The 112,938-nt window shown below is 34.1% G+C and carries 96 protein-coding genes and 5 tRNA genes (1 of these 101 running past the window's edge); 43 read left to right on the forward strand and 58 right to left on the reverse strand.

Annotated features, from left to right (window positions below; translation table 11 throughout):
* The 3 genes from FA045_RS12975 to rpiA all read right to left on the reverse strand — a co-directional run.
* A protein-coding gene (locus FA045_RS12975) for a DUF2683 family protein (protein WP_136877512.1) crosses the window boundary here: on the reverse strand, positions 1-111 show its 5' portion. Its footprint begins 90 nt before the window's first position; 111 of the gene's 201 nt are visible here — the first part of the coding sequence; it begins with the start codon at positions 109-111; its stop codon lies beyond the left edge, outside the window.
* Between the two features lie 75 nt (positions 112-186).
* A complete protein-coding gene (locus FA045_RS12980) occupies positions 187-1,185 on the reverse strand; it encodes a fumarylacetoacetate hydrolase family protein (protein ID WP_136877513.1) in 999 nt (332 codons plus the stop codon).
* 104 nt (positions 1,186-1,289) lie between these two features.
* Complete coding sequence (gene rpiA / locus FA045_RS12985; RefSeq protein WP_136877514.1) at positions 1,290-1,976, reverse strand: ribose-5-phosphate isomerase RpiA; 687 nt, start codon at positions 1,974-1,976, stop codon at positions 1,290-1,292.
* Positions 1,977-2,217: 241 nt separating this feature from the next.
* Between rpiA and FA045_RS12990 the strand changes: the two genes are divergently transcribed.
* From FA045_RS12990 to FA045_RS13000, 3 genes are all read left to right on the forward strand, one after another.
* A complete protein-coding gene (locus FA045_RS12990; protein WP_136877515.1) occupies positions 2,218-3,384 on the forward strand; it encodes a homogentisate 1,2-dioxygenase in 1,167 nt (388 codons plus the stop codon).
* Between the two features lie 105 nt (positions 3,385-3,489).
* Positions 3,490-4,620: a 4-hydroxyphenylpyruvate dioxygenase gene (gene hppD / locus FA045_RS12995; RefSeq protein WP_136877516.1), complete on the forward strand. Its 1,131-nt coding sequence runs from the start codon at positions 3,490-3,492 to the stop codon at positions 4,618-4,620.
* 557 nt (positions 4,621-5,177) lie between these two features.
* Positions 5,178-6,050 (forward strand): YihY/virulence factor BrkB family protein, encoded by an 873-nt coding sequence (locus FA045_RS13000; protein ID WP_225871340.1) that lies wholly within the window; start codon positions 5,178-5,180, stop codon positions 6,048-6,050.
* A gap of 67 nt (positions 6,051-6,117) precedes the next feature.
* On the opposite strand, the gene FA045_RS13005 is transcribed toward FA045_RS13000, so the two are convergent.
* The gene (locus FA045_RS13005) at positions 6,118-6,708 is read right to left on the reverse strand and encodes a porin family protein (RefSeq protein WP_136877518.1); all 591 of its coding nucleotides are present in this window, start codon (positions 6,706-6,708) and stop codon (positions 6,118-6,120) included.
* A 122-nt stretch (positions 6,709-6,830) separates the two neighbouring features.
* On the opposite strand from FA045_RS13005, the gene FA045_RS13010 reads away from it, so the two are divergent.
* A complete protein-coding gene (locus tag FA045_RS13010) occupies positions 6,831-8,594 on the forward strand; it encodes a sensor histidine kinase (protein WP_136877519.1) in 1,764 nt (587 codons plus the stop codon).
* A gap of 41 nt (positions 8,595-8,635) precedes the next feature.
* On the opposite strand, the gene FA045_RS13015 is transcribed toward FA045_RS13010, so the two are convergent.
* Complete coding sequence (locus FA045_RS13015; protein WP_136877520.1) at positions 8,636-8,935, reverse strand: hypothetical protein; 300 nt, start codon at positions 8,933-8,935, stop codon at positions 8,636-8,638.
* Positions 8,936-9,079: 144 nt separating this feature from the next.
* On the opposite strand from FA045_RS13015, the gene FA045_RS13020 reads away from it, so the two are divergent.
* Positions 9,080-10,252, forward strand: a complete 1,173-nt coding sequence (locus FA045_RS13020) for a tetratricopeptide repeat protein (RefSeq protein WP_136877521.1) — start codon at positions 9,080-9,082, stop codon at positions 10,250-10,252.
* Here the strand turns inward: FA045_RS13020 and FA045_RS13025 are convergent.
* The 6 genes from FA045_RS13025 to FA045_RS13050 form a co-directional block, all read right to left on the reverse strand.
* Complete coding sequence (locus FA045_RS13025; RefSeq protein WP_136877522.1) at positions 10,207-10,668, reverse strand: DUF4268 domain-containing protein; 462 nt, start codon at positions 10,666-10,668, stop codon at positions 10,207-10,209. The genes FA045_RS13020 and FA045_RS13025 overlap by 46 nt on opposite strands.
* A 302-nt stretch (positions 10,669-10,970) precedes the next feature.
* The gene (locus FA045_RS13030; protein WP_136877523.1) at positions 10,971-11,558 is read right to left on the reverse strand and encodes a riboflavin synthase; all 588 of its coding nucleotides are present in this window, start codon (positions 11,556-11,558) and stop codon (positions 10,971-10,973) included.
* Positions 11,559-11,634: 76 nt separating this feature from the next.
* Complete coding sequence (accC, locus tag FA045_RS13035) at positions 11,635-13,152, reverse strand: acetyl-CoA carboxylase biotin carboxylase subunit (protein WP_136877524.1); 1,518 nt, start codon at positions 13,150-13,152, stop codon at positions 11,635-11,637.
* 3 nt (positions 13,153-13,155) lie between these two features.
* Positions 13,156-14,178 (reverse strand): threonine aldolase family protein, encoded by a 1,023-nt coding sequence (locus FA045_RS13040; RefSeq protein WP_136877525.1) that lies wholly within the window; start codon positions 14,176-14,178, stop codon positions 13,156-13,158.
* Between the two features lie 192 nt (positions 14,179-14,370).
* Positions 14,371-15,216 carry a BRO-N domain-containing protein gene (locus FA045_RS13045; protein ID WP_136877526.1) on the reverse strand — a complete coding sequence of 282 codons (846 nt, stop codon included), beginning with the start codon at positions 15,214-15,216 and terminating at the stop codon, positions 14,371-14,373.
* An 83-nt stretch (positions 15,217-15,299) separates the two neighbouring features.
* The gene (locus FA045_RS13050; RefSeq protein WP_169305062.1) at positions 15,300-16,433 is read right to left on the reverse strand and encodes an alpha/beta hydrolase; all 1,134 of its coding nucleotides are present in this window, start codon (positions 16,431-16,433) and stop codon (positions 15,300-15,302) included.
* Between the two features lie 102 nt (positions 16,434-16,535).
* On the opposite strand from FA045_RS13050, the gene FA045_RS13055 reads away from it, so the two are divergent.
* The 7 genes from FA045_RS13055 to FA045_RS13085 all read left to right on the forward strand — a co-directional run bounded on the left by FA045_RS13055 (position 16,536) and on the right by FA045_RS13085 (position 26,661).
* Positions 16,536-17,549, forward strand: coding sequence for a LacI family DNA-binding transcriptional regulator (locus tag FA045_RS13055; RefSeq protein ID WP_136877528.1), 1,014 nt, complete (start codon positions 16,536-16,538; stop codon positions 17,547-17,549).
* Between the two features lie 443 nt (positions 17,550-17,992).
* A complete protein-coding gene (locus tag FA045_RS13060; RefSeq protein WP_136877529.1) occupies positions 17,993-21,052 on the forward strand; it encodes a SusC/RagA family TonB-linked outer membrane protein in 3,060 nt (1,019 codons plus the stop codon).
* A 22-nt stretch (positions 21,053-21,074) separates the two neighbouring features.
* A complete protein-coding gene (locus FA045_RS13065; RefSeq protein ID WP_136877530.1) occupies positions 21,075-22,448 on the forward strand; it encodes a RagB/SusD family nutrient uptake outer membrane protein in 1,374 nt (457 codons plus the stop codon).
* A gap of 15 nt (positions 22,449-22,463) precedes the next feature.
* Positions 22,464-22,961 carry a DUF5004 domain-containing protein gene (locus FA045_RS13070; protein WP_136877531.1) on the forward strand — a complete coding sequence of 166 codons (498 nt, stop codon included), beginning with the start codon at positions 22,464-22,466 and terminating at the stop codon, positions 22,959-22,961.
* An 8-nt stretch (positions 22,962-22,969) separates the two neighbouring features.
* Positions 22,970-23,752 (forward strand): hypothetical protein, encoded by a 783-nt coding sequence (locus FA045_RS13075; RefSeq protein ID WP_136877532.1) that lies wholly within the window; start codon positions 22,970-22,972, stop codon positions 23,750-23,752.
* A 7-nt stretch (positions 23,753-23,759) separates the two neighbouring features.
* Entirely contained in the window at positions 23,760-25,541 is a 1,782-nt protein-coding gene (locus FA045_RS13080) for a SusF/SusE family outer membrane protein (RefSeq protein ID WP_136877533.1), read from the forward strand.
* A 268-nt stretch (positions 25,542-25,809) separates the two neighbouring features.
* Positions 25,810-26,661, forward strand: coding sequence for an N-acetylglucosamine kinase (locus FA045_RS13085; protein WP_136877534.1), 852 nt, complete (start codon positions 25,810-25,812; stop codon positions 26,659-26,661).
* Positions 26,662-26,940: 279 nt separating this feature from the next.
* Here FA045_RS13085 and gyrB read toward each other — a convergent pair whose 3' ends face one another.
* Complete coding sequence (gene gyrB, locus FA045_RS13090; RefSeq protein WP_136877535.1) at positions 26,941-28,899, reverse strand: DNA topoisomerase (ATP-hydrolyzing) subunit B; 1,959 nt, start codon at positions 28,897-28,899, stop codon at positions 26,941-26,943.
* A 235-nt stretch (positions 28,900-29,134) separates the two neighbouring features.
* Here gyrB and FA045_RS13095 point away from each other — a divergent pair, with 235 nt between their 5' ends.
* From FA045_RS13095 to FA045_RS13105, 3 genes are all read left to right on the forward strand, one after another.
* Positions 29,135-29,734 (forward strand): OmpH family outer membrane protein, encoded by a 600-nt coding sequence (locus tag FA045_RS13095; protein WP_136877536.1) that lies wholly within the window; start codon positions 29,135-29,137, stop codon positions 29,732-29,734.
* A gap of 134 nt (positions 29,735-29,868) precedes the next feature.
* Positions 29,869-30,348: a nucleoside deaminase gene (locus tag FA045_RS13100; protein ID WP_136877537.1), complete on the forward strand. Its 480-nt coding sequence runs from the start codon at positions 29,869-29,871 to the stop codon at positions 30,346-30,348.
* Between the two features lie 66 nt (positions 30,349-30,414).
* Entirely contained in the window at positions 30,415-31,161 is a 747-nt protein-coding gene (locus tag FA045_RS13105) for an EcsC family protein (protein ID WP_136877538.1), read from the forward strand.
* A 69-nt stretch (positions 31,162-31,230) separates the two neighbouring features.
* Here FA045_RS13105 and FA045_RS13110 read toward each other — a convergent pair whose 3' ends face one another.
* Entirely contained in the window at positions 31,231-31,626 is a 396-nt protein-coding gene (locus FA045_RS13110; RefSeq protein WP_136877539.1) for an RNA-binding S4 domain-containing protein, read from the reverse strand.
* Positions 31,627-31,775: 149 nt separating this feature from the next.
* Between FA045_RS13110 and FA045_RS13115 the strand changes: the two genes are divergently transcribed.
* The 4 genes from FA045_RS13115 to FA045_RS13130 all read left to right on the forward strand — a co-directional run bounded on the left by FA045_RS13115 (position 31,776) and on the right by FA045_RS13130 (position 35,718).
* Entirely contained in the window at positions 31,776-32,594 is an 819-nt protein-coding gene (locus tag FA045_RS13115) for a 2,3,4,5-tetrahydropyridine-2,6-dicarboxylate N-succinyltransferase (protein WP_136877540.1), read from the forward strand.
* A gap of 63 nt (positions 32,595-32,657) precedes the next feature.
* Positions 32,658-33,776, forward strand: a complete 1,119-nt coding sequence (locus tag FA045_RS13120) for a glycosyltransferase family 4 protein (RefSeq protein WP_136877541.1) — start codon at positions 32,658-32,660, stop codon at positions 33,774-33,776.
* Positions 33,777-33,840: 64 nt separating this feature from the next.
* Entirely contained in the window at positions 33,841-34,722 is an 882-nt protein-coding gene (locus FA045_RS13125; protein ID WP_136877542.1) for a glycosyltransferase family protein, read from the forward strand.
* A 3-nt stretch (positions 34,723-34,725) separates the two neighbouring features.
* Positions 34,726-35,718 carry a glycosyltransferase family 2 protein gene (locus tag FA045_RS13130; RefSeq protein WP_136877543.1) on the forward strand — a complete coding sequence of 331 codons (993 nt, stop codon included), beginning with the start codon at positions 34,726-34,728 and terminating at the stop codon, positions 35,716-35,718.
* Between the two features lie 70 nt (positions 35,719-35,788).
* Here FA045_RS13130 and FA045_RS13135 read toward each other — a convergent pair whose 3' ends face one another.
* Positions 35,789-36,352, reverse strand: coding sequence for a DUF4136 domain-containing protein (locus FA045_RS13135; protein ID WP_136877544.1), 564 nt, complete (start codon positions 36,350-36,352; stop codon positions 35,789-35,791).
* 201 nt (positions 36,353-36,553) lie between these two features.
* Here FA045_RS13135 and FA045_RS13140 point away from each other — a divergent pair, with 201 nt between their 5' ends.
* From FA045_RS13140 to miaA, 4 genes are all read left to right on the forward strand, one after another.
* Positions 36,554-37,120, forward strand: a complete 567-nt coding sequence (locus tag FA045_RS13140) for an L-threonylcarbamoyladenylate synthase (protein WP_136877545.1) — start codon at positions 36,554-36,556, stop codon at positions 37,118-37,120.
* A gap of 152 nt (positions 37,121-37,272) precedes the next feature.
* Positions 37,273-38,679 (forward strand): CCA tRNA nucleotidyltransferase, encoded by a 1,407-nt coding sequence (locus FA045_RS13145; RefSeq protein ID WP_136877546.1) that lies wholly within the window; start codon positions 37,273-37,275, stop codon positions 38,677-38,679.
* Positions 38,680-38,739: 60 nt separating this feature from the next.
* Positions 38,740-39,387: an IS1096 element passenger TnpR family protein gene (locus FA045_RS13150; protein ID WP_136877547.1), complete on the forward strand. Its 648-nt coding sequence runs from the start codon at positions 38,740-38,742 to the stop codon at positions 39,385-39,387.
* A gap of 168 nt (positions 39,388-39,555) precedes the next feature.
* The gene (gene miaA, locus FA045_RS13155; protein ID WP_136877548.1) at positions 39,556-40,512 is read left to right on the forward strand and encodes a tRNA (adenosine(37)-N6)-dimethylallyltransferase MiaA; all 957 of its coding nucleotides are present in this window, start codon (positions 39,556-39,558) and stop codon (positions 40,510-40,512) included.
* 53 nt (positions 40,513-40,565) lie between these two features.
* Here miaA and FA045_RS13160 read toward each other — a convergent pair whose 3' ends face one another.
* The 18 genes from FA045_RS13160 to rpsU form a co-directional block, all read right to left on the reverse strand.
* Positions 40,566-40,880 carry a DUF3467 domain-containing protein gene (locus FA045_RS13160; RefSeq protein ID WP_136877549.1) on the reverse strand — a complete coding sequence of 105 codons (315 nt, stop codon included), beginning with the start codon at positions 40,878-40,880 and terminating at the stop codon, positions 40,566-40,568.
* Between the two features lie 111 nt (positions 40,881-40,991).
* On the reverse strand, positions 40,992-45,281 hold the full coding sequence (gene rpoC, locus FA045_RS13165) for a DNA-directed RNA polymerase subunit beta' (RefSeq protein ID WP_136877550.1): 4,290 nt from the start codon (positions 45,279-45,281) through the stop codon (positions 40,992-40,994).
* A gap of 87 nt (positions 45,282-45,368) precedes the next feature.
* Complete coding sequence (rpoB, locus tag FA045_RS13170) at positions 45,369-49,175, reverse strand: DNA-directed RNA polymerase subunit beta (protein ID WP_136877551.1); 3,807 nt, start codon at positions 49,173-49,175, stop codon at positions 45,369-45,371.
* Between the two features lie 153 nt (positions 49,176-49,328).
* Positions 49,329-49,706 carry a 50S ribosomal protein L7/L12 gene (rplL, locus tag FA045_RS13175; RefSeq protein WP_136877552.1) on the reverse strand — a complete coding sequence of 126 codons (378 nt, stop codon included), beginning with the start codon at positions 49,704-49,706 and terminating at the stop codon, positions 49,329-49,331.
* A 63-nt stretch (positions 49,707-49,769) separates the two neighbouring features.
* The gene (rplJ, locus tag FA045_RS13180) at positions 49,770-50,291 is read right to left on the reverse strand and encodes a 50S ribosomal protein L10 (protein WP_136877553.1); all 522 of its coding nucleotides are present in this window, start codon (positions 50,289-50,291) and stop codon (positions 49,770-49,772) included.
* A gap of 2 nt (positions 50,292-50,293) precedes the next feature.
* Positions 50,294-50,992 (reverse strand): 50S ribosomal protein L1, encoded by a 699-nt coding sequence (gene rplA, locus FA045_RS13185; protein ID WP_136877554.1) that lies wholly within the window; start codon positions 50,990-50,992, stop codon positions 50,294-50,296.
* Between the two features lie 23 nt (positions 50,993-51,015).
* Positions 51,016-51,459 (reverse strand): 50S ribosomal protein L11, encoded by a 444-nt coding sequence (gene rplK / locus FA045_RS13190; RefSeq protein WP_136843738.1) that lies wholly within the window; start codon positions 51,457-51,459, stop codon positions 51,016-51,018.
* Between the two features lie 199 nt (positions 51,460-51,658).
* Positions 51,659-52,201 (reverse strand): transcription termination/antitermination protein NusG, encoded by a 543-nt coding sequence (nusG, locus tag FA045_RS13195; protein ID WP_136877555.1) that lies wholly within the window; start codon positions 52,199-52,201, stop codon positions 51,659-51,661.
* 6 nt (positions 52,202-52,207) lie between these two features.
* Positions 52,208-52,399 (reverse strand): preprotein translocase subunit SecE, encoded by a 192-nt coding sequence (secE, locus tag FA045_RS13200; protein ID WP_136877556.1) that lies wholly within the window; start codon positions 52,397-52,399, stop codon positions 52,208-52,210.
* Positions 52,400-52,491: 92 nt separating this feature from the next.
* Positions 52,492-52,562, reverse strand: a tRNA-Trp gene (locus FA045_RS13205).
* 85 nt (positions 52,563-52,647) lie between these two features.
* On the reverse strand, positions 52,648-53,835 hold the full coding sequence (gene tuf / locus FA045_RS13210) for an elongation factor Tu (protein WP_136877557.1): 1,188 nt from the start codon (positions 53,833-53,835) through the stop codon (positions 52,648-52,650).
* 121 nt (positions 53,836-53,956) lie between these two features.
* Positions 53,957-54,028: transfer RNA gene (locus FA045_RS13215), tRNA-Thr, on the reverse strand.
* An 81-nt stretch (positions 54,029-54,109) separates the two neighbouring features.
* A tRNA-Gly gene (locus tag FA045_RS13220) sits at positions 54,110-54,182 on the reverse strand.
* An 89-nt stretch (positions 54,183-54,271) separates the two neighbouring features.
* Positions 54,272-54,354, reverse strand: a tRNA-Tyr gene (locus FA045_RS13225).
* An 87-nt stretch (positions 54,355-54,441) separates the two neighbouring features.
* Positions 54,442-54,514 (reverse strand) — tRNA-Thr (locus tag FA045_RS13230).
* A 242-nt stretch (positions 54,515-54,756) separates the two neighbouring features.
* The gene (gene hpf, locus FA045_RS13235; RefSeq protein WP_136877558.1) at positions 54,757-55,104 is read right to left on the reverse strand and encodes a ribosome hibernation-promoting factor, HPF/YfiA family; all 348 of its coding nucleotides are present in this window, start codon (positions 55,102-55,104) and stop codon (positions 54,757-54,759) included.
* Between the two features lie 14 nt (positions 55,105-55,118).
* On the reverse strand, positions 55,119-56,015 hold the full coding sequence (locus FA045_RS13240; RefSeq protein WP_136877559.1) for a tyrosine-type recombinase/integrase: 897 nt from the start codon (positions 56,013-56,015) through the stop codon (positions 55,119-55,121).
* Between the two features lie 125 nt (positions 56,016-56,140).
* Positions 56,141-56,335: a 30S ribosomal protein S21 gene (rpsU, locus tag FA045_RS13245; protein WP_055132547.1), complete on the reverse strand. Its 195-nt coding sequence runs from the start codon at positions 56,333-56,335 to the stop codon at positions 56,141-56,143.
* 438 nt (positions 56,336-56,773) lie between these two features.
* Between rpsU and FA045_RS13250 the strand changes: the two genes are divergently transcribed.
* Complete coding sequence (locus FA045_RS13250; RefSeq protein WP_136877560.1) at positions 56,774-57,160, forward strand: hypothetical protein; 387 nt, start codon at positions 56,774-56,776, stop codon at positions 57,158-57,160.
* Positions 57,161-57,381: 221 nt separating this feature from the next.
* Here the strand turns inward: FA045_RS13250 and FA045_RS13255 are convergent, their stop codons facing one another.
* From FA045_RS13255 to FA045_RS13265, 3 genes are all read right to left on the reverse strand, one after another.
* A complete protein-coding gene (locus tag FA045_RS13255) occupies positions 57,382-58,533 on the reverse strand; it encodes an acyl-CoA dehydrogenase family protein (RefSeq protein WP_136877610.1) in 1,152 nt (383 codons plus the stop codon).
* 450 nt (positions 58,534-58,983) lie between these two features.
* Positions 58,984-59,511, reverse strand: coding sequence for an adenine phosphoribosyltransferase (locus FA045_RS13260; protein ID WP_136877561.1), 528 nt, complete (start codon positions 59,509-59,511; stop codon positions 58,984-58,986).
* Entirely contained in the window at positions 59,511-60,440 is a 930-nt protein-coding gene (locus FA045_RS13265; protein WP_136877562.1) for a ComEA family DNA-binding protein, read from the reverse strand. The genes FA045_RS13260 and FA045_RS13265 overlap by 1 nt, the downstream gene beginning before the upstream one ends.
* Before the next feature lie 61 nt (positions 60,441-60,501).
* Between FA045_RS13265 and FA045_RS13270 the strand changes: the two genes are divergently transcribed.
* The 3 genes from FA045_RS13270 to FA045_RS13280 all read left to right on the forward strand — a co-directional run bounded on the left by FA045_RS13270 (position 60,502) and on the right by FA045_RS13280 (position 64,099).
* Complete coding sequence (locus FA045_RS13270) at positions 60,502-62,253, forward strand: lysophospholipid acyltransferase family protein (protein WP_136877563.1); 1,752 nt, start codon at positions 60,502-60,504, stop codon at positions 62,251-62,253.
* 259 nt (positions 62,254-62,512) lie between these two features.
* The gene (locus FA045_RS13275; RefSeq protein WP_136877564.1) at positions 62,513-63,715 is read left to right on the forward strand and encodes a hypothetical protein; all 1,203 of its coding nucleotides are present in this window, start codon (positions 62,513-62,515) and stop codon (positions 63,713-63,715) included.
* A 102-nt stretch (positions 63,716-63,817) separates the two neighbouring features.
* Entirely contained in the window at positions 63,818-64,099 is a 282-nt protein-coding gene (locus FA045_RS13280) for a hypothetical protein (protein ID WP_136877565.1), read from the forward strand.
* A gap of 57 nt (positions 64,100-64,156) precedes the next feature.
* Here FA045_RS13280 and FA045_RS13285 read toward each other — a convergent pair whose 3' ends face one another.
* The 7 genes from FA045_RS13285 to pheT all read right to left on the reverse strand — a co-directional run bounded on the left by FA045_RS13285 (position 64,157) and on the right by pheT (position 74,833).
* Positions 64,157-65,665, reverse strand: coding sequence for an Ig-like domain repeat protein (locus FA045_RS13285; RefSeq protein ID WP_136877566.1), 1,509 nt, complete (start codon positions 65,663-65,665; stop codon positions 64,157-64,159).
* A gap of 35 nt (positions 65,666-65,700) precedes the next feature.
* Positions 65,701-68,523 (reverse strand): TonB-dependent receptor, encoded by a 2,823-nt coding sequence (locus tag FA045_RS13290; RefSeq protein WP_136877567.1) that lies wholly within the window; start codon positions 68,521-68,523, stop codon positions 65,701-65,703.
* A 628-nt stretch (positions 68,524-69,151) separates the two neighbouring features.
* A complete protein-coding gene (locus FA045_RS13295; RefSeq protein WP_136877568.1) occupies positions 69,152-69,652 on the reverse strand; it encodes an Mpo1 family 2-hydroxy fatty acid dioxygenase in 501 nt (166 codons plus the stop codon).
* A 244-nt stretch (positions 69,653-69,896) separates the two neighbouring features.
* Positions 69,897-71,468 carry a ribonuclease Y gene (gene rny, locus FA045_RS13300; protein WP_136877569.1) on the reverse strand — a complete coding sequence of 524 codons (1,572 nt, stop codon included), beginning with the start codon at positions 71,466-71,468 and terminating at the stop codon, positions 69,897-69,899.
* A gap of 262 nt (positions 71,469-71,730) precedes the next feature.
* Positions 71,731-72,021 (reverse strand): cell division protein ZapA, encoded by a 291-nt coding sequence (locus tag FA045_RS13305; RefSeq protein ID WP_136877570.1) that lies wholly within the window; start codon positions 72,019-72,021, stop codon positions 71,731-71,733.
* Between the two features lie 31 nt (positions 72,022-72,052).
* A complete protein-coding gene (locus tag FA045_RS13310) occupies positions 72,053-72,343 on the reverse strand; it encodes a hypothetical protein (RefSeq protein WP_136877571.1) in 291 nt (96 codons plus the stop codon).
* 93 nt (positions 72,344-72,436) lie between these two features.
* Complete coding sequence (gene pheT / locus FA045_RS13315; RefSeq protein WP_136877572.1) at positions 72,437-74,833, reverse strand: phenylalanine--tRNA ligase subunit beta; 2,397 nt, start codon at positions 74,831-74,833, stop codon at positions 72,437-72,439.
* A 165-nt stretch (positions 74,834-74,998) separates the two neighbouring features.
* Here pheT and FA045_RS13320 point away from each other — a divergent pair, with 165 nt between their 5' ends.
* Positions 74,999-75,421, forward strand: a complete 423-nt coding sequence (locus tag FA045_RS13320; RefSeq protein ID WP_136877573.1) for a hypothetical protein — start codon at positions 74,999-75,001, stop codon at positions 75,419-75,421.
* A gap of 12 nt (positions 75,422-75,433) precedes the next feature.
* Here the strand turns inward: FA045_RS13320 and FA045_RS13325 are convergent, their stop codons facing one another.
* From FA045_RS13325 to rpsT, 3 genes are all read right to left on the reverse strand, one after another.
* Positions 75,434-76,270 carry an endonuclease/exonuclease/phosphatase family protein gene (locus FA045_RS13325; protein ID WP_136877574.1) on the reverse strand — a complete coding sequence of 279 codons (837 nt, stop codon included), beginning with the start codon at positions 76,268-76,270 and terminating at the stop codon, positions 75,434-75,436.
* Between the two features lie 248 nt (positions 76,271-76,518).
* Positions 76,519-77,217, reverse strand: coding sequence for a RadC family protein (gene radC, locus FA045_RS13330; protein ID WP_136877575.1), 699 nt, complete (start codon positions 77,215-77,217; stop codon positions 76,519-76,521).
* Between the two features lie 132 nt (positions 77,218-77,349).
* Positions 77,350-77,604, reverse strand: coding sequence for a 30S ribosomal protein S20 (gene rpsT, locus FA045_RS13335; protein ID WP_136877576.1), 255 nt, complete (start codon positions 77,602-77,604; stop codon positions 77,350-77,352).
* A gap of 270 nt (positions 77,605-77,874) precedes the next feature.
* On the opposite strand from rpsT, the gene purN reads away from it, so the two are divergent.
* The 7 genes from purN (at position 77,875) to rodA (ending at position 86,312) form a co-directional block, all read left to right on the forward strand.
* Positions 77,875-78,453: a phosphoribosylglycinamide formyltransferase gene (gene purN / locus FA045_RS13340; RefSeq protein ID WP_136877577.1), complete on the forward strand. Its 579-nt coding sequence runs from the start codon at positions 77,875-77,877 to the stop codon at positions 78,451-78,453.
* Between the two features lie 194 nt (positions 78,454-78,647).
* Positions 78,648-80,174 carry a bifunctional phosphoribosylaminoimidazolecarboxamide formyltransferase/IMP cyclohydrolase gene (purH, locus tag FA045_RS13345; RefSeq protein ID WP_136877578.1) on the forward strand — a complete coding sequence of 509 codons (1,527 nt, stop codon included), beginning with the start codon at positions 78,648-78,650 and terminating at the stop codon, positions 80,172-80,174.
* Between the two features lie 451 nt (positions 80,175-80,625).
* Positions 80,626-81,648, forward strand: coding sequence for a rod shape-determining protein (locus FA045_RS13350; RefSeq protein WP_131555670.1), 1,023 nt, complete (start codon positions 80,626-80,628; stop codon positions 81,646-81,648).
* 84 nt (positions 81,649-81,732) lie between these two features.
* A complete protein-coding gene (gene mreC / locus FA045_RS13355) occupies positions 81,733-82,572 on the forward strand; it encodes a rod shape-determining protein MreC (protein ID WP_136877579.1) in 840 nt (279 codons plus the stop codon).
* A complete protein-coding gene (locus FA045_RS13360) occupies positions 82,562-83,077 on the forward strand; it encodes a rod shape-determining protein MreD (protein WP_136877580.1) in 516 nt (171 codons plus the stop codon). Before mreC ends, FA045_RS13360 begins: the two co-directional genes overlap by 11 nt.
* Positions 83,078-85,069 (forward strand): penicillin-binding protein 2, encoded by a 1,992-nt coding sequence (gene mrdA, locus FA045_RS13365; protein WP_136877581.1) that lies wholly within the window; start codon positions 83,078-83,080, stop codon positions 85,067-85,069.
* On the forward strand, positions 85,050-86,312 hold the full coding sequence (gene rodA / locus FA045_RS13370; protein WP_136877582.1) for a rod shape-determining protein RodA: 1,263 nt from the start codon (positions 85,050-85,052) through the stop codon (positions 86,310-86,312). Before mrdA ends, rodA begins: the two co-directional genes overlap by 20 nt.
* Positions 86,313-86,466: 154 nt before the next feature.
* Here the strand turns inward: rodA and FA045_RS13375 are convergent, their stop codons facing one another.
* Positions 86,467-87,615, reverse strand: coding sequence for a hypothetical protein (locus tag FA045_RS13375; protein ID WP_136877583.1), 1,149 nt, complete (start codon positions 87,613-87,615; stop codon positions 86,467-86,469).
* Between the two features lie 196 nt (positions 87,616-87,811).
* Between FA045_RS13375 and FA045_RS13380 the strand changes: the two genes are divergently transcribed.
* From FA045_RS13380 to FA045_RS13395, 4 genes are all read left to right on the forward strand, one after another.
* Positions 87,812-88,387, forward strand: a complete 576-nt coding sequence (locus FA045_RS13380) for a thymidine kinase (RefSeq protein ID WP_136877584.1) — start codon at positions 87,812-87,814, stop codon at positions 88,385-88,387.
* 39 nt (positions 88,388-88,426) lie between these two features.
* Positions 88,427-88,624, forward strand: coding sequence for a hypothetical protein (locus tag FA045_RS13385; protein ID WP_136877585.1), 198 nt, complete (start codon positions 88,427-88,429; stop codon positions 88,622-88,624).
* A gap of 178 nt (positions 88,625-88,802) precedes the next feature.
* Positions 88,803-89,219, forward strand: a complete 417-nt coding sequence (locus FA045_RS13390; RefSeq protein WP_136877586.1) for a VOC family protein — start codon at positions 88,803-88,805, stop codon at positions 89,217-89,219.
* Between the two features lie 125 nt (positions 89,220-89,344).
* Positions 89,345-89,794, forward strand: coding sequence for an SRPBCC family protein (locus FA045_RS13395; protein WP_136877587.1), 450 nt, complete (start codon positions 89,345-89,347; stop codon positions 89,792-89,794).
* 69 nt (positions 89,795-89,863) lie between these two features.
* Here FA045_RS13395 and FA045_RS13400 read toward each other — a convergent pair whose 3' ends face one another.
* The 8 genes from FA045_RS13400 to FA045_RS13435 all read right to left on the reverse strand — a co-directional run bounded on the left by FA045_RS13400 (position 89,864) and on the right by FA045_RS13435 (position 101,999).
* The gene (locus FA045_RS13400) at positions 89,864-91,504 is read right to left on the reverse strand and encodes a TldD/PmbA family protein (RefSeq protein WP_136877588.1); all 1,641 of its coding nucleotides are present in this window, start codon (positions 91,502-91,504) and stop codon (positions 89,864-89,866) included.
* 213 nt (positions 91,505-91,717) lie between these two features.
* Entirely contained in the window at positions 91,718-93,034 is a 1,317-nt protein-coding gene (locus FA045_RS13405) for a TldD/PmbA family protein (RefSeq protein WP_136877589.1), read from the reverse strand.
* A 2-nt stretch (positions 93,035-93,036) separates the two neighbouring features.
* Positions 93,037-94,671 carry a TldD/PmbA family protein gene (locus tag FA045_RS13410; protein ID WP_136877590.1) on the reverse strand — a complete coding sequence of 545 codons (1,635 nt, stop codon included), beginning with the start codon at positions 94,669-94,671 and terminating at the stop codon, positions 93,037-93,039.
* A 142-nt stretch (positions 94,672-94,813) separates the two neighbouring features.
* The gene (locus tag FA045_RS13415) at positions 94,814-96,604 is read right to left on the reverse strand and encodes a hypothetical protein (RefSeq protein ID WP_136877591.1); all 1,791 of its coding nucleotides are present in this window, start codon (positions 96,602-96,604) and stop codon (positions 94,814-94,816) included.
* 9 nt (positions 96,605-96,613) lie between these two features.
* Positions 96,614-98,728, reverse strand: coding sequence for a DUF4175 family protein (locus FA045_RS13420; protein WP_136877592.1), 2,115 nt, complete (start codon positions 98,726-98,728; stop codon positions 96,614-96,616).
* On the reverse strand, positions 98,715-100,112 hold the full coding sequence (locus FA045_RS13425) for a BatA domain-containing protein (protein WP_136877593.1): 1,398 nt from the start codon (positions 100,110-100,112) through the stop codon (positions 98,715-98,717). The genes FA045_RS13420 and FA045_RS13425 overlap by 14 nt, the downstream gene beginning before the upstream one ends.
* Before the next feature lies 1 nt (position 100,113).
* Positions 100,114-101,001 carry a DUF58 domain-containing protein gene (locus tag FA045_RS13430; protein ID WP_225871341.1) on the reverse strand — a complete coding sequence of 296 codons (888 nt, stop codon included), beginning with the start codon at positions 100,999-101,001 and terminating at the stop codon, positions 100,114-100,116.
* On the reverse strand, positions 101,001-101,999 hold the full coding sequence (locus tag FA045_RS13435; protein WP_136877594.1) for an AAA family ATPase: 999 nt from the start codon (positions 101,997-101,999) through the stop codon (positions 101,001-101,003). Before FA045_RS13435 ends, FA045_RS13430 begins: the two co-directional genes overlap by 1 nt.
* A gap of 149 nt (positions 102,000-102,148) precedes the next feature.
* Here FA045_RS13435 and FA045_RS13440 point away from each other — a divergent pair, with 149 nt between their 5' ends.
* Positions 102,149-102,781, forward strand: a complete 633-nt coding sequence (locus FA045_RS13440) for a DUF4159 domain-containing protein (protein WP_136877595.1) — start codon at positions 102,149-102,151, stop codon at positions 102,779-102,781.
* A gap of 73 nt (positions 102,782-102,854) precedes the next feature.
* On the opposite strand, the gene FA045_RS13445 is transcribed toward FA045_RS13440, so the two are convergent.
* Entirely contained in the window at positions 102,855-104,114 is a 1,260-nt protein-coding gene (locus FA045_RS13445; RefSeq protein ID WP_136877596.1) for a hypothetical protein, read from the reverse strand.
* 313 nt (positions 104,115-104,427) lie between these two features.
* Between FA045_RS13445 and FA045_RS13450 the strand changes: the two genes are divergently transcribed.
* The 3 genes from FA045_RS13450 to FA045_RS13460 all read left to right on the forward strand — a co-directional run bounded on the left by FA045_RS13450 (position 104,428) and on the right by FA045_RS13460 (position 107,596).
* Positions 104,428-104,793: a hypothetical protein gene (locus tag FA045_RS13450; RefSeq protein WP_136877597.1), complete on the forward strand. Its 366-nt coding sequence runs from the start codon at positions 104,428-104,430 to the stop codon at positions 104,791-104,793.
* A 98-nt stretch (positions 104,794-104,891) separates the two neighbouring features.
* Positions 104,892-105,422 carry a ferritin gene (locus tag FA045_RS13455; RefSeq protein WP_136877598.1) on the forward strand — a complete coding sequence of 177 codons (531 nt, stop codon included), beginning with the start codon at positions 104,892-104,894 and terminating at the stop codon, positions 105,420-105,422.
* A gap of 440 nt (positions 105,423-105,862) precedes the next feature.
* Complete coding sequence (locus FA045_RS13460) at positions 105,863-107,596, forward strand: ATP-binding protein (protein ID WP_136877599.1); 1,734 nt, start codon at positions 105,863-105,865, stop codon at positions 107,594-107,596.
* A gap of 77 nt (positions 107,597-107,673) precedes the next feature.
* On the opposite strand, the gene FA045_RS13465 is transcribed toward FA045_RS13460, so the two are convergent.
* The 3 genes from FA045_RS13465 to FA045_RS13475 form a co-directional block, all read right to left on the reverse strand.
* Positions 107,674-110,037 carry a sensor histidine kinase gene (locus FA045_RS13465; RefSeq protein WP_136877600.1) on the reverse strand — a complete coding sequence of 788 codons (2,364 nt, stop codon included), beginning with the start codon at positions 110,035-110,037 and terminating at the stop codon, positions 107,674-107,676.
* 241 nt (positions 110,038-110,278) lie between these two features.
* Positions 110,279-112,294, reverse strand: a complete 2,016-nt coding sequence (gene glgB / locus FA045_RS13470; RefSeq protein WP_136877601.1) for a 1,4-alpha-glucan branching protein GlgB — start codon at positions 112,292-112,294, stop codon at positions 110,279-110,281.
* 375 nt (positions 112,295-112,669) lie between these two features.
* Positions 112,670-112,938 (reverse strand): transposase (locus FA045_RS13475; RefSeq protein ID WP_136877602.1); only part of this gene is annotated, 269 nt, incomplete at its 5' end.

Raw genomic sequence — 112,938 nt, forward strand, 5'->3', positions numbered from 1 at the left:
TTGAGGATAAACTTCGCTCTTTTGCTCAAATGCAATTTTCATAGCCTGCATAATTGCCTTAAGTGCAGTTAATTGCTCTATATTTTCAGGGTAAACGATGAGTGCTTCCATATATTCAAATTTACTAATTATTAACACAAATTTAGTACAAAGGCCAACCTTTCAACCTTAAAACATTTCAACACTTTAACCCTTCTTCAATCCTAGTATCGAAAAATCCGTATCAACTTTTGTAATGATATTAGTTAAACTCCCTAATCCTGTAATTTCCATCTCCACATCATCTCCAGGCTGCAACCATTGTGTTTTATAATTTGGGTCATTTAATAAACCTGTTCCGTTTAACTCTAAAAAACAACCAGTACCAACTGTTCCTGAGCCAATTACATCACCTGGCAAAATATCTACTCCATAAGCACAGCGCTCAATAATTTCGGCAAAAGTCCAGTCCATATCGGCCATGTTACCCGCAGAAACCTCTACTCCATTAACTCGACAAGTCATTTTTAATTTATAGGCATTACCTGTGTGATTTGCCTTCGCAGCAACTTTATATGACTCCAATTCATCAGGTGTTACCAACCACGGACCAATTACGGTAGAGAAATCTTTGCCTTTGGCAGGACCTAAATTCAGCAACATCTCTTCCATTTGTAAGGTTCGGGCGCTCATATCATTCATAATGGTATAACCAGCAATGTAATCATCAGCCTCTGCAGCTTTTATATTTCTACCTTTTTTACCAATTACTACGGCAACTTCCAATTCAAAATCTAGTTTTTCGAAATGATCTGGCATACATTCTATTTCACCTGGCCCTTCAATTGCGTTATGATTGGTAAAATAGAAAATAGGATACTGATCGAACTCTGCAATCATATCAACTTTTCTATTTCTACGAGCAGCAGCTACATGTTGCCTAAAAGCATACCCATCTCTGCAAGAAGTTGGGTGCGGAACTGGTGCTAAAATTTGATAAAACACTTCTTCTTTCGGTTTTAAAGTCCCGCTAATGATTTCTTCATTAATCTGCTTTGCTCTTTCCATCAGCGGCTCACCTCCCAACAAAAATTCGTTCATGTTATCAGGAATTAACTTATTGCAAGAGTTTAAATTGTAAATATGTCCATTTACAAAAACACCTAAATGTTCTATTTCTTCGGTTTTATAGGATACGAGTTTCATAAGAATATCTGGTTAAGTACAGTGGTAAAGCTAATAATTAGTGTAGTCTTTAAAAATTTTAATCTCAAAAAAATGTTATTTTGCTATCTTTAAGCTAAATAAGTTTACGTATTATGATAACTGTCTATAAAATCTCCGTTCGCCATTAAAACAGTTGAGGCTAAATTTATAAAAATGCCATGGGCGATAACTCCTACAATTTGATTTAATTTAACATCCAACATTCTCGGATCATCAATTAAACCAAAATCAGTATCTAAAATAAAATTATCGTTATCAGTAATAAAAGTCTTTCCTTCCTTTATTCGTTTTACGGGTTTACCCTTAAGCTTTTTTAATTCCCTTACAACATAAGCCTCAGCATTTGCATTTACTTCAATTGGCACTTTAAAAGCACCTAACTTATCAACCAACTTACTCCTATCAGTTATTATAACTTGCTTTTTGCTTAGTGATGCAACTATTTTTTCTCTAAATAATGCACCGCCACCTCCTTTAATTAAATTCAAATCCTTGGTAAATTCATCAGCTCCATCAATACTAATATCTATTGAAGAAACCTCACCTAATTCTAACAAAGGTATACCTAAAGAAATTGCCAATTCCTTGGTAGCCTCAGAGCTTGGTACACCAGTAATTTTAAAATCATTGTTAATCAGCTTTGCTAACTCTTTAATGGCCAATGTTGCTGTAGAGCCTGTTCCTAAACCTACAATATCATTGTGTTTTACGTACGCTACAGCTGCTTTTGCAACAACTAATTTATCTTGGTATTTATCATCCGTAGCCATATTTAAAAGTATGAATTAATTTGAAATTATCGTTTAAAATCATACTTTTACTGCATAAAATGATAATAAAATATACATATCAAAATTTAAATGCAAACGAAGTTCTTGCTGCATTTAGATCTGCTATGCTTTCTAAAATCATTTTTGCACAATATTCTCTCTAGCTTTATCTGAGCAACATTACCAAACGTTTTCACGTTTTATATTATACAATTACCTACTAACCAAATTACCTAACGTTATGCCCATATATCATACATTAGGATCAATTCCGCCGAAGCGACATACTGTTTTTCGCAAACCAGATGGCAATTTATATGCCGAGGAATTGGTTTCTACCGAAGGTTTTTCAAGTTTATATTCCTTAGTTTACCATTGCCACCCGCCAACAATTGTAAAATCTTTAGGCGAACCTTATTCGGTTGAACCCAAAATTGCTCGCGAAAAACATTTGCGCCATACCAGTTTAATTGGTTTTAACATTAAGCCAGAAGATGATTATCTCAAAAGTCGTAAACCTGTATTGGTAAATAGCGATTTACATATTTCTTTGGCAGCACCAAAAAAATCAATGACTGACTATTTCTATAAAAACAGTCAGGCTGATGAAGTAATTTTTATCCACGAAGGTACGGGAACCTTAAAAACTGGCTTTGGCAAAATCAAATTCGCCTATGGAGACTATTTAGTAATCCCTCGTGGTACGATCTATCAATTAGAATTTAACGACGAAAAAAATAGACTATTTATCGTAGAAAGTTTTAGTCCGATACGAACTCCAAAGCTTTATAGAAACCAATTTGGACAGTTGGAAGAGCATTCGCCTTTTTGCGAACGCGATATTAAACGCCCACAAGATTTAGAAACCATTGATGCAGTTGGCGATTTTAAAGTTCTAATTAAAAAACAAGGCATCATGTATCCTTACACTTACGGCACACATCCTTTCGATTTTGTGGGTTGGGATGGTTTTCATTATCCTTGGGCATTTTCTATTCACGATTTTGAGCCGATAACTGGTCGTTTGCATCAACCACCACCAGTTCATCAAACTTTTGAAGGGCATAACTTTGTAATCTGTTCTTTTGTGCCGCGTAAATACGATTATCATCCATTATCAATTCCAGCGCCTTATAACCATAGCAATGTAGATAGCGATGAGGTTTTATATTATGTTGATGGAGATTTCATGAGCCGTAAAAGCGTGGTAAAAGGTCAAATTACCTTGCACCCAGGCGGGATACCACATGGCCCGCACCCCGGAACGGTAGAAAAATCTATTGGCAAAGAAAGTACAGAAGAATTGGCTGTAATGATAGATCCTTTTAGGCCATTAATGTTAACGCAAGATGCAGTTGATATTGAAGATGAAAGTTACCATACCAGTTGGCAAATTAACGTAGAGTAGGATCAAGATTTAGGGATTTTCAGGATAAAGCATGATTATAAATATCATCTTGAGCTTGTCGAAGGACAACATTTCAACATTTCAACATTCAACATTTCAACAATTATGAGTACACAAACATTCGCAGAAAAAATAGCAAAAGCACAAGACTTTCTTCCAATTAACGGAACAGATTATATAGAATTTTATGTGGGTAATGCTAAACAAGCAGCCCATTATTATAAAACAGCATTCGGTTTTCAATCGTTAGCTTACGCCGGACCAGAAACTGGTGTTCGTGATAGAGCATCGTATGTTTTGCAACAAGGTAAAATCCGCTTAATCTTAACAACAGCATTAAAATCAGACAGCCCAATTGCCGAGCATGTTAAAAAACATGGTGATGGCGTTAAAATTTTGGCGCTTTGGGTTGATGATGCCTATAGTGCATTTGAAGAAACAACCAAACGTGGCGCAAAACCATATTTAGAGCCTCAAACCTTAACAGATGAGCATGGCGAAGTTAAAATGAGTGGCATATACACTTATGGCGAAACCATCCACATGTTTATTGAGCGTAAAAACTATAGTGGTACTTTTATGCCTGGCTATAGAGCTTTAGAAAGTGCATACAACCCAACAGATGCCGGCCTTTTATACATTGACCATTGTGTAGGTAACGTAGGCTGGAACCGAATGAACGAAACCGTAAAATGGTACGAAGATGTAATGGGTTTTGTAAACATCCTTTCTTTTGATGATAAACAAATCAATACTGAATATTCTGCTTTAATGAGTAAGGTGATGAGTAATGGTAATGGATTTTCTAAATTTCCAATTAACGAGCCAGCAGAGGGTAAAAAGAAATCGCAAATTGAAGAATATTTAGAGTTTTACGAAGGCGAAGGCGTACAACACATCGCGGTAGCAACTAAAGATATTGTTAAAACGGTAAAAGAATTAAAAGCTCGTGGAGTAGAGTTTTTAAGCGCTCCACCAGAGGCTTATTACGAAATGATGCCAACTCGTGTTGGTGAAATTGACGAAGAAATTGCCTTATTAAAAAGCTTAGGCATTTTGGTAGATTGCGATGAAGAAGGATATTTATTACAGATTTTTACTAAACCTGTAGAAGATAGACCCACACTTTTTTTCGAAATTATACAGCGTAAAGGAGCTCAATCTTTTGGTGCAGGCAACTTTAAAGCACTATTCGAAAGTTTAGAGCGTGAGCAAGAATTAAGAGGTAATTTGTAAATAGAATATATCGTCATTTCGAACGAGGTACGAGGAGAAATCTATAATTGAGTAGCCAACTTAAAGATTTCTCCTAAAGTCGAAATGACGAATTTATTTTAACAATGCCCTAAAGCATAATAAATTACCACAAAAATAACAATGGTCGATAAACATCCTCCACCTAATTTTTTCGCACCATATCCGGCAATAATCGTTCTAAAAAAGTTGTTCATAGTTTAAGTTTTTTTTTACAATAACCCCAAAAGCTATAAAAGGTTTTGAAAATTAAAGTAAGCAGCCCTCAACAAAAGTAGTCCCGCCATCCATTTTATCTTTTTTGTTGCCCCATGCTCCATCATCCCAAACAAAAAAGGATGCCATTCCTGTCGGAGTTTAGAATGAAAGGTAATGCACTTCACGCCAGTTGCAATGTTTTAAAAAAAGCAAATACTTAAGGAATTTGCTTTAAAAATATAGTTAAAAAATTTATTACCATAAAATTGTTAATTTTGGCTTTAATGGGGAAACGTACAAACTCAATCAAAAGAACCAAATTATTTTTTAGCCATTTCGGCATGGCATTTAAACTATTTCAAAAAAACGATCCCCTTCGTTTAGCCGGAGCAACGGCATTCTTCGCAAACTTTGCTTTACCACCAATTTTATTAATTTTAATCAGACTTTTCGGCTTCTTTGTAGATAGAAAAACCTTAGCAACCAGAATTTTTGAGCGTTTAGGTAATATTTTAGACGAAGGCAGTACCGATCAAATTCGCCAGACTTTACTTAACATTAGAGGGGTTGATTACAATTGGATGGCAACTATTATAAGTTTTATATTTTTCATTTTTGTAGCCACAACGCTTTTTAATGTAATCAAAAATTCGATGGAGCAAATTTGGCAAATTGGCATTAAAGATAAACCTGGCATTTTATTTACTTTAAAACTAAGAGGCAGATCAATGATCATCATCTTGCTTGCAGGGATCTTATTTTTTGTAGGTTTGGTTACAGATAGTATTCAGGCATTTATAGGAGCTTACATTAACAATGCCTCACCAACATTTGGCAGAATATTCCTTTCAATACTAAATCAGTTACTATTTGTTGTTATTGTTACAACATGGTTTACTGTATTATTTAGATTTTTAACAAACGGCAGACCAAGTTGGAAAACTGCAATTAGAGGCGGTTTGTTAACAGGAATTTTATTTACAATTGGAAAGTTTATTTTAAGAATTATGTTGCCATTGAGCAATATTGGGAACATTTACGGTGCATCTGGCTCAATAATTTTAATTATGCTTTTTGTATTCTACTCATCGTTTATATTTTATTTTGGAGCCTGTTTTGTAAAAGTACTTAGTGATGCTGGCGCAAAATCTATCCGGACAATTAAAGGAGCTTTTTTATACGAGCTTAAAGAAATCCCAAAAGAAACAAATTAATAATTTACAAAAAAAATGGATAGACTAGAAAGTCTATCCATCTTAAAAAAATGCAAAGTGGGTTTGCTTAAAACAATTTATAAGCTAAACCAAGGGTAAACAAATTCAACTTTGTTGAAGAGAAATTTGACGAGTTTAATTTTGATAAGCCCAATTCATATCTTAAATCAATACCTAATTTACCTACATCTAAACCAGAGCCAAATTGCCAAGCAATAGCCTGATTTTTAAACTCTCCGTTAAATGCCGCAGCAGTTGCTTGTCCTAAACTTTGATCTTCACTTATAATAAATGAAAATACGGGACCAGTATTTAATCTCAATCCAACACCAGCAGCTCCAATTTTTGTACCTAATAAAATAGGCACATCTAAACTGGTAAATTTAACTTCATTTTCAACTCCTGCATCATTTTTTAGCGTTGTATTTTTACCAGAAATATAAAGTTCTGGCTGTAAATGAATACCCGCCGCACCTATACGAGTCCATATACCAGCATAATAACCAGCTTGATTATCGCTGCTAAATGTATTAGCTGTACTAAATTTTGATAAGTTTAACCCGCCTTTTAAGCCGAATTGAAAAGAGGGAATAATTTGAGCATAACTTAATGTGCTTAAACATAAACACACTAGTAATGATAGGATAATTTTTTTCATTATAAACAATATTAAGTGTAAGGATAATTCTTTTCGTAAAACTAGCAATTTATTCTTTGTTGTTTTAACAAACATCTATACATAAAAGTTTATCTTTAAAAACTAAATTATACCATTCTCAAATGGACTTTGCATTTAACGTTTATTCTACTTTCTTAATTGTTTGTGGTTTACTTACTTTAATTTTAGCTGGCTATATTTTTAAGCAAGGCGGAAGTACTGTAAAATGGTTTTCGGTAATGATGTTTGCTAATTCCATTTGGTCTATAGCTTATGGGTTAGAATTAGCTAGTAGCACAATTAAACAAATTAAAATATTAATTAATATAGAGTATATAGGTATTGCTACAGTTCCTATATTGTGGTTTATTTTCTGTTTATATTTTAGTGGAAAAGAATGTTGGTATAAAAAACCTTTAAATTTCATATCGATAGTTACCATTCCTATCGTTACAATTTTAATGGTATGGACAAATCCATTACATCACTTACACTATAAATCGCTAACTATTTCTTTGGATGGACCATTTCCTATTGCCAACATAGAGCCAGGCCCATGGTATTTAATTTTTACCACCTATTTTTATGTCACTTTAGCGTGTGGCACTTTTTTGGTCATCAAAAAATTTAAAACTATAGATTCGATTTATAAAAAGCAAAATTACAGTATAGTTATTGCTGCATTAGTTCCTTGGATAACAAATATGTTTTATCTTTTGGGTATCAGGCCATTTGGACATATAGATTTAACACCGTTTGCATTTATTATAGCCACATTTTTAATTTTTATTGGTATTTATAGGTTTAAATTATTCGACATTATACCTATTGCAAGAGAGAAAGTATTGGCGTTAATGCAAGATGGATTTTTTGTTTTAGATCATCAGAATAGAATTATTGATTATAATAAATCAACCACTCAATTTATAGATAGCAAAATAAATGAAGATTTAATAGCAAAACATATTGAGTATGTTTTACCCAACCAGCCTCAGCTTTTAGAGCACATTGAAACACATACGCCTGGCAAAGTTGAACTTAATCTAACTGTTGATGGCAACTACTTTTATTTAGAGGCCGATATTCTATTTTTAAACGAGAACAAAATCAATAATAATTTTACAATCATTAAATTACAAGATTTAACTACGCTTAAAAAAGATGCGATTACCGCAAAAGAGCAAGCAAAAGAACTTGAAAAATTAAACCAACTAAAAGATAGAATATTTTCAATTATAGCACATGATTTAAGAGGGCCATTAGTTAATTTGTCTGAAGTTTTAAAAATGATTTCAAATAATCAAATCAGCACTGAAGAATTTAAAATTTTATCGCCAAGTTTAAGTAAAGATATTATTTATACAACCGATCTTTTAGAAAACATCTTACACTGGTCTCGTAGTCAACTAAAAGGATTTGGCATTAAAAAGGAATTTTTTAACCTCAGAAGTTTAATCATTAACGAAATAAACTACCACCTACCTGCTGCAACATTAAAACAGATAAAAATTATACATGATGTTTTTCCGGGTGAAATGGTTTATGCTGATATTTTGATGATCCAAATTGTAATGAGAAACATCATTAATAATGCGATTAAATTTTGTCATCCTAATTGTGAGATTAATATAACGGCTGCTTACCAGAAAAACCACAATATGCTAATTTGCATACAAGATAATGGAATTGGTATACCAGAAGATGTGATTGACAAAATTTTTAAAGAAGAAAACGTTACTACCAGAGGCACCTCAAACGAAAAAGGTACTGGATTAGGTTTAATGGTTTGTAAAGACTTTATGGAACGTAACGATGGAGATATAACGGTTACAAGTACGGTTGGCGTAGGATCAAAGTTTTGCATTACGGTGCCCACATCTTTATAAAAAATAAAAAAAATGGCTCTTTTGCAAGAGCCATTTAAATTTTACTGACCAGATACTTGGTTTATTATTTCTTGCTCTTTTAAAGCTTCAACGTTATTTTTATTACCAAAATTTTGCGTTTTATCTGCAAAATAAGCTAAAATATCAACAATCGAATCCAAGTTATCTGCAACTCTTTGGTGCATATCTGGTAAATCTTTATCTAATTTTTTATCGCCTAGTTCGATATTGTCAACTTCAATTTTTCCAATTTTTTGGATAATTGCCTGTTGCGAATGTTGTAAGTCTTCTAATTCTCTTACAATCTTTTCCATTAACTCAAACTTCTTTAACGTATCCATAATTCTTTTTTATTAATGATAAAACAATTTGTTTCATTTATATAACCAATTAAAACCTTAAAAGTTTGTTAAGCATCAATAAAAATTAAATACATTTTGGAAAAACAAATAATAACTAATAAATTAGTTTAAAATTATTCCATTATGATGAAGTCCTTAATCCTGATTTTTTTGTTTTTAGTATCTTGCATTGTAAAAGCGCAAAATATAAATATCGATAGAGAAAAATTGTTAGACTTATACCAAACTCAACGATATGCAGAAGCTGCTCAATATTTACAATCCATTTATCCACCAGATACAGATGATTTAAAAGCGCTTAGTCAAATTGCATATTGTTACATGATGGCGGGTAAATTGCCCGATGCAGAAAAAAATTACCTAAAAATTAATGCATTACAACCAAATACACTTTCGGTTCTGTTTAGTTTAGCCAACATTAATTCTAGACGAGGCAATACAGCTGCGGCCCAGTTTTATCTTTTAGACATTATAAAGCTAGATAGTACAAATTTTAATGCTTTTAAGCAATTGGCCAACTATACAGACAGTATTAAACTTAAAGTAAAATACCTGGAAAAAGCCAATCGCCTTAACGTTACAGATGCTGATGTAGCGTTCGATTTAGCACTACAATATAAATATTTAAAAGTTTTTGAGCCAGCTTACAAAGTTTTACAAGTTGCCATATTAGCTGATACAAACAATTTGATATTACAACAAGCTCAATTACCTATTGCTAACGAACTTAAAAAGTATAAAGAAGTAATTAATGTTGGCGAAAAGCTATTAAGAAATGGTGGAGATGCTAACGTAGTAAGAGATGTTGGCAAAGCCAATTTTTCTTTAAAGAACTATCAAAAATGTATTGACCTTTACAAACGATTAGAAAATATGTCGATGCAAAACGAATCGATATTGTACTACATGAGTATTAGTTACCGCGAATTAAAAAATTATGAAATGGCGACATTTTATGCTAAAAAGACAATAGAGGAAGGAATTTCGCCAAATGTGCCACTATATTATTCGCTTTTAGGTGGTATTTATGAAGAACGAAACCAAAATACTAACGCTACTGCAGCTTATAAAAAAGGTTTAACTTTTGGAGATTACAATAGCATTTATTATCGATTGGCACTACTTTATGATTTTAAATTCAACCAACCTAAAACTGCATTAAGCTATTACAATCAATATTTAAAAAGCAAACCAACTGCGGGTGAAAAATCTCAAATTGATTATACCAAAACAAGAATAGCAGAAATTACTCAACCTAAATCTTCGAAAACTGGCTTAACATCTGTCCAAAATTGATCTAAAGCAATAATACGAGGCTTTAAAAATGAAATGATTTTAGGCCAATCTTGTTGATTGAAAGCAGTAACATGAGTAATCGTTTTTGAAATTTTACTTAACGTAACTCCATACTCATCCACCGCATTTGGCTCCCACTCCCATTGCTCATTTATTGCATCATTAAATAAGTTTTTAAAAGCTATAAATTGCTCAAAAAACAAAGTTCTAGTTGCAAAATCTGCGTGAGTGATGGCTATAGAAATAGTAGCATACTTTTGCTCGGCATTCATTTTAAAGAACACATTTTTAACACCTGTTTTATAGTTTACCCAATTAATCGGTAAGCCTTCGGCAGATAGAATGGGTTTCATGTACTTGCCAAATGTTATCCAAAATTGCTGGCGGAGTTTTGATGCTTCTTCTTTGCTATACATTTTTTTTATTAACTATTGATAGTTAAGCGAATACATTTTTTTTTGAACTTGCAAATTTTTGTAACTGAACCTTTTTATCTAAACCTGATAGAGCGAAAATACTTTTTTTCTACGCTTTCCCTCCGACTACGCTTAGGCTGACAGCGAAAAAAAGATTGTAGGGAAAGCAGGGCTGAATTTTCAAAAGAACCACTGTCTTTGCTTTTCAAAAACTAACATTAAGAAGTTAAGAAATATTAAGACTCAATTCTTCTTAATGCCTTAATGTTTAAGGCTACCGTACAAACAATTGAACCAATGAACTATTTATTTCCCATTAATCTAGCCACATATTTGCCAATAATATCAAACTCTAAATTTACGGTATCGCCTACTTTTACTTCGTGTAAATTAGTATGCTCATAGGTATAAGGAATGATAAAAACCGAAAATTCATCATGCTGAGAATTAACAACGGTTAAGCTAATGCCATTTACACAAATTGAACCTTTTTCTACTGTAACATTGCCTAAGATTGCATTGTACTTAAAACGATATTCCCAGCTCCCATCAAGTTCGTTTACCAAAATGCATTTTGCAGTTTGATCTACGTGACCTTGTACAATATGCCCATCTAAACGGGCATTCATTTGCATACAACGCTCTAAATTTACTTTACTACCAATTTTTAAATTACCTAAACTGGTTTTGTTTAATGTTTCTTCAATCGCAGTAACCGTATGCGAATTTTCATTTAAAGCTACCACCGTTAAGCAAACGCCATTATGCGCTACACTTTGGTCTATTTTAAGTTCGGCACAAATGGTAGATTTTACTGTTAAATGAACGTTTGTACCTTCTTTTACAATGTCTTGTATTTCGCCTAAGGTTTCTATTATTCCTGTAAACATTTATTTCAGATAATGTCATGTTGAGCTTGTCGAAACACCTCATTAAACTCCTTCGACAGGCTCAGGATGACAAATTTTACAAATAATTCTTTCTATTCTTTTTCCAACTACTCGCACTTTCTACTTGTGTATTAGCCGAAACTGCTATTTTTTCTTTTTGCAACATTAACACAGTTGCTAAAGCTGCCAACATAGCTTCTTCTTTATTATCGTTTTTTAAACTATCGGCATTAAAATACTTGCTTACAAAATGGGTATCAAAATTACCTGAAGTAAAAGCTTGATGTTGCATTACAAATTTACCGAAGCTTAAGGTAGTTTGTATGCCCGTAATGTCATATTCGTCAATTGCTCTAATCATTCGGTTAATGGCCTCTTCCCTATTGGCACCAAAGGTGATCAATTTTGCAATCATCGGATCGTAATAAATTGGTATTTCCATACCTTCTTCAAAACCATCATCAACACGTACGCCATTGCCTTTTGGAATAACATAAGTTTGCAAAGTACCTATGTCTGGTAAAAAATTATTTAAAGGATCTTCTGCATAAACACGTAATTCTACCGCATGACCATTAATTTTTAAATCATCTTGTTGGTAGCTTAATGCTTCGCCTCTGGCAATTTTAATTTGCTCTTTTACCAAGTCTAATCCTGTAATCATTTCGGTAACAGGATGTTCAACCTGCAAACGGGTATTCATTTCTAGGAAGAAAAAATCCAGATTTTCATCTAAAATAAATTCTACTGTACCAGCGCCAACATAGTTTACCGAACGGGCAACATCAACCGCACAACGACCCATTTCTTGTCTAATTTCTTCCGTTAAAACTGATGATGGTGCTTCTTCTACCACTTTTTGGTGGCGACGTTGCACTGAACATTCACGCTCAAACAAGTGCACAATATTGCCATAAGTATCGCCTAAAACTTGTATTTCGATATGGCGAGGCGAAGTAACGTATCTTTCAATAAAAACTGCGCCATCTCCAAATGCTGATGTTGCTTCACTGACAGCCAAATGCATTTGCTCTTCAAAATCTTCTACCCTCTCTACAATTCGCATTCCTTTACCGCCACCGCCAGCTGCAGCTTTAATTAAGATTGGAAAACCAACTTCAACTGCTCTAATCTTAGCTTCTTCTAGATCGGTTATGGCTTCTTCTGTACCAGGCACCATCGGGATATTATACTTTAATGCTGCAGCTTTTGCGGAAAGTTTATTACCCATGGTTTCCATAGCTTCTGGCGTAGGACCAATTAAAATTAAGCCCGCATCTTTAACCGCTCTGGCAAAACCAGCATTTTCTGATAAAAATCCGTAACCAGGATGAATTGCCTGAGCACCAGTAGCTTTACATGCCTCAATAATTTTTTCGCCAACTAAATAAGATTGATTTGAAGGCGCTGGGCCAATGCAAATAGCCTCATCGGCATAACGAACATGCAAGGCATTTCTATCAGCTTCTGAAAAAACCGCAACTGTTTTAATACCCATTTCTTTTGCCGAACGCATGATACGCAAAGCGATTTCGCCACGGTTGGCAACTAATATTTTAGAAATTTGAGATGTGTGATTGGAGATTTGAGACATAGTTTAAATGTTCATTTTTTTGATTATTTCAATAGCTTCATCAACCATTGTTGCCGTAATATCTAAATGTGTTACAAACCTAATTGTTTTTGTTGATGTACTGTTGCAAAAAATTCCTTTGGCTTCCAAAGCTTTTATTACCTGCTCAACTTTATAATTTGGGGTTACATCAAAAAGCACAATATTGGTTTCTACTGGCATAACCGAACTTACAAAATTAGCCTCGCTTAGTGCAAGGGCTAAGGTTTTTGCATGTGCGTGGTCATCTGCTAATCTATTTACATGATGGTCTAAGGCATAAATACCAGCCGCAGCTAAAAAACCAGCCTGCCTCATACCGCCGCCCAAAACTTTTCTAATTTTTGTGGCTTTTTTAATTATTTCATTAGAACTTAAAAACACAGAGCCAACTGGAGCGCCCAAGCCTTTTGATAAACAAATCGAAATGCCGTGAAAATACTTTCCATAATCTTTGGCCTCATCGCCTGTGGCAACCAAGGCATTAAATAACCGTGCCCCATCTAAGTGAAGTTTTAAACCTTTAACTGCACATAAATGATGTATTGGTTCTATTTGACTTAAGCTATAACATTTTCCGCCACCTTTATTCACGGTATTTTCTAAAACCACCAAGCTCGAATTTGGATAATGAATGTTATCATCGTTAATTTCTGGCTCAATCATCTCTGGCGTTAAAATTCCTCTTTCGCCATTTAACAAACGTACAGAAGCTAATGAATTATAAGCAATACCACCTCCTTCGTATCTGTAAACGTGAGCTGTTTGGTCACAAATTACCTCATCCATTGGGTTTGTAAAGCATTTGATGGCAATTTGGTTGCTCATCGTGCCCGATGGACAAAACAAAGCTGCTTCCATGTTAAACATATCAGCCAACTTCTTTTCCAATTCATTAACAGTTGGATCTTCGCCAAAAACATCATCACCTACTTTTGCACTCATCATGGCATCTAACATTCCAGCTGTAGGTTTAGTTACGGTATCACTTCTAAAATCAATTCGCATTATATATAATAAATTAGGATGTTTTAAATTAAAAAAAATCTTGCAACATGCATTTCAAATTGTTTAATTCTATAAAGCTATAAATTTACAAAAATCAACAACTCAGGTTCAAAAATCATTTTAATGCTTCTTCTTAAAATACGCTAAACTGGCCTTCTACCCTTAAGGCTCTTAAATTTTGGACTAGTAATTCTATTTTCCTTTTGTATCTAGTTTACTTGGGATGGGCAAAATTGTTTTTGCATTTAAAGAAGAAACTACTTTTCTACCAGTTTTGGCTTCTAATTCTTTCATCGCCACTTTTGCTACATTACCGCCTTGTTTTGCAACTTTTTTACTAGCGTCAAAATCTTTTGGATTAATTGCTTGAGAAATATCTTTAGTGGATGCTTCTGCAAGCATATTTAAAATAAGTTCGGTATTAGTCATATTATCTCTAAGGTTTTCCTTTTTTAAACCCTTTAATATTTTATATTCTTTAGTAGTTTTGCCAGCCCAAGCTTTAGTTATAATATCTGTTAGTGTTGCAAACTGTTGCCCTTCTTTTAAACCTCTCTTTTTCCATTCGTCTGTCAATTCCTTTCTTATTTCGATACTTTTTAAACGTTGATTTATCCAGCTCTCAGAATAACCTAATTGAATGTATTGCTCTAATGCCCTATCAATAGTCAATTCTGGATCCTGCATTTCATCCAATCTTTCGGAGGCTATTTGAGCCAACCAAAGTTTAAAAGGTTCGGCTTTTGGGCTAGGTATAGATTGGATAAGTCGAAAGAGTTGTTCTGTATCGGCAACATCTGTTAGTCGCATTTTACCGTCTTGCGCAGGCAATTTCAAACCGTTACAATTTGTAACGGTTTCATTTCCTTCATCTTTTAGCCGCTTTTTCATTACTCTCCAATAAACTTGTGGATTTGGACTATCAGTTAAAACAGCAATCACATCAACAATAGAAACATACCACTTCTCTTGTTCAGTATCCCAAACTGTTCTCACTTTATTATCCTCAAATATTTGTACAGCGTTTTGTTGTTTCATAATTCATTCATTTTAGTAAACAGAAAATCGAAGTCTTTTATTACAAAATTTTGCATCTTATAATTTTGCATCAACAAATAGGTCTACCGAGCTATAAATTTATAAAAATCTACGAACTCACGACTCCAAAACCATTCTTTATGCGCTCCATCAGTTTTTGTCACAAATTTTATATTTTTATATTTACCAGAAGGATTTATGATTTGATAGACCTCTTTCATATCGCTTACCATCGTTTTACTCTCTTGTTCACCAGCTACAAAATAAATTTTACGATTACGAATTTGATGCTGAGCAATCTTTAAATCATCTAAAATGGGTTTTCCAATCCAAAATGCTGGCGAAAAAATACCTGCATTACCAAAAACATTTGGATAACGTATAATGGCATACATACTGATCAATCCGCCCATTGAACTACCAGCAATACTTGTGTTTTTAAAATCTTTTTTGGTTCTATAAGTTTTATCGATGTAGGGTTTTAATGTTTTCGCCAAAAAATCTACATATTGTTTGCCCTCACCTTTTCCATATTCGCTATCATAAGGATTATATTCTTTTAACCGATCGCTTTTTCCGTGATCTATACCCACCACAATAAATTCTTTAACTTCTTTTTTAGCAAAGTCATTCAAAATTTCATCAATTTTCCACTCACCAAAACCACTTGTTGCCTCATCAAATAAATTTTGTCCATCGTGCATGTAAATAACTGGATATTTCGCATTTGTAATTTCATAAGTTGGTGGCAAATAAACCCATATTTTTCTCTTTTTCCCCAATTGGGGGATGTTAAAATCAGTATCAATTACTTTTACATTTGAAGTTGCAGTATTAAAAGGTTTAGATTTTTTAAAATGACCTGCCCAATTTAAAACCTTAATATCTATTGCAGTATCAATCTTTAAAGCTAATTTCCTGTTAGAAACTGTTTCCCCATTAATGCCAGTTTCTACGCTTTTCCAATCGCCTTTGGTTAACTTATACTCATAATTACCTACCGGAAGATTTTTTTCGAGTATGTAAGAACCATCCGCTTTGCGCTTAAATTGAAATGCAGTGTCATTTGGTGTCCAATTGTTAAAATTACCTGCCACAAAATAATTTAATGATGAATCTAACTTATCAACTTTAAAGCTGAAAACAACCTTAATTTGAGCAAAACTAATTGCACAGATAAGCACTAAAAAGATAAAGAGACTGATTTTTTTGAACATTAAATTTAATTTATAATCATTTAACAAATAAATAGAAATAAATACTTTTTTTATCATTTATATTTACAACCAAAATCAGACAAAATTAACAGCTATCAGTAGATGGATCACGTAAATATCAAAATACTTGCCGAGGCCCTTCGTCTTTCTACATCAACCGTATCTAGAGCTTTTAGAGACAATAGCGATATCAGCTCTGCAACAAAGGAGCGTATTTTGGCTATGGCAAAAGAGTTAAACTACCAGCCTAACCATTATGCTAGTAATTTACGTGAGCAAAAAAGCAAAACTATTGCTGTTATCGTACCAGAATTGGGTAATAATTATTTCTCATTAGCCATACAAGGCATAGAAAGTGTTGCAAATGCCAAAGGCTATCACATTTTAGTTTATTCTACAAACGATCAGTTTGAAAAAGAGGTATCCTTTATTAAGCACTTACACAATGGCAGAGCCGATGGAATAATCATGTCGGTTTCTGGCGAAGCAAATGATCATAATTACCTCAATGAAATTGGTAAAAAGCGTTTGCCTTTGGTATTTTTCGATCGTGTTTATGAAGATATTGTAACCCCTCGTGTAATTACGAATGACTATGACAGTAGTTTTTCTGCCACCAAACACCTCATTCAACAAGGCTGTAAAAGAATAGCTTATCTAGCTGTAAACAAAACCTTGTCTATTGGTAAAACACGGATGCAAGGCTATATTGATGCGTTAAAGAAATTTAAAATTCCTTTCAAAGACGAGCTGATTATAGATTGCACTAACAATTACAAAGAAAATATCGATTTATTAAAGCAAGCATTCATTACCTTAAAACCTGATGGCATTTTTACTTCGGTAGAGCGTTTGGCCTTTGCCACCTATTATGCTTGTAATGATATTAAGCTCTCCATTCCTAAAGATTTAAAGGTCATCGGTTTTTCTAGTTTAGAGATTGCCCCACTTTTAAATCCAGCTTTAAGTACCGTTACTCAACCTGCTGCCGAATTGGGTAAAACCGCAGCCGAACTGCTGTTTAAAATGCTCGAAAATCCTGCTGATGTTCATCCAGATTCGGAGGTGATTTTAAAGTCGAAATTGATCCAAAGAGAATCTACTTTTAACGGGTAAATCTGAGCTAAAAAACAGTCCAATTTTCTGCTTTAAATCCATGCATTTTTTTTCAAAAAAAATAGACTTTTCCTAAAAATACGCAGAATTTTAACCCTCGACTTACTGAGTGGTTGAAAAAAATGTTAATAATCTCGGGAACGTTCCCGAAAACGTTCCCGAAAACTGACATAAATTGTATATAGTGTAAAAATTACACCTACTATGATAAATTAATTTTTCAAAAGCTTGATTTACAAGTACTTGAAAGTTATAAAACTAATATATTCAAAAAAAATGAGCTATAAAATTTGCTTTTTTAATGGTTTAACATCCTCAAAATATGGTGTTCAAAAAAAATATGATATAAAATTTTGAATTTTCATCTGCTACGTTAAATTTACAAAAGTGTAATACACAAGATTTTATAACCAAATATTTAACCATTAAAACGGGCTTTTTCAATGAAAAAACTTTACCCAATTAAGCTTTGTTTGTTAATGTTTTTTGCGCTCTGCACATTAACAACTTACGCTCAAACCGGAAGCATTTCTGGTAAAATTGTCGACGAGTCTAAACTACCAATTCCGGGTGCCTCTGTACAAGTAGACGGCACGCAAAAATTAACAGTTTCAGATAGCGATGGAAATTTCAGACTTACAGGTTTAACCAGTGGAACTTATACTTTAACTGCAAAGTATATTGGCTTCGCATCTTTAAAACAAACGGTAACTGTAGGTACTACAAATGTGGTGGCTAACTTTAACTTAAAAGGCGAGCAAACTAACCTAAACGAAGTAATTGTGGTTGGTTATGGCACCCAAACTAAACGTGAGGTTACTGGCGCCATTTCTAAAGTGAGTGGCGATAAATTAACTTCATTGCCTACACCAAGTTTCGAAGCTAGTTTACAAGGACAGGCTGCAGGTGTACAAGTAACACAAGGCAGCGGTTTAGCTGGTAGCGGCTCGGTAATTAGAATTAGAGGTATTGGTTCTATTAGTGCTGGTGGTGATCCGCTATACGTTGTTGATGGAATTCCAATCACAGCTGACCCTTTTATTAGCGGTAACCGAGGAGCGATGAACCAAAATCCTTTGGCAACCATCAATCCTAATGACATCGAGTCTGTAGAGATTTTAAAAGATGCAGGTGCTGCAGGTATTTATGGCTCACGTGGTGCAAATGGTGTAATTTTAATTACTACTAAAAGAGGTAAAACTGGCAAACCAAAAATCTCATTATCAACCAAGTATGGCTTAAGTACTTACGCGAATAGACCAGAATTTGTTACAGGATCAGAATGGTTACAATTGCGCCAAGAAGCATGGACGAATGATGGCAACACTGGTTTGGCTCCCCTACCTGGTGGTTTAACTTTGGCTCAAGCTCAACAAAACAATACCGATTGGTGGGATATTTTAACACAAACCGGTAAGTCTAACGATCAAGCCATCTCATTTAGCCAAGGCACAGACAAAATAAAAACTTACATCTCTGCAAATTACAGTGATAATGAAAGTTTCTTAAAAGGTAACTCTTACGAGCGTTATGGTTTTAGAACTAACTTTGATATTAAACCAACATCATATTTTTCTACTAGTATTAACGTAGGTTATGATAAAGGTACAAACCAACGAGTAAATGCAGCTTGGGGCGGTGGTTTAGGAGAAGCAATGTCTACAGCACTACCTATCTACCCAGTTTATAATGCTGATGGCACTTTCTTTAGCAATGGTGCTAACCCAGCAAGAAACCTAGGTTTATTGGATTGGAAAACTAGAAATTCTCGTCTATTAGCTGGTGTGGTTATGGAGTTAAAACCAATTAAGAACTTAAGTTTAAAAGGTAGTTTTAACATGGATAATTTGGATGTACAAGATAATATCTTCACTCCAGCATCGCTTAATAACTCAACTATTGGTAACGCTACATTATATCCAACCAAAATTTTCAACAGAACTTTTTCTGGTACTGCAACTTACGATTGGTTAATTTCAGATAAACATAAAGTTACAACCTTAATTGGCACTGAGTCTCAATTCTCATACAGAAATAGTTATCCTAACGGGATAAATGGACCTGCAAATGAGCCATTTTCAGAAAATAAAGAAAATTTATATGCGGCAATGCAAAATTTAGCTAACAGCAACAGTTTACTTTATTATAGCGGCAATGGTAGAGATACCTTTGCATCTCTTTTTGCTCGTATCAATTATTCTTACGATAATAAATATTATCTACAGGTTTTAGCCCGTAGAGATGGATCATCCAAATTTGGTCCTGAAAACAAATATGGTTATTTCCCTGCTGCTTCTGCATCTTGGTATATCAGTCAAGAAGATTTCTTAAAAGACAATAAAGTAATCAGTAACTTAAAATTAAGAGCTAGTTATGGTTTGGTTGGTAGTTCTAACTTCCCATCTGCTCAATACTATCAACAATTCCAATTTTCTGGTAGTTATAACGGTCAGCCTGTTTTATTCCCAACTAACGTAGCAAATCCTTCTTTAAGATGGGAGGAAGGTAGAAATATGGATTTAGGCTTAGACTTTGGCTTATTTAAAGATCGTATTACTGGAGAATTCTCTTACTACAGAAAAACAACCAAAGGTGCTTTAATTAATGGCGGCATATCACCTTCTACTGGTTTTGGATCAGGTTATTTAAACGTAGGTGAAATTTTAAACGAAGGGGTTGAGTTAAGCTTAAATACAACCAATATTCAATCTAAAAACTTTAAATGGGTAACACGCTTAAATGTCTCTAAAAACTATAATGAAGTGGTTAGTCTTGATGGATTGACACCTGATGCAGTTGGAGGTGGCACTAACGATACGCGTATAGCTGAGGGATATCCAATCGGAACGAACTTTTTGGTACGTTTCAAAGGTGTCGATCCTAACGATGGTTTGCCAATTTGGCTAGATAAAGACGGTTTTGAAACTAAAACTTTCTCACTAGATAACCGAGTACCCGTAGGTAAAATCTTGCCTGATTATGTTGGAGGATTAACAAATACCTTCTCGTTCAAAGGATTCGAATTAAATACGCTATTTACTTTCGCTATAGGTGGAAATTTATATGACGCATCAGCTAAACGTCAATTAGGTGTGGTTACTGATTGGAATATAAGAACAGACATCGCTAACCGTTGGAGAAAGCCAGGAGATATTGCCGATTTCCCACGTTTAACAATGAGCCCAGGCACTTATGATGGATTATCAAGTGAATGGCAATACAATTCGACTATGTTTTTGTATGATGCTACTTTTGTAAGATTAAGAGAAGTTACATTATCTTATGCTTTACCTGCAAATTTTGCTAACAAATTGAGATTACAAAACCTAAGGTTATTTGCTACAGGTATGAATTTGTTAACATTCAGTAAGTATCCAGGTGGCGATCCAGAAATTGCAAGAGATTTCGAAAATCCACAAGATAGAAACATGAGCCCGAATGTAACGTATTTAACTACTCCACAACAAAAGTCTATCACTTTTGGCTTATCAACTTCATTTTAATACACATTAATAGCTAAAGAAAATGAAAATTAATTATAAAAATATTTTAAAATCCTTCATTGTACTTTCTGTTATTACAGTAGTAGGTACAGGTTGTGAAAAATTCCTTGAAACTCCTCCTTTGGAGTCGATACCAAAGGAACAAGCCATTGCAGATGAAACTGGATTAAAAGCAGTAATGAATTCTGCTTATCAAATTGTAGGTGGAGGAAACATGTTCGGCGGTAAAATCCAAGTTATCAATGAAATGCTAGGCGATCAAATAAACGGAACATTATTAACTGGGGATTTCGGTGAAATTTTTGGCCGTAAAACTTCTGTTTTCGGTGATTATAAAAATGGAATGTATACTGATATTTACCAATCAATTTTTAGAGCAAATACAGTTTTAGAAAATTTAGATAAGGCTATCTCAATGAGAGATAACTTAGAAGGTCAGGCAAAATTTATTAGAGCATTATCTCATTTCCAATTGGTCCAGTTTTTTGCACAACCTTATGGATTTACTTCAGACAATTCACATTTAGGTATTCCTATTAGATTAACAACTAGTATTGACCCTGGAGTTAGGGCTCCTGTTAAACAAGTTTATGATCAAATCATTACAGATTTAAAAATTGCAGAACTGAAATTACCAGATGAAAACGGAGGTTATGCTACAAGATGGGCCGCAAAAGCATTATTAGCAAAAGTGTATTTTCAGATGAACGATTTTGCTAATGCATACCTTTATTCAAATCAAGTAATTACAAGTAATAAATTTATTTTAGACACTTACATTTCACGTTTTTCTGAAGCAGGTTCTAAAGAAAGTATTTTCAAAATCATCAGTACTTTAAGTGCTTATGAAGCTGGTGGCGAATTACGTGGACAATTCAGGTCTGATTTTAACTTACCCACGTTCCGTTTAACGGCAGATTTTTACGCGAGTGTTAACACAACTAATGATACGCGTAAAGTTTTATATGATAATGTTAAATACCCTGGTTTTATTGTAACTACTAAATACAATAAAGATAGATTTGAAGTTCCAGTTATTCACTTAACAGAAATCAAGTTAATTAGAGCAGAATCTGCTGCAGAAACTGGCACAAATTTAACTGTTGCTGCTCAAGACATCAATGATATTTTAGCTAGAGCTTATAATAACACCAGAAGTATTCCTTTGGCTTCTTCTGCTAGCTTAATCAAAACCAATGCTCGTTTCGAACGTAGCATTGAAATGGCTGGCGAAGGCAATAGAATTTCAGAAATTAAAAGAATTGGTGCCAAAGGTGAAAACATTGATAAACGTGGTGCAGTTTGGAACTGCCCAGGCTTGGTATTGCAGTTTCCTCAAGGTGAAATGGCAAGCAACACAAGTTTTCAAAGAAATCCTGAAGGTGGTTGTAACTAATTAACATAAAGAAATATGAAAATTATTAAATATATCGTATTGGCATTATGCATTACTAGCATTTATAGTTGCAAGCCAGAAGAATTTGGGCCAATTGGCGAAGAAGAAAATATAGTGAAATCATTACAAGGTACTTGGGGTTTAACCAAGGTTACCCAAAAAGATGAAGATGCAGCCACCAAAGGTTTCCCATACAAAGAATTAGACATTACCAATGTATATGCTTACAAAGATTTAGTGATTGCATTACAAGGAGATGCAGCTGGAACACCAACATCTTTTATCATTACACAGGGTAACTCTCCTAAAATTTCAGATTTTAATACGGGCACTTGGACAGTTGATAATGTTAAAGCTCCAACTGTAATCAACCTAAAAAGTGGCACATTAACTTCTGAGTTAACTTTAGGTTCTTATGCCGAACTAAAAACAGGTAAATTTTATCTTAAAAAAGTTAAAAAATCTAACGGCAAAGCAATTGTTAGTTACACTTATCAATTCACTAAAAAGTAATTAAAAAGATGAAAAAATTAGTATTAACAATAATATTAGGTTTTTGTGCGGCTTTTACCTTTGCGCAAAGTAACCCAAGCTTTAGCCCGGCAACATTTACCGCTGAAGATGAAGTAACCATTACCTTAGATGTAACTGGAACTGGAATGGCCGGACAAACTGATGTTTATTTATGGATGTTTTCTAACGATGGCGTTGGTGGCGGTAAAGATGCACTAACCAATGGGCAATGGGGCAGTTCTTCTGAAGCAGCTAAAATGACTAGAGTTGCTGGAAATGTATTTACCTTCAAATTTACCGGTACAACTTTGTTTGGCCAAAGTCCAGCAGAGCTGATTAATTTTGGCTTTTTAGGTAAAAGTAAAGATGGAACTAAACAAACCCAGGATTTTAAGCCTTTTAAATTTGATCCTTTGGTATTTACAGCGTCACAATTCCGCGTTTTTCCATCAAAAATGGATTTTACCGATATGGCAACTGTTTATTTTCACCAAGATTTAGCTACAGATCAGAATTTGCAGCGCATGTTTGATGTGAAAGTTACCTTAACTTTTTATTCTGATGCAATACCACAAACAGTTGTGGCTACTAGAAATGCATTAGTAGCAACTAAAGAATCAAATGTTCTTTATTCTTATTCTTTCATTCCAGAAAGACTAATTACGCTACCTGCAGGCACTAAGTTGGGCAAATTCAGCTATCAATTTACTGGCAGTATTAAAGATGCAAATGGTACCAATGTGCCAACATCTGGTCCAGTAACTGAAGTTAGCTATACAGTTTTTAATTAATCATATTATGAAAAACAAAATATTATACCTCCTAATTGCTATTGTAGCAATTGCTTTAGGTTGTAAAAAATCAGATTTTGATGATGTATCTAAGGGTGAAGCTTTAGGGAACTTTACCATTACTGCACCGGCAAATAATGCCATGCTGGTATTAAATTCGGCTACACCAAGTGCAAAACTCACGTTTTCTTGGACAGCTGCTAAGCCAGGTATTAGTACCGCTCCTACTTACAAATTTGTAGCAGCTTTAAAAACTGGTAATATAGATGCGCCAATAATTGAATTACCATCTGATAATGCTGGTGCAAGTGCCACACTTACTTTAACTCAAAAACAATTAGATGATGCTTTAAAAGCTAAATCAATTGCTGACGGAGTTAAAACAGATTTAATTTGGGCTGTAAAAGCTACCAATGGTTCAGTTACAGTTAGCACTACTCCTATTTTAAATGTTTCTATTACCCGCATGGGCGATGGAGTGAGCAATTTCTTACTATATGGTCCAGTTTCTTCTAATACAGCTATAGTAATAAATCCAAATTCTACTACAGATCTATTAAAGTTTAAATGGCAAAAATCATTTCCAGGTGTTGCAAGCAGTTTAACTAAATATCAAGTTAAATTTGTAGCTAAAGGTGGTAATTTTAACACACCATTATTTACTTATACCTCAGATAACAATGGTTTAGACTCTGCTCTATCAGTATCTTACAAAGACATTAGCGATAAAATGACAGCTGCTGGTTTTACGGATCAAGCTTCTCCTACTGCTTTACAATGGACAGTTGAAGCCACTTCTGGGAACTTCAAAAAAACAGCTGATTATGTAAATGATTTGGTAATTACCAGAGAAGTTAAAATATTTTTAGTTGGCGGTGATACACCAGCGGGATGGAATGATGCAGCTGCAATACAGATGATTCCTGATGCTTCTAATCCTGGAACATTCTTTATTTATGTTAAACTTACTACAGGAAATGGTGGATTCAAATTTTTGAACCAGCAACAATGGCCAGGTGGCAGCTTAAATTCTTCTGACTGGGGAATGAAACCGGGTACACCTGGTGATGCTGTTGTAGACAACGAAGCCAATATCGAAAATTACGGCACTAGTGGAGTATATCGTGTTACTTTCGACCAAAAGAACCTTAAATATTATGTACAAGCTGGTAGAATGGGTGCCGTTGGAGGTGCAACAGCTGCTGGTTGGAATCCACCAAACATTTTTCCTTCGCAGGCTTTAACACACATTGCTACTAATAAATTTATGGGCTTTGTAACTTTAACAGGTGGTGGTGAATTTAAATTGATAGATGGTGCAAATTGGCCAAACGGTGGCGGACCAGTTAATCAAGAGAGAGATTATGGTAAAGGCGCAACAGAGGGAGTATTGCTAGAAACTGGTGAAAGTAACTTCATAGTTCCTGGAGCAACTGGTTTAAAACGTATTGTATGGGATGGAACAGATATCAAGAATTTAAAATATGCCATTACAGACGGCACTATGTTCTTAGTAGGTAATGCCACAACGGGAGGTTGGGATAACTCTGTTGGCAATGCCTTATTACCTGCTATGACATACAGTGGAAATGGAAAATGGACTGTTACTACCAATATGAGTGTGGGTGAATTTAAGTTCATTTTCACTAAAGGAAGCTGGACTAATGAATATGGAGGTACTGCAGGCGCAATAGCCGAAGGGGGAGCTAACATCGGCATCACCAGCGCAGGTAATTATACCATTATATTGGATGAGTTTAACAGAACTTATACCGTTACCAAAAATTAAACAACGATATTTTCACTAAAACGCCCTTAATATTTTTTAAGGGCGTTTTGTTTTTAATTAGCTTATACCAATAGTAAAACTGGTCTAAAACGGTGCTTAATAGTGTATATAGTACACTTTCTATTAAAACTCAAATTCTCGTTCGTATACAAACTTTTAGCATAAAATTAGTGTTAAGAAAATAAAAACTAAATTTTAATTTTTTATTTGAAAAAAGGCACATATATTGGTAGACTTTTTACTTATTACATAACTTAAAGAACAAGAAATGATAGTTATTGCAGATGGTGGATCAACAAAAACAAATTGGTGTTTAATAAATGAAGCCGGAAGAAAAATCCATTTTAATACAGAAGGTTACAACCCCTATTTTGTTGATAGTGATTACATAGAACACTCACTTAAAACATCATTACCAGATCACCTTGAAGCCGAAAAATTAACTGAGGTATATTACTACGGCGCTGGCTGCTCTACCGATGCTAAAAAGAAAATTGTTGAAGATGGTATGCAAAATATCTTTACCAATGCTAAAATAAATATAGGACATGATTTATTAGCTTCTTGCAGAGCTTTATTAGGAGACAATGAAGGTTTCGCAGCAATTTTAGGCACAGGAACAAATTCTTGTTTGTATGATGGAAATGACATTACTTTAAACATTGATTCGCTTGGTTATTTTTTAGGTGATGAAGGTAGCGGTAGTTATATTGGCAAACGTATTTTAGCCGATTATATGAAAGGTTACATGCCGAAAGGTTTAAGAGAAAGCTTTTATGACAATTATGCATTAACTAACGAAGATATTTTTGATCATATTTACAACAAACCTTTGCCAAACCGTTTCTGCGCAAGTTTTAGTAAATTTATTTACGACTTTAAAGATAGCTATGAAGATTACACCCACTCAGTTGTAGATTATGCTTTTACCGCATTCTTCGAAAACTTGGTGATCCACTACCCTAACTACAAAAACTATAAATTAAATTGTGTTGGTTCTGTAGGTTATAGCTTTAGAGACATTTTAAGCATCGTAGCTGATCGTTATGAAATGGGTGTGGGTAAAATCATTCGCTCGCCTATAGATGATTTGGTAGATTACCATTTAAGCAAGAAATAAAAACATATTAAAAACCTCAGCATTAGTTGAGGTTTTTTTTGCAACTATTTTTGAAATGATGCATTTACACCATGCAACCTTAGATAGTAGCATTTTTGTAGCCACCTAAACTGGATTGAAGTGGCATCTCCCGATTTTATCGGGAATATAACGTAAAGCCAGATTAACTTTCATCTTACATCTGCTTTTGCTTTTCACAAAATTTTAAAAAACAAAAAACCTCCCAAAAATTAACTTGGAAGGTTTATATATTGCTTTCTGCTTTAAGCTTTAAGCTTTCTAAGCATCAATCTTCGCATACTTTGCATTGCGCTCAATAAATTCTCTACGTGGTGCAACTTCATCGCCCATTAACATAGAAAAAGTATGATCGCATTCTGCAGCATTTTCTATTGTTGCTCTAAGCAAGGTACGTCTAGCTGGATCCAAGGTTGTATCCCATAATTGCTCTGCATTCATCTCACCCAAACCTTTGTAACGTTGTATGTGTACACTTTCTTCTTTACCTGCACCTTTTAAACGTTGTACTGCAGCATCACGTTGGGCGTCATTCCAGCAATATTCAAACTCTTTACCTTTTTTAACTTGATACAATGGCGGAGCAGCAATGTAAACGTAACCAGCCTCAATTAAAGCACGCATATAACGGTAAAAGAATGTTAAAATCAACGTGGTAATGTGCGACCCGTCGATATCAGCATCCGTCATGATTACAACTTTATGGTAGCGAAGTTTAGTTAAATTTAACGCTTTATCATCTTCTGGTGTACCAATGCTTACACCTAATGCTGTAAACATATTTTTAATCTCGTCATTTTCGTAAATTTTATGCTCCATTGCTTTCTCTACGTTCAGGATTTTTCCTTTTAACGGTAAAATAGCTTGATAATTACGATCGCGACCTTGTTTAGCAGTTCCACCTGCTGAGTCTCCCTCTACAAGATATAATTCACATTTTTCTGGATCACTATCAGAGCAATCGGCTAATTTTCCTGGCAAACCAGAACCACCCATTACACTTTTACGTTGCACCATTTCGCGGGCTTTACGAGCAGCGGCACGGGCAGTAGCAGCTAAAATAACTTTGTTAACAATCATTTTAGCTTCCTTAGGATTTTCTTCTAAGTAAGCACCCAATGCCTCACCAACAGCAATATCTACCGCTCCCATTACCTCAGAGTTACCCAACTTGGTTTTGGTTTGACCTTCAAACTGCGGCTCCTGTACTTTTACAGAAACTACTGCGGTTAAACCTTCTCTAAAGTCATCGCCAGTAATTTCCATTTTTAGGTTTTTTAACAAACCCGATTTATCTGCGTAACTTTTTAAAGTACGTGTTAAACCACGTCTAAAACCTGCAATGTGTGTTCCTCCTTCGTGGGTATTGATGTTATTTACATACGAGTGAACATTTTCTGAGTAACTATCATTGTATTGAAAAGCTAACTCAACTGGCACACCGTTTTTGATACCATCGATATAAATTGGCTCTGGTAAAAATGATGCACGAGTGCCATCTAAAAACTGAACAAATTCTTTTAAACCGCCGTCAGAATGGAAAGTTTCTGTTAAGAAAGAACCATCTTCTTGCGGATCACGCTCATCTGTTAAGGTTAAAGTAATTCCTTTATTTAAGAAAGCCAACTCACGTAAACGAGCTGCCAAGGTATCGTATTTATATTCGGTAGTTTGGGTAAAAATAGTAGCATCTGGACTAAAAGTTACAATTGTACCTCTTTTATCTGTTGTGCCAACTTCTTTAACATCGTACTGCGGAACACCAATTTTGTATTCCTGCATCCAGATTTTACCCTCACGATGAACCTCTGCTTTTAAATCTGTAGAAAGTGCGTTAACACAACTTACACCTACACCGTGTAAACCCCCAGAAACTTTGTAAGTATCTTTATCGAATTTACCACCAGCGTGTAAAACGGTCATTACAATTTCTAATGCCGATTTATTTTCTTTTTTATTTATACCTGTCGGGATACCACGACCATTATCTTCAACTCGAATAGAATTATCGGCTAAGATGTTTACTATAATTGTATCTGCATGACCAGCCAAAGCTTCATCAATAGAGTTATCTACAACTTCATAAACCAAATGGTGCAAACCTTTAACGCCTGTATCACCAATATACATCGAAGGACGCTTACGTACAGCCTCTAAACCTTCTAAAACCTGTATATTATCTGCATTATAATTTGACTTTGGATCTATTTCTTCACTCATAATTTTGATTAATACTTAAAGATTCAAAAATAACCATTTTTTACTACTTAAAACACATTGTGGATAACTATTTGAGTGTTGAAAGTGTCATAAAATATCGCCCATTTTTCATCAAATAATTCAATAAATTTTAAAAACTAAGTTTACTAACTAAAACCCAAAATTGATTTAAAAACCATGATTTTTAGGATAGTCGGTTTTGATTTTTATATTTGCTAAAATTTATTAAAATAGGATGAAATTAAACACACTAAAAGTAAGCAGTTTAGCTACTGCGATTGCATTAGTATCTGTACTAACTGCTTGTGGAGATAAAGAAAGTAAAACTGATACTTCTGCTACAAAAACAACTACTACTGTTACAGCCGAAAACGAAATTGTTTATGTAAATTCTGATACTTTACTTTCTAAATATCAATACGCAAAAGATATTACTGCTAAAATGGAAAGCAAAGGCAAAGCAGCCGAAAGTGATTTAGTTGCTAAAGGACAAGCTTTTCAACGTGAAGTACAACAGTATCAAGCTCAAGCAAATAGCTTAGCGGCAGATCAAAGAGCTGCAACAGAGCAAAGATTGCAACGTAAAGATCAAGAGTTAAAAGCTTACCAACAAAATGCTGGTACTGCTTTGCAAAATGAAAATGCTAAAGAGCAAGAAGCGCTTTACAATAAAATTGCTGATTATTTGAAAACTTACTCAAAATCTAAAGGTTACAAAATGGTGTTAACTTACTCAAAAGGTAACGCGAACGTTTTATTTGCTGATGAAAGTTTAGATGTAACCAATGCTGTAGTAAAAGGCTTAAACGACGCTTACGCTAAAGACAAAAAATAATAATTGCATTTTAATGCTTTATAATGAAATGCCTCGAACAATCGAGGCATTTTTTTGTATTATATTTTGTTAAACCAATGTTTGTTTATTAACTGTCTAAATTGCAATACGAATAATTAATCTCAGTAAAGTATATGGAAAATAATAGCCAACATGAAAAATTTATGCGCATTGCGATACAGCTTTCAACTAAAAATGTTTCTGAAGGGTTGGGTGGTCCTTTTGGTGCAGTTGTAGTTAAGGATGGAGAAATTATTGGCGAAAGTGCAAATACAGTACATCAAACAATTGACCCTACAGCACATGCTGAAATAGCGGCAATAAGGTTAGCATGTACAAACCTAAAAACCATTGATTTGACTGGAGCTACAATTTATACTAGCTGTGAGCCATGCCCTATGTGTTTAGGTGCAATTTATTGGAGTGGTATTGACACCATTTATTATGGAAACACCAAACAAGATGCTGCAGCGATAGATTTTGATGATGAGTTTATTTATCAGGAAATAGAAAAACCTCTGGAAAGCAGAAAATTACCCATTAAGCAACTGTTAAGAAATGAAGCTCAGCAAGCGTTTAAGCTATGGCAGAAATCGCCATTAAAAGAGGAGTAAAATAATCTTTGCGTAACATTTAAGTTTAGTGTTTTGTCTTATGCACAATTAAGTATTTAATAAAAAATGAATAATTACGAACAACAGATTGGCTACGAACTTGATTTTTGGAAGATGGAATTGATGAAAAAACCATCAATGCTTGGCAATTTGGCTACAAAAGTGCAAACCAAAATCAATAGCTATATCCCTACAAAAGTGCATAAAGCTATTACCGCTACCATTAAACAAATGGTTAAAGCTGTACTTTTTGGTTCAACTTATACTACATCGGCTATGCCAGATAAAAGCATCAGCTTGTTGCATAGAGAAGCATTGGTAAAAGCTAAAATTGATAGTTACAGTAAAACTGGCGCTGCCGAAGGTGGCATAACTGGTGCTGGTGGTTTTTTAATGAGCATGGCCGATTTTCCGATTTTAATTGGCATAAAAATGAAAATGCTTTTTGAAATTGCCGCTTTGTACGGTTATGATGTGAAAGATTATAGAGAGCGACTTTATATTTTACATATTTTCCAGTTAGCATTTTCGAGCAAAACCGGTACGCAAAATGTGTTTAAGCAAATGCAAAACTGGGATCAGAAACTGATTGTTTTACCCGAAAGTGCCGAAAATTTCGATTGGCAAACTTTTCAGCAAGAATACCGAGATTATATAGATTTGGCTAAACTTGCTCAATTACTACCTGTTGTGGGTGCTGCAGTTGGTGCAGTTGCAAATTATCAACTGATTAAAAAATTAGGCAAAACTGCAATGATGGCTTACAGAATGAGAGATAAATCAATTTCGAATGATAGAATTTTGAGTGATTGATTTATTGTATGAATGAGTGAATTTTGAATGAATTAATGAATGATCAACGTAACTAATGACACCAATGAACTAATCCCCAAACATCCCCTCTATTAAATCATCAGTTTCTCTTCTATCTTTTTTGGTTGGCCTACCTGCACCTCTATCTCTCTTTAAAGTTGGCGCATGAAAAACAGATTTAAAGGCGTGTGTTTCTTCTTCTGGTGTTAAATCTTTGTATTTAGTTACGGCAATTTTCGATTCAACCCTGTTGTATAAAAGTTCAACTACCTCTATTATTTTTTTTTCGATGCCTTTAGAAACCTGATAAACCTCTCCTACTTTTACAATGGCTGATGGTTTTAAATTTTGCCCATTTAGTTTTATCCTACCCGCTTTGCAAGCTTCGGTAGCCAAACTTCTAGTTTTAAATAATCTAATTGCCCAAAGGTATTTATCAATCCTTAGTTTCTCTTTTTCACTCATAAACATCAAAATTACTAACAAAGATTTTATCGTGCCAAAAAAAAAAAATATAGCCTCTGTTAGTTTGTTGCAATAAATCTACATTTAATTGAGCTAAAACACCGATCAATACATAAAATTGATTTATTTTGTAGAAAATTAAAAATACCATGATTGGAGAATTAAAAAAACTGATAGAAGCCGCTTGGGAAGATAGGTCGTTATTAGCCTATAACAACTATTGCGAGGCAATTGAAGAAGTAATATTGAGATTAGACAAAGGCGAATTACGTGTTGCAGAGCCTATTTTAAATAGTTGGGGCATAAATGAATGGATTAAAAAAGCCGTTATTTTATATTTCCCAATCAAACAAATGAAAGAAATTAAAGTTGGTCCGTTTGTTTACCATGATAAAATGGAACTTAAGACTAACTACCAAGAGCAAGGTGTACGTGTTGTACCTATGGCAAGCGCCCGTTATGGTGCTTATTTGGCTAAAGGTGTTATCATGATGCCTTCTTATGTAAACATTGGCGCTTATGTTGATGAAGGTACAATGGTTGATACTTGGGCTACCGTTGGTTCTTGTGCACAAATTGGTAAACGCGTTCACTTAAGTGGTGGTGTTGGTATCGGTGGTGTTTTAGAACCTGTTCAAGCTGCTCCAGTAATTATAGAAGACGATTGCTTTTTAGGATCTAGAGCTATTGTTGTTGAAGGTGTGAAAGTAGAAAGAGAAGCCGTTTTAGGTGCAAATGTGGTTTTAACTGCATCAACCAAAATTATTGATGTAACTGGCGATACTCCAATTGAATACAAAGGTGTGGTACCTGCTCGTTCTGTGGTAATACCTGGTTCGTATACTAAAAAATTCCCTGCCGGAGATTTTCAAGTACCATGTGCTTTAATTATTGGGCAACGTAAAGAATCTACAGATAAAAAAACTTCTCTTAATGATGCATTGAGAGAAAATAATGTAGCTGTATAATTTTGTTGTAAAGTTGGAATGTTTAAATGTTTCAACGTTCCAACTTTACAACATTTAAACAACATGAAAATAGGTTTCGATGGCAAACGTGCTGCAAATAATTTAACCGGTTTAGGCAATTACAGTAGATCGTTAATTGAGCATTTAGCCAAGGGTTTTACGCAAAATCAATATTTCATTTATACGCCAAAGGCGAAAGCAAGCATTATTGATTTTCCGCTTTTTAAAAGAGAAAATATTTCCCTTAAACTACCCCAAAAAGCAAAATTTTTATGGCGGAGTTTAGGTGTTAAACATCAATTATTAGAAGATAAGATTGATCTTTTTCATGGTTTGAGTTATGAAATCCCCTTTGGGTTAAAAAAAACCGGAATTAAAAGTGTAGTTACTATACACGATTTAATATTTTTGCGCAAACCTGAATATTATCAACCAATTGATCGATTTATTTACGATTACAAAAGTAAATATGCTTGTAAAAATGCTGATCAAATTATTGCCATCAGCGAAAAAACAAAACAAGACATCATTGAACTTTACAACATCAGCCCTGCTAAAATTGAGGTAATTTACCAAAGTTGCGATGATAGTTTTAAAGTAGCGGCTACTGCAGCCCAAGAAGAAGAAGTTAAGATAAAATATAACCTACCAAACCAATACATTTTAAGTGTTGGCACCATAGAACCCCGTAAAAATATTTTGGCTATTGTTAAGGCTATGCCGAAAATTAACGCAGACTTTAAATTGATTATTATTGGTAAAGAAAAACCTTACGCCAAAATAGTAAAGCAAGAAATTGAAAAATTAGGCATAACAAATAGAGTTGTATTTTTAAAAGATATCCCATTTAAAGATTTACCAAGTATTTACCAAATGGCGAGTTTATTTGTGCTACCATCTTACTATGAAGGTTTCGGTATACCAATTATTGAGGCTTTGTACAGTGAAGTTCCCGTTATTGCCGCCACTGGTTCTTGCCTAGAAGAAGCTGGTGGGCCAAATAGTTTATATGTTAATCCAGATGATTTTGAAGGCTTTGCAAAAGCAATTAATAATGTTTTAACTAACGTTTCGCTACAGCAAACGATGAAGGAAAAAGGATTGCAATATGTACAAAGCTTTAACAATGAAGTCATAAATGAACATTTAATGGCTTGCTATCTCAAAACCTTAAACATTTAAGTTAAAATATATACCTTCGTGGTTATTCAATTCTTAAACAATAACCAATTTTGTATCTTCCTTAATGAAAGTAGCGGGTTTTACCTTTATTAGAAATGCCATCCAAAATGATTATTCTATCGTTGAGGCTATTACTTCTATCCTTCCAATATGCGATGAATTTGTTGTTGCTCATGGCAATTCAAGTGATGAAACGCTACATTTAATTGAGCAAATTGGCTCACCAAAAATAAAAATTATCCAAACCATTTGGGATGATACCGCTAGAGAAGGTGGAAAAGTTTTTGCACTAGAAACCGATAAGGCATTTAAAGCAATTAGTAAAGATGTAGATTGGGCATTTTACATTCAAGGTGACGAATGCGTTCATGAAAAATATCTGGAAAATATTAAAAATGAAATGCAAAACAGCTTAAATGATCCAAATATTGAAGGTTTGTTATTTAATTACAAGCATTTTTACGGTTCGTATGATTTTTTTGCTCATTCGCGAAGATGGTACAGAAGAGAAGTTAGAATTATTAGAAACTTACCCGGCATGCATTCATACAGGGATGCACAAGGATTTAGATTTAATAACCGCAAGATTAAGGTTAAACACATAGCAGCTTATATTTACCATTATGGCTGGGTAAAACCACCAAAGGGTTTGAATAATAAAGTTAGAAATTTCAATCAGTTTTATACTACAGATGATCAATGGATAGCAGATACTTATCCAGAATTTGCAGAGTTTGATTATCAAAATGCGGATCAACTTTTTAATTTCGAAGAAAGCCATCCGTTGGTAATGCAAAACAGGATAACCAAAAGCAACTGGAAATTTAACTTCGACCCTACACAAACACAAAAAAAACTACCTTTTAGAAGAAAATTACTAGCTTGGTTTGAAGAAAAGACAGGAATTAGGCTTTTCGAGTATAAAAACTATCAAATAATCAACTAATGAATGGCTAAAATAGCGCTTAGTATTTCGGTTATATTACCAAATTTTAATGGCAAACATTTATTAGAGATGTATTTGCCTGCTACTATTGAGGCTTTAATGCATAGCAAAATTTCTTACGAGATTATTATAATCGATGATTGCTCCATTGATGATTCTATTTCCTTTATCCAACAAAACTATCCACAAATCATTTTATTAAAAAACGAGGCTAATAGCGGTTTTTCATATACCTGTAACCAAGGAATTTATATTGCAACGAAAGATTTGGTTTTACTGCTCAATACAGACGTTAAACTTACGGCCAATTTTTTTGAACAACAATTTAAGTATTTTAATAAAGAAGATACTTTTGGAGTGATGGGACGAATAATGAGCATGGATGGGAATAAAATTGAAGATGCTGCTCGTTTACCCTATTTCAAAGGCTCTAAGTTTAAGGCAAACAAATTCTATTATACAAATGAGCAAGATAATAGCACACTTACTTGTTATTTATCTGGTGCAAATGCATTGGTAAAAAGAGATAAACTGCTTTTATTAAATGGTTTTGATGAAATATATTCGCCATTTTATTTTGAAGATTTCGATTTAGGATTAAAGGCATGGAGAATGGGCTGGAAACTATATTATGAACACGAAGCGATTTGTTATCATCAAGTTAGTTCATCAACTAATAAATTGAACAAATCTAACTTTGTCCAAATTACTTACAACAGAAATAGCTTTATTTTACAAAGCATTCATTTACAAGGGTTAAAGCTTCTAACCTGGCATTTACAATTATTTACCATCACATTAATTGGTCATTTATTTAAAGGAGAGTTTTGGATATTTAAAAGCTTGAAAGGTTTTATCGCCAAGAAAAGTGAAATTAAAAAATCAAGAAAAAATCTTCAGATCCTACAGCAAAAAGTTAATATTAATAATGGTTTAAGTAATATCATTACCGAAATTAAAAAATCATTAATAGGCAAAAAGGTCAATTGGCTGTAAGTTAAATAGCTAAAAAAAGCCGTTAAATATAATTTAACAGCTTCTTTAATCTCAAGGTAATTAACCAATTCTATTTTGCAGTTACGCCATTGTTTGGATATTGTTTCAAAATCTCGCCAACACCTTGTTGTAAACGCTCTTCTCTTTTTGCAAAGTTATCTAAGTTAAAACCAGCGCCTCTTCCGTGCCAAAACAAAATCTTTTTAGCAGGATCTAAAAAATCGATGATAATGGTACCTTCTTGATATTGGTTTACATAAGCTGGTCCACCCCAAGGACCGCCGAAGCCCCAACCCCATCTTCCACCCCAGCCCCAGCCAAGTCCTCCGTAAAACCCAGAATCATAAATATCAGCTCTTTCTCTAGCAACAACTACCAAGTTAACCAGCATATCTGGTTTATCAGCCTTTGTAAAGCCTTTTAAATTCATTTCGGTTTCTACAGCAGCCATCAATCTTCTTTTGTCTAAGTTGTTTAGTCTGATTTTTTCCAAACCCTTATCGTAAAAATTATAGGTTTTGTAAACGCTCAAATTTACATCTTTGTCAACATCAGATACAGTGCGTAAGCTACTGCAACCTACAAATGCTATCCCTATCGTAAACAGCATTAAAAGTTTTAATAAATTTTTCATTTTATGTGTGTGTTTTATATTTGATTAACCTTTATAAAAATAGCAAATTAATCATTTCATTTATAATGATTTATGCAACAATTTTACAACTAATATATAACCAAGAAACGATTATTGAGCTTGTTTAGTTTTCGCATATAGCATACGGTTTTAACTTATTACCAAAATTTAACATTTGCATAAATTAATTAACTTTGCTGCATGCTAAGAGACGAAGTAAATAAGGCTTTAGAAGTATTAAAAAATGGCGGCGTAATACTTTATCCAACAGATACTGTTTGGGGTTTAGGATGCGATGCTACAAATGAAGAGGCAGTAGCTAAAGTAAATAACATTAAGGGTCGCGGGGCGGATAAAAGTTTAATTGTGTTAATTGATACCGACAATAAATTACAAAGTTATGTAACAGAGATTCCAGAAGTTGCGTATCAGCTGATAGAGTATGCAGAAAACCCAATGACCATCATTTTCTCTGGAGCCAAAAATTTAGCTAAAAACGTTATAAATACTGATGGATCTGTTGGTATTAGAGTAGTTAAGAATGATTTTTGCGAACAACTGCTCCAACGTTTTAGAAAACCTATCGTTTCTACATCTGCGAATATCAGCGGCCAGCCTACACCCCAATTTTTTGATGAAATAAGTGATGATGTAAAAGACGCGGTTGATTATGTAGTTGATTATAATCAAGAAGATAGAACCGAAAAAAAACCATCAACAATTATAAAACTTGGTCCATCTGGTCAATTTGAATTGATTCGTAAGTAAACCCAATCAGCCTTTAGCTGAGCATTATTCAGCATTAAATTAAAGAAGCACCAATAGTTTTTATTAATTTTAACAATTCTTTGTCATTCTGAGCTTGCGACAAATCTCTAATATGGGATGCCTGCTTCTTCATCATGACAAAATCCACAATTATGCAACATCACCTATCAAATCCAATTTTTAAAGTTTTAGCAGACATCGCTAGGCAATCTCAAACTGAAGCGTATGTAATTGGTGGTTTTGTTCGCGATTTATTTTTGCAACGCCCATCAAAAGATATTGATATTGTAATACTTGGCAATGGAATTGAATTTGCCGAAAAGGTAGGTGAACATTTAAAAACCAAAGTTGCGGTTTTTAAAAATTTCGGAACAGCAATGCTTAAATACAAAGATCTAGAGATTGAATTTGTTGGAGCAAGGAAAGAATCTTACCGCTCTGATTCAAGAAAGCCAATTGTAGAAAATGGAACTTTAGAAGATGACCAGTTACGAAGAGATTTTACCATTAATGCTTTAGCAATTTCATTAAACCATGATAATTTTGGCAGTTTAATTGATCCATTTGATGGGTTAAAAGATTTGGAAAGTAAGTTAATTCGAACTCCTTTAGATCCAAAAAATACCTTTTCTGATGATCCTTTAAGAATGATGCGAGCCATCCGCTTTGCTACACAATTAGAATTTGAGATTGATCAAAACGCAATTGATGCAATAAGCGCCCAAAGAGAAAGAATTAAAATTATTTCTAAAGAACGAATTACTGATGAATTAAATAAGATTATTCTTTCTAAAACTCCATCAATTGGCTTTAAACATCTTTTTGATACAGGTTTATTGCACATCATTTTTCCACAAATGGCCAATCTTTACGGCGTAGATATTATTAAAGGTAAAGGGCATAAAGATAATTTTTACCATACTTTACAGGTTTTAGATAACATTTGTACAACAACAAATGATCTTTGGTTGCGTTGGGCAGCAATTTTACATGATATCGCTAAACCAGCTACCAAAAGATTTGAAGAAGGGCATGGTTGGACGTTTCATGGCCACGAAGATAAAGGTGCGAGAATGGTGCCTCAAATATTTGCTCAACTAAAACTTCCTTTAAACGAAAAAATGAAATTAGTTCAAAAGTTGGTGCAATTACACTTGAGGCCAATTGTTTTAGCTCAAGAACAAGTAACCGATTCGGCAGTACGCAGATTACTTTTTGAAGCTGGGGAAGAAATTGAAAGCTTAATGTTGTTGTGCAATGCTGATGTAACCACAAAAAATGAATACAAAATTAAAAAGTACCGCAATAATTTTGAGTTGGTTAAGCAAAAGCTGAAAGATGTTGAAGAAAGAGATCATTTGCGCAACTGGCAACCTCCAATTTCTGGTAATGATATTATGGTAACATTTGGATTAACAGCAGGCAAAGAGGTAGGTATTTTAAAAAATGCAATTAGAGAAGCTATTTTAGAAGGCGAAATAAGAAACGATTACAACGAGGCATTTAATTTTATGTTAATTAAAGCCAAACAATTAGGTTTAAATCAGGTTACAAAGTAATTCTAAGAGCAAATTTTATTTTTAATTTCTTAATTTTACAAACAGAAACAGAACAGCGCAATGGCAATTTATAGATTTAGAATTTCTTTTGAAGATTTTGATGAGGTAAGCAGAGAAATCGATATCAAAACAAATCAAACTTTTGAGGATTTACATAGAGCATTCCACCGCTCAACCGGATATAATGCAGATAAATCATCATCATTTTATGTAAGCACAGATAATTGGATTAAAGGCGATGAAATAGCTATTTTGCCAAATCAACGTAAAATTGATAACGGTGTTGCGCTTATGGAGAAATCGAAATTGAGTAATTTTATCGAAGATCCACACCAAAAATTTTATTATATCTACGATTTTGAACGCCCATTTGACTTTCACGTTGAATTGATCAAAATAATTTTAGAAAACGATCCAAATATCGAATATCCTTATGTTGTGAAAAGCATCGGCGAAGCTCCAAAAATTATCGATAAAAATAACATCGGTAGTTTTGCTGTTGGCGCTGCAGCAGCTTCAACAGATTTCGACTTTTTAAATGAGCTAGATTTTGTGCCAGAAGACACTGAAGAATTAGAAGCCATGGGCGGTAGAGGCATAATGGCAGAAGAAGTTGATGAAGAAGCAGAGGATGAGGAAAAAGATGAATTTGGAGATGGAGACGATTTTGCAGATGAAGAATACGGTAGCGATAAGGAAGAGTATTAAAATTTGATTTCACAGATTTAATTAATTTCACAGATTTAATATAACCGTCATTTTTAATTAATTTCACAGATTTAATATAACCGTCATTTCGAGTGAACGTAGCGATGAGAAATCTGTTGTTTTTACCCTGAACCTGTTATTAATTACAGCAATTAAGTTTTAAGATCAATGCTAAAAAAACAAAAAACTTTAATTGTAGTAGTTGGGCCAACAGCCATTGGTAAAACTGAGTTAGCGATCCAGCTTGCTCAGTTTTACAAAACAGAAATTATATCTGCCGATTCGAGACAGTTTTTTAAAGAAATGCATATTGGCACAGCTAAACCATCGAAAGAGGAATTGGCTGCTGCACCACATCATTTGATCAATTCTCATTCAGTTAAAACACTTTTTAGTGTTGGCGATTTTGAAGCGGAAGCTTTACAGCTAATAGAGCAATTATTCTTAAAAAATGATGTGGCAATATTAGTTGGTGGTTCGGGTTTATATATTGATGCCGTATGTAAAGGCTTAGATGAACTACCTGAAATTGATTTAAATATTCGTGAGCAACTCAATCAACAATTAGCGAATGATGGAATTGAGGTTATTAAAAATCAACTACAGGAATTAGATCCCGAATATTTTGCCAAAGTAGATCAATCTAATCCACAACGAATGATTAGAGGATTAGAAGTTATACTTTCTAGCGGACAAAAGCTAAGTTCATTTCTAACCGCTCAAAAAAAAGAAAGACCTTTTAATATCGTTAAAATCGGATTAAATACCGAACGCAGTATTTTGTATGACCGGATTAATCATCGTGTAGATGTAATGATGAATGCAGGTTTGTTAGATGAGGTAAAAAGCCTAATACTCTATCGTAAATACAATGCCTTAAATACCGTTGGCTATTCAGAGCTCTTTGATTTCATTGATGGTAAAACAGAGTTCTCTTCCGCAGTTGCGATGATTAAACAAAACACCCGTCGCTTTGCAAAAAGACAGCTAACTTGGTTTAGGCGGGATCAAGATACCGCTTGGTTTGAGCCAAATCAGTTTGAAGAAATTATTAAGCACGTAACCAGCTTTTGTCATTCCGAGGAACAGCCTGTCCCGAGTTCTCGGGAAGGAATCTCTTTTTAAAGTTTAACAATTTAGATCTTTCTCCGCCGCGGCGGATCTGGATGACAAGACTCCTAAGCTTGTGCTGTTGGTCCACCAAAATTCATCGGAAAACCTGGAGGTTCATCTTGAGTTTTAATTTTACCATGTGCCATTTCAAATTTTTCGATATTATCTTGCATAGCATGTAATAAACGCTTAGCATGTTCTGGCGTTAATATAATTCTCGATTTTACCTTCGCCTTTGGCACACCAGGCATTACTCTTATAAAATCTAATACAAACTCTGTATTTGAATGAGTAATAATGGCCAAATTAGAAAAAATACCTTCTGCAATTTCTTCTGATAATTCTATATTGATTTGATTTTCGTTTTGTTGCTCTTCCATAATTATCAAAAGTATAAAAAGCCTTGTTAAAAACAGTATTATCCACAAAAAAATCCCTAGCAAATAAATGCTAGGGATTTGATATTAAGTCCCTTTTAGGGGATTTAGGGGTTATGCTTCTACTTCCTCTTCAGCTTTAGATGCTAATAATTTATCGTATTCTTCTTGAGAACCTACAATGATACGCTCGTAGCCACGTACGCCAGTACCTGAAGGGATCAAGTGACCAACAATTACGTTTTCTTTTAAGCCTAACATGTTATCGCGTTTACCTGCAATTGCTGCCTCATTCAGTACTTTTGTAGTTTCCTGGAATGATGCCGCAGAGATAAACGATTTGGTACCTAATGAAGCTCTAGTAATACCTTGCAAAATTGAACTCGCTGTAGCAGGTTGTGCATCACGTACTTCAATTTGTTTCAAATCTTTACGTTTCAATTGAGAATTTTCGTCTCTTAATTTACGTAAAGAAAGAATTTGACCTGGTTTTACTGTTTCAGAATCGCCTGCCTCTACCACAACTTTTTTGTCGTAAATTTCGTCGTTCTCAACCATAAAGTCCCATCTATCAACAGAATCATTTTCTAAGAAACGAGTATCACCCGGATCTTCGATATGAACTTTCTGCATCATTTGGTGTACAATAACCTCGAAATGTTTATCGTTGATTTTTACACCTTGTAAACGGTAAACCTCTTGGATACCATTTACTAAGTATTCTTGTACAGCCGCTGGGCCTTTAATTGCTAAAATATCAGCTGGAGAAATCGATCCATCAGATAATGGCATACCTGCTTTCACGAAATCGTTATCCTGTACCAAAATGTGTTTAGACAATGGAACAAGATATTTTTTAACTTCTCCGTCTTTAGATTCGATAGTCATCTCACGATTACCACGTTTAACACCACCTAAAGTTACTACACCATCAATCTCAGTTACTACAGCTGGGTTAGATGGGTTACGTGCTTCGAATAACTCAGTTACACGTGGTAAACCACCTGTAATATCTCGAGTTTTACCAGTTGCACGAGGTATTTTAACCAAAATCTGTCCTGTTTGAACTGCTTCGCCTTCTTCAATAGCGATGTGAGCTCCTACCGGAATGTTATAGTTTCTGATTAATTCACCTTTTTTATCTACTACTTGAATAGCAGGGTTTTTAGTTTTATCACGTGTATCGATAATTACTTTCTCACGGTGACCAGTTTGCTCATCAGACTCTTCGCGGAAAGTTACACCTTCTACAATTGCATCAAATTGAATTTTACCAGCAAACTCGGAGATAATAACCGCGTTATATGGATCCCATGAACAAATTTTATCTCCTTTAGAAACTTTATCTCCTTCTTTTACAAAAAGGAAAGCACCATAAGGAACGTTATTTGTAACGATTACTTTTCCTGTACCAGGCTCAGTAATTTTAAATTCACCAGAACGACCTAATACGATATCAGTAGTACCTTCTTCAGTTTGAGTTTCTACAGTACGTAAGTTTTCAAACTCGATAACACCATCAAATTTTGCATTGATTTGAGATTCTGCAGCAATGTTTGATGCAGTACCACCCACGTGGAAGGTACGTAAGGTTAACTGTGTACCCGGCTCACCGATAGACTGTGCAGCAATTACACCAACAGCCTCACCTTTTTGAACGCGTTTACCAGAAGCTAAGTTACGACCATAACACAATGAACAAACACCACGTTTATTTTCGCAAGTTAATACCGAACGAATTTCAACTCCTTCAAGTGGAGATTCTTCAATTGTTTTAGCAATTTCTTCAGTAATATCTTCGCCTGCACCTACTAATAATTTTCCATCTAAAGGATTGAAAACATCATGAAGTGAAATACGACCTAAAATACGCTCATATAACGGCTCAACAATATCTTCTTGATCTTTTAATGCAGTAGTGTACATACCTCTTAAAGTACCACAATCTACAGCGTTAACAATCATATCTTGTGCAACATCATGCAAACGACGAGTTAAGTAACCAGCATCTGCTGTTTTTAACGCCGTATCTGCCAAACCTTTACGAGCACCGTGAGTAGAAATAAAGTATTCTAATACCGATAAACCTTCTTTAAAGTTTGATAAAATCGGATTTTCGATAATCTCACCACCTGAACCAGATTTTTGAGGTTTAGCCATCAAACCACGCATACCCGCTAACTGACGAATTTGCTCTTTAGAACCACGGGCTCCAGAGTCAAGCATCATGTAAACAGAGTTGAAACCTTGATTATCTGATGATAACTGGTTCATTACAAACGTTGTTAAACGGTTGTTAATACGTGTCCAGATATCGATAATTTGGTTGTAACGTTCGTTGTTGGTAATGAAACCCATGTTATAGTTGTTTCTTACCTCTTCAACTTCGCCAGCTGCTTGTTCTAGTAAAGTATGTTTCTCTACAGGAATGTTAACATCTTGTAAGTTAAATGATAATCCACCTTGGAAAGCCATTCTAAAACCAAGTTCTTTGATATCATCAAGGAATCTTGCAGAACGGGCCATACCAGTCATTTTCACTACTTCACCAATAATATCTCTTAAAGATTTTTTAGTTAATAGTTCATTGATATAACCAACTTCTTCTGGTACCATTTGGTTGAACAATACTCTACCAACAGTAGTTTCAGTTAATTTATTTACAATCGTTCCGTCTTCTTGTTTTACATTAACTTTTACTTTGATAAAAGCATGTAAATCAATCATTTTCTCGTTGTAAGCAATAATTACTTCTTCTGGAGAATAGAAAGATTGGTCTTGTCCTTTAACTACACGTCCTTCGTCAGTTCTACGGCCTTTAGTAATATAATAAAGACCCAAAACCATATCCTGAGATGGAACCGTAATCGGCGTACCATTCGCAGGGTTTAGAATGTTGTGAGCAGCTAACATCAAAACTTGGGCTTCCAAAATTGCTGCATGACCTAAAGGTAAATGCACCGCCATCTGGTCACCATCAAAATCCGCGTTAAATGCAGTACACACTAATGGGTGTAATTGTATCGCTTTTCCTTCAATTAAACGTGGTTGGAAAGACTGGATACCTAATCTGTGTAATGTAGGAGCACGATTTAGTAACACTGGGTGTCCTTTTAAAACGTTCTCTAAAATATCCCAAACTAACGGATCTTTTCTATCTACGATTTTCTTTGCAGATTTTACAGTTTTTACAATTCCACGTTCAATCATCTTACGAATAATGAATGGTTTGTAAAGTTCTGCTGCCATATCTTTAGGGATACCGCACTCGTGCAATTTAAGGTTTGGTCCTACAACAATTACCGAACGAGCAGAATAATCTACACGTTTACCTAGTAAATTCTGACGGAAACGACCTTGTTTACCTTTTAAAATATCTGATAAAGATTTTAATGCTCTGTTACCTTCAGTTTTAACAGCATTTACTTTACGTGAGTTATCAAATAACGAATCTACAGCTTCCTGTAACATACGTTTTTCGTTACGTAAAATAACTTCTGGTGCTTTAATCTCAATCAAACGTTTTAAACGGTTGTTACGGATAATTACACGACGATATAAATCGTTCAAATCTGAAGTTGCAAAACGACCACCTTCTAAAGGTACTAAAGGACGTAATTCTGGTGGAATAACAGGAACGATTTTAATAATCATCCACTCTGGATTATTCTCAATACGAGTTCTAGCACCACGGAAAGCTTCTACAACTTGAAGACGTTTTAAAGCCTCATTTTTACGTTGTTGCGAAGTTTCGTTAGCAGCTTGGTGACGTAAATTGTAAGATAAAGTATCTAAATCAATACGTTTTAATAAATCTTCTAAAGCCTCTGCTCCCATTTTGGCAACAAATTTATTAGGATCTTTATCGTCTAAATATTGATTTTCTTTAGGTAATTTATCTAAGATATCTAAATACTCTTCTTCAGTTAAGAAGTCCATGTAATTGATACCTTGATCTGCCATTAAACCAGCTTGAATTACTACATAACGTTCGTAGTAAATAATCAAATCTAATCTTTTGGTTGGTAAACCTAATAGATAACCGATTTTGTTTGGTAACGAACGGAAATACCAGATATGCGCAACAGGAACCACCAAATTAATGTGTCCCATACGCTCTCTACGTACTTTTTTCTCGGTTACCTCAACACCACAACGGTCGCAAACAATACCTTTATAACGGATACGCTTGTATTTACCACAGTGGCATTCGTAATCTTTTACCGGACCAAAAATACGCTCACAAAACAAACCATCACGTTCAGGTTTGTAAGTACGGTAATTGATAGTCTCAGGTTTTAACACCTCACCACTAGAACGTTCCAAAATAGTTTCTGGAGACGATAAACTAATGGTTATCGAGGTGAAATTGCTTTTTAATTTATTATCCTTTTTGTAAGACATAGCTCTTTTTTTAATGATTGAAGGATTGAGTGATTGAATGATAGGATGAGCTAACCCATTCTATCATTCACTCATTCTTTCATTCGATTAGTCTAACGTAATATCTAAACCTAAACCGCGTAACTCATGTACCAATACATTAAATGATTCTGGTACACCTGGAGTTGGTAGGTTTTCGCCTTTAACGATGGCTTCGTAAGTTTTGGCCCTTCCAATAACATCATCAGATTTAACTGTTAAGATTTCTTGTAAGATATTAGCTGCACCAAATGCCTCTAATGCCCAAACCTCCATCTCACCAAAACGCTGACCACCAAATTGAGCTTTACCACCCAATGGTTGTTGTGTAATTAATGAGTATGGTCCGATAGAACGAGCGTGCATCTTATCATCAACCATGTGACCAAGTTTAAGCATATAAATAATACCTACTGTAGTCGGCTGATCAAATTTCTCACCCGTTAAACCATTGTGTAAGTAAGTTCTACCAGAAGCCGGTACACCTGCCTTAGCAATCCACTCTTCAACCTCATCAGATTTAGCACCATCAAAAATTGGAGTTGCAAATTTAACACCCAATTCTTTACCAGCCCAAGCCAATACAGTTTCATAGATTTGGCCCAAGTTCATACGTGAAGGTACACCCAGTGGGTTCAACACAATATCAACTGGTGTTCCATCTTCTAAGAATGGCATATCTTCATCACGTACAATACGAGCAACAATACCCTTATTACCGTGACGACCAGCCATCTTATCACCTACTTTTAATTTACGTTTTTTAGCTACATAAACTTTCGCCATTTGTACAATTCCTGATGGTAACTCATCACCAACACTAATTGCAAATTTATCGCGTTTGTAAGCACCCAATTCTTCGTTAACACGGATACCATAATTGTGTAATAACAACTTGATTTGATCATTTTTATCATCATCAGTTGTCCACTTGTATGGGTTAATATGCGCATACTCTAGGTCTGCCAATATTTTCTGAGTAAACTTAGCACCCTTAGCGATTAACATTTCCTTATAAACGTTAAATACACCTTGAGATGTTTTACCATTTACAATTTGGAACAATTTATCAACTAATTCGTTTTTAAGGTTTTCTGTAGCTAAATTATATCTTTTATCTAATTTCTCAATAGCCGATTTTTCTTCAGCTTTAGTAGTTTTTTTAGCTCTTGAGAATAATTTAGTATCAATTACCACACCTTTAATTGAAGGTGGCGTTTTTAATGAAGCATCTTTAACATCACCGGCTTTATCACCAAAGATAGCACGAAGTAATTTCTCTTCTGGAGAAGGATCAGACTCACCTTTTGGTGTAATTTTACCAATTAGGATATCGCCTTCTTTAACTTCAGCACCAACACGGATGATACCGTTTTCATCTAAATCTTTAGTAGCTTCTTCAGAAACGTTAGGGATATCTGGCGTTAATTCCTCTTCTCCACGTTTAGTATCACGTACTTCTAATTCAAATTCTTCAATGTGTAAAGAGGTAAAAATATCATCTCTAACAATACGTTCGTTAATTACAATCGCATCCTCAAAGTTATATCCTTGCCAAGGCATGAAAGCTACTTTTAAGTTTCTTCCTAATGCCAACTCGCCATTTTCAGTTGCATAACCTTCACAAAGTACTTGTCCTTTAACAACTTTCTGACCTTTTTTAACAATTGGCTTTAAGTTGATACAAGTATTCTGATTGGTTTTTTTGAACTTGATTAATTTATAAGTTTTGCTATCACCTTCAAAAGATACCAAACGATCTCCATCGTTACGTACATAATTAATGGTAATTTCGTTAGCATCTACGTATTCTACTACTCCATCGCCTTCAGCATTGATCAAAGTTCTTGAGTCACGAGCAACGCGACCTTCTAAACCTGTACCAACAATTGGAGCTTCTGGACGTAATAAAGGCACAGCTTGGCGTTGCATGTTTGATCCCATCAAAGCCCTGTTCGCATCATCATGTTCCAAGAAAGGAATTAATGAAGCTGCGATTGAGGTAATTTGGTTAGGTGCAATATCCATTAAGTCTAATTTCTCAGGCTCAATAATTGGGAAGTCACCCTCGTAACGTGCTTTAACACGAGCAGTTGTAAAGTTACCTTTATCATCGTACTCGGCGTTAGCTTGTGCAATTGTTTTACCATCTTCATCCTCTGCAGAAAGATAGATCACATCTTTATCCATTGCTACAACACCATTCTCAACAATTTTATAAGGAGTTTCAATAAATCCTAAATTGTTAATTTTTGCGTGTACACATAGTGATGAAATCAAACCAATGTTTGGTCCCTCTGGAGTTTCAATGGTACATAAACGACCATAGTGAGTGTAGTGAACATCACGAACCTCGAAACCAGCACGCTCACGTGATAAACCACCTGGGCCTAAAGCTGACAAACGACGTTTGTGTGTAATCTCTGCCAAAGGATTGGTTTGATCCATAAACTGAGATAATTGGTTAGTACCAAAAAATGAATTAATAACCGACGATAAAGTACGGGCATTAATCAAATCAGTTGGCGTAAACACCTCGTTATCACGAATATTCATACGCTCACGGATAGTTCTAGCCATACGAGCTAAACCTACACCAAATTGCGCATATAATTGCTCACCTACTGTACGTACACGACGGTTAGACAAGTGATCAATATCATCCACTTCTTCTTTAGAGTTAATCAATTTGATCAAGTATTTAACAATAGCAATAATATCTGCCTTAGTTAATACTTTCACATGATCAGGAGTATCCATTTTTAACTTACGGTTAATACGGTATCTACCCACATCACCTAAGTCATAACGTTTATCTGAGAAGAATAAACGCTCAATAATACCTCTTGCAGTTTCCTCATCAGGTGGTTCTGCGTTACGCAAAGCACGATAGATGTTTTCAACAGCCTCTTTTTCAGAGTTTGAAGTATCTTTTTGTAAAGTATTGTATATAATAGTATAATCAGCTTGCGATGCACCATCTTCTTTAGACAAGATAATAGTTTTAACACCTGCATCGATGATCATATCGATATGGTCTTCTTCAAGAACAGTATCCCTATCTAAGATAACTTCATTACGATCTATAGAAACAACTTCACCTGTATCTTCATCTACAAAATCTTCAGTCCATTTTCTTAAAACTCTTGCAGCAAGTTTACGACCTGTGTATTTCTTTAAACCAGATTTACTAACTTTTACTTCGTCAGCTAAATCAAATAATTCTAAGATATCTTTATCAGAATCATAACCAATAGCACGCAATAAGGTGGTTACCGGGAATTTTTTCTTACGGTCGATGTAGGCATACATTACGTTATTAACGTCTGTAGCAAACTCAATCCAAGAACCTTTGAAAGGAATCACACGAGCAGAGTACAATTTAGTTCCATTTGTGTGACGGCTTTGACCGAAGAACACACCTGGAGACCTGTGCAATTGAGAAACAATTACACGTTCTGCACCGTTGATCACGAAAGTACCTTTTGGAGTCATATATGGTATGGTTCCTAAGTATACATCCTGAATGATGGTTTCAAAATCCTCATGTTCTGCATCGTTACAAGAAAGTTTTAGCTTTGCTTTTAACGGAACACTGTAAGTTAACCCACGATCAATACATTCTGGAATGTCATAACGTGGTGGGTCAATAAAATAATCTAAAAATTCTAAAACGAATATGTTTCTAGAATCAGTGATTGGAAAATTTTCAGCAAATACTTTAAACAAACCTTCTGTGTGACGGTTGTCTGAAGTGGTTTCTATCTGAAAAAATTCTCTAAATGATTGCAACTGCACATCCAAAAAATCTGGATAATCTATGATGTGCTTACTACGTGCAAAATTTACTCTTTGGTCTACGACTTTATTTGCCAAGGGACTAAATTTAATTTAGTTTAAGAATAAACTATTTGTTTGGTTTGCCTCGATGCATTTCATCAACCAAACAAGATGAAATGTTTATAAACAGGAATAGACTCCGACTTTACAGTCGGAGTCTTTTCTTAAAGGTTCGTTAAAATTAAGTGATTACTTAATCTCAACTACAGCTCCAGCTTCTTCTAATTGTTTTTTCAAAGCTTCAGCTTCGTCTTTAGCAACACCTGATTTTAATTCTTTTGGTGCACCGTCAACTAAGTCTTTAGCTTCTTTTAAACCTAAACCAGTTAAGTCTTTAACAAGTTTTACAACTGCTAATTTCTGACCACCAGCTTCTTTCAAGATAACATCGAAAGTAGATTTTTCTTCAACTGCAGCAGCTTCGCCACCAGCAGCAGGACCTGCAATAGCAACTGCAGCAGCAGCTGGTTCGATACCATACTCGTCTTTTAAGATTTGAGCTAATTCGTTAACTTCTTTAACTGTTAAGTTTACCAATTGCTCAGCAAACGCTTTTAAATCTGCCATTTTATTAAGATTTTAAAAATTTACGTAATAATAATTTTGTTTATTGCGAACTTTAGGTGTTCGTTAACCTCTTTCTTGTAGTGTTTTAACAATACCTGCAATTTTGTTACCGCCACACTGTAATGCCGATATAACATTTTTAGCTGGTGATTGTAATAAGCCAATGATTTCGCCAATAAGTTCTTCTCTTGATTTAAGACTTACTAATGCATCTAATTGGTTATCGCCAACAAATATAGCTGTATCGATATAAGCTCCTTTAAGCTCTGGTTTCGTTTCTTTACCTTTTCTTAAAGATTTGATCAGCTTAGCTGGTGCATTTCCTACTTTTGAAAATAATAAAGCCGATTGACCTTTTAATGCTGAATGTATCTCAGATGAGTCGCCTTCTAATCCATCAATCGCAATTTTGATTAATGTATTTTTTGCAACTTTCATTTCGATACCGCTTTCGAAACATTTGCGACGGATATTATTTACTTTCTCAACAGATAAGCCTGAGGTATCAGCAATATAAAAATTGCCATACTCTTGCATTTTCTCTTGTAGAGCTAAAACTACTTCGTTTTTTTCTTCTCTGTTCATAATTAGATCCCCGCTACTGATTTAGTTTCGATTGCAATTCCAGGACTCATTGTAGAAGACACGTGAATGCTTTTAAAATAAGTTCCTTTTGCAGCAGAAGGTTTTAATTTTGAAATCGTTTGAAGTACTTCTAACGCGTTTTCATATATTTTCTCTGCTGAGAATGATACTTTTCCTATTGAAGCATGGATGATACCAGTTTTGTCAACTTTAAAATCAATCTTACCGCCTTTTACGTCAGTTACAGCTTTACCAACTTCGTTGGTTACTGTACCTGATTTTGGGTTTGGCATAAGGTTACGTGGACCTAAAACTCGGCCCAATTTACCTACCTTAGCCATACAAGCAGGAGTAGTGATAATAATGTCAACATCTGTCCAACCACCTTCAATCTTAGACACATACTCGTCTAAACCTACGAAATCTGCTCCTGCTGCTTTAGCTTCATCTTCCTTATCTGGAGTACAAAGTACTAAAACACGTACAGTTTTACCTGTACCATGAGGTAAAGTAGCAATACCACGTACCATTTGATTGGCTTTACGTGGATCTACACCTAAAGAAACATCGATATCTACTGATGCATCAAATTTAGTTGTAGTGATCTCTTTTACCAAAGCAGCCGCATCCTGTAAAGAATACGATTTACCTATTTCTAGTTTAGCGTGTGCCAGTTTTTGATTTTTTGTTAATTTCGCCACTGTTGTAAACTGTTTTTTGTTAATTAATTTGTCCAGGGTGCATCACCGCTAACGGTAATTCCCATACTGCGTGCTGTACCTGCTACCATCTTCATAGCAGATTCGATAGTGAATGCATTTAAATCAGTCATCTTATCTTCAGCAATTGACTTAACTTGATCCCAAGTCACCGAACCAACTTTCTTACGGTTGGGCTCAGCAGAACCACTCGATAATTTTGTAGCTTCCAATAATTGGATAGCAACTGGAGGGGTTTTGATGATAAATTCGAAAGACTTGTCGACATATACAGTAATTACAACGGGTAATACTTTACCTGGCTTATCTTGGGTACGAGCATTGAATTGTTTGCAAAACTCCATGATATTAACACCTTTGGCACCTAATGCAGGTCCTACTGGTGGTGATGGGTTTGCAGCTCCGCCTTTGATTTGTAATTTAACAAGTGCACCGACTTCTTTTGCCATTTTCTGATTTGTTAATTGTAATACTCAATGTTAAATATTGGAAGCATGTAACATTTTTTTCCTATTAGATATGAGATTTGAGTAGTGAGATTTGAGAAATTAGCCTCTTTAAACAGCTACAACAACTCCACATAAAACCAAAAGGACTGCAAAGATATGAATTATCTTGCAGTCCTCAAATATATTTTGTAAATAAATTTTATTCTTTTTCTACTTGCATATAGTTAAGCTCAAGTGGAGTTTTACGTCCAAAGATTTTAACCATTACTTTTAGTTTTTTCTTTTCTTCGTTAACTTCTTCAATTACTCCGGTAAAACCATTAAAAGGACCATCCATTACTTTAATGTTCTCGCCTACATAATAAGCGATGTTCATTGTTTCGGCTTGTTGGCTCATTTCATCAACCTTACCTAAAATACGGTTAACTTCTGCTTGGCGCATTGGTATCGCATTACCGGCTTTATCACCTAAAAATCCGATTACACTATTTACACCTTTAATGATGTGTTCTAATTCTCCGTCTAAAGTAGCTTCAATTAAAACATATCCAGGATAAAAATTACGTTCTTTTGCAATTTTTTTTCCTTCTTTCATCTGGTAATATTTCTCCATCGGTATCAATACCTGAGGAACTAAATGAGAAAGACCTAAACGACTAATTTCAGAATCAATGTATTGCTTTACTTTCTTCTCTTTACCACTAACCGCTCTAACTACGTACCACTTTAATTGATCGTTCATATTAATTTAAAGTGAGTTATAAAAAGTTTCTAATATATAGTTTGCGCCTTTATCCATAGCAAAAATAACTAATGCGATAATAAATGAAGCAACTAAAACCAATACTGCAGAATTTTGCAATTCACCCCAAGTAGGCCAAGTAACCTTCTGGGTCATTTCTTCGTATGATTCTTTAACAAACTGAACTACACTAGCCATATTTATATAATTTTGAATGCTTGAATGAATGAATGAGTGAATGTAGACCATTCGAAATTAAATCATTCAAAATTCAATCATTTGTTTAATAGCACGGGTGGAGAGATTCGAACTCCCATCAACGGTTTTGGAGACCGGTATGCTACCATTGCACCACACCCGTGTTTGTAGAAAACAAAGTACCTAAGATAAATCTTAAGTACTTTGTTTTTGATATCCTTATCTCCCGGTTAACCGGGATTTAGAATTTATTTTAAAATTTCAGTTACCTGACCAGCACCTACTGTTCTACCACCTTCACGGATAGCGAAACGTAGACCTTTTTCCATTGCGATAGGAGAAATCAATTTCACAGAAATTGTAACGTTATCACCTGGCATTACCATTTCAGTTCCTTCAGCTAATGAAATTTCACCAGTTACATCTGTTGTACGGAAATAGAATTGTGGACGGTATTTGTTAAAGAATGGAGTATGACGTCCACCTTCTGCTTTTGATAATACATAGATCTCAGCTTTGAAATCAGCATGAGGAGTTACTGAACCTGGTTTACAGATTACCATACCACGACGGATATCAGTTTTCTCAATACCACGTAACAATAAACCTACGTTATCACCAGCTTCACCGTAATCTAAAATTTTACGGAACATCTCAACACCAGTTACTGTAGATTTTAAGTTCTCAGCACCCATACCTAAGATTTCAACTGGATCTCCAGAGTTGATTACACCACGCTCAATACGACCAGTTGCAACAGTACCACGACCAGTGATCGAGAATACATCTTCAACAGGCATTAAGAATGGAAGTTCTGTTAAACGTGGAGGAATTGGAATGTAGCTATCTACAGCATCCATTAATTCCATAATTTTTGCTACCCATTTAGCATCACCGTTCAAACCACCAAGAGCTGAACCTTGAATTACAGGGATATCATCACCAGGGAATTCATAGAAAGATAATAATTCACGAACTTCCATCTCTACTAATTCTAGTAATTCTGGATCATCCACCATATCAACTTTGTTCATGAAAACAACTAATGAAGGTACACCTACCTGACGAGCCAATAGAATGTGCTCGCGAGTTTGAGGCATTGGACCATCTGTAGCTGCTACCACAATAATAGCACCATCCATTTGAGCAGCACCAGTTACCATGTTCTTTACATAATCCGCGTGACCTGGACAGTCTACGTGTGCATAGTGACGGTTAGCTGTTGAATACTCAACGTGAGCTGTGTTAATTGTGATACCTCTTTCTTTTTCCTCTGGAGCAGAGTCAATTGAATCGAATGAACGTGCCTCAGATAAACCTGCATCAGATAACACTTTAGTGATAGCTGCTGTTAAGGTTGTTTTACCGTGGTCAACGTGACCGATTGTGCCGATGTTTAAGTGCGGCTTGCTGCGGTCAAACTTTTCTTTTGCCATTTTTTTATACTTATTAGTAGGTTAACTTTTTTATTTATTTATTGTTTTGATACAATTTCAATACAAAAAACCTTGTTCGTTCTGTTTCCAGATTAACAAAGCTTTTAATTTTTTCTTTTTGAGCCAACTATGGGAATTGAACCCATGACCTCTTCCTTACCAAGGAAGTGCTCTACCGCTGAGCTAAGTCGGCTTTTTAGTTTTTCAGTTCCCAGTATTCAGTTTTCAGTAAAAACTGCTAACTGTAAACCGTCAACTGCTCACTTATTTTCAGAGCGGAAGACGAGGTTCGAACTCGCGACCTATAGCTTGGAAGGCTATCGCTCTACCAACTGAGCTACTTCCGCTTTTTCCAAATGATTAAATGAGAGAATATTTAAATGACAGAATGTTAATCATTCGATCCTTCAAAATTCAATCATTTTACCTTTCGGTGTGGGGGGAGAAGGATTCGAACCTTCGAAATCTTGCGATAACAGAGTTACAGTCTGTCCCATTTGGCCGCTCTGGAATCCCCCCTACTTTCAATTTACTATTTTTGATACCGAATTACGATTGGGATTTAACTCAATCATCAATCTAAAACCAACAACCGTAAATAAAAAGAGCCTCCTATCGGGATCGAACCAATGACCTACTGATTACAAGTCAGTTGCTCTACCAGCTGAGCTAAGGAGGCTTTTATCTTTTTTAAATGTGGCGCAAATATATAAAAAATTGTGCTTTTATACAATTGAACTTAACATTTTTTATTTTTTAATCTTTTAAAAGAACTTACCATTTCGTTGCTGCACTTATGCCCTTTCTGAAATGGAATGCAAATCTACAATAATAAATCTTTCAAAAAAATTTATTTTAAAAAAAAAGTTTGATAGCTGTTACACCATCAAACTTTAACTATATGTTTTAAAAAATATTAGCTTAATAATCAGCTACTTCATCTGCGTTTAACAAAGCTTTATGTTCACTTAATTTTACACGAGTTTTTTCTTTATGTTTTGTAATTTGTTTTTTTAACGACTCGATTGACAAATCTGTGGCCTCTTCAAATGATTTACATTGTTCTTTTGCGAAAAGCGTAACGCCTGGAACCATCAATTTTATTTCTGATATTTTGTTTGCTTCATCTTCTACATTCTCCAATTTTAGGTAAACTTCCCCTCCAATAATCTGATCGTAAAACTGATCTAACTTATCTACCTTTTTTTGAATAAACTCTAATAATTTCTTGTCTGCATTGAAATGGATTGACTGTACTCTGATTTTCATTTTTCCTCCTTTTTTTATGCCTTTGGATGGGCTTGTTTATATATAGATTTTAAACGCTCTACTGAGTTATGCGTATAAACTTGCGTTGCCGCCAAGCTTGCATGCCCCAGTAATTCTTTAATTGCATTTAAATCTGCTCCTTTATTGAGCAAACTACTTGCAAATGAGTGCCGCAGTATATGCGGACTTTTTTTATCTTGGGTTGATATGATTGTCAAATAACGATTCACTATCCTATACACTAATTTAGGATAAGCAGTAGCACCTGCATTTGTAACGATTAAGGTAGTGATTTTGTTATTAAATTGTTGTGTTAATTTTAAATTAATGTAAATTTTTAATTGAGCCTCTAATTGAGCATGCAAAGGAACTATTCGTTCTTTATTGCGTTTACCTAATACTTTAATTGTTCCTTCGTAATAATTGATATCAGTCTCTTTTAAGGCCAACAATTCTGCCAAACGGATACCTGTACCAAAAAGCAATTCTAAAACAATCTTGTCTCGCTGACTAGCAAAACTTTCATCGAATATCAGTTTCCCCTCTACCCCGCCATCCAATAACAAATCCATCTTGGCATCTTCTATAAATACCGGTAGGCGTTTGGGCACCTTGGGCGCTTTAATTAAAGCCATTGGGTTAATTTTTAAATCTCCCTCTCGCAATAAATATTTATAAAAACTTCTTAGGGTTGATATTTTTCTCCCAACTGCATTTTCAGCTATCTGGTTATCTAATAGAAACACCATGAAACTTCTAATATGGGTAGCTTTTGCTTGTAGAGCTGTTATTTCCAAATTTTTTTTTAGAAAACCTATAAACTGCAGTAAATCTGTTTGATAAGATGTAATGGTATGAGGAGAATAGCGCTTCTCATGTTGCAGGTAGATTAGAAAGCTTTCGATAAGCATAGGCTTGATTTGGTATTCGTTAAATGTGAATATACAAAATTTAACTTTTGCTAGTTAAATCTTTTCCAAAAAAAATGCCCCGAATAAATTCGAGGCATTTAATATCTATTTAAACAAGTTACGAACTATAAAGTTCCTTCTTGGTTCATGTTCTGAATATAAACAGCGTGTTTAATTTCTGTACGACGAGCAACAGATTTTTTCTCGTATGCTTGACGGCTACGTAGTTCTCTCAAAACTCCAGTTTTTTCAAACTTTTTCTTGAAACGTTTCAGCGCTTTATCTAGTGATTCGCCGTCTTTAATATTAATGATAATCATAACGTAGAAATACCTCCTCTCGATGTTTTTAAATACCCTGTAATTGGGGTTGCAAATGTAAGCAAATTATTGACACAGAGAAAGTTTTTATTGAAAATAATAATTTGGCTTTGTTTTCAATTCAATAATTATTCAGTCAATATTAAAAAAAACAAACATTTTTGGTATTTATTTAGTTAGTTAGTGATTTTAAAATTTAAAAAACTAGTTAAAAATGATACTTAAAAGTTATTGTTAGTCTGAGCGTAGTCGAAGACCTTGGTTAAATCCTTCGACTACGCTCAGGATGACCCTTCACTAAGAAAGTTATTCGATTGAAATTTAAACAGATCCTAATTATTTTTATATGGATTACAATTCATCAGGAATTAATTTCAATTTAACTTGTTCACCAATTAATTTCATACATTTAAAAACCTAAATTAAACATATCATAACATGACGACTGGAAAGAAAATTACCTCAATAATAGCTGTAATTGTTGTATTAACTATTGCTATCTTTTTTTATTACCGATTTTATTTTGTTTTTGGCGAAGGCGTAAAGGCTGGTGAGCTTAACTACATTGTTAAAAAAGGTTATATGTTTAAAACTTATGAAGGAAAATTAATTCAATCTGGCATAAGATCTAGACAAACAGGAACTGTACAATCTAATGAGTTTGAATTTTCTGTTGCTGATGAAGCGGTAGCAAAAAAAATGATGCTCAACAGCGGGAAAATTTTTGAGCTACATTACAAAGAATATAAAGGAACTTTGCCTTGGCGAGGTTTTAGTGTTTACGTGGTAGACAGCGTGGTTACCATGAGAGAACCGATGAATTAAATAAAATTTAATATTGAACTAAAAATAGCCGCAAATGCGGCTATTTTTGTTTAATCATTTTATAATATGTTATTAAAACTGATGCTGAAATAAATTCAGCACGAAGTGTTTATAATTTACGTCACCCTGAATTATTTCAGGGTCTGTTAGGCGTTAGAGTGCTCTATATAATCCTTAAAAGATTAAGTGGCAACAATAAAACTCAGTTATTATATTTGAACCTATTTTAATATCTCTCTAGCAATTACTAACTTCTGAATTTCTGAAGTACCCTCTCCTATGGTACACAATTTGCTATCGCGATAAAATTTCTCTACCGGAAAATCTTTGGTATAACCATAACCACCAAATATCTGTACAGCTTCTGTAGCACAACGTACTGCAACTTCTGATGCATAATATTTAGCCATTGCTGATTCTTTAGTCATAGGTTGGTGGCGGTTTTTTAAATCTGCTGCTTGACGAATCAATAATTCTGCGGCTTCAATTTCTGTAGCCATATCTGCCAATTTAAAACTAATACCTTGGAAACTTGAAATTGGCACACCAAACTGATGGCGTTGCTTAGCATAATTTACTGCAGCAATATAAGCTCCTTTTGCAATACCTAAAGATAAAGCAGCGATAGAAATACGACCACCATCTAATACTTTCATGGCTTGTTTAAAACCATCACCTTCGCTGCCCAACAGGTTTTCTTTTGGTACACGGCAATTATCGAAAATCATTTCAGTGGTTTCTGAAGCACGCATACCCAATTTATTTTCTTTTTTGCCTGCTGTAAAACCTGGTGTACCACGCTCTACAACAATTGCAGAAATACCTTTTGAACTACCAGCTTCGCCCGTACGAACCATAACAACAGCAACATCACCAGATTTACCATGGGTAATCCAGTTTTTTGCGCCATTAATTACGTATTCATCACCATCTAAAACAGCAGTTGTCGTCATTCTTAAGGCATCAGAACCTGTATTGGCTTCGGTTAAACCCCAAGCGCCAATCCATTCGGCTGTAGCCAGCTTAGGCAACCATTTCATTTTTTGTTCTTCGCTACCAAAAGCCAAAATATGGCCAGTACAAAGTGAGTTATGTGCAGCTAATGATAAACCGATAGAGCCACATACTTTAGAAACTTCTACAATAACGTCTACATATTCTTGATAGCCAAAACCAGAACCGCCATAAATTTCGGGAACTAATACTCCCATTAAACCTAATTCTCCTAACTGTTTAAAAATTTCTACTGGAAAGTGTTGTGCTTCATCCCATTCCATTACGTTTTGACGAATGTTCTTTTCGGCAAAATCACTCACCATTTTTTTGATGATTTCTTGATTCTCTGCTACTTCAAAGCTTAAGCCTGTGTGCATATACGATTTGATTTTAAATAAAGAAAAGTTTAAATCGGCGCCCATAAATAAGCGTTTGGATTTAAACTTTTCTTAAGATTTATATTTGGTTTGAGACAATGATAAGCAAATAAAATCATACCATCAAAGCAATAAGCCCTACTTAAAATTAGTCTGTTTTGGTATTTGGTTCATTTCTTTTGCCAAATGAATGACACACAAACATTTTTAACAAAATATTTTTTTAAAATAATTTGAGCTTTTTTTATTGATTTAAGCGTTTTGCTGGTAAATGGAGGTTTTTTACACTAAGGGGTGTTTTATAAACCCGATAGTAATGGAGCAATTTTTATTTGCAAAATGGATAGCGGGGCAGAAATTGCCGATAAAATACTGCCATTCTTTTTCTAATAATAATAATAAACCACAATTGCATTTATGAATAACAAACACTAACGTGGTAATAAATTCTTAATAGCTTACTAAAGAAAATGTGTGTTTACTAAAATCAGCTAATTTTTGTTTGCCATTTAAAAAATCGAGACTAATTAAAAAAGAATATGCCGCAACGTTGGCTTGTAATTGATTTACCAATTTAGATGCAGCAACAACTGTTCCGCCTGTTGCTAACAAATCATCGTGAATTAAAACATTTTGTCCGGCAGTAAATGCATCTTCATGAACTTCTAAAATTGCACTCCCATATTCTAGCTCGTAGGCTTGCTGAATAGTTTTATAAGGCAATTTACCTGCTTTACGAATAGGCACAAAAGGAACTTTTAATGCTTGCGCCAACGCTAAACCAAATAAAAAACCCCTACTTTCGATACCTGCAACAACATCTATTTTTACATCCTTTAATTGTAAAGCCAGAGCTTCGGTAATTTCGGCACAGAGTGCTGCATCTTTTAAAACTGGAGTAATATCTTTAAAAACAATACCTGGTTTTGGGAAATCGGCAACATCGCGTAGGGTTTGTTTAATTTTGGTTTGTAGCATTATTGGAAAACGAGATAAGGTGTTAAATTTTGAATAATTTGAGGCGTTAAGATAAGCACTTTCTTTAAATCATCTATACTATTAAACTTACCGTGTTGTTTTCGGTACTGAATAATTGCGTTTATTTGCTTAAATTTTAGGTAAGGATGATTTTTAAGGTCATCGAACTCGGCAGCATTGATGTTAATTTTTTTAATGTTTGAGATGTCTATTTTAATTTGGTCTTTAATTTCGGCATATTTTAAAGTATCCAATCCATACACTTCTAACAATTGTTCTTTTTTATAAAAACCACCTAGCTTATTTCTGTAGTTTGCTATTCGCCTTGCGAATGCCGCACCTATTCCTTTTATTTCATCTAATTGCAAAGTATCGGCACCATTAATTTCTATAATTGCCAATTCTTTTTTAACATACGCAACTTTATCAGGATCGCTTTTTTTCTCGAATTTATTGGCAAATTCTTGACCTTTAATCTGAATATAAGGTAGCAAAGCTTGATATTTTTCTGCAGAAATAGTATACATCTTCTGTAAATCTTCAGATTTATAAAACTTACCGCCTTTATTGCGGTAATTGATTATTGATTGTGCCTGCTTTGCTGATAAGCCAAGTTTTTGCCATTCGGCGATACCAATTGTGTTTGGATCGAAACTAAAAAGTGTGATTGATTTTTTTAGATCGGCGTCTTCAATTTCACTTTGTGTATTTTGGTAAGCGTATTTTGACTGCTGCTTATTTACAAGCACTAATTTTTGTAAAGCAAGCTGATCATTTGTGGATTGAAAAACAGGTTTAACGAAATATGAGTGATAAAAATAAGGCAATACAGTAACTAAAAATAATATAGCCATTAAAAACAATAGCCCATTAAGCTCTCGTTTTGTAAAGCCAAAGTAGTTATTTAACCAATTTTTAATAGATAACATAGGTACTCTAAATATAAATCTTATTTTTGATATTGCTTTATAAATTAATGCCGCTATTTAAATGAAGATTATAACCAAACAAGAATTTGCCAAAGCAACCAAAATTGATAAGTTAGGCGTACCAGGCCTTGCTACTTTGTTAATGGAGGTAATGAAGTTGAATGACATTAACGAAGTATTTTCTAAAAATGAGCATTTTGCAGGACTAGAATTTGTTGATAAAATTTTAGAAACCATTGGCGTAACGATAGATTTTGATGAGGAGGATTTAAAGAATATCCCTAAAACAGGGGGCTTTATTGCAATTGCAAATCATCCGTATGGAGGTGTAGAAGGCTTGGCTTTGGTAAAACTGCTGTGTACAGTTAGGCCAGAGGCGAAGGTAATGGTAAATTTTATCCTCAAAAAAATCCCTAATTTAAGTGAGTTTTTTGTGGCAGTTAATCCTTTCGAAAATGTTCAACATTCATCGAGCATTAGCGGTTTAAAAGCAACTTTTGATTTATTGCAAAGCGGTACTCCTATCGGGATTTTTCCGGCAGGAGAAGTTTCTACTTTTAATTTAGAAACCCAAGAAATTACAGACCGATTGTGGCACCCGGTGGTTGGCAAATTAATCTCTAGATCTAAAGTACCGGTTGTACCTATCTATTTTCATGGCAATAATGGTGTGCTTTTTAACATCTTGAGTTTTATACACCCTACGTTAAGAACTGCCAAATTGCCATCAGAGTTTTTAAATAAAAAAGGTTTAAAAATTAAAGTACGCATTGGCAAGCCTATTAAAATTGAAGACATCAGCTATAAAAAGGATACCAATAAATTACTAGATTTTTTAAGAGCAAGAACTTACGCATTGGGCACAAGTTTAGAGCAGGAGAAAAAACTTTTTAATCCGATAAATTTATTTAAACGTAAGAAAAACCCAGATGCCGTAGTTGCTGAAACAGACAGAGGTTTAATAGTTACTGAAGTTGCCAAATTAGAGGAGTTTAGGGTTTGGGAAGAAAAAAACTATGAAGTTTATATTGTACCAACCGCAAGCATTCCGAATATTTTACGTGAAATTGGTCGCTTACGCGAAATTACTTTTAGAGAGGTTGGTGAAGGCACAAATAAGAAAATTGATTTAGATAATTACGACATTTATTATAACCATTTATTTATTTGGGATAAAGATTTACAAAATATTGTTGGGGCATACAGAATTGGCAAGGGCGATGAAATTTTAGACACCATGGGGAGAAGAGGTTTTTACCTATCGGAATTGTTTAAAATTAAAGAACCTTTTTATCCGATTTTAAGACAAGGCATAGAACTTGGCCGCTCGTGGATTAGAAAAGAATATCAACAAAAACCTTTGCCGCTGTTTTTATTATGGAAGGGAATTTTAAAATACCTGATTGACAATCCGCAATACCGTTACATGTTTGGGCCAGTAAGTATCAGTAATAATTTTTCTAAATTATCTAAATCTCTGATTGTTGATTACATCATTAAAAATCATTTTGATTATGAATTGGCTTCTTACGTAAAACCAAAAAATAAATTTAAAGCAGATTTAACAGCTATTGATAGAGATTTGTTGGTTGAGAGTAGCGAATCGCTCAAAGATTTAGATGGTTTGATTGGCGATATCGAAAATTCGCACATTAAAATTCCGGTGTTATTGAGACAGTACATGAATTTAAATGCTAAGATTATCTGTTTTAATATCGACCCTAAATTTTCAGATTGTTTAGATGGATTTTTAGTAGTTGATGCACATAAAATTCCGGCAGAAATGTTGGAGAAAATTGGAAAGAATTTCTAAACCCCAACCCCCTGAAGGGGGCTTCATAGTTCAACTCCCCTTTAGGGGTTGGGGGTAATAACAAAAGCCACGACATCCATCGTGGCTTTTTGCTTTACTAACTAACCTAAACTTGTTATTTATTAACCAAATATTTAACACCACAAAAGTAGATTCAGGATGTTAAACTGATGTTAAGTATGGGTTATTAAAATGAAAAACTTAATATTGCTTCATTGTTAATTTTAGCTACATTTAATGTTAACTAAATATTAACAACATGAAAACAGCTGCCAAAAGTTTGATTGTACTTATAGTGTTAACTATATTGATTAATAGCAATATAAAAGGACAAAATTATGCAGTAGATTTTTACGAGCACACTTTTAATTTCACGGCAGATGAAACTATAACTATCAAATTTGATGGCGATTTAAACAAAGAAGCTGTGGTTTCATTTTATAATGAAATTAGCAAAAGCAATCACCAATCCATTATTAATTCTCTTTTAAAATATAAGGCTGATTATAAACTGAATGATTGGTTGTACTATCAATTAATTAGAAAAACCGCACAGCAACTAAGTCCGAAAAATATAAATTACAACAGGTATACATTGTATAAATGGTTTTTGATGAACAAATCTGGTTACGATGCCAAACTTGCTATTGGAAATAACCAACTGATTTTTTATGTTTTTAATGATGAAGACATTGCTGATATTCCGTTTTTTATGGTAGATGATAAAAAATATATGTGTTTAAATTACCATGACTTTGGCAGACTATTTAATAAAGAAAGTGTTTATATTCCTGTTAAAATTAATATTCCAGAAGCAACGCATTCCTTTAGTTATAAAGTTACCCGACTGCCAGATTTTAAACCAGAACAGTACACCGAAAAACAAATTAGCTTTAATTACAAGCAAAAACCTTATCACTTTAAAATTAAAATAAGTAGTGAAATAGAAGGTATTTTTGCTAACTATCCGGTAGTTGATTTTGCAACCTATTTTAATATTCCTTTAAGTAGAGAAACTTACCAATCGTTTATTCCGATACTAAAAGATAAATTAAAAAAAATGAGCAAAAAAAACGGGGTTGATTATTTGATGCGTTTTACCAGATATGCGTTTTTATATGAAGATGATGAAGCAAATTATGGCAAGGAAAAAAGATTATCGCCAGAACAAACTTTGTTTACAGAATCTAGCGATTGCGATGATAGAGCAGCTTTATTTTTTTATTTAGTTAAAGAAATTTATAATTTACCGATGATTGCCATGCTTTATCCCACTCATATTACGATGGCAGTTGAGTTAGAAAAACCAATTGGCGATGTGGTGATTTATCAAGGAAAATCGTATTCTGTTTGTGAGCCAACACCACAAAAACAAAATTTAAAGATTGGCCAAATGGCCGCTAATTTGCGAAATATACCTTATCAAATTGTTTATGCTTATGCTCCTTCTCCAATAAAATAGTTGTAATCAATGTATGTTAAGTAGCATTAACTGCTTAACATAATGATAATATCAATTGATTTATATGCAACCTATCTTTGGATTTATTAAAATTTGATCATTATGAAGAAAGAAAAATCGAAATCTGAAGGCAAAAAAGCTAAGAAAGAATTAGAAGATAAACTTATAAATGCATTTACTGCTGTTGTTGCTGAATATGGAAAAGCAAAAAAAACGAAAGCAATTATTGAGAAATTTACGAAACTGTTGAGTAAAAAAGTTGAACTAAAAAACAAAGTAGTAATTGAGAAAGTAGAAGAAACAGTAGAAAAACCTTCAGTAGAACAAGCAGAAATAGTAGCCAAACCAAAAGTTGTTAAAAAGGCTGCAGTTACTAAAAAATAATAAGGTAAAAAAAATGCCGAAGTTTTAAGCTTCGGCATTTTTTTTTAAGATAATTACTTACAAATAAACATTTTGTTGAGGCGTAAAACTTGCCCAACCAGTTGACCAATCTGTAGTACCAAACGCACCTCTATAGGTTACTGTTTCAAATCCTGATAAACCAGTAAAGTTAGCGCCACTTAGCAAAATAGAGCCTGTATTTGGTGTAAGTTTTGGAGTTGCACCTAAATCAAATATAGATCCATCAATACCCATATCTTCCCATTTTGGTAGGCTTTGGTTTCCAAATGCAGTAGTGTTAAACCATTCAACAACTGTTTGGGCACCAATGTTTCCATTAGAAATAATTGGACTACCTTTTGGATTAGGAAAATTCACAGAACCACCTGTTCCATAACCATTATCACCCCAACCATTTACACCTGCAAGAACATTGTTTTTAAATACTAAATCTCCACTTGCTGCATTTGCTAAAGTTGTAGATCCATCAATATATAATCCATTAGGATAACCAGTAAAAACCGAGTTATGAATCTTTAACTTATTATTTCTTCTTAAATGCAAAGCATTTTGAAATTGAACAGAAATCGTTTTGTCTTTATCTTTCTTTGGACCTATAATTGTCATGTTTGAAAATGTACCAGAAGTAAAAGGACTAGCAGCAGAGCCTGTTCCATCATTATCAACTTCAAATCCATTAGAACCAGATTGATCAGCTGCATTTGCGTCTCTAATACCAATTGCAAATTGAACTTTACCATTGTAACCAAAATCTACATCAAAATCATCATCTAAACCACGGTAAGCAATTAAGTGTTTTGCATTAACTGTTCCACCGAACCACTCAAAGGCATCATCTAAACCATAAGAACATTGTACATAATCTACAACTGTAGCACTTCCAACTGAGCCCATTGTTAATGAGTTAACCTCTTGATTTGGATTTATTGGCGTACCTGCATATTCAATTCTAACATATTTAATTACACCAGAATTATCTGTATTTGCTGTACCACCATGCCATGCGCCATAATTTCCTTCTAATTCTGCTTCGCCATTTGGCTGATTATTAACGGCTTTACCACAAATAACTAAACCTCCCCAATCTCCTGGTTCGCGGAAACCTGGAGCTCTTTCTGAAGTAAATATAATTGGTGCACTAGCAGTACCCTCAGCTAATATTTTATTTCCTCTTTGAACAACCAAAGTACCTTTACTCTCGCGATCGCCGATTATGGTTGTCCCAGCTTCAATTTCTAAAGTTATGTTTTCTACTGCAGGCAAGCTTTGCGTATTTTTAGCATCTCTACCAACTCTAACAAATCCATTGATACGGTAAACCTTATCTTTTGTCCATTTTGTATTTACCAAAATATTACCAGCTGGAATTTCTACTATACTTTTAGTAGTTGTGCCACCACCATCTCCATCTGTTTTACCAGCTTCGATATACTCAATGATGGTTGTTTTTTTACAAGCACCAAATACTAGTGATAAGCTCAAAATAAGCAAGGCTGCTTTAGATTTGAAATTTAATTTTGTTTTGTAATTGAATTGCATATTCATTTTATGGATTTTTTGAAATATTTTTTTTATGTTGATTAAAATAATTTATAGGTAAGCGTTAAGCCAAATAATCGACCATTTCGGAAACTTGAGATGGTTTGATCTCCTATTCTATCAAATGTGCCATCACCATTTCCATCTTGAAGGAATAAAGATTCTTGATTAAGAAGATCATTAAGATTTGCTCTTAAACTCAATTTATTTGTGAAAGTTTTAGTAACCGTTAAGTCTAATACATTTCTCGGCATCTCATAGATATCTGGGTATCCTGGGTATCCTACATAAGCTATTCGTTTACCAATTACATTATATAAGAGATTTACTTGTACCTTACTTTTTACATTATTATAAAATAAAGCTGTATTTAAAATATAAGGCGCTTGCCCTTGTAGTGATCTATCAACATCAGAAGATAATTCTGGATTTCTTAAAACCACACTGCTATTAATGTATGATGTATTTACTAAAACAGTTAAATCATCAACAAATTTTAAATTTGTTAGTCCATTTAATGACTTTCTAACCTCTAGCTCTACACCATAATTTTGTGCAGAGATTTGATTTTCGAATGAAAAAGTTTTAGCACCTCCTGAACCGGCACCTGGAATAAATACAGTCTCAATTGGATTTATAAAACGCTTGTAAAAGCCAGAAACACTTATAATTTCTGAAGAAGATGGATAAAACTCAAACTTAGCATCATAATTATCAATACTTGATGTTTGTAAGTCTTTGTTACCTTTATTTGTGAAATTTAAATCAAAATCATAAAAACTAAATGGGGCTAACTCTCTAAACTCTGGTCTATTAAGCGTTTTACCATAAGCTAAACGAAATAACATTTTCTCGTTTATATTGTATGATAAATTTGCAGAAGGCAATAGTTTAGTAATGTCATTATTTACATTTACAGGACCTTGATCATCTGCGCTTGTTAGCGTTTGTAAATTGTTTTCTACACGAGCACCAGCAACTAGTGTTAATTTATCTTTTAATGGTAAGATGAAATTGGCATAACCAGCGAATAATCTATTTGTTGCAAAATAATTATCATTTGGATTTGATTTTTCATCCAATTTAACACCAGTATTTGTATTAATATTTTCCCATGCAAACAATTGATCAATTGGCTGATTAAGTAAATCAGTGTTAAACTGAGAGCTATTTGCTCTTACATAACCGATGTTTCTTGAAGTAAAATCACGATTTTTATCTTCAAAATAACCACCAATTTTTAAACTCGGCTTAAATATCTCAGATTTCGGATTTAGTGCTTGCTCAATATTAAAAACTCCTGTTTTAACGTTTTCATCCATCCTTGAATAGAAACGACCCAAAAATTCTGCTTGAGCTGCGCCAATTGGAACAAATAAGGTTTTTTCACCTGTGGTAGTATTTACATCAGAACGGTATCTTTTGTAATCTGGCTGATCACGATAAGATTTACCGTATCCAATTACCCAATCTAACTTGGTATTTTCACCATTAAATTTATGTGTTCCTGTTAATTGTCCTGAATACACTCCTCTATATAAAACACTTGAGGCATAGCTATCTGGAGAATAATTAGACTCGAAATTATTACCAGTTCTATTGATAAATTGAGATGTACTTAATTGGTTGTATAAATTTTTAAACTCGAAAGTATGACTTGGGTTTAATTTAAATGCCCAATTATGAATAATACCTAAGCGCACATTATAATTATATTGTTGATCATCATAGTTATAAATAGTGTTTGATCTTTGAGCTACAGGATCGTAAGTATTATAATCTCCTCTGAAAACATCATTATTTGTTTTGCTATTACTATAACTGATTGCTGTGATATTACCCAACAATTTATTCTTGATGTTAAAACGCTTACTTCCGTAAATATTTAATTTTTGATCTAAATTAGCAATGTTATTAACAGGCAACCAAGTATTACCTAAAGCATGACCTGCTGCATTAATTCTACTTGAGGTTGTACTATTTAAGCTCGAAGGAAAATTAATAGGTAAATCATTATCTCCAGTATTAAATCCTGAGAAAAATAAATCTCCTGATGAAGGGCGATTAAAAGATTGAAAAGAAGCATTCTGACGATAATTTGTTCCATAATCAATTGTTAGTTTATCCTCGTCTGGTATACTTTTAACAAATACTTTAACTACACCACCAGCAAAATCTGCTGGTAATTCTGCCGATGGACTTTTATATACTAAAATTTTATCTATCTGATTGCTAGGAATTAAATCAAAAGAAAATGATCGAATATCTGTTTCTAAACTTGGAGCAACAACATTATTTAACTGTACACTATTGTAACGCTCAGATAACCCCCTAATATTGATAAACCTATTATCTACAATTGTAATACCTGGCACACGACGAACAACTTGAGCTGCATCAGAGTCTCCAGATTTTTGAATAGTTTGACTAGAAACACCATTTGCGATTGACTGTGATTTTTTTAATTCTGATAAAACAGCAACTTCATTTCCAGTTGGTCTATTTCCAGAAATAGTAATGGCATTTAGCATTGCCATATCTGGTTCCATTACGGCATTAAGCGTTGTTGTATTTCCTGGGGTTACTACAACATTCGAAATTAATTGCCTTTTAAAAGAAACATAAGTAAATATAACTTTATAGGTACCTGGTTTAATTGTATTTAATGAATAATTACCTTCTGCATTTGTGGTTGCACCAATTGATGTACCCTCAATAAATACCGATAACCCAACTAATTTTTCGCCAGTTCCTTTTTCAGTTACTTGCCCAGAAATTTTACCATTTTGAGCTAAAGTAATTGTACTGAAAAAACAGATTAATAGTACAAATCCTGCGCTTTTTAAATTTTGATGTAAGTTCAATTTGCTTAATTTTTATTTTAAGCAAAAGTATTTCTACTATGTTAGCTACATGTTAGCTGTAAATTACCATTCGTTTACCATCGTGTTAACTAATTGTTAAATGGTTTGGTAATTAATATTTTAAGGCTGTTTTTTAATAGAATAGATTACATACGATGAATTACCGCTGTTAACAAAAAATTAACTTGGTGGGCTTGTTCGTTGAGGCTGGATTCAAATTAGAATTATGAAATTTTAAAAGAATTAAATTTGGTGGTTTAGTAATGCTCAGGGATATTTATGTTATAAAAAACAATATTATTGAGGTTAGTTTTAGCATCCTTTGTCATTCTGAACGAAGTGAAGAATCTCGAATATTGCATTCCAAAATGAGATTCCTCGTTCCTCGGAATGACAAAACTAGGAGTTTATATTTTTTTATAAAATATTGGTTTATAGAAACTAAATAAATAACGTCAATGGTAGCATCCCGAAGTAAATTCGAAACAAGTGACTTGGCATCGTAATGCATAAGTTAGGAAGTTCTTTAATTCTTATCACCCTTATCGCATTACGATTCCCGTATGCACGGGAATGACGCGAATTAGATGAGCAATACCATATTTTATTAAAGCCAACAGGAGAAAGCTTAATACTTCAACCCTACTTTTTTGCAAACAAAGTGCAATAACCAAATTGGGCCGATTAACAAAAACTTAACATCATCTAAAAACGATGGTTTTTTCCCTTCTATTTTGTGACCAATGAATTGCCCTATCCAAGCCAACACAAAAATTGAAGCATAAATAAGATAAGCGGTTGAACTGCCCAGCCCAACCATCAATTCTATTTTAACGATGATGTAACTCATTAAACCAATAATCCAAATCATGATGAAAAACAAAACTGGTGATAAGGTAAAATAATAATACATGGCAAAGGCAATTAAAAAAGAAGCCCAATTTAAAAATCCATTGTATTGCCCCAAAAAATTTAAATGTGGAAATGGAATTTGCCAAACTAAACCTAATAAGCTAAAAACTATTAGCGGAACGCAAATCCAATGAATTAACTCATTTGTTTGATTTTGATGACTTTCTGCATATTTATCAAAAAGTAAATCTACTGGGCGTTTTTCTGTATTTTCCATTTAGTTATTAATTGAGTCGTCATGCCGAATTTACTTCAGCATCTGGATTGCCAGAAAGACCTTGATCCCGAACGTTCGGAACAGGGTGACGAATTTAGTATAAAGATAAAAAAGCGTCCCAAATTATTGGAACGCTTGTAAAATATTATTACGTATCAGTCTGAGCATGTCGAAGACCTTACGACCTTACTATTATCCTTCGACTACGCTCAGGATGACAAATCATCAAGAATAACAAAGCTAATTACTTAGCAAAAGCTACAGACCTCGTTTCTCTAATTACAGTAACTTTAATCTGACCAGGGTAAGTCATTTCGGTTTGAATACGGTTAGAAATATCAGCCGCTAATAATTCCGCCTGTGCATCTGTAATTCTTTCACTTTCTACAATTACGCGTAATTCTCTACCTGCTTGTATCGCAAAAGTTTTCTCTACACCAGGATATGACAATGCCAATTCTTCTAATTCTTTTAGACGCTTAATGTAACTCTCTACAACCTCACGACGAGCACCTGGTCTAGCACCAGAAATCGAGTCACAAGCTTGTATAATTGGAGAAATCATTGAAGTCATTTCAATCTCGTCGTGGTGAGCTCCAATTGCATTACAGATTTCTGGATGCTCTTTATATTTTTCTGCCAATTGCATACCCAATATTGCGTGTGGCAATTCAGGATTATCATCAGGTACTTTACCTATATCGTGTAATAAACCAGCACGTTTAGCCATTTTAGCATTTAAACCAAGTTCTGCAGCCATGGTTGCACAGAAATTAGCTACCTCACGAGAGTGGTGCAATAAATTTTGTCCGTATGATGAACGGTAACGCATACGTCCAACCATTCTAATCAATTCTGGATGTAAACCATGAATACCTAAATCGATTACTGTACGTTCACCAATTTCTACAATCTCATCTTCGATTTGTTTTTTGGTCTTAGCAACCACTTCTTCAATACGAGCTGGGTGAATACGACCATCAGTTACCAAACGGTGTAAAGCCAGACGGGCAATCTCTCTTCTTACTGGATCGAAACCTGATAAAATAATTGCCTCAGGAGTATCATCAACTATAATTTCTATTCCTGTAGCTGCTTCTAAAGCACGAATATTTCTTCCTTCTCTACCAATTACACGACCTTTAATTTCATCACTCTCAATATGAAAAATAGATACAGAATTTTCAATTGCAGCTTCTGATGCAGTACGTTGAATGGTTTGGATAACAACTTTTTTAGCTTCTTTGCTAGCCGTTAATTTTGCTTCGTCAACAATATCCTTAACCTGCATCATGGCTTGAGAACGGGCTTCACTTTTCATGTTCTCTACCAGCTGGTTTTTTGCTTCTTCTGCACTTAAACCCGCAATGGTTTCTAATTGTTGTACATGCTGATTTTTCAATAAATCAACTTCTTCCTGCTTTTTAACAGCAAGAGCTGTTTGTTTTTCTAAATTTGTTTTATGCGTATCTAACTCTTGTTCTTTGCGATTAAGGTTCTCTAATTTAGAATTAAGTGATTGTTCCTTTTGTTTAATGCTATTTTCACGCTGATTAATTTCGTTATTACGAGAATTTACCTGTTGCTCATGCTCTGCTTTTAGCTGTAAAAACTTCTCTTTTGCTTCAAGTAATCTATCTTTTTTTAAGATTTCTGCATTACTTTCTGCGTCTCTTAATATTTTTTTCGCTTTGTTTTGAGCAGCTATTTCTTGCTGCTTTAAAAGGTTACGCAACAGGTATCTTCCTATTACAATACCCAAAGCTAAACTGGCTAATACACCTCCAATTATACCTGCTATGTCAATTATGTCCATTTTTCATTTGTTTAAATTTTTCTTTATTTGTGATCAAGCTACCATGATTAATTATTGTATTTGATAATCATGGCGGTTAATCTCAAATAAAAAACCGTAACTAAATATTTATGCATCATGCGTAGGTTTTAAACTCACAGCAAAGCTGAAAGATTTAAAAACAAATATTGAAACATAAAAACTTAGCCACGGCCAAATTTTATTAGCTTGATAATTCAGATAGACTAAATTTTAATCAATCGAATTACTTATAAAGAACGTTTTATTTAGTAAAAAACCCTTTTAATAAACTATCTAATTCCTCAACTTTATCGGCTACCGCAGTATCTTGATGCTGCGCTTTATGTTCTGTTCTCAAAACCGCTGTTGCATAATGCAGCACCGCCATCGAAAGCAAATCTTGTTTATCTCTAACCGCATAATTTTCTTGGTAGTCTTTTATACGTTCATTAATAATCTTAGCCGCTCGTCTAACAATTTCTTCTTCTTCTACATTTACCTTTAATGGGTAAATACGGTCGGAGATAGTTATTTTAATAGAGATTTCTCCCATTTTTAGCTTTGTTTCAATTTTTTTATGTTACCTATTTTTTAAGCAACACTACACACTTATCAATCTCCCGCACAAATTCGTTAATTTTTTGCTTTATATCAAGTGTCTTTTCACTTGTTCCCTCAATACTTTTGGCTAATTTAAGTACTCTTAGCTTTTCATCAAGGTCGTTATGCTTTATTTTAGCAGTTTCTAAGGCTACTTTTGTTTGTTCATTTTCTTTTTTTAATAAGTCATTTTCTTCTTGTAAAGCATTACAAAGCTCAATTAAGCGAGCTGTTTTATGAATTACACTATCTAATTGTTCTGCAACTGATGACATTACTAAATTTAATTTTGAATGAGAGAATTTTGAATGAGAGAATGCATGCTAACATTCAATAATTCTTTCCCTCAATTATTCTATCATTTCTTTTTATCGTATTTCTGCTTTTGCAGTTTGGGCTAAGTTAGCGATAATCTTTTGCATAATTGCATCAATTTGCTTGTCGGTTAAAGTTTGCTCTTCATCCTGTAAAGTAAAGTTTAATGCGTAAGATTTTTTGCCTTGTGGTAATTTATCACCCTCAAAAACATCAAATATTTGCACTTCTTTTAACAGTTTTTTCTCTGTTTTAAAAGCGATTGCTTTCAATTGATCAAAAGTTGTTTGCTGATCTACCAGCATAGAAAGATCTCTTCTTACAGCTGGATATTTAGCTACTTCTTTATTTACAATTTTGTTTTTTCTAATCGCTTCTAACAAATAAGCCCAATCGAAATCGGCATAAAAAACATCCTTATCAACCCCTGTTTGTTTCTTATCGGTTGCTGTTACTGCGCCAAAAGTTACCAAAGTTTGGTTGCCTCTAAAGTATCTTAAGCCATAGGCGAAGTTATCATCTTTAACTTCTTCCGATTGGAAGTTAGCTAAACCTAAACGACCTAAAACACCATCAACAGCCGATTTTAGGTTGTAAAAAGTAGATGGAGTTGATTTTTGGTTCCATTGTTCGGTTTGTTTAGCACCGCTGATTAAAACCAATAAACGTGGTCTTTCTATGTACTGATCGCCTATTAAATGGTATGTTTTACCAAACTCATATAATTTTAAATCTATATTTCTTCTGTTTTGATTATAGGCTACACTTTCTAAAGCTGATTGTAATAAACTTTGGCGCATTACATTTAAATCTGAACTCAAAGGATTTAAAATCTGCACCGCTTCATCAGTCTTTTTAGAATAGGCAGAGCGAGTTAACGAGTTGCACCAAATCTCTAAAAAGCCATTAGAAGTTAGCAGATCGGCAATTAGATTTTGTACATTTTCTTTATTCGGCTTTGCTGTGTAGGCTAAAGACGCATTTACTTTTGTAGGAATAACAATATTATTGTAACCATATATACGCAATACCTCTTCGGTTATATCACATTCGCGGGTTACATCAACCTTATAAGCCGGAACTTTTAAGCTTAAACCTTCAGCTGTTTCGGCAAAAACTTCGATGCCTAAGGCTATAATAATTGATTTAATTTCTATGGCAGGAATATCTTGACCAATCAACTTCACAATATTAGCATAGCTAACTTCAACATCAAATGGTTTAGATTTAACTGGGTAAATATCAGAAACTGATGAAGAAATCTCTCCTCCAGCAATTTCTTTAATTAATAATGCAGCTCGTTGCAAAGCGATAACTGAAATTTCTGGATCAGTACCCCGCTCAAACCTGAAAGATGCATCAGTTTTTAAGTTATATCTTTTAGAAGTTTTACGCACACTCACTGAATCAAAATAGGCACTTTCTAAAAAGATATTTGTAGTTTCATCAGTTACTCCAGAAGTTTTACCACCAAAAACACCAGCGATACACATTGGTTCATCAGCATTGCAAATCATTAAATCATCGGCAGACAATTTACGTTCTACTCCATCCAAAGTAGTAAAAGGAGTTCCTTCAGCACATTTTTTAACTACAACTTGGTTTCCTTTAATTTGATTTGCATCAAAAGCATGTAAAGGTTGGCCAAGTTCATGCAAAACGTAATTGGTAACATCAACTATGTTATTTATTGGACGTATACCAATTACCTTTAATTTATCTTTTAACCAATCTGGCGATGATTTTACTTTTACACCGCTAATAGTTACACTGCTATAACGCTTACAAGCTAAGTTATCCTCAACTTTTACTGCGATATTTAAATTCTCAGTATCCGTTTTAAATGCAGATACATCTGGCATTTGATAAGGAATTCTTAAATAAGCGGCTAAATCTCTAGCTACACCTAAATGAGAAGCAGCATCTGCTCTGTTTGGCGTTAAACCAATTTCGAACATATAATCATCTTCCATTTTAAAATAGGTTTTTGCAGCAATGCCGATTGGTGTATCTGCTGGTAAAATCATAATTCCAGCGTGAGAATCGCCTAAGCCAATCTCATCTTCCGCACAAATCATCCCTTCAGAAACTTCTCCTCTAATTTTAGATTTATTGATTTGGAAAGGCTCTCCTGTATTTGGATAAACGGTTGTACCCACAGTTGCTACAACTACTTTTTGATCAGCTCCAACATTTGATGCGCCGCAAACAATTTGCAAAAGTTCACCTGTACCAACATCAACTTTTGTTACACGTAAACGATCTGCATTTGGATGCTGCTCACAAGAAACTACATGCCCAATTACCAAACCCTCTAGTCCACCAACAATTGACTGTACTTTCTCCAAGCTTTCTACCTCTAAGCCAATATCGGTTAAGATTAGAGAAATTTCTTGAGGAGTTTTGTCAGTTTTTATAAATTGTTTTAGCCAGCTATATGATATTTTCATTTTATGAGATATGAGAAGTGAGATATGAGATTTGAGATAAAACTTCAAACTTATAGACCACAAATTTTTTAAAACGCAAAGATATTATTTAAAGCCGAAAGCAGAAAGCTACAAAGCAAACAAAATAGCCTTTGTTTTGTATATAGTTATATAGCAAACTTTAATATGAAATCTTTATTTACTCTTTTAATTATCTGCATTTGGGCGACATCTGTTCGTGCTCAAGAAGTCAATTTCAAAACCATTGAAGGTACTTGGGATTATAAAAGCCCTAAGGGTAAAACAAAAATGAGTTATAAGTTTGAGGAAGATAACAAATTTACAAGCGTTACCGAACGAAAAGAAACTGAAACATTATTGGATGGCAGTTATACATTCGATAAAATTGGAGATTTGGATCGCTTAATTATTAGCCACATACCTAAAGAAAACGGAACAAAAACCATAACCTCTTATTATCTCATTAAGTTTTCAGGCATCGACACCATTAAAACTCAACACGTAAATGGCAAACAGCTAAATTGGCTCAGAGAAACACCTAAAAGCACGATGGTTTTTGTACGGAAAAAGGATGAAGCTAAAAAGTAGAAATATTAAATCCTAAAACATTAACCTCACAAATACCGGTAAATGATCAGAATAATAACGTTGGTCTTTACTGTCTGATAAAACAGCATACTTTTGAACTTTAAAAGCTTTATTTACAAAAATATAATCAATTCTGTTTTTCAAAGGACTATCCCATTTAAAAGCATTAAAAGTTCCATCTGGTCCGTAAGGCGGTTCGATAGAAATTTCTTTCGTATCAGTTAAAAATGATTTAATTGTTGATATAGCTTCAGTTTCAGGCGTTACATTTAAATCGCCAGTAAAAACAACTGGTAATTTAGGCGCAATTTCTTGTATTTTTTGTTTAAGTAACTTAGCAGATTCTATTCTTGCTTGTACACCAACGTGATCGTAATGTGTATTAAAAACTAAAAATTCTTTCTTGTTCGATTTATCATATAACCTAACCCAAGAACAAACTCTATTTAATGCAGCATCCCAACCTTTGCTTGGCACATCTGGTGTTAGCGATAACCAAAAAGTACCTCCATCTTTTTTAACAAAGCGGTTTTTATTGTAGTAAACGGCAGAAAATTCTCCTTTGCGTTTACCATCATCTCTACCTACGCCAACTACATCAAAATCTGTATTTTCTGATAGGTAATCAAACTGCTCGGGCAAGGCTTCCTGCACACATAAAATATCTGCATCGTAAAACTTAACCAAAGCTTTAACATTGTCTTTTCTGTTTGGCCAAGCGTTTACACCATCAGCGTTGGTATTTAACCTGATGTTATAAGAAATAATGTTTATAGGTTGATTTTTCTGTGCATTTGTTACCGTTATAAACGACAAACAAATCAATACAAATAAAATGGTTTTTTTCATAATGGCTCTAAATTACAAATCTGATATTAATTAATTGTAAAGAAATAAATCTATTACCTATAGTTCTTGGAGACACAGACCAAGGCGTTAAAAAAATCGTCATATCGAACGAAGCGCAGAGATAGCCCGTCCCGACTTCTCGGGAAGATATCTGTTTCTTGGCGACACTGAATTGACATCAGCTTATAACAAGGATATAGGCAGATTTCTCAATCGTAAAAACTCATTTCGAAATGACGAAAAGAAGGCTACATCAAACTTTCATCAGCCATACTTAAAAAAGAATGATCGGTAATAATGAGGTGATCGTAAATTGGAATTTCTAGCAACAAACCAGCCTGCACCATTTTTTTGGTGAGGTTAATATCAGCTGTGCTAGCTTTTAAATTACCAGAGGGATGATTGTGTGCCAAAACAATATTTGCAGCATTGTTTTCTATGGCTACTTTAAAGATAATTTTTGGATCGGCAATGGTACCCGACTGACCGCCTTTGCTAATTAAATGTTTACTGGTTACAAAATTTGCCCGGTTTAATACCAAAATCCAAAATTCTTCGTGGGCTAAATCTGCCAACTCGGTTTTTAAAACTTCATAAGCATCTTTAGAAGACATGATTTTAATTGGACCTTCCTTTTCGGTTTCTTTTCTTCTTCGTCCCAATTCTAATGCAGCAACTATAGCAATTGCCTTAGCCTCTCCTATTCCTTTAAATTTAGAAAGTTCTTTTACACTTAGCTTAGCTACTTTGGCTAAATCGTTATTGTAAAAACTAAGAATGCGTTTGCTTAAGTCAACAGCGGTTTCATTTCTACTGCCAGAGCCAATTAAAATAGCAATAAGCTCTGCGTCAGTTAACTGTCGTCTGCCATGTAAAAGCAGCTTTTCACGCGGCCTATCTGCTTCTGCCCAAGCTTTAATGCCTAATTTTTGGTCGTAATTATCCATCCCTTTATTTTTAATTGAATACCAATCGGGATGGATTGATTGACTAAGATAGAAATTGTTAATAAATTATAAGTACAAAAAAAACGGTATCGCTAAAAGCAATACCGTTTAAATATCGAGAAAAAAAACTTACTATTTTAAACCGTTAACGAATTTCGTTAATTTAGATTTGTTGTTAGCAGCTTTATTTTTGTGAATTACGTTTTTCTTAGCTAAACGATCTAACATTGAGATTACTTTTGGTAATAACTCAGTACCAGTTTTTTTATCTTCAGCAGCACGTAATCTTTTAATGAAAGTACGTGTAGTTTTTGCTTGATACCTGTTACGTAAGCGTTTTGTAGCGTTTGCTCTAATTCTTTTTATAGACGATTTATGATTTGCCATTATTGTTTAGCCTTTTATATCTTCTGTGTTAACTATTTTTCGGACTGCAAATATAGAGTTAATGTTTTTAAAATGCAAAATGCTTTCGCAAATATTTTTATATAATTTTAAAAAGAAACAAAAACTTGCTTTGCAGGGGTCAAATTTAAGTTAAATCTCTAAATCTAATGCTACAAATTTATTTTAAATGATAAATATCAGTATATTAAATTATAAAAACTCTTTCATTAAAAAGGTAAAATGCTATTTTTGAAAAAAAGATAAAGCATTTTGAAGAAACGTATCGCAATTTTTGCTTCGGGCTCAGGTTCTAATGCCCAAAAATTAATGGAGCATTTTAAACGCAACACAGAGGTGGAAGTTGCTTTGGTTTTAACCAACAATCCTGACGCCTATGTTTTACAACGTGCAGATAGCTTCGAAATTCCATCGCATATTTTTGATAAGCATGAGTTTTATAAGACTGATAATATAATTGATCTTTTAAAAAACCTTGATATTGATTTAATTGTGCTGGCTGGCTTTTTATGGCTAATTCCAAAAAACTTACTACAAGAATACCCTGGCAGAATTATTAACATACACCCTGCTATTTTACCAAAATTTGGCGGCAAAGGTATGTATGGCGATTTTGTGCACAAAGCCGTAATGGAAGCAAGTGAACCCGAAGGCGGAATAACCATCCACTATGTGAATGAAAATTACGATGAAGGCGAGTACATTTATCAAGCCAAATACCGTATTGACAAAAGCGATAATTTAGAAATGGTGAAATTTAAAGGCCAACAATTAGAACACTTGCATTACCCACGTATTGTAGAGAGCATCATTAAGAAGATTAAAAAGTAGAGAATAGTCGGGAAGATGGTAAGTTGGAAAAGTCGGGAAGCCGTAAGACAGAAAAATCGGAGCTTAGAAAAGCCCGAAAACTAGACCATTTTCCATCTTACCAATAACATCTTACATTTATTAAATTTTCTTAAGAAATCCCCTCAAAAAACGATCTCATTTTCTTACCTTTGCGGCTTAAAATAATACCCTTCATGAGTCAGCAAGTTAAGATCAAAAACGCTTTAATTTCAGTTTATTACAAAGATGGTTTAGCACCTCTTGTTCAATATTTAGCCCAGCAAGGCGTAACGCTATATTCTACTGGCGGTACCGAACAATTTATTAAAGATTTAAATCTACCTGTTGTTGCCGTTGAAGATTTAACTGGCTACCCTTCTATTTTAGGCGGACGAGTAAAAACGTTACACCCTAAAGTGTTTGGCGGAATTTTAAATCGTAGAGGTTTAGCGGGCGATCAAGAACAAATTGCCGAATATGAAATTCCAGAAATTGATTTAGTTATTGTAGACCTTTACCCTTTTGAAGAAACCGTAAAAGCTGGCGGTACCGATACTGAAATTATTGAGAAGATTGATATTGGTGGTATTTCATTAATTAGAGCTGCTGCGAAAAACTTTAATGACGTAGTAATTATCGCCTCAAAAGATGATTATGGTACTTTATTAGAAGAATTACAAGCTCAAGATGGCGCTACAACTTTAGCTCAACGTACATCGTATGCTAAAAAAGCTTTCCATACTTCTTCTCATTACGATACGGCAATTTTTAATTATTTTAATAATGAAGAACCGCTGAATGTTTTTAAACAAAGCGTTAAACAAGCACAAACTTTACGTTATGGCGAAAATCCTCATCAGCAAGGAACTTTTTACGGCAACTTAGATGAGATGTTTACCAAATTAAATGGTAAAGAATTAAGTTACAACAATTTGGTAGATGTTGATGCTGCTGTAGCATTGATTGATGAATTTACTGAACCAACTTTTGCCATTTTAAAACATACCAACGCTTGCGGTTTAGCATCGAGACCAACAGTTTTACAAGCTTGGAAAGACGCTTTAGCCTGCGATCCAGTTTCGGCTTTTGGTGGTGTATTAATTACCAATCAGGAAGTAGATTTAGCAACTGCACAAGAAATTAACAATTTATTTTTTGAAGTTTTAATTGCGCCAAGCTACCAACCAGAAGCTGTAGAATTATTTAAAGCAAAGAAAAACAGAGTGATTTTACAACGCAATGAAGTTGAATTGAGTAAAAAACAATTTAAAACTTTATTAAACGGTGTAATTGAACAAGATAAAGATTTAAGCTTAGAAGCTGCCGAGCAAATGAAAACGGTTACCGATAAAGCACCAAGCGAAGCTTCGATACAAGATTTAATTTTTGCTAACAAAATTGTAAAACATACCAAATCAAATACCATTGTTTTTGTAAAAGACAATTTATTAATTGCAAGTGGCGTTGGACAAACATCGAGAGTTGATGCTTTGAAACAAGCGGTAGTTAAAGCAGAAGCATTTGGTTTTAGCTTAAAAGATGCTGTGATGGCATCTGATGCATTTTTCCCTTTCCCAGATTGTGTAGAGTTAGCAGCAGATGCAGGAATTATTGCAGTTTTACAACCTGGTGGCTCTATTAAAGATCAGGATTCGATTGATATGTGTAACGCAAAAGGCATTGCCATGGTAACTACAGGAGTGAGACATTTTAAACACTAAGCTAGTCGGATAAGTTAAGGAGACCGAAAGTCGGAAAGATATAAAAGTATAAAGACTAAAGCTAAAAGGTTAATGCGCTTTACAATTCCCCTCCCTTGGAGGGGTGTCAGCCACGGCTGACGGGGTGGTTTTTTAGGCTATTTTGCAACCTTTAATAATTGCACAAGCTGCTGTAAAATAAACCCGATTGTAGTGAATATACTTTTTTGTTTTGCTAGCACTTCGACTACGCTCAGTGTGACAGCACAAAAAAGATTTTAACGGAAAGCCTGCCTGCCGGCAGGCAGGCGGGACTGAAATAACCTATAGAAATAGAACATTGATTTTCAAATCATTCGGAAAAATTAATTTTAGGCTCAACAGATTTTTTAAATTTTAAATACAATAAAAAGGTGTATTTTTACATTGTATAAGTACACAAATTTTAAATACAACATAACATCACATATAAATGGGATTATTTAACTGGTTTACGCAAGAAGTTGCCATTGATTTAGGCACAGCGAATACCCTTATTATACATAACGATAAAGTAGTAGTTGACGAACCATCGATAGTTGCTTTTGACAGACAAACCAACAAAATCATTGCAATTGGCCGCCAGGCGATGCAAATGGAAGGTAAAACACACGATAATATTAGAACAGTTAGACCTTTAAAAGATGGTGTAATTGCAGATTTTAATGCTGCAGAAGCCATGATTAAAGGGATGATTAGAATGCTTAACGGTGGTAAAGGCTGGATGTTTCCATCTTTACGAATGGTAATCTGTATTCCTTCTGGTATTACTGAGGTTGAAAAACGTGCGGTAAGAGATAGTGCTGAAATTGCTGGTGCAAAAGAAGTTTACTTAATTCACGAACCAATGGCAGCAGCCGTAGGTATTGGAATTGATGTAGAAGAACCAATGGGAAATATGATCATCGATATAGGTGGTGGTACTACAGAGATTGCGGTTATTGCATTGTCTGGTATTGTTTGTGACCAATCTATCCGCGTGGCGGGAGATAACTTTGATAGCGATATTGTAAATTACATCCGTCGCCAACACAACATAATGATTGGTGACCGTACGGCTGAGAAAATCAAAATTGAAGTTGGCGCTGCATTACCAGAATTGGCTGATCCACCTGCAGATTTTGCTGTACAAGGTAGAGATTTAATGACTGGTGTACCAAAACAAATCACCGTTTCTTACACTGAAATTGCACATTGTTTAGATAAATCTATCTCAAAAATTGAAGAAGCGATTTTAAAGGCTTTAGAGATTACGCCTCCAGAACTTTCGGCTGATATTTACCAAACTGGTATTTACTTAACTGGTGGTGGTGCATTGTTACGTGGTTTAGATAAACGTGTGGCTGCTAAAACTAAGTTACCTGTTCACGTTGCCGAAGATCCACTTCGTGCTGTAGTACGTGGTACTGGTATCGCTTTAAAAAACATTGGTAATTATAAATTTTTAATGCAATAATCTAGATATGAGAAATTAGATATGAGATTTGAGACGAAGTGCCAAACTCATATCTAATTTCTCATATCTCATATCTTTTAAGCAATGCGTAACCTTTGGATTTTCGTCAGTAGATATAACGCATTTTTCTTTTTCTTCATTTTCTTTGCTATTGGCGTAGTTTTAACTATCAAAAATAATTCTTACCAACGCAGTGTAACTTTAAGCTCTACCAATGAGATTGTTGGTGATGCTTATGGGCGCTTAAATGTGCTCAAAAGATATTTAAATCTTGGTCAAGTAAATGACAGTTTAGCGATGGAGAACGCTAAACTTAAAACACAACTTTTAGTATTACAAAATGTAGATAGCAGTAAAGTTATTAAAGTATCTGATAGTGTAAATCAGCAGCAATACACTTTATTTGCAGCAAAAGTGATTAAAAACTCAATCAGTTTAAGAAATAATTACATTACTATTAATAAAGGTAGTGCTGATGGTATTGTTAAAGATATGGCAGTAATTTCTCCTCAAACAGGAGTAGTTGGATTTGTACAAGATGTATCTGAACATTTAGCAACCATCAGATCTTTACTTAATAAAAATACAGCTATAAGCGTTTATATTAAAAAAAATAATGCATTTGGCTCGTTAGTTTGGGGAGATGGAAATTTTGATTTTAAAAAAGCTTTGGTAAAAGAAATTCCAAATCATTTTAATGTTAAAGTTGGAGATACGGTGATTACTTCGGGTGTGGGTAGTTTTCCGAAAGGAATTGAAATTGGTCGAATTGTAAAAACAGGAATTAGCACTGGAGATAGTTTTATGACCTTGGAGGTTAGCCTTTTTAATGATTTTAGCACCTTACAATACGTATATATTGTAAAAGACAGATTAGCTACAGAACAAAAAGCTTTAGAAGAACAATTGCCTAATGAACAGTAAGACCATTTTATTAAATATTTTTAGGTGGTTTGTACTTTTATTTGTGCAGATTTTTTTATTGCGTAACTTAAATTACTATAACTTATCAACTCCATTTATTTACATCCTATTTATTCTTGTACTTCCTTTTAGGATACCTAACCTACTTTTATTTTTAATAGCTTTTGGAACAGGTTTAACTATAGACGCCTTTTACGATACCTTAGGTGTACACACTAGCGCCTGTGTTGCCCTTGCATTTGTAAGGATATTATTTATTTCTGTGAGTGTAAATAGAGATGCTTTTGATGAACCTGAACCTTCTTTAGGAAACATGGGTTTTAAATGGTTTTTGCTCTATGCTTTTTTATGTACAATTGTGCATCACATTATCGTTTTTGTATTGGAGGCGTTTAAATTTAGTGAAATTGGCTATACTTTGGGTAGGGCTTTAATTAGTGTTATATTTACACTTTTTATTGTCTTGTTGGTAGAGTTTACCTTCCATAACAGAAAATCGAATTAAATGGATCAGCTGTTTAACAGAAAATATATTATTCAAGGTTTATTTGTTGTACTTGCACTAATTTTAATAGGCAAGCTTTTTTATATACAGGTAGCTACCGACAAATATTTTTTGAATGCCAACAGTAATGCCTTGCGTAAATCATATGTTTTTCCGGCTAGAGGAGTAATTTTAGACCGAAATAATAAAATTTTAGCGCAAAACCAACCTACTTACGATTTATTGGTAACTCCAAAATTGGTTCAACCTTTTGATACAATTTCTCTGTGTAAGCTAATTGATATCGATATGCCAACTTTTAGAGAGAAACTAAGAAAAGCAACAGTAAGATCGAGGTTTCAATCTTCAATATTTCAAAAATTACTCTCGGTACAAACTTATGCCGCCTTGCAAGAGAAACTCTCTAATTTCCCGGGTTTTGAGGTGCAAAAAAGAACAATCAGATATTATCCAGACAGTGTTGCCGCACAGTTTTTAGGTTTTATGAGAGAGGTTAATCAAGTAGATATTGATAAATACGAAGGTTATTATAAACCTGGCGACTACATTGGAAAAACTGGGATAGAAAAATCATACGAGGAATATTTAAGAGGAACAAAAGGAGTTAGACATATTCTTTATAATGCTAAAAACGTAGCACAAGGTAGTTATGATGATGGGAGATTAGATTCTCTTTCTATAGCCGGCGATAACATTGTTTCTACAATTGATAGTAGAATACAAAAGTTAGGTGAAGAATTATTAGCCAATAAAGTGGGTAGTGTGGTTGCAATTGAACCCAGCACTGGAGAAATATTGGCTTTTGTGAGCAGCCCGGGTTATGATCCAAACAAATTGGTAGGTAATAATTTTAGTCCAAATTATAGACAATTTACAGCCAATCCATACCGCCCCTTATTTATTAGACCACTGCAAGGAAAGTATTCTCCAGGCTCTGCTTTTAAGCCTTTAGATGCATTAATTGCGTTGAGCGAAGGAGTTGTAAACCCAAACACTACTATCTTTTGCCCAGGGTACTATATTGCGGGAAACAGAAAACTTAGCTGCGAACACCGAGATTTAAACACCAACTTAAGATGGGGTCTTTCTCGTTCATGCAACACCTATTTTTGGAGTATTTTCGCCAAAATGTTAACCAAAAATGGATCATCAAGAGCAAAGCAACAAGCTGCTTATGATGTTTGGCAAAATAAAGTAAGGAAATTTGGCATTGGTGATACTTTAGGTATAGATTTACCAAGCGAAAAAGCATTTAAATTGTACCGACCAAAAGATTATACCCAAATGTATGGCAAACGTTGGGGTAATACTACCATTATCTCACTAGCCATCGGACAAGGTGAAATAAGTACTACTCCGCTGCAAATGGCCAATATTATGGCAATTATTGCCAATCGTGGTTATTATCTTAAACCACATGTGGTAAAAGCCATAGGCGATGAAAAAAAAATAGACCCCAAATACAAACAAAAGCATTTTGTAGATATTGATGCGAAACATTTTGAACCAGTTATTGATGGTATGCAGGATGCAGTTAATACAAATACTGGTACGGCCACCGAATCGAGGATTAGAAATATTTTAATGTGTGGTAAAACCGGAACTGTACAAAATAACCGTGGTAAAAATCACTCTGTATTTATCGGCTTTGCCCCAAGAGATAACCCTAAAATTGCTATTGCTGTTATTATAGAAAATGGAGGTTATGGTGGTGCATACGCCGCTCCTATTGCCAGTTTTATTACCGAAAAATATTTAACTGATTCGCTTGAGCCTAGAAGAATAAACGGCGCTACTTTGCAGCAGTATAAAGATGATAATTTGTTACCTGCTTTAAAAATGGATAAACCTAAAAAACCATTAAGCAAAGCCGATAGCACAAAAGCAGATAGTTTAAAAAAGAGGCCGTTACCTGCAAAACAAAATGTTGCAATAAATAAATTTAATAAAGAAGCCATTTTACCAAAGAACAATGCAGCAGCAAAGCAATAAATTTTTCTTTAATGTAGATTGGATCACCATTCTATTGTATGTTGCTTTATGCTTAATTGGCTTCATTAATATTTACGCAACAGAATTTAATCCAGATATTTCTACAGATTTTAGATTGAGCTCTAGTTATGGTAAGCAATTAATTTTTATTGGCACTGGCTTGGTTCTAGGTTTTTCTATTTTACTGTTTGATGCCAAATTTTTCAGTGTGTTTGCACCAGTTATTTATGGCGTAACAATGGTTTTATTAGTGGTGGTTTTGGTAATTGGCCGAGATGTTGGCGGTAACCAAGCTTGGATAGCCATTGGCTCGTTCAGGTTGCAGCCCTCAGAATTTGCTAAATTTGGTACAGCTTTATTACTGGCTCGTTACATTAGTTCTTTTAATGTTAAACTCAATTCGTTAAAACCAATTTTAATTGCTGCCGCGATTATAGTTTTACCCATGACATTGATCATGTTACAACCAGATGCTGGCTCAACTTTGGTGTTTTTATCGTTTATGTTTCCATTGTATAGAGAAGGTTTGCCAGGCTATTTGCTACTTATTTTTTGGGGAATGGTTTTGCTATTTGTTCTAAACCTTTACTTGGCTCCAACTATTCTTATTGTCTCAATATTACTTTTAGGTGCAATATTTATTTATTTTAACCGTAAAAGGCAACAAAAAATAATTAGCATTGGTATTATTACTTTATTGGCAATTGGCTACCTATTTATTGCTAAAGTATTATTTGATCATGTATTACAAAAGCATCAACGTGCTCGTATCGAACTTATTTTAGGCTTAACTAAAGACAATAAAGGGGTTGGTTATAATGTAATCCAGTCGCAAACAGCTATTGGCGCAGGACAGCTAACTGGTAGAGGATTTTTACAAGGCACACAAACTAAATTTAAATTTGTACCTGCACAAAGTACCGATTTTATTTTTTCTACCGTAGGCGAAGAATGGGGTTTTGCAGGTTGTTTTGTAGTAATCTCTCTTTACGTGTTTTTATTACTTCGTGTAATTAACATCGCAGAGCGACAAAGATCATCATTTTCTAGGGTATACGGCTATTGCATGGCCTGCATCATCTTTTTCCATGTGTTTATCAATATTAGCATGGCTATAGGTATTATGCCAGTTATTGGCATCCCACTTCCTTTTATTAGTTACGGAGGATCTTCTTTATGGAGTTTTACAGTTTTACTCTTTATCTTTTTAAAGTTAGATTCGAATAGGATGGGATTTATTTAGCAAAATCACGTCATATCGAACGCAGCGAAGCGAGGAGACATCTCTTTGCTAATGGGATCACAAACTTATTTCAAGCACAACAACATTCAATGCTAAATAAGCTCATAGACTTCTCATTCGCGAAATGCTCATATCGAAGTGACGATTAGAAAACCTATCTAAATCTTTGATTTAACAATTCGTAAAATTTATCAACCGTAGCTTGTTTAGCTGTCCAGTTGTTTTTTACAGCATAATTTTTTTGGAAAAAGTTATCTGCGCTTTCAAAATCAGGAAGTTTATTTGCCAAATCAATTGCTTCAGCATAAGCCAAATTGTAGCCGTTAAATAAATCTTTAATGTAAAGCAACTTATCATTTAGGTTTATAGCCTGCTTTAAATCAGAAATTTTTGCAGTATTTGTGGTATTCACATTTATACTTCTCGATTTTGCTAACAAGTCGTTTAAAGTGGTTTTATAGGTTGGGTCTTCAACAGGCTCAACATTATTAACTTCAACAGTTTCTACTGGAGCTACAGCTAAGGTTAATTCTTCTTTCTCAATAGGAAAATTTTCTTCTATTTTGACTAAAAATGGCTCAGGACCAATCTCATCTTCATCAGTTTCTGCGGCTTCATCTTTATTTAGCTGTTCTCTCAATTTTATCTTCTCGGCTAAAACGCGTTCTTCTTCATCACTTAATGGCCTATTAAAAAGTTGTTCAACGCTCTTCTCTTCAAATTCAAACTTTTCATCAGTGTTTATTGAATTTTCATCAATAATGAAGTGATCATCATCATTTGAATCAGTTTGAGATTTTTCCGAAATGGTTTCATGCTCACTGTGATCATTCAAAATAAATTCGAATGTAGACGGTTCAGAATCTAATTTAAAAACCTCTTTTTCTATCTCTTCAAGACCAACAACTGGTTCTTCTACCAAATCTTCATCAAAATCAGAATTAACTTTTGCGGTATATATTTCATTTTCTTCGACTACTTCTGCTTCGTTAGCCTTATCATTATTTTCTGCAAATGTAATTTCTTCTAGCTGATCTTCTTCGTGTGTATCATCAGGCAATACCGCTTTATTAAATACAACAGCATCATTTTCATGTATAGTTTCAGTATCATTAACTTGTGGCTTTACATTTAACTTTTTAATGATTTGAACATGATCTGCTAAAAAATTCGCGTTAGCATGAAAAAGCTCTAACTCTAACTCGTTGAATTTTTGAGGGTTTTGAGATAAATATTGATATTGATCATTTAACTCATTTAGTATCAATCCTAATTTCTTAAAAAGATCTTCTTGTTTTATCATGGTAGCTTAACGAAAAAATGGGCGATTTATGTTAATAAATGACAATCAAAAGTACTATAAATTTCTTTTATATTTCGGCTGGATATTTATATCTTAATGTAGATGAGGAGAGAACGATAATTTGCTTTTATATGTCAGTCGATTAAATTGCATATAAAAGCAAATTTATCTAAGTTTGGCTAAAATACCTTTACAAATGTTATTCAGCGAGCAAAACTTTAGAAGAGGAGAATTTTGTGGAAGCATCGAAGTAATTTGCGGCTCTATGTTCTCTGGTAAAACCGAAGAATTAATTAGACGATTAAAGAGAGCACAAATAGCAAAGCTGAATGTAGAAATTTTTAAGCCAAAAACTGATACGAGATATGACGAAACTGCTGTAGTTTCGCATGATTTAAACTCTATTCAATCAACTCCAGTAAACAGTTCATCAGCCATTCTATTGTTAGGAACCAATACCCAAGTTGTTGGCATTGATGAAGCCCAATTTTTTGATGATGAACTTCCAGAAGTTTGCAATAAATTAGCACTAAAAGGAATTAGGGTAATTATTGCTGGTTTAGACATGGATTTTCAAGGTAAACCTTTTGGTCCGATGCCAGCCTTATTAGCCATTGCCGAACACGTTACAAAAGTAAATGCAGTTTGTATGCAATGTGGCAGCCCGGCGGTTTACTCTTACCGAACTGTGGTTAACGATACAAAAATACTTTTAGGAGAAAAAGACAGCTATGAACCGCGTTGCCGAGCTTGTTACAATATGCTGGGCTAATCAGTTTGTAATTTTCAGTTAACAGTTTCAAATTAAACTATGAAAATTCTTAATCAAGATACACCAACGGGCGAATTAAATGACCTAAAAGTTGGTGATAAAATTAGTAACGGAATAGGAACTTTTGGGGAAATCGATTCTATTATATTTGAAAGTGGAGATGGCTATTGGGAGTATACATTTGCTTTAGTTGGAGGCGATTTTATCCAAGTAAAAAAGCTTATTCCAACCTGTTAAACATCCCTTTTTCGCTTATTTTCCTCTTCTAGAAATCTACTTCCCAATCATCAATATGCTACTTTTTATATTTGATTAAAATTAGTATGCTTGTCTCTTTTGCACCCTAAAATAGTCGCATAGCCGCATCTTATTGTTATAATCATTACCTAAATTAGTGTAACTAAATATAAGTGTAATGACAAAAGAAATCTGGGCTAATTTACCCGTTGCTAACATTAACAAATCTGTAGAATTTTTCACAAAAATGGGTTTCGAAAAAAACGAAAGATTTCCATTTACAGATACCATGGCCTCTTTTTTTATCGGCGAAAAAAGTCGCTTTGTAATGATGTTATTTAGAAATGATGTGATAGAAGGTTTTTGTGGCAATAAAGTTTCTGATACGAGTAAAGGAACAGAAGTATTATTTTCCATAGATGCAGAAAGCCCCCAAGAAGTAGACCAGATGCTACAAAAAGCTGAAGACGCAGGCGGCACCATTTATGCACATGGCGGCGAAAAAGATGGCTGGATGTATGGTGGTGGTTTTATTGACCTTGATGGACATAGATGGAATTTGCTACACATGGATTTTAGTAAAATGGGAAAGTAATTTCACAGATTTTTCTATCGGTCGGTGTCTCACCGACAGAGACAATATAACAATATAATAATTTCGGCGGGTGGAGACACCAGCCGATAAATAAATAAAATATAGAAACTTTTAATTTAGTTATTATGGATTTTAATATAGAAATAAACGCAAGTAAGGAGAAGGTTTGGGATATACTTCTTGGCAAAGAAACCTATCCACAATGGACTAAAGCTTTTAGTGAAGATTCTAACGTAATTACCGACTGGAAAAAAGGAAGTAAAGCACTATTTCATGATGGCAATAATAAAGGTATGGTTTCGAGAATAGCTGAAAATATTCCAAATGAATTTCTATCTATTGAGCATTTAGGAATGTATGATAATGGCGTAGAAGATTATGAAAGTGAACAGGTAAAAATGTGGGCGGGAGCAAAAGAAAATTATACCCTTACTAACGTAGATGGTAAAACCAATCTTCATATTTATATGGAAATGGATGAAAATGATGCCAATAAGCCTATGATTGATATGTTTGCGGATATGTGGCCAAAAGCTTTGGCAAAAGTTAAAGAATTGGCGGAAAAAGTTGACTAAATGTTATTAAACACATAGACACATAGGAAAAGCTAATATCTATGTGACTATGTGTTAAAAATTAATAACTTACCCCAAACTCCTACCCGTATTAATTACTTTTACACCATTAAATCTGGTAGTTGCACTGCCGTGAGAAACCGCACTTACTTGGCTGGGCTGACCCTTACCATCAGAAAAAGTACCTCCTAAACGGTAATCGGCTTTGCCACAAAGTTTGGCGCATGAATTCCAGAATTCCTGAGTATTAGATTGGTAAGAAGCATCTTTAAACATGCCTACAATTTTTCCATCTTTTACTTCGTAGGCTAATTGTGCGCTAAATTGGAAATTGTACCGCTGCTGATCGATAGAATAAGAATTACGACCAAACATGTAAATTCCTTTTTCTACATCCTTTACCATATCTGCAGCAGTTAATTCAGTGTTGCCTGGTGCTAATGAAACATTTGGCATCCGCTGAAATTGAATGCTATCCCAACTATCAGCATAACAACAACCTTGCGATTCTTTCAATCCCAAAATATGAGCCTGATCTCTTATGGTTTGATAATTAACTAAAATTCCGTTTTTAATGATATCCCATTTGCCACATTTCACCCCTTCATCATCGTAGCCAACTGCACCTAATGAGCCTACTTCTAATTTATCGGCAATTACATTTACCTGATCGCTGCCGAAATTAAATTTCTTAGTTTCCCATTTATCTAAAGTTAAAAAACTTGTACCTGCATAATTGGCTTCGTAACCTAAAACGCGGTCTAATTCTGTAGGGTGCCCAACAGATTCGTGAATGGTTAAAAATAAATGTGATGGATCTAAAATCAAATCGTATTTACCAGCTGGAACTGGTTTGGCTTTTAGCTTTTCAGTGATGTGAACAGTTGCTTCTTTTACATCTTCGAGCATATCGTAACGTTTTTTGTACATCGTTACTGGGCCGCCTTTTATTTTTTCTTCATCTTTGGGGGTCAGATATTCAAATCCCATTCCCATTGGGGCGCTTAAAGCATTTCTCGTTTCAAATTTGCCACTACCAGCATCAATTTTAGTAACGGTAAAGTTTGGCCAAATGCGATGAATATCTTGGTCGATATAAGAACCATCAGTTGAAGCAAAATACTTCTGCTCATTGATCATAAAGATATTTGAGTTTACATATTTAGCTCCACCTTTTAATGCTTCGCTATTGATATTGAGCAACATATCTACCTTTTCTGGTATAGGAACTGCAAATGCATTCACCTCAATTGGTGTTTTCCAGCTTACCTCTCCATAACCTTTTTGTGGAGCAAGTTGCACGGCCTCTGTCATTAGTTTGGCATTACCTTTGGCAATAGCCACCGCCAATTCTGCTGCTTTTGATATACTACCATTGTCCATATTATTGGTTGCAGCAAAACCCCAACATCCATTTACTAAAACTCTTACTCCTAAACCATACGATTCGCCATTGGCTACATTATCAACCCTGTTATCTCTAGTAGCTACCACCTGATTTAAGTATCTGCCAATGCGAACATCGGCATAAGATGCACCTTTAGATTTGGCTGCGTTTAAAGCAACATCAGCCATTTGTTTTTTTAGCTTAACATCAACGGGTGTTAAAGCTTCTTCAACAGAAATCATTCTGCCGAAAGTATTTAGGCTAGGTAACATGGCTGCTCCTGTGCCTATACCGGTCATATATAGAAAATCTCTTCTTCTCAATTTGTTAGGTTTAATTTTAATAAGGTCTCTTCGAGGCCGCGAAACGCCTTTTTAATAAACAAAAATTTGTCATTCTGAGGAACGAAGAATCTCATAGTTTAAATGCATTAAAGAGATTCTTCACTACGTTCAGAATGACAAAGCGTGCTAAAATTGTATGTCAAAACTTCTTTTCGGCAGGTGAGGACACCTGCCGATAGCTTTCGATGCTAACTAAATCGCATCAGATAATGATGAAAAAGTAAAATCTTTAATCTTCATTGGTGGGATCATTCCACTTCCTGTTCTTACGGGTTTGCCTAAAGCTTCCACATTGTTTAACATAATGATAGGACTTTCATTAAACCTGAAGTTTTTAATTGGAAATTTAATTTCGCCATTTTCGATGTAAAAAGTACCGTCACGCGTAAGCCCAGTTAGTAATAATGTTTGCGGATCTACCGAACGGATATACCAAAAACGAGTAACCAAAATTCCCTTTTCAGTACTTTTAATTAAGTCTTGTAAAGATTGTGTACCACCTTCAATAACCATACTTCTGCCAAAAGGAATAGGCTCTACCCCTTTCTTTTCTGCCCAATATCTTGAATAGGCTAAATTTTTAACCACACCATTTTTAACCCATTCTGTCTTTTTTAAAGCTATACCATCACCATTCCAAGTTGCAGAAGGTAATTCTGGGTTCATCGGATCTGAGTAGATATTTACATTTTCAGAAAACAACTGTTCGCCCAAACGCGTACCTCCACCCTTTTTACTCATGAAACTTCTACCTTCATCTGCGCTACGGGCATCAAAACCCCTAAACATATTACTTAAAATATCACTAGCGGCTAAAGGCTCTAAAATAACAGTGTATTTACCTGGCTCAATTGCTTTTGCACCAGCAGAACCTGTGGCCTTGCCTGCTGCAATTTTACTTAAGGCAAGTACATCCATTTTGCTGAGATCGTTAAAATCTTGTTCAACATAACCAGATCCGGTTCCTTCTTTATTTCTAATGGTTACAGAAAAAGAAACATTGGTTGATTTGTTATAGGCGAACAAACCTTTAGAGTTCATCACCGAATTGAAACGAGTAGAATTTTCTAAAAATCCTGCTGCATCTAAATTAGCTGCTTTGGCTACACCTAAACTCTTACCAACCATTTCTGCTCTGGTATCTGGCGACATGGTTGCAGTATTTTCATTGTAAGTTTTTGATTCTGGAAAAGTTTGTGCACCCAATAAAGGCATATATTCTGGATTTTCTGGTGCCAATTGCGCCAGCTCTTCAGCTCTGCTAACTACTTTTTTAAGCGAAGCATCATCAAACTCATTAATAGATGCTGATCCCGTTTTTTTACCAAAGGTAGAATTAACAGATAAACTCATTACATCAACTTGTCCGGCAGTAGAAACTGCGTTACGAGCATAACGGATATTACCTCCGTTAGATCCATTTAAGCTTACTTCACAAGCGTCAGCTTTTGAGTAACTAATAACTTTTTTTAATATTGCTTGGGCTTCTTCTTTACTTAATATGGCCATAATTATATTTTTCTAGCTGTATTGATAACATTAACTCCATTAAATCTTGTTGTAGAACTACCGTGAGAAACGGCGCTACTTTGTCCGGGCTGACCTTTGCCATCGTTAAATGAGCCACCCAAACGATAATCGCTTTCATCGCAAATTGCTGAGCAAGAATTCCAAAACTCTTGTGTATTAGATTGGTAAGCCACATCGTTAAGCATACCTGCAATTTTACCATCTTTGATTTCGTAATACAACTGACCACCAAATTGGAAATTGTAACGCTGCTGATCGATTGAATAACTACCATCACCTATTATGTAAATACCTTTTTCTACATCTTTGATCATCTCATCAACACTTAATTTTGCTTTACCTGATTCTAATGAAACATTCGGCATACGTTGAAACTGAACATCGTTCCAACCTTGCGCATAACAGCAACCTTGCGATTCTTTTAAACCGATAATATGCGCTTGATCTCTTATGGTTTGATAATTTACCAATACACCATCTTTAATTAAATTCCATTCCTTACATTTCACACCTTCGTCATCATAACCAACCGCACCTAAAGATCCTACTTGGGTTTTATCTGCTAAAATGTTCACTTTATCGCTACCAAATTTGAAGTTTTTAGACTGCCACTTATCTAAGGTTAAAAAACTGGTACCTGCATAATTGGCTTCGTAGCCTAAAACTCTGTCTAACTCTGTAGGGTGACCAACCGACTCGTGTATGGTTAACCATAAGTGCGATGGATCTAAAACCAAATCGTACTTACCAGCCTCAACAGATTTTGCGGTAATTTTTTCTTTAGCCACACGAGTAGCTTCTTTTACATCGCCCAAAATATCATATCTATTTTTGTAACGCGTAATTACACCAGCAACTTTGTCTTCTGGTCTGGCATTCATGTACTCATAACCCATACCCATCGGAGAACTTAATGCCGATTGTGTTTTAAATTTACCAGATGCCCTATCAATTACCGTTACGCCAAATGTTGGATAAATACGATGGATATCTTGATCAATATAAGATCCATCGGTTGATGCAAAATATTTTTGTTCATTAACTGCAAATAAAGCAGCATTTACAAAATTTGCTCCATTTTGAATGGCAATATCATTCACATTCATCAATAAATCAACCTTTTCTTTTATCGGAACTTCAAAGGCGTTAATCTCGAGTGGCGTTTTCCAGCTCACTTCTCCAAAACCTTTTTGAGGAGCCAATTGCACTGCTTCGCCTTGTATTTTAGCATTGGCTTTTGCAACTGCTACAGCTTGCTCAGCAGTTTTAGCTATCGATTCTTTAGTAACTGTATTTGTAGCGGCAAAACCCCAACAGCCGTTAGCAATAACCCTGATACCTACCCCAAAAGATTCGGTGTTGGCAACACCTTGAACACGTTTATCTCTGGTAGAAACAAATTGATTTAAATACCTACCAATACGAACATCGGTATAACTTGCGCCTTTGGCTTTGGCGGCGTTTAAGGCAACATCTGCCAATTCCTTTTTAATTTTTACGTCTATCTTTTCAAGGGCTTGTAAAGGATCTATTGGATTTGCAAAAGCCCCAAAATCTGGCAATAGCAAAGCACTCGCACCAATTCCTGATAAGTAGAGAAAGTCTTTTCTTTTCAAAATAATTTAGTTTTATCGTTTAAAGTAACTCTTTTCGCTATTAAAGAATTAGCTAAAAACTAGGTTAGTGGTTCAGTGAGTTAAGTTAGTTATTTAAGCTTAGCTTAACAGCAAATAAAGTATAACATTTTAGTTTCAAAGATTAAATACCCGATAAAAACCGTTGTTCGTACCATAAATAGGTAAGTGAAAATAAAAACAACAGCAAAAACCACCATTTAGATACCTCTTTTGAAATTGTGTTGATTACCTTTTCCTCCTGATCAGCAATTGCATCCTGTTTTTTTACAAAATTTGATGTTAAATTCAATTTGTTAGCATTTTTAAGCTGTTCCCAATCCGAATTTTGGTACACAAACACATTTACATCGCTTTTATTAATAGTCATACTATTCCAACCCGGCTGTGATGGCCAAAACCTCGCATCCCATTGGTAGGAGATTTCCATATTTTGCCTTGGCGCTAATTTGATGTTGTTGAATTTTAATGAAGGAATTTGATTTGAAACCGAATTAACAATTAATCTTCCACCATCATTAACAGCCAACATAGCTGGTAAAATTTCGAAGGATTGCTCTGCGTTAATTTTTCTAGCTGCTTTGTTTAACAATACCGACCAAAACTTTGCATAATCAGCATCTTTACCACTTAATTGCCATTGATAAGTAGATGTTAGTGTTGAGGTTAATATTTTGCCTAAACCGTTAATACTACTGTTTACTATTGTTTTACCAGCAGTTGTTCTGAAAATGGGTTGCTCATCAACTGAGGTTGTTAAAAAGAGTGTTTGCTCAAAAGGAAGTTCATTGAACTCAACCTCGCCAGTTACATCTTTTAATTGCGTAGTTTTTGAGGTAGTTTGAAGAGTTTCAGCACGCTTAAATTTTTGCGTAAGTCCACTTGCTTTAGCATTGGTAATTCTAATCAATAAACCCAAACCATCTGCTACCGCAGCATTAATTAGCACACTTTCAGAAGCTGTAAGCGCATTAAATTCATCTTCGTCAATAATCAATATATCCTGCTTTTTAAGTAAAGATGAGTTTATTTGATTAACGTTTGTTGTACTGGTATTTAAATAATCTACACTGTAATTATTTTTACTAATCTGACTGCGAAAAATCACTTCATATTGATTTTCATACATCCATTTTTTTAAAAATTTATACTCAAAATCTGGAAATGAAGCCAAAATTAACACCTTTAACTGTTGCTTAAGGTTTACTTCGAAAGGAATAGCTTCATTAGCTAAAGTATCATTTTTATGCAGAGCGATAATTTCATAAACAGCCTTGCCAATTTGTTTAGGCTGTGCTTTTAATGAGAAATTTACATTTGTATTGGCCTTTACTAGCATAGAGTCTTGTGTAAAACCCATTCCGTAAAGTTTAAGCCAAATGTTTTTATTGCTGCTATTGTTATAAATACCCTGCAAACGCAAGGGTGAGGTTGCATTAATTTTTTTTGGCCAACTGGCCGAAATAATTCCTTCTGGAACATCGGCTGGATGAAAAGCTACCTGATGATTTTTAAGTGCTGCTAACTCCTCATCACCTAATCCATAACCAAAAATATTTATCTTTTTAATAGAAGGATGCTCTTGAAGATGATAAACTAAATCTGGAATGAAGTTGATTTGTGAACGTGAATTTGCTTTTAAAACCGACGAGTCTAAAGTAAATTTTTGGCTGCTGATTTTTGCAATCGTATCAGAATTTACACCTTGTGTTACTAAATTTAACTCTCCTATCGGCTCTTCTATCTTTTCATTATAAGAAACGGGTAAAATTAATAAAGCAAAACCAAGCACCATTGTTAAAGTAGCCAATAATCTAAAAATCAATTGACCTTTATTTTGCCTGCTGATCTCCTTAAAAAAAAGAAATAGCCCCAATAAAATACAAGCAATAATGATGTAGTATTTAAATTCCATTTATCTGCTCTAATTTTTAAGGTAATTGAAGTAACGTTGAGCTAATTTTTGGTTGGGCGCCGATTGTTCTAAATTTGGCTTACTGGTTTCAAAACCCAATAATCGATCAATTGCACTTTGCACCGTTTCTATATCTTTTCTGCTAACATTTTTTGCAATACTTAGCTTCCTTAAACTTTTTAAAGCTGGTAAAAAAGAGCCAGGCTGTTTAGCGGCAGCACTAATCAGCTTTGCTTCGGCAGCTTGTAAAAACTCTTTTTCTCCATATTCAAACCTATTGTTTATCTTTCTTTTTTCTAAAATTGCCAACACTGTTTTTAGTTCAGTTTCCTCATCTTTTTGATCAAATGTTGCTTTCTGTGTCGAATTTGTAATTTTATCCAACTCTCCAGATAAACGTTTTTCTGGTTTTAACTGTATTGCTTTGATGGTAGTTTTTGCTACATAAGCTCGAGATTTTTGCTGCAAATCTTTCAATAAACGTAATGCTTTGTACTCAAAAGGTAAAGCTTCTTGTGGTTTATAGGTTCTTAATCTCAGTTCGGCACTCCACATTTCATTTAAAACCAATTTAAGTTGAGTTTTTAATTCAGGTTCAAAAAAAGTGGCATCTTCTGCAATATCATGTTTATGTGCATATTCGTCCATCAAGGCTTGTACATCTCCAAATTTTGTTTCTCCGTGGTCGTGTCCATCACCTTCACTATGTTCTTCACCTCCAATTTCAGTTTCAGATTCCTCTCCTAAAAATTTACCATATCTTAACCTGAGCAGTTTTTGGTCCATGCCTAAGTTATTGGCTCGGTTTTTAAATTCTTCCTCAGTAACTGTTACCTGCTCTTTTAACAATTTTTCGGTGTCGATAATAATTTGTCGCTGACTTCTAAAATATTCAGGAACTAGATCAACACCATTTGTCATCCCAGCCATGCTCATTAGTTCGGTTGTATCAACAATAGAAACCATATAAACTTCAGATCTGCTGGATTGGTTATGATTATCCGTAGCATGAACAAAAAAATAAAGTTCATCACCTGGTTTCATCCCTAGCTTTGTTAAGTCTAAAAGTTTAGATAATACGATGTTTTTTTTGCCTGCAAAATTTACAGTAAAGTTTAACTTTTCCTCTGTAAAACTAACCCCTTCGCCTTTTCCGCTAGATAGCGTTGCCGAAATATAGGCATCCTTAATTCCATAATCGTCTACCAAATTTACAGATAAATCTACTTTTGGTATTTGCCCAACATCTATGGTGGTTTGTATTTTAGGTTTGGTAATCTTAATTTGCACAGGTAAATCTGGCACCACCTCAATTTGATAGAGATCAGATCTTTTACCATCTATTTCTACTTGATAAAAGCCAGACTGAGTGATGGTTTTACTGAGTTTCCATTTCAGGTCATTTACTTTGGTGAAGCTTAAAAATGCTTTATCATTAAACACCAAGCGAAGTTTTTGTACAGCTATATTGGTTGATATATTCCATTTTACATCAGCTCCCCATTCTGCTTTAATGGCAAAAGTTTTTTGAGACCTCGTAGCTTTATGCGTATAATTTGGTGGTATAATGTTGATTTGAAAATTAGAAATTTGAGGTAGAATAGTTTCCTTTTTTGCCAAATCACTATTTTTAGAGATATGATATCGTTCTGCAATAATTTCGTGCCCGTAAAAATTTTTTATTAAATATGCTCCAACTAAGGTAACTACGAACGCCAAAACACAAAGCCAAAATTTACGCCAAGCTTTATCTAAAGCACCTCGAATAGGTAAATGTTGAGTTATTTTCTGAAGTTGTAATTTTTCAAGTATTGTTAATTCGTCTTCTGGCTTTAGGCAAAGACTACTACTTTCTTCTAACTGTAAAAAATTAGCATTAAGATATTTTGCTGCCTCATTAACTGTGATTTTCCAAGTAGGCTTAAAAATTATAAAGCCAATAAATACCGCAACAAATGATGGCAATAACTGCCAGATTTTAAAGTCAACTGAAAACAAAATTGCACATACACAAATCAAAATTAATGCAATTGCCAAACTAAGTGCAGTAATTTGAGCAAAGTAAAGCGCAATCCACTTTCTTCTAAAATGATGAACCCAATTTTTACACTCAGCGTTTAACATAATTCATATTTGTTTTTCTGAATGATAAAATACGTTCTAACAACAAAATCAAGAAAGCCAAAATCCAAAATAAGCGATTTAGCGGTTCGTCTTTTTCTACCTTAGAAAATGAGAGTGCATTTACAGCGCCAGTTGTTAATAGTTGATTTTTAGAAATTGTTCGCTGGTCTAATTCATTAGTTTCAAAGCCAAAATCTGCCACCTTTTCTCCTCCTAAAACAATCGGCATTAAGGCACTTACAAATTGATCATTCCATACCAAATCTGTAAACTGTGGATTAAGCCTGCTGAAAAAATTGAAATAAATAAAATTATTATTAGAATTCCTCATTAACAAAGGCTCGCCAAAACTATCCTTCCATATTAGAACACCTTTTTGGTCATCGAACTCAACTCTTTTATAAAGATTTACTAACGTTTCATCATTCAAACCTTTAGCTAATTGTAAAGTGGCATTATTTAAATTTTCGACTTTACCCTTTTGGTAAGTAAATATTTTGGCATTTGGTTTCAGCTCTGTTTGGTAAGAATTGATAGCTTGCTCTGATAACCAAAAAATAATATCTGCTTTTTTTGCTTTTGCACGACTAAAGTTTTGCACCAAAATTTCTCTTTTGCTAAAATAGGCAATCGAGTTGAGGGCAGCTTTTACATATTGGGCATCATTACCACTTGGTTCATAAATAGCAACTGAAAGTGAAGGTAAATTTGACTTCCTCGCTTCCGTATAGGTGGTAGCACTAGTAGTAGATTTTGCCTCATAAGCTTTACCCAAATAATTCGTAGACCAAAATTTTGTACTATCCTTATCTAAATTCGCTTTCCAAATTAGATTATAAGAAATTTTAGGTATTTCTCCACTGAAATTATTCAACTTATCATCAGCATAAACATAAGCAGTATGACCGGATGGAATTTTATACTCGAGTGCTTTTAACAAAGAGCTGTAACTTAATTGGCTATTTACATTATTAGATGTTGCTGTATCAGCCAAGTCCATTTTTTTAAAGCCTAGGTTAAACTCATGTAGCTCGTATCCTAAATTTAATAATGAATTTATTGTTTTTTGATTGGTTTTGTAAACTTGATTAAGCTCATTAGGTGCAGCTAAAATCCATCCAGAAATTTTCTGTTCATCAACTTTTGTTTTAAAAAAAGGTTGTGCTAAAATAAATGCAACAAGGATAATCAATAAACACCTCAAAATAAACAACAACCAATCTGTTAGTTTAAAACTTCTGCTGGTTGCACTAGCGCTTTCGCCCAACAAAGCAATGCTTCCAATTTTTAGGGTTTTGCCTTGTTTAACACTCCATAGGTGTATAATTACAGGAATAAGTAAACCTATAAGCGCTAAAAAACCAAAGGGATATAATAATTGCAATTTATATACTCAGTTTATTTCTTTGTTTTAAAAAATCCCTCAATGCCTGATCCAATGCCTGATCAGTAATTAAGGTTCTGTAATAAATCTTTCGATCTAACATTTTCATTCTTGTTTCTTCCAAAAACCTATTCAAGTTTTCTTGATAATGCTTTCTGGCTTTTACTTGATCAATTTGTACAGTTGCTCCGGTTTCTAAATCCTCAAAAGTAGTGTAACCCTTAAAATCTAACTCCACTTCATTTCTAGCAAGCAAATGAAAAACTACAATTTCGTGCCTAAGGGAGTTTAGCGTATCTAACAAGTCAAAAATCTCAGCATTGCTTTGGTAAACATCTGTTACAAACACCAATAACTCTCGCTTTTGTGCACCTGTAAAAAGTGCTTTATAATGTATAGGTTGCGTAAATGAACCAGCTGGCTTAAGCTGCTCTAATTGAAAAAACAGGCGACTCAAATGCTGATAATCTTGCTTTGCAGCCATCGCAAATAAGTCTGCATCTTTAAACACATACAAACCAATTGCATCACCTTGTAAATTCGCTAGATAAGCTAAACTAGCAACCAGATATTTGGCATATTCAATTTTTGTAAAATCTCCATCATGATGGTTCATCGATGCACTGGCATCAACCAAAAAGCGGATGGAAATATTGGTCTCCACTTCAGATTCCCTGATGTAATAACGATCAGAACGGGCAAACATTTTCCAATCTAGCGATCGTAAATCATCACCTGGTTGGTAACTTCTATATTGGCTAAATTCTAAACCCTGACCTTTGATCACGCTTTTATTAATGCCATTCATAAATCCATCTACAGTAGTTTTAGCAGATAGATTAAGGTCTTTAATGGCCATCAAAATTTTCGGATCGAGCAACTTACTCATTAAATAGCAGTTTTAGATCGAGCAATTACTTTGATTAATTCTGCAGTAACTTGGTCTGGAAAAACGTTTTCAGCCTCTGCTTTAAAATTCATTAAAACCCTATGGCGTAAAACCGGATAGGCCATTGCCTGTAAATCTTCCATTAAAACGGCGTATCTACCTTTAAATAAAGCCCTAGCTTTAGCAGTTAAAATTAATGCTTGGCCAGCTCTTGGGCCTGCACCCCAACGCACCCACTCTTTTACAAAAGCTACATTAGTGGTATCTGGTCGCGTTGCCCTAATTAAATCACTTACATAAGTTACCAAGTCATCGCTAATGGTTACTTCACGTGTTAATTGCTGCAGTTGTTTAATTTCTTCGGCACCGATAACGGGATTTACAACCACCTTTTTACTTCCGGTTGTACTGCTTAAAATTTGAGTTTCTTCTGCCGCTGTAGGATAGCCAATTTTAATATACAACAGAAAACGATCTAACTGGGCTTCGGGCAGCGGATAGGTGCCGGCTTGCTCTATTGGGTTTTGGGTTGCCAATATAAAAAACGGACGATCTAATGGATAGGTTTGTCCGGCATAAGTTACTTCAAATTCTTGCATTGCTTCTAACAATGCCGATTGGGTTTTTGGTGGTGTTCTGTTTACCTCATCTGCTAAAACAATGTTTGCAAACAACGGCCCTTTGTTAAATTTAAAAAAACGCTTGCCAGTGGCGTGGTCTTCTTCTAAAATTTCTGTGCCGATAATATCAGATGGCATCAAATCTGGGGTAAACTGTATCCTTCTAAACGACAAATCCAAAGCCTGAGACATGGTTCTTACCATTAAAGTTTTTGCCAAACCAGGCACACCCTCTAACAGACAATGTCCACCAGCCATTAAGGCAATTAACATCTCTTCAATTATCGTATCCTGACCAACAATTACCTTTTGAATTTCTCCTTTTAACAAAGAAATTTTACCAATAAGCGTTTTAACGTTATTTTCTGTAAGCTCCAAAACAAATGTTTTTTGATTGATGAATAATGTGCTTCAATATAGGGCGATATTGGCATAAATACTGCCAAGAACTTCGTAAATATCAAAAAATTTACAAGATACCAGTATAAAAAATAAACAATAAGAAAAATTGATGCTAATTTAGGGGGATGCATAGGGCTAAGTTTACATTCGCGAGATTAAAATATAATTCTGGAGATTGGGATACCGACCAACGTATGCCATCAAATTTACTCAACTCTCTACTAGAATATACAACCATCCCTCTTGATGAGGAAGAAAAAATTGTAGAACTAAGCAGCAACGATGTATTTAAATATCCTTTCTGTTATTTAAGCGGCCATAAATTGGTGCAATTTAGCAAGCAAGAGGCAAGCAACTTTAAAAGTTATGTACAAAATGGTGGTTTTGTATTTGTAGATGACTGCAACCACGATATAGATGGTTTATTCGCAAAATCGTTCGAAACGCAAATGAGCAATTTATTTGGTGCGCAAGCTTTAAAGAAAATCCCTAATACACACGCTATTTACAATTCCTTTTTTAAGTTCGAAAAAGGCCCACCTACTACCTCATTTGAACTAAATGGATGGGGAGATGATTTGGTACACGACTATTTAAAAGCAATTAGCATTAATAATAGGATTGGCGTTTTGTACAGCAACAAAGATTACGGCTGCGAATGGGATTACGACTTTAAAAACAAACGCTTTTTAGCCGAAGACAATACCAAATTTGGAGTAAATATTATTTTGTATGCAATGGGAGTCAATGCAAGTTAGACGGAGATATTACATATTTTTTCTTACTACAATTGTTTTTTAGCTCTAAATATTGTGTATAATTACTTACCTATCACCTATTATAAGGCGTTTCATTGATCCAATTTAGCTTTCTATCAATTAATTGAAATTTCATTTTTGTTAAACTAATGTTAACATCAGTACCGTAAAATTTCCCTTTCAAAATTAATCTTTCTCCATTTTTCTCATAATTCAATTCCTGTTTAGCGTCTGGATCATTAGCAAATACAAAGCTTATTTTCTTTGATACTGTATCTGTAGTTATTTCCGCATATGCTAAGCCATTGGCATCTTTAATTGCTCCATTATCTATGCCTTGCAAAATAAGTATTTGCCAAGGACTATAGGTGCTATCGCCAGCTAAAACAATTTTGTTCCCTCTTATAAATTTATCAACCTTATAAGCTCCATATAAAGGTGATTTTGGTTTGCCAGCACCATACTTACTATAGCTTGTGTAAACATTAAATATGCCACCCAAAACCATTAAAGCGATCAATAAATATTTCAATGTGTACTTAGTATTACGCTTCCAGCGCTTCTTAATAATTGGGGGATTTATAGCGATCAAGGTTGTTCCTTCTCCTATAAAAAACAATTTAAAAAGTCTTTTAAAATTGGGCAACAAAAGAAATAAACACATTAGCACTAAAGCAGTAGACACAATTTTGACAGGTACATCATAAAAATAATTTACTGCCATTACATTGGCTGTAGTCATTAGCGTTATAATAGCACCTATAGCAACCGTTCTTCTAAAAAGAAGCAATCCAGCCATAAGTTCAGCTATACCCATAAACAGGTTATATCCTTTTGAAAAACCTAAAAATGTCCAAGCTAATCCCATAGGAGATGATTCTCCATAAGTAGTAAGCAAGCGACCAAAGGCTGGTAATGGAAATTGCAATTGAACAACTTTTACTAAACCATAATTGATTAACATTAAGCCTACATAAAAACGTACACAGACAGTTAGCCAATAATATGAAGGTTGATAGTTTTTACTTTTTCGGTCAACCAAACTCCAAATTAAAACCACTATCGGCACAATAAGCCCAATAAATAACAACATCATATAATGATAAGTAGTATCACCACTACCATTCATTTTAGTCGAAACCTCATCAGATAAATGCCAACTTTTGGCCAACCACGGAATAAATTGATGCAATATACTATCTATAAATCCACCTATAATTGATAAAAAAGGCAGAGTTCCATTGTTAAAAAAGAACATGAATAGAATCAATAAAGAGAAGGAAAATCTAAAAACAAGCTTCTCTAAAAAAGTCCAATTTTGATCATTATTCATAAAAGACTAGTAAAATTTGTGTCCAATATATAAAAAAGATTTATTCATCTTTAATAAGCATAGCTGATGCGCTAAATCTTACACGAGGGTAAATTTTATATTTTTTTACACTCGTTCATGCAATAGGAGTAAAATTTACCTTCATCAACCTTTAGTGATTAACAATTACAGAATGCTCTTCAAATAATAGTCATGTATCTCAGTCAACAGGCTGATTATGATTAGGGATGATATGAAAACATTTTTTATTCAATCTATTTGTAATTAGTCTAAATAGTTTGCATCTTTGTTTATAACAGATAAGCAGTTAATAATGCAAGAAACCCTAACATTACCATCTATCAATTTTACCGAAGTATTTAGCACTAAAAATGGCGCTATTTATCAATCAGACAGTGAAAACTGTTGGTACATTGATTTTGCTGGTAAATTAGCTCGTTTTGATTACCGCAATTTATTAAAGCTTAAAAAAGCAGTTTATCAGATTGATATTGAGGATTTACTTTTAAACAGCGAAAAATCAGCAGATTTAGAAATCATTTTTATTTGCGCTTGCGATCATTGTTATGTGCTATCCTTGCTTCAAATTATTAAAATGAAAGAACTTTTGAAAGGAACATTTGCCATGCTTGAGTTAAACCATATCATTTACGATCGCTTGCATCGCCTTGCTTTTTAATTGGTTAGACTTAGAATCTTTCCATATTATTATTTTTTTCTCTCCTTACAGAACTTCGGCTTATATTTATTGTTATTAGGTTAACAAACATTAAAGTCATGAAAGATATTATCCGCGTAAAGTCTTTATTATCTACGGATATCGAAACTTTACTCAATCAACAAATCAAAAAAGAAGCGCATTCATCTGCCATCTATTTATCGATGGCATCATGGTGCAATAGAAACGGTTTCGATTATTCTTCTGATTATTTTTTTAAGCAGGCAGAAGAAGAAAGAGCGCATCAACTTAAAATATATAAATACGTTTTAGATATGGGCGGAAATTCCATCTCTCCAGACATCAACAACATCAAGTTGGAATATAACTCATTTAGAGAAGTTTTTGAGGATGCTTTGGACCAAGAGATTAGCGTTACCCAATCTTTAAAAAATATTGCCGCTCGTTGCCATAAAGAACAAGATTACGTAACGTTAGAGTTTTTAAACTGGTTCTTTAAAGAGCAAAGAGAAGAAGAATACAAAGCACGTAGAGCCCTAGAATTATTTGAAGTGATTGGTGAAGAAGGCACTGGAAGATGGCAAATTGATAAACACGTTGGCCAAATCGTTTACAACAGCGAAGCTTAAACCTCTCCCCCTGCCCTCTCCTGAAAGAGAGGTAGCTATAAATTTTTTAAAAGGTACATATTTGAACAATGTGTACCTTTTTTGGTTGTAATAAAAGATTTGGTTGAGTGTTTACAAAACTTATGTCGCAAATTATAAATCCAAAACAGCTATGTCGAAAAAAGACAAAAAAAAGGATAAAGAAAAAGACAAAAAGAAAAAAAAGCTAAAAAAGAACTGCTGTGAAAAATACCTAAAAGGTAAACGCTGTAGCAATTGTCCTAATGGATAATTTTTAATTTTTTATATTATTTTGAAACCGTTAATTTTTCAATTTTAAACATTAAGGTTAATTCTTTGTTACAACTTTTAGCAATAAGAAATTGAATTAAACGCTATAATCAACCAATACTTTTTTTAATATTGTAAATTATGAGCATTTTATACATCCCTAATGTAAAATGAGACAAATTATAGATACCATTAATTCAATAACCTATAAACTTTTACGTTTAGAGTCTTCTTTTAGCAAAAATGGTACTTGGAAAGATAGCGGCCAAATCAAAGATATAACTTACTACAGGGATCATATTTTCACAGTATTTATAGCCTATTTACCCCCATTTGCCTTACTTGCACTTATACCTGGAACATATTTAGCGATTAAAAATGGTACTAATATTGGTTATATAGTTGCTGCCATAGATTTTATTTTGGCTGGCAGCCTTATCTACCTAATTTACAGTAAAAGCTATTCTTATAAAGTTAAGAAAATTTGGGTTATCATTTTATTATACACAATTGCGGTTTTTTTGATGATTTTTTTGGGTTCTTACGGCCCAGGCATAATCTATTTAATGGCTCCAAGTATAATTATGTCTCTCATATTTAATAAAAAAGTTGGGATATTATCATTGTTATTTAACCTTTTAGCTTGCTTATTTCTAAGCCTAGTAATTGAATTTAAATTATTCAATTCTATATTAATACAACAATATTCAACTAGTGCTTGGATTGCTTTTTCTTGCAATATCATGTTCATGAGTTTTATAAACTTTATCCTTATTAACATACTTGTAATAAGCATGGAGGGTAAAATTAAAATGTTGTTACACAGTGAGGCCAGACAAAGCGGTTTGCTTGCATCGCAAACTAATTATGTGCTTAGAACTGATATAAACATGAAATATGTTTATGTAAATGATAAGTTTAAACGCGATTTTTCTAATTCATGCACTAAAGACGAATTTATAGGTGATTATTCTCTTTCTTGTTTTTCTGAAATAGATCATCCAAAAATTATTGATATCATTAAAAAATGCATTAATGAAGTAGGCAGTATAAATAATATTGAGCTAGAAATGATCAATAAGGATAATGAGACATTTACCACTATATGGGATTTTGTTGGCATCAAAGATGAAACTAATTCTGCAATTGAAATACAAGGCATAGGTGTTGATATATCCGATAGAATAAAGGCTGAGCGAAAATTTCAGCTTTCAGTGAGTGATTTATACAATAGAAATCGCGAACTCGAAACTTATGCTTACATTATATCACATAACCTTAGATCGCCAATTGCGAACATTAATGCACTGATATCTTTAATTGAGGTTGATAAAGAAGATGAAGAAAACATGTCGCAATATATCAAGTATTTGAAAAAATCGTCGCAATCTTTAGATCAGGTTTTAACAGACTTAAGTAGAGCGGTAACCATTGCTGGGCATAGCATTGAATTAACTATTGAGCCTGTTGATTTGCATGATATCTTTTTATCTATAAAATATGATCTTGGTGATTTAATTGGATCATCTGGTGCTAAACTTGTCTTACCAACAGATAAATGCATTATCAAATCTCATAAATCTTATCTATATAGCATAATTTATAATATTGTATATAACGCTATTCGCTTTCGAAAAACAGAAATTCCAATTGTGGAGATAGCTATAAACAAAAGTGAAAATTACATGATTGTTTCTATTAAGGATAATGGAATTGGCATTGATTTAAGTAAAGATCAGGATGACTTGTTTAGACCTTATAAAAAATTAAATGACTTAAGCCCAGGTAAAGGTTTAGGTTTGTTCTTTGCAAAAAAACATGTTGATGCACTAGGCGGAAAGCTATTTGTAGAAAGCACTTTAGGTTTAGGAACTACTTTTTCTGTGCATTTACCTATAAATTAATAAGAGATAAATAACATCATAGGGTTTGCATCCAACCCATATCTAATATTTTAGAAGAATTTTAACTAAATTCTTTTCTATTTATTCAATTTAAAATAAATTTTAAATATAGTTCCTTTATCAATTTCACTTTCAACTTCTATTTTTCCACCCATAGCTTCTACCTGATTTTTCGATATAAATAGTCCAAAACCTCGGGCATCGGCATTGCCATTAAAGGTTTGATAGATATTGAAAATCTTTTCACCATGTTTATTTAAATCTATACCTACGCCATTATCTTCAACACTTAAAACAATTTGACCATTTTCTTCTACACAATTTAAAAGGATAACTGGATCACGATCTGGGTGGCTATAACGTAAGGCATTTGAAATTAAATTGAGTAAAATACTTTCTAAATAAGATTTATTAAAATTTACATAAGCAGAATCTTTAACAAAATTTTTAATTGAAGCCCTTTTCAACAAAATTTGCGAATTTTGTGTAGCTATAGCACTTTTAATGTAATCGTTTAATTTTAATGGCTCAATAATAATATCAATGCTAGTTTGAATATTTACTATATTATTTAAATTAAATAAAGTTTCATTCAGATTTTCAGCTACAGTTTTTAATAACTGTATCATTTCATCTCTATCTTCATCGGTATTTGCGTTTTGAATTAAAGTAGAAATACCTAAAATATTGCTAGCATGCGAACGTAGGTTATGAGAAACGATGTAGGAGAAATTGAGTAAACGTTTATTTTGCTCATTTACTAAATTAAATGATTCCGTAAGCGCCTGTTCAGCTTTAACTTTATTCGTTACGTCAATCATAATCCCTCTCAACTTTATCGATTGATTGGCTTCAGCTACTACGGTTACAATGTCTCTTATCCACACTATACTACCGTTACTAGCAATCATTCTGTATTCCTCGTCAAGCTGACTACCATGAGGGATTAAATTTTTTAAATAGGCCAAAACCTTTTGCTGATCGTCTGGATGCACATGATCAAACCAAAAACTATCACTCTTCTTCCATTCTTCAACCGTATACCCTAATATATCTTCTACTTTTTTACTTATAAAACTACATACATGTGTTTCTAAATCTCCTTCCCAAACTATCCCATCAATGGTGTTAATTAAAGATTCTATCCGGTTCTGCGAAGCACGTAAAATCTGCTCTTCTTCTTTCCGCTTAGTAATATCTTCTATAATCACAATGTGATGTGTGGGCTCTTCGCCCTCGTCCCATAAAGGAGTAATAATTACATTGCCCCATATAACTTCTCCATTTTTATGTACGTAACGTTTTACATTTTTAAGCTCCTTAATTTCACCAGCCATTAGCTGCTTAAATAAATCTCTATCGGTTTCTAAATCATCATCATAAATAATTGATTTTATCTTTTTTGAATAAAGCTCTTGCTCATTGTAACCTAAAAACTCACATAAATGATGATTTGCCTCCAAAATTTCGCCAGTTAAGCTATTCACTCTTGCTATTCCAATGGCAGCATGGTCAAAAATCTTTTTATACTTATTTTCTGCATCTATTAATTTCGAAGCCTGTTCTTCAACCACATTACGCAACTGTAATTGCTTTTTTATTAACCTTGTAATTAGATAACTTGATAAACCTGCCAAAGCCAAACCAAAAGCTATTGCACTAATTAGTTCTAACCAAGTTTCGTATTTATTGGTGTTTACCACATATAGCTTCCAATCACCGTCTGGAAAAACGATTGATTGAGATTGTGCATCAGCAAAATTTTTAGGCATAGGAAGAAAAAAATCTTCCCTATGGGTAAACTCATTTATCTTCGAAAATTGAAATTGATAATTTTTATATTTCGAATTATCAATTCCAACTGTCTTAAAAAGTGTTTCTAATTTAATTACAACTGCAGAAAAGCCCCAAAACTCATCATTAATATATAATGGTAAACGACCAATTACACCAATACCACCTTGGTTAAGTTTAACCGGCCCTTGAAAATACATTTTACGAGTTTCAATGGCCTTTTTTGCTTCAAAAACAGTTTGTGGTGGACTTTTATAAAGATTTAAATTTAATGCTTGTTCGTTTCCTTTTAATGGATAAATATATTTAATAATACCCTTCGGAACCAATTGAACAGCTTGTAAATCAGGGTTTGTCTTAATTAGATTTGAAGCAACTTTTTCAAAATTTCTTGGAACTCCATTATTATCTAAAGTTAATGCAAGTGTTAAAGTAACCGTGTAAGAATTTTTTAAAGATTGCTCAACCTTCTCTTTAACACCATTTAAAATATTAGTAATTTCTCTCTGTTTATTCTCCTTAAATAAATGATAACGTTGATAAACGATAAGAGATATAAGAAATAAAAGAACCAAAAAAGATAAGAATCCGGTTGTTTTTGGCCTCATCAAAAACCAGCGAGATAACCTGTTGGATTTTCTTTCCATCGTTAAATAAACTGATTAAAATTTTGAGGAGACATTGACTTATTAAATTGATAAAAATTAAATATAGTGAAAATGCTTAATCAATTCTCAATTTTTTTAACTCACAATAAAAATATTTATATAAAATTTAAATACTGCTATCCCTAAAATTTAAACAAAATTATTTCACCATAAATATAGCTATGTTATGCGCTTAAAATTGATTTTCAAAGCAGTAAACTAACAGAAAGAAAAACTTAAATTACCTCTTCTTAAATACACAAACACCCAAAGGTGGTATATTTACTGCAATAGATTGTGTTTGGTTATCCCAAGGTTTATTTTCTGACGGCAAAGTTTTCAAATTCAATTTACCACTACCATAAAACGCTTCAGTATCGGTATTAAAAATTTCTTTCCAATTTCCTTTTGGCACCCCAATGCGGTAGGTTTCTCTAAAAACCGGCGTTAAGTTTAAAACAACAATCAAAGTATCTTTTGCCTTATCAGATTTTCTAGAATATACAAAGACAGAATTGTCGGCATCATCGGCATTTATCCATTCAAAACCATCATAACTAAAGTTGTACTTATACAAAGCAGGTTCAGTTCTGTAAAGTTTATTTAAAGCTTTAACCAACTCTTGCATTCCTTTGTGTGGCGCATGTTGCAGCAAATCCCAACTTAACGATTCTGTAAAATTCCATTCGTTGGTTTGTGCAAACTCATTACCCATAAACAGTAATTTCGTGCCCGGATGCGTAAACATGTAAGCATAAAGCGTACGCAGATTTGCAAATTTTTGCCACTCATCGCCAGGCATTTTGTATATCATTGATGATTTACCATGCACCACTTCATCATGCGAAAACGGCAACATAAAGTTTTCGGTAAAAGCATAAGTCATGCTAAAGGTTAACTGATGATGATGATGTTTTCTAGCAATCGGATCATTTTTAAAATACTTTAACGTATCGTTCATCCAACCCATCATCCATTTCATGCCAAAACCTAATCCGCCAGCAAAAACGGGTCGGGTTACGCCATCATAAGTACTACTTTCTTCGGCAATTGTATGTACGCCTTTAAAATTTCCATAAACAGCTTCGTTCATGTCTTTTAAAAACTTAACCGCTCCTAAATTTTCTGTTCCGCCATATTCATTGGTACCAAACTCCCCTTCGCCTCTACTAAAATCGAAGTATAACATCGAAGCAACCGCGTCTACACGCAAACCATCGGCATGAAACTGATCTAGCCAAAACATGGCATTGCTAATTAAAAATGAGCGAACTTCGTTTCTATCGTAGTTAAAAATGTACGATTTCCAATCTGGGTGAAACCCTTTCCGCATATCGGCGTGTTCGTACAAATGCGTACCATCAAAACTAAATAAGCCATTTGCATCTCCCGGAAAATGCGACGGCACCCAATCTAAAATTACCCCGATATCTTTTTTGTGTAATTCCTCAATCAAATACATTAAATCTTGCGGACTGCCATGTCTCGAACTTGCAGCAAAATATCCAGTAATCTGATATCCCCACGATGGGTAATATGGGTACTCCATAATCGGCATCAATTCTACATGCGTAAAACCCATATCCAAAATATACGGAACCAAACTTGTCGCAATTTCGCCATAACTTAAAACTCGTTCTGGGTTACTTGGGTCACGTTGCCACGAGCCTAAATGCAGTTCGTAAACCGACATAGGTTTATCTAAAGCGGTTAATTTTTCACGCTTTTTTAACCAATCTTTATCTTTCCAAGTGTAAGCTGTATCCCAAACAATACTTGCTTTTTGTGGCGGATGCTCCCATAGCAAGGCAAAAGGATCGCCCTTTTCGATATCAGAACCATCAAATCCTTTAATATAATATTTATAAACCTCTCCTTTAGTTACATGCGGAATAAAACCTTCCCAAATACCAGATGCATCCCATCTTTTGTTTAATTTATGGCTTTCTTTATTCCACTCGTTAAAATTACCAATTACATTTACCTCTTGCGCATTTGGCGCCCAAACCGAGAAATAAGTACCAGCAGTTTTATTTACCGTAAGTAAATGCGCACCCATTTTTTCGTACAAACGAAAATGTTTGCCAGATACAAAAAGCGCAATATCAAAATCGGTTAATAAACTATGTACCCAAACACTTTTGCTATAATCTGTAAATGAGTTTTCTATTTTTTCCACAACGACTGGTTTTGTTGCCTTTACTTTTACAATGCCCTTTGCTGGTTCAGTTGTGGAAGTTTTTTTGGTATTGGCCATATTCGGTTTTCATTGGATTTGATAGCCGTAATTTACTTTTTTAACTTGATTTTATAGCGTTTTTCTGTAAAAATTGAAATACTTAGCAACTGTTTAAATTTCAACCAAATAATTTTCATAATGAGTGGTCACCCTGAGCGTAGTCGAAGGGTTTAATGTAAGGGTCTTCGACTACGCTCAGACTGACTGTAATTTTTATGAACCATTTTTAAACAGTTTCTTTAACCTAAAAAAGTTTTAGCTTTTTTTGAAAAACAAGGTTAGTGTTTTATCGCAAGTTCAACCCCGCCATTTGTTTCGGTGTTTTATGCTTCGACTACGCTACCGATGAAATATCGGTACACGTCAGCATGATTGTTATGATATATACAAGTATTATGCTGCCATTTTATAATTATTTTTGAAAGGCGTTTGATTTTTTACCACAGCTGCTACCCTAAGCACTATTTTATTTCGAACAGCATTTAGAACTGCCATGCTATGCTTGCCTTCATCCTTTTTTCTGTTGTAATAATTTTTGATTTCTGGATTGTATTGGATAGCAGATAATGCACATAGATGCAACAGTCTTTTTAGTTCCTTGTTGGCCATTCTATGAACCCTGGTTTTGCCTTTAATACTGATGCCACTACTATGTTCAAATG

Source organism: Pedobacter cryotolerans (assembly GCF_005116475.1).
In the GTDB taxonomy this organism is placed as follows: Bacteria; Bacteroidota; Bacteroidia; order Sphingobacteriales; family Sphingobacteriaceae; genus Pedobacter; species Pedobacter cryotolerans.

Coding starts and splice junctions, on each gene's coding strand:
- pheT (WP_136877572.1), bottom strand. CDS start 74,833: ATGAAAATATCATATAGCTGGCTAAAACAATTTATAAAAACTGACAAA.
- FA045_RS13375 (WP_136877583.1), bottom strand. CDS start 87,615: ATGATAAAACAAGAAGATCTTTTTAAGAAATTAGGATTGATACTAAAT.
- gyrB (WP_136877535.1), bottom strand. CDS start 28,899: ATGAGTGAAGAAATAGATCCAAAGTCAAATTATAATGCAGATAATATA.
- mreC (WP_136877579.1), top strand. CDS start 81,733: ATGCGTAACCTTTGGATTTTCGTCAGTAGATATAACGCATTTTTCTTT.
- rny (WP_136877569.1), bottom strand. CDS start 71,468: ATGGACATAATTGACATAGCAGGTATAATTGGAGGTGTATTAGCCAGT.
- FA045_RS13105 (WP_136877538.1), top strand. CDS start 30,415: ATGAATAATTACGAACAACAGATTGGCTACGAACTTGATTTTTGGAAG.
- rpsT (WP_136877576.1), bottom strand. CDS start 77,604: ATGGCAAATCATAAATCGTCTATAAAAAGAATTAGAGCAAACGCTACA.
- FA045_RS13000 (WP_225871340.1), top strand. CDS start 5,178: ATGGCATTTAAACTATTTCAAAAAAACGATCCCCTTCGTTTAGCCGGA.
- FA045_RS13085 (WP_136877534.1), top strand. CDS start 25,810: ATGATAGTTATTGCAGATGGTGGATCAACAAAAACAAATTGGTGTTTA.
- FA045_RS13285 (WP_136877566.1), bottom strand. CDS start 65,665: ATGAATATGCAATTCAATTACAAAACAAAATTAAATTTCAAATCTAAA.
- rplL (WP_136877552.1), bottom strand. CDS start 49,706: ATGGCAGATTTAAAAGCGTTTGCTGAGCAATTGGTAAACTTAACAGTT.
- FA045_RS13415 (WP_136877591.1), bottom strand. CDS start 96,604: ATGGAATTTAAATACTACATCATTATTGCTTGTATTTTATTGGGGCTA.
- FA045_RS13255 (WP_136877610.1), bottom strand. CDS start 58,533: ATGCACACAGGCTTAAGCTTTGAAGTAGCAGAGAATCAAGAAATCATC.
- accC (WP_136877524.1), bottom strand. CDS start 13,152: ATGTCTCAAATCTCCAATCACACATCTCAAATTTCTAAAATATTAGTT.
- FA045_RS13055 (WP_136877528.1), top strand. CDS start 16,536: ATGGATCACGTAAATATCAAAATACTTGCCGAGGCCCTTCGTCTTTCT.
- FA045_RS12990 (WP_136877515.1), top strand. CDS start 2,218: ATGCCCATATATCATACATTAGGATCAATTCCGCCGAAGCGACATACT.
- FA045_RS13265 (WP_136877562.1), bottom strand. CDS start 60,440: ATGTTATCTATTAAAAATTGGTTAAATAACTACTTTGGCTTTACAAAA.
- rplK (WP_136843738.1), bottom strand. CDS start 51,459: ATGGCAAAAGAAGTCGGTGCACTTGTTAAATTACAAATCAAAGGCGGA.
- glgB (WP_136877601.1), bottom strand. CDS start 112,294: ATGGCCAATACCAAAAAAACTTCCACAACTGAACCAGCAAAGGGCATT.
- FA045_RS13065 (WP_136877530.1), top strand. CDS start 21,075: ATGAAAATTAATTATAAAAATATTTTAAAATCCTTCATTGTACTTTCT.
- FA045_RS13465 (WP_136877600.1), bottom strand. CDS start 110,037: ATGGAAAGAAAATCCAACAGGTTATCTCGCTGGTTTTTGATGAGGCCA.
- hppD (WP_136877516.1), top strand. CDS start 3,490: ATGAGTACACAAACATTCGCAGAAAAAATAGCAAAAGCACAAGACTTT.
- FA045_RS13305 (WP_136877570.1), bottom strand. CDS start 72,021: ATGGGAGAAATCTCTATTAAAATAACTATCTCCGACCGTATTTACCCA.
- FA045_RS13020 (WP_136877521.1), top strand. CDS start 9,080: ATGATGAAGTCCTTAATCCTGATTTTTTTGTTTTTAGTATCTTGCATT.
- FA045_RS13100 (WP_136877537.1), top strand. CDS start 29,869: ATGGAAAATAATAGCCAACATGAAAAATTTATGCGCATTGCGATACAG.
- secE (WP_136877556.1), bottom strand. CDS start 52,399: ATGGCTAGTGTAGTTCAGTTTGTTAAAGAATCATACGAAGAAATGACC.
- FA045_RS13350 (WP_131555670.1), top strand. CDS start 80,626: ATGGGATTATTTAACTGGTTTACGCAAGAAGTTGCCATTGATTTAGGC.
- rpoC (WP_136877550.1), bottom strand. CDS start 45,281: ATGTCTTACAAAAAGGATAATAAATTAAAAAGCAATTTCACCTCGATA.
- FA045_RS13040 (WP_136877525.1), bottom strand. CDS start 14,178: ATGCGAATTGATTTTAGAAGTGATACCGTAACTAAACCTACAGCTGGA.
- FA045_RS13050 (WP_169305062.1), bottom strand. CDS start 16,433: ATGTTCAAAAAAATCAGTCTCTTTATCTTTTTAGTGCTTATCTGTGCA.
- FA045_RS13280 (WP_136877565.1), top strand. CDS start 63,818: ATGAAGAAAGAAAAATCGAAATCTGAAGGCAAAAAAGCTAAGAAAGAA.
- FA045_RS13380 (WP_136877584.1), top strand. CDS start 87,812: ATGTTATTCAGCGAGCAAAACTTTAGAAGAGGAGAATTTTGTGGAAGC.
- FA045_RS13150 (WP_136877547.1), top strand. CDS start 38,740: ATGGCAATTTATAGATTTAGAATTTCTTTTGAAGATTTTGATGAGGTA.
- tuf (WP_136877557.1), bottom strand. CDS start 53,835: ATGGCAAAAGAAAAGTTTGACCGCAGCAAGCCGCACTTAAACATCGGC.
- FA045_RS13360 (WP_136877580.1), top strand. CDS start 82,562: ATGAACAGTAAGACCATTTTATTAAATATTTTTAGGTGGTTTGTACTT.
- FA045_RS13115 (WP_136877540.1), top strand. CDS start 31,776: ATGATTGGAGAATTAAAAAAACTGATAGAAGCCGCTTGGGAAGATAGG.
- FA045_RS13275 (WP_136877564.1), top strand. CDS start 62,513: ATGAAAACAGCTGCCAAAAGTTTGATTGTACTTATAGTGTTAACTATA.
- FA045_RS13060 (WP_136877529.1), top strand. CDS start 17,993: ATGAAAAAACTTTACCCAATTAAGCTTTGTTTGTTAATGTTTTTTGCG.
- FA045_RS13240 (WP_136877559.1), bottom strand. CDS start 56,015: ATGCTTATCGAAAGCTTTCTAATCTACCTGCAACATGAGAAGCGCTAT.
- FA045_RS13130 (WP_136877543.1), top strand. CDS start 34,726: ATGGCTAAAATAGCGCTTAGTATTTCGGTTATATTACCAAATTTTAAT.
- FA045_RS13450 (WP_136877597.1), top strand. CDS start 104,428: ATGCAAGAAACCCTAACATTACCATCTATCAATTTTACCGAAGTATTT.
- FA045_RS13080 (WP_136877533.1), top strand. CDS start 23,760: ATGAAAAACAAAATATTATACCTCCTAATTGCTATTGTAGCAATTGCT.
- FA045_RS13110 (WP_136877539.1), bottom strand. CDS start 31,626: ATGAGTGAAAAAGAGAAACTAAGGATTGATAAATACCTTTGGGCAATT.
- FA045_RS13160 (WP_136877549.1), bottom strand. CDS start 40,880: ATGGAAGAGCAACAAAACGAAAATCAAATCAATATAGAATTATCAGAA.
- FA045_RS12980 (WP_136877513.1), bottom strand. CDS start 1,185: ATGAAACTCGTATCCTATAAAACCGAAGAAATAGAACATTTAGGTGTT.
- FA045_RS13015 (WP_136877520.1), bottom strand. CDS start 8,935: ATGGATACGTTAAAGAAGTTTGAGTTAATGGAAAAGATTGTAAGAGAA.
- purH (WP_136877578.1), top strand. CDS start 78,648: ATGAGTCAGCAAGTTAAGATCAAAAACGCTTTAATTTCAGTTTATTAC.
- FA045_RS13140 (WP_136877545.1), top strand. CDS start 36,554: ATGCTAAGAGACGAAGTAAATAAGGCTTTAGAAGTATTAAAAAATGGC.
- FA045_RS13295 (WP_136877568.1), bottom strand. CDS start 69,652: ATGGAAAATACAGAAAAACGCCCAGTAGATTTACTTTTTGATAAATAT.
- FA045_RS13440 (WP_136877595.1), top strand. CDS start 102,149: ATGCATAGGGCTAAGTTTACATTCGCGAGATTAAAATATAATTCTGGA.
- FA045_RS13320 (WP_136877573.1), top strand. CDS start 74,999: ATGAAATCTTTATTTACTCTTTTAATTATCTGCATTTGGGCGACATCT.
- FA045_RS13460 (WP_136877599.1), top strand. CDS start 105,863: ATGAGACAAATTATAGATACCATTAATTCAATAACCTATAAACTTTTA.
- FA045_RS13385 (WP_136877585.1), top strand. CDS start 88,427: ATGAAAATTCTTAATCAAGATACACCAACGGGCGAATTAAATGACCTA.
- rpsU (WP_055132547.1), bottom strand. CDS start 56,335: ATGATTATCATTAATATTAAAGACGGCGAATCACTAGATAAAGCGCTG.
- FA045_RS13125 (WP_136877542.1), top strand. CDS start 33,841: ATGAAAGTAGCGGGTTTTACCTTTATTAGAAATGCCATCCAAAATGAT.
- FA045_RS13135 (WP_136877544.1), bottom strand. CDS start 36,352: ATGAAAAATTTATTAAAACTTTTAATGCTGTTTACGATAGGGATAGCA.
- FA045_RS13145 (WP_136877546.1), top strand. CDS start 37,273: ATGCAACATCACCTATCAAATCCAATTTTTAAAGTTTTAGCAGACATC.
- FA045_RS13405 (WP_136877589.1), bottom strand. CDS start 93,034: ATGGCCATATTAAGTAAAGAAGAAGCCCAAGCAATATTAAAAAAAGTT.
- FA045_RS13120 (WP_136877541.1), top strand. CDS start 32,658: ATGAAAATAGGTTTCGATGGCAAACGTGCTGCAAATAATTTAACCGGT.
- FA045_RS13005 (WP_136877518.1), bottom strand. CDS start 6,708: ATGAAAAAAATTATCCTATCATTACTAGTGTGTTTATGTTTAAGCACA.
- FA045_RS13310 (WP_136877571.1), bottom strand. CDS start 72,343: ATGTCATCAGTTGCAGAACAATTAGATAGTGTAATTCATAAAACAGCT.
- radC (WP_136877575.1), bottom strand. CDS start 77,217: ATGGATAATTACGACCAAAAATTAGGCATTAAAGCTTGGGCAGAAGCA.
- FA045_RS13455 (WP_136877598.1), top strand. CDS start 104,892: ATGAAAGATATTATCCGCGTAAAGTCTTTATTATCTACGGATATCGAA.
- FA045_RS13270 (WP_136877563.1), top strand. CDS start 60,502: ATGAAGATTATAACCAAACAAGAATTTGCCAAAGCAACCAAAATTGAT.
- mrdA (WP_136877581.1), top strand. CDS start 83,078: ATGGATCAGCTGTTTAACAGAAAATATATTATTCAAGGTTTATTTGTT.
- FA045_RS13430 (WP_225871341.1), bottom strand. CDS start 101,001: ATGAGTAAGTTGCTCGATCCGAAAATTTTGATGGCCATTAAAGACCTT.
- FA045_RS13390 (WP_136877586.1), top strand. CDS start 88,803: ATGACAAAAGAAATCTGGGCTAATTTACCCGTTGCTAACATTAACAAA.
- FA045_RS13045 (WP_136877526.1), bottom strand. CDS start 15,216: ATGAAACAACAAAACGCTGTACAAATATTTGAGGATAATAAAGTGAGA.
- rodA (WP_136877582.1), top strand. CDS start 85,050: ATGCAGCAGCAAAGCAATAAATTTTTCTTTAATGTAGATTGGATCACC.
- FA045_RS13075 (WP_136877532.1), top strand. CDS start 22,970: ATGAAAAAATTAGTATTAACAATAATATTAGGTTTTTGTGCGGCTTTT.
- FA045_RS13420 (WP_136877592.1), bottom strand. CDS start 98,728: ATGTTAAACGCTGAGTGTAAAAATTGGGTTCATCATTTTAGAAGAAAG.
- FA045_RS13095 (WP_136877536.1), top strand. CDS start 29,135: ATGAAATTAAACACACTAAAAGTAAGCAGTTTAGCTACTGCGATTGCA.
- hpf (WP_136877558.1), bottom strand. CDS start 55,104: ATGAAAATCAGAGTACAGTCAATCCATTTCAATGCAGACAAGAAATTA.
- rplJ (WP_136877553.1), bottom strand. CDS start 50,291: ATGAACAGAGAAGAAAAAAACGAAGTAGTTTTAGCTCTACAAGAGAAA.
- FA045_RS13250 (WP_136877560.1), top strand. CDS start 56,774: ATGACGACTGGAAAGAAAATTACCTCAATAATAGCTGTAATTGTTGTA.
- FA045_RS13030 (WP_136877523.1), bottom strand. CDS start 11,558: ATGTTTACAGGAATAATAGAAACCTTAGGCGAAATACAAGACATTGTA.
- miaA (WP_136877548.1), top strand. CDS start 39,556: ATGCTAAAAAAACAAAAAACTTTAATTGTAGTAGTTGGGCCAACAGCC.
- FA045_RS13025 (WP_136877522.1), bottom strand. CDS start 10,668: ATGTATAGCAAAGAAGAAGCATCAAAACTCCGCCAGCAATTTTGGATA.
- FA045_RS13395 (WP_136877587.1), top strand. CDS start 89,345: ATGGATTTTAATATAGAAATAAACGCAAGTAAGGAGAAGGTTTGGGAT.
- FA045_RS13325 (WP_136877574.1), bottom strand. CDS start 76,270: ATGAAAAAAACCATTTTATTTGTATTGATTTGTTTGTCGTTTATAACG.
- FA045_RS13010 (WP_136877519.1), top strand. CDS start 6,831: ATGGACTTTGCATTTAACGTTTATTCTACTTTCTTAATTGTTTGTGGT.
- nusG (WP_136877555.1), bottom strand. CDS start 52,201: ATGAACGATCAATTAAAGTGGTACGTAGTTAGAGCGGTTAGTGGTAAA.
- FA045_RS13260 (WP_136877561.1), bottom strand. CDS start 59,511: ATGCTACAAACCAAAATTAAACAAACCCTACGCGATGTTGCCGATTTC.
- FA045_RS13070 (WP_136877531.1), top strand. CDS start 22,464: ATGAAAATTATTAAATATATCGTATTGGCATTATGCATTACTAGCATT.
- rpiA (WP_136877514.1), bottom strand. CDS start 1,976: ATGGCTACGGATGATAAATACCAAGATAAATTAGTTGTTGCAAAAGCA.
- FA045_RS13445 (WP_136877596.1), bottom strand. CDS start 104,114: ATGAATAATGATCAAAATTGGACTTTTTTAGAGAAGCTTGTTTTTAGA.